This is a genomic window from Paenibacillus ilasis (assembly GCF_043195395.1).
GTDB lineage: Bacteria > Bacillota > Bacilli > Paenibacillales > Paenibacillaceae > Paenibacillus_AQ > Paenibacillus_AQ lautus.
On the sequence record NZ_JBHDJG010000004.1, the window covers coordinates 403,701 to 519,043 of the forward strand.

At 51.8% G+C, this 115,343-nt stretch carries 94 protein-coding genes and 2 riboswitches (2 of these 96 cut by a window edge); of the genes, 69 read left to right on the forward strand and 25 right to left on the reverse strand.

Going from position 1 to position 115,343, the window contains the following annotated elements; translation table 11 throughout:
- The 6 genes from cydB to ACETK5_RS29300 form a co-directional block, all read left to right on the forward strand.
- Positions 1-55, forward strand: the 3' portion of a protein-coding gene (gene cydB / locus ACETK5_RS29275) for a cytochrome d ubiquinol oxidase subunit II (protein ID WP_100541049.1). It extends 962 nt beyond the left edge of the window; 55 of the gene's 1,017 nt are visible here — the last part of the coding sequence; its start codon lies beyond the left edge, outside the window; its stop codon occupies positions 53-55.
- Positions 55-1,821: a thiol reductant ABC exporter subunit CydD gene (gene cydD / locus ACETK5_RS29280; protein WP_394059417.1), complete on the forward strand. Its 1,767-nt coding sequence runs from the start codon at positions 55-57 to the stop codon at positions 1,819-1,821. Before cydB ends, cydD begins: the two co-directional genes overlap by 1 nt.
- Positions 1,818-3,614, forward strand: coding sequence for a thiol reductant ABC exporter subunit CydC (gene cydC / locus ACETK5_RS29285; protein ID WP_326111037.1), 1,797 nt, complete (start codon positions 1,818-1,820; stop codon positions 3,612-3,614). Before cydD ends, cydC begins: the two co-directional genes overlap by 4 nt.
- Positions 3,615-3,794: 180 nt before the next feature.
- Entirely contained in the window at positions 3,795-4,823 is a 1,029-nt protein-coding gene (locus ACETK5_RS29290; RefSeq protein WP_326111035.1) for a DUF2332 domain-containing protein, read from the forward strand.
- 234 nt (positions 4,824-5,057) lie between these two features.
- Complete coding sequence (gene fumC, locus ACETK5_RS29295; protein ID WP_326095011.1) at positions 5,058-6,446, forward strand: class II fumarate hydratase; 1,389 nt, start codon at positions 5,058-5,060, stop codon at positions 6,444-6,446.
- A gap of 284 nt (positions 6,447-6,730) precedes the next feature.
- The gene (locus ACETK5_RS29300) at positions 6,731-7,765 is read left to right on the forward strand and encodes a hypothetical protein (RefSeq protein ID WP_326111033.1); all 1,035 of its coding nucleotides are present in this window, start codon (positions 6,731-6,733) and stop codon (positions 7,763-7,765) included.
- Positions 7,766-7,914: 149 nt separating this feature from the next.
- Here the strand turns inward: ACETK5_RS29300 and ACETK5_RS29305 are convergent, their stop codons facing one another.
- The 6 genes from ACETK5_RS29305 to ACETK5_RS29330 all read right to left on the reverse strand — a co-directional run bounded on the left by ACETK5_RS29305 (position 7,915) and on the right by ACETK5_RS29330 (position 15,684).
- Positions 7,915-8,469 carry a hypothetical protein gene (locus ACETK5_RS29305; protein WP_394059420.1) on the reverse strand — a complete coding sequence of 185 codons (555 nt, stop codon included), beginning with the start codon at positions 8,467-8,469 and terminating at the stop codon, positions 7,915-7,917.
- Positions 8,470-8,592: 123 nt separating this feature from the next.
- Complete coding sequence (locus ACETK5_RS29310; protein ID WP_394059422.1) at positions 8,593-10,182, reverse strand: PTS sugar transporter; 1,590 nt, start codon at positions 10,180-10,182, stop codon at positions 8,593-8,595.
- Between the two features lie 151 nt (positions 10,183-10,333).
- Positions 10,334-11,686: a hemolysin family protein gene (locus ACETK5_RS29315; RefSeq protein WP_100541041.1), complete on the reverse strand. Its 1,353-nt coding sequence runs from the start codon at positions 11,684-11,686 to the stop codon at positions 10,334-10,336.
- 814 nt (positions 11,687-12,500) lie between these two features.
- Positions 12,501-14,360, reverse strand: a complete 1,860-nt coding sequence (locus tag ACETK5_RS29320) for an LTA synthase family protein (protein WP_394059543.1) — start codon at positions 14,358-14,360, stop codon at positions 12,501-12,503.
- 266 nt (positions 14,361-14,626) lie between these two features.
- Positions 14,627-15,316, reverse strand: coding sequence for a CidB/LrgB family autolysis modulator (locus tag ACETK5_RS29325; RefSeq protein WP_100541039.1), 690 nt, complete (start codon positions 15,314-15,316; stop codon positions 14,627-14,629).
- Positions 15,313-15,684 (reverse strand): CidA/LrgA family protein, encoded by a 372-nt coding sequence (locus ACETK5_RS29330; protein ID WP_100541038.1) that lies wholly within the window; start codon positions 15,682-15,684, stop codon positions 15,313-15,315. Before ACETK5_RS29330 ends, ACETK5_RS29325 begins: the two co-directional genes overlap by 4 nt.
- A 126-nt stretch (positions 15,685-15,810) precedes the next feature.
- On the opposite strand from ACETK5_RS29330, the gene cidR reads away from it, so the two are divergent.
- The 10 genes from cidR to ACETK5_RS29380 all read left to right on the forward strand — a co-directional run bounded on the left by cidR (position 15,811) and on the right by ACETK5_RS29380 (position 29,502).
- On the forward strand, positions 15,811-16,701 hold the full coding sequence (gene cidR / locus ACETK5_RS29335; protein ID WP_394059425.1) for a cidABC operon transcriptional activator CidR: 891 nt from the start codon (positions 15,811-15,813) through the stop codon (positions 16,699-16,701).
- Between the two features lie 99 nt (positions 16,702-16,800).
- On the forward strand, positions 16,801-18,432 hold the full coding sequence (locus ACETK5_RS29340; RefSeq protein WP_394059427.1) for a catalase: 1,632 nt from the start codon (positions 16,801-16,803) through the stop codon (positions 18,430-18,432).
- Between the two features lie 195 nt (positions 18,433-18,627).
- Complete coding sequence (locus ACETK5_RS29345) at positions 18,628-19,671, forward strand: oxidoreductase (RefSeq protein WP_326111024.1); 1,044 nt, start codon at positions 18,628-18,630, stop codon at positions 19,669-19,671.
- A 142-nt stretch (positions 19,672-19,813) separates the two neighbouring features.
- A complete protein-coding gene (pdaA, locus tag ACETK5_RS29350; RefSeq protein ID WP_100541033.1) occupies positions 19,814-20,608 on the forward strand; it encodes a delta-lactam-biosynthetic de-N-acetylase in 795 nt (264 codons plus the stop codon).
- 153 nt (positions 20,609-20,761) lie between these two features.
- Positions 20,762-23,050 (forward strand): ATP-dependent DNA helicase, encoded by a 2,289-nt coding sequence (locus ACETK5_RS29355; protein ID WP_394059430.1) that lies wholly within the window; start codon positions 20,762-20,764, stop codon positions 23,048-23,050.
- Positions 23,051-23,463: 413 nt separating this feature from the next.
- A complete protein-coding gene (gene rsgA / locus ACETK5_RS29360; RefSeq protein WP_394059432.1) occupies positions 23,464-24,561 on the forward strand; it encodes a ribosome small subunit-dependent GTPase A in 1,098 nt (365 codons plus the stop codon).
- Between the two features lie 120 nt (positions 24,562-24,681).
- The gene (locus tag ACETK5_RS29365; RefSeq protein WP_100541030.1) at positions 24,682-25,242 is read left to right on the forward strand and encodes a MarR family winged helix-turn-helix transcriptional regulator; all 561 of its coding nucleotides are present in this window, start codon (positions 24,682-24,684) and stop codon (positions 25,240-25,242) included.
- An 11-nt stretch (positions 25,243-25,253) separates the two neighbouring features.
- Positions 25,254-26,981: an ABC transporter ATP-binding protein gene (locus tag ACETK5_RS29370; RefSeq protein WP_100541029.1), complete on the forward strand. Its 1,728-nt coding sequence runs from the start codon at positions 25,254-25,256 to the stop codon at positions 26,979-26,981.
- Positions 26,978-28,852, forward strand: a complete 1,875-nt coding sequence (locus ACETK5_RS29375) for an ABC transporter ATP-binding protein (protein WP_394059435.1) — start codon at positions 26,978-26,980, stop codon at positions 28,850-28,852. Before ACETK5_RS29370 ends, ACETK5_RS29375 begins: the two co-directional genes overlap by 4 nt.
- A 197-nt stretch (positions 28,853-29,049) precedes the next feature.
- Positions 29,050-29,502 (forward strand): hypothetical protein, encoded by a 453-nt coding sequence (locus ACETK5_RS29380; RefSeq protein WP_100541027.1) that lies wholly within the window; start codon positions 29,050-29,052, stop codon positions 29,500-29,502.
- 125 nt (positions 29,503-29,627) lie between these two features.
- Here ACETK5_RS29380 and ACETK5_RS29385 read toward each other — a convergent pair whose 3' ends face one another.
- Both ACETK5_RS29385 and ACETK5_RS29390 read right to left on the reverse strand, forming a co-directional pair.
- On the reverse strand, positions 29,628-29,816 hold the full coding sequence (locus ACETK5_RS29385; protein ID WP_100541026.1) for a hypothetical protein: 189 nt from the start codon (positions 29,814-29,816) through the stop codon (positions 29,628-29,630).
- 164 nt (positions 29,817-29,980) lie between these two features.
- The gene (locus tag ACETK5_RS29390; RefSeq protein ID WP_100541025.1) at positions 29,981-31,534 is read right to left on the reverse strand and encodes an FAD-dependent oxidoreductase; all 1,554 of its coding nucleotides are present in this window, start codon (positions 31,532-31,534) and stop codon (positions 29,981-29,983) included.
- Positions 31,535-31,743: 209 nt separating this feature from the next.
- Here ACETK5_RS29390 and ACETK5_RS29395 point away from each other — a divergent pair, with 209 nt between their 5' ends.
- The 4 genes from ACETK5_RS29395 to ACETK5_RS29410 all read left to right on the forward strand — a co-directional run bounded on the left by ACETK5_RS29395 (position 31,744) and on the right by ACETK5_RS29410 (position 36,344).
- Positions 31,744-33,105, forward strand: a complete 1,362-nt coding sequence (locus ACETK5_RS29395) for a spore germination protein (RefSeq protein ID WP_394059438.1) — start codon at positions 31,744-31,746, stop codon at positions 33,103-33,105.
- Positions 33,098-34,207 (forward strand): GerAB/ArcD/ProY family transporter, encoded by a 1,110-nt coding sequence (locus ACETK5_RS29400; RefSeq protein WP_100541023.1) that lies wholly within the window; start codon positions 33,098-33,100, stop codon positions 34,205-34,207. The genes ACETK5_RS29395 and ACETK5_RS29400 overlap by 8 nt, the downstream gene beginning before the upstream one ends.
- On the forward strand, positions 34,204-35,313 hold the full coding sequence (locus tag ACETK5_RS29405; protein WP_100541022.1) for a Ger(x)C family spore germination protein: 1,110 nt from the start codon (positions 34,204-34,206) through the stop codon (positions 35,311-35,313). Before ACETK5_RS29400 ends, ACETK5_RS29405 begins: the two co-directional genes overlap by 4 nt.
- 80 nt (positions 35,314-35,393) lie before the next feature.
- The gene (locus ACETK5_RS29410) at positions 35,394-36,344 is read left to right on the forward strand and encodes an aldo/keto reductase family protein (RefSeq protein ID WP_100541021.1); all 951 of its coding nucleotides are present in this window, start codon (positions 35,394-35,396) and stop codon (positions 36,342-36,344) included.
- Here the strand turns inward: ACETK5_RS29410 and ACETK5_RS29415 are convergent.
- From ACETK5_RS29415 to ACETK5_RS29430, 4 genes are all read right to left on the reverse strand, one after another.
- On the reverse strand, positions 36,341-37,453 hold the full coding sequence (locus ACETK5_RS29415) for a diguanylate cyclase (RefSeq protein WP_100541020.1): 1,113 nt from the start codon (positions 37,451-37,453) through the stop codon (positions 36,341-36,343). The genes ACETK5_RS29410 and ACETK5_RS29415 overlap by 4 nt on opposite strands.
- A 114-nt stretch (positions 37,454-37,567) precedes the next feature.
- Positions 37,568-38,665 carry a sensor histidine kinase gene (locus tag ACETK5_RS29420; protein WP_100541019.1) on the reverse strand — a complete coding sequence of 366 codons (1,098 nt, stop codon included), beginning with the start codon at positions 38,663-38,665 and terminating at the stop codon, positions 37,568-37,570.
- A complete protein-coding gene (locus tag ACETK5_RS29425; RefSeq protein WP_100541018.1) occupies positions 38,658-39,353 on the reverse strand; it encodes a response regulator transcription factor in 696 nt (231 codons plus the stop codon). Before ACETK5_RS29425 ends, ACETK5_RS29420 begins: the two co-directional genes overlap by 8 nt.
- Positions 39,354-39,475: 122 nt before the next feature.
- A complete protein-coding gene (locus tag ACETK5_RS29430) occupies positions 39,476-40,480 on the reverse strand; it encodes a D-alanyl-D-alanine carboxypeptidase family protein (RefSeq protein ID WP_100541017.1) in 1,005 nt (334 codons plus the stop codon).
- A 201-nt stretch (positions 40,481-40,681) separates the two neighbouring features.
- Between ACETK5_RS29430 and ACETK5_RS29435 the strand changes: the two genes are divergently transcribed.
- The 12 genes from ACETK5_RS29435 (at position 40,682) to ACETK5_RS29490 (ending at position 53,377) form a co-directional block, all read left to right on the forward strand.
- Positions 40,682-41,077, forward strand: a complete 396-nt coding sequence (locus tag ACETK5_RS29435; RefSeq protein WP_009590342.1) for a Fur family transcriptional regulator — start codon at positions 40,682-40,684, stop codon at positions 41,075-41,077.
- A complete protein-coding gene (locus tag ACETK5_RS29440) occupies positions 41,053-41,871 on the forward strand; it encodes a winged helix family transcriptional regulator (protein ID WP_100541016.1) in 819 nt (272 codons plus the stop codon). Before ACETK5_RS29435 ends, ACETK5_RS29440 begins: the two co-directional genes overlap by 25 nt.
- Before the next feature lie 189 nt (positions 41,872-42,060).
- Entirely contained in the window at positions 42,061-43,521 is a 1,461-nt protein-coding gene (locus tag ACETK5_RS29445; protein ID WP_100541015.1) for a catalase, read from the forward strand.
- Positions 43,522-43,769: 248 nt separating this feature from the next.
- Positions 43,770-45,752, forward strand: coding sequence for a methyl-accepting chemotaxis protein (locus tag ACETK5_RS29450; protein ID WP_100541014.1), 1,983 nt, complete (start codon positions 43,770-43,772; stop codon positions 45,750-45,752).
- Between the two features lie 232 nt (positions 45,753-45,984).
- Entirely contained in the window at positions 45,985-46,800 is an 816-nt protein-coding gene (locus ACETK5_RS29455) for a uroporphyrinogen-III synthase (protein ID WP_100541013.1), read from the forward strand.
- A gap of 110 nt (positions 46,801-46,910) precedes the next feature.
- Entirely contained in the window at positions 46,911-47,549 is a 639-nt protein-coding gene (locus ACETK5_RS29460; protein WP_100541012.1) for a ThuA domain-containing protein, read from the forward strand.
- Positions 47,550-47,584: 35 nt separating this feature from the next.
- On the forward strand, positions 47,585-48,283 hold the full coding sequence (locus ACETK5_RS29465) for a response regulator transcription factor (protein WP_127594376.1): 699 nt from the start codon (positions 47,585-47,587) through the stop codon (positions 48,281-48,283).
- The gene (locus tag ACETK5_RS29470; protein ID WP_394059445.1) at positions 48,280-49,632 is read left to right on the forward strand and encodes a sensor histidine kinase; all 1,353 of its coding nucleotides are present in this window, start codon (positions 48,280-48,282) and stop codon (positions 49,630-49,632) included. The genes ACETK5_RS29465 and ACETK5_RS29470 overlap by 4 nt, the downstream gene beginning before the upstream one ends.
- Before the next feature lie 89 nt (positions 49,633-49,721).
- Positions 49,722-50,348 carry a PepSY domain-containing protein gene (locus tag ACETK5_RS29475; protein WP_100541009.1) on the forward strand — a complete coding sequence of 209 codons (627 nt, stop codon included), beginning with the start codon at positions 49,722-49,724 and terminating at the stop codon, positions 50,346-50,348.
- A gap of 124 nt (positions 50,349-50,472) precedes the next feature.
- Positions 50,473-51,114, forward strand: coding sequence for a PepSY domain-containing protein (locus ACETK5_RS29480; protein WP_100541355.1), 642 nt, complete (start codon positions 50,473-50,475; stop codon positions 51,112-51,114).
- A gap of 274 nt (positions 51,115-51,388) precedes the next feature.
- A complete protein-coding gene (locus tag ACETK5_RS29485; protein WP_076323924.1) occupies positions 51,389-51,706 on the forward strand; it encodes a phasin family protein in 318 nt (105 codons plus the stop codon).
- On the forward strand, positions 51,707-53,377 hold the full coding sequence (locus ACETK5_RS29490) for an ABC1 kinase family protein (protein ID WP_100541008.1): 1,671 nt from the start codon (positions 51,707-51,709) through the stop codon (positions 53,375-53,377).
- Here ACETK5_RS29490 and ACETK5_RS29495 read toward each other — a convergent pair.
- Positions 53,374-53,943 carry a hypothetical protein gene (locus ACETK5_RS29495; protein ID WP_100541007.1) on the reverse strand — a complete coding sequence of 190 codons (570 nt, stop codon included), beginning with the start codon at positions 53,941-53,943 and terminating at the stop codon, positions 53,374-53,376. The genes ACETK5_RS29490 and ACETK5_RS29495 overlap by 4 nt on opposite strands.
- Positions 53,944-54,137: 194 nt before the next feature.
- On the opposite strand from ACETK5_RS29495, the gene ACETK5_RS29500 reads away from it, so the two are divergent.
- The 3 genes from ACETK5_RS29500 (at position 54,138) to ACETK5_RS29510 (ending at position 58,168) form a co-directional block, all read left to right on the forward strand.
- Positions 54,138-55,769, forward strand: a complete 1,632-nt coding sequence (locus tag ACETK5_RS29500; protein ID WP_100541354.1) for a DEAD/DEAH box helicase — start codon at positions 54,138-54,140, stop codon at positions 55,767-55,769.
- A gap of 95 nt (positions 55,770-55,864) precedes the next feature.
- A complete protein-coding gene (locus ACETK5_RS29505) occupies positions 55,865-56,215 on the forward strand; it encodes a DUF3243 domain-containing protein (protein ID WP_076323927.1) in 351 nt (116 codons plus the stop codon).
- A gap of 699 nt (positions 56,216-56,914) precedes the next feature.
- Positions 56,915-58,168 carry a PH domain-containing protein gene (locus ACETK5_RS29510; RefSeq protein ID WP_100541006.1) on the forward strand — a complete coding sequence of 418 codons (1,254 nt, stop codon included), beginning with the start codon at positions 56,915-56,917 and terminating at the stop codon, positions 58,166-58,168.
- A 24-nt stretch (positions 58,169-58,192) separates the two neighbouring features.
- On the opposite strand, the gene ACETK5_RS29515 is transcribed toward ACETK5_RS29510, so the two are convergent.
- Entirely contained in the window at positions 58,193-58,729 is a 537-nt protein-coding gene (locus ACETK5_RS29515) for a hypothetical protein (protein ID WP_100541005.1), read from the reverse strand.
- 292 nt (positions 58,730-59,021) lie between these two features.
- On the opposite strand from ACETK5_RS29515, the gene ACETK5_RS29520 reads away from it, so the two are divergent.
- The 6 genes from ACETK5_RS29520 (at position 59,022) to ACETK5_RS29545 (ending at position 65,606) form a co-directional block, all read left to right on the forward strand.
- Complete coding sequence (locus ACETK5_RS29520) at positions 59,022-59,501, forward strand: glutathione peroxidase (RefSeq protein ID WP_100541004.1); 480 nt, start codon at positions 59,022-59,024, stop codon at positions 59,499-59,501.
- Positions 59,502-60,000: 499 nt separating this feature from the next.
- Entirely contained in the window at positions 60,001-61,362 is a 1,362-nt protein-coding gene (locus ACETK5_RS29525; protein ID WP_394059450.1) for an FAD-dependent oxidoreductase, read from the forward strand.
- A gap of 126 nt (positions 61,363-61,488) precedes the next feature.
- Complete coding sequence (locus ACETK5_RS29530; RefSeq protein WP_100541002.1) at positions 61,489-62,085, forward strand: DUF4352 domain-containing protein; 597 nt, start codon at positions 61,489-61,491, stop codon at positions 62,083-62,085.
- Between the two features lie 249 nt (positions 62,086-62,334).
- Entirely contained in the window at positions 62,335-62,928 is a 594-nt protein-coding gene (locus ACETK5_RS29535) for a TetR/AcrR family transcriptional regulator (RefSeq protein WP_100541001.1), read from the forward strand.
- Between the two features lie 115 nt (positions 62,929-63,043).
- Positions 63,044-64,291, forward strand: coding sequence for an MFS transporter (locus tag ACETK5_RS29540; RefSeq protein ID WP_326110985.1), 1,248 nt, complete (start codon positions 63,044-63,046; stop codon positions 64,289-64,291).
- Positions 64,292-64,733: 442 nt separating this feature from the next.
- Complete coding sequence (locus ACETK5_RS29545) at positions 64,734-65,606, forward strand: formate/nitrite transporter family protein (protein WP_394059453.1); 873 nt, start codon at positions 64,734-64,736, stop codon at positions 65,604-65,606.
- Positions 65,607-65,747: 141 nt separating this feature from the next.
- Here the strand turns inward: ACETK5_RS29545 and ACETK5_RS29550 are convergent, their stop codons facing one another.
- Positions 65,748-67,574 (reverse strand): APC family permease, encoded by a 1,827-nt coding sequence (locus ACETK5_RS29550; RefSeq protein WP_394059455.1) that lies wholly within the window; start codon positions 67,572-67,574, stop codon positions 65,748-65,750.
- A 163-nt stretch (positions 67,575-67,737) separates the two neighbouring features.
- Positions 67,738-67,933: riboswitch (cyclic di-AMP (ydaO/yuaA leader) on the reverse strand.
- 484 nt (positions 67,934-68,417) lie between these two features.
- Between ACETK5_RS29550 and ACETK5_RS29555 the strand changes: the two genes are divergently transcribed.
- The 11 genes from ACETK5_RS29555 (at position 68,418) to ACETK5_RS29605 (ending at position 84,871) form a co-directional block, all read left to right on the forward strand.
- Entirely contained in the window at positions 68,418-70,493 is a 2,076-nt protein-coding gene (locus tag ACETK5_RS29555) for a molybdopterin-containing oxidoreductase family protein (protein ID WP_394059457.1), read from the forward strand.
- 461 nt (positions 70,494-70,954) lie between these two features.
- Positions 70,955-72,208 carry an MFS transporter gene (locus tag ACETK5_RS29560; protein ID WP_394059459.1) on the forward strand — a complete coding sequence of 418 codons (1,254 nt, stop codon included), beginning with the start codon at positions 70,955-70,957 and terminating at the stop codon, positions 72,206-72,208.
- Between the two features lie 448 nt (positions 72,209-72,656).
- Positions 72,657-73,910, forward strand: a complete 1,254-nt coding sequence (locus ACETK5_RS29565) for a sugar ABC transporter substrate-binding protein (protein WP_394059461.1) — start codon at positions 72,657-72,659, stop codon at positions 73,908-73,910.
- Between the two features lie 111 nt (positions 73,911-74,021).
- Positions 74,022-74,927, forward strand: coding sequence for a carbohydrate ABC transporter permease (locus ACETK5_RS29570; protein ID WP_207797550.1), 906 nt, complete (start codon positions 74,022-74,024; stop codon positions 74,925-74,927).
- Between the two features lie 52 nt (positions 74,928-74,979).
- The gene (locus tag ACETK5_RS29575) at positions 74,980-75,798 is read left to right on the forward strand and encodes a carbohydrate ABC transporter permease (RefSeq protein WP_100540992.1); all 819 of its coding nucleotides are present in this window, start codon (positions 74,980-74,982) and stop codon (positions 75,796-75,798) included.
- 41 nt (positions 75,799-75,839) lie between these two features.
- Complete coding sequence (locus tag ACETK5_RS29580) at positions 75,840-76,841, forward strand: LacI family DNA-binding transcriptional regulator (RefSeq protein WP_394059464.1); 1,002 nt, start codon at positions 75,840-75,842, stop codon at positions 76,839-76,841.
- A gap of 24 nt (positions 76,842-76,865) precedes the next feature.
- Complete coding sequence (locus tag ACETK5_RS29585; RefSeq protein WP_326110976.1) at positions 76,866-77,627, forward strand: alpha/beta hydrolase; 762 nt, start codon at positions 76,866-76,868, stop codon at positions 77,625-77,627.
- A 199-nt stretch (positions 77,628-77,826) separates the two neighbouring features.
- The gene (gene bglX / locus ACETK5_RS29590) at positions 77,827-79,992 is read left to right on the forward strand and encodes a beta-glucosidase BglX (RefSeq protein ID WP_394059467.1); all 2,166 of its coding nucleotides are present in this window, start codon (positions 77,827-77,829) and stop codon (positions 79,990-79,992) included.
- A gap of 58 nt (positions 79,993-80,050) precedes the next feature.
- Positions 80,051-83,410 carry a GH36-type glycosyl hydrolase domain-containing protein gene (locus ACETK5_RS29595; protein WP_394059469.1) on the forward strand — a complete coding sequence of 1,120 codons (3,360 nt, stop codon included), beginning with the start codon at positions 80,051-80,053 and terminating at the stop codon, positions 83,408-83,410.
- Positions 83,411-83,492: 82 nt separating this feature from the next.
- Positions 83,493-83,990, forward strand: coding sequence for a GNAT family N-acetyltransferase (locus ACETK5_RS29600; RefSeq protein WP_100540987.1), 498 nt, complete (start codon positions 83,493-83,495; stop codon positions 83,988-83,990).
- Positions 83,991-84,211: 221 nt separating this feature from the next.
- Entirely contained in the window at positions 84,212-84,871 is a 660-nt protein-coding gene (locus tag ACETK5_RS29605) for an MOSC domain-containing protein (RefSeq protein WP_394059472.1), read from the forward strand.
- 232 nt (positions 84,872-85,103) lie between these two features.
- Here ACETK5_RS29605 and ACETK5_RS29610 read toward each other — a convergent pair whose 3' ends face one another.
- Positions 85,104-85,652: a GNAT family N-acetyltransferase gene (locus ACETK5_RS29610; RefSeq protein WP_076323950.1), complete on the reverse strand. Its 549-nt coding sequence runs from the start codon at positions 85,650-85,652 to the stop codon at positions 85,104-85,106.
- Positions 85,653-85,693: 41 nt separating this feature from the next.
- A complete protein-coding gene (locus tag ACETK5_RS29615; protein WP_100540985.1) occupies positions 85,694-85,948 on the reverse strand; it encodes a DUF2164 domain-containing protein in 255 nt (84 codons plus the stop codon).
- A gap of 276 nt (positions 85,949-86,224) precedes the next feature.
- Here ACETK5_RS29615 and ACETK5_RS29620 point away from each other — a divergent pair, with 276 nt between their 5' ends.
- The gene (locus ACETK5_RS29620) at positions 86,225-87,943 is read left to right on the forward strand and encodes a glutamine--tRNA ligase/YqeY domain fusion protein (RefSeq protein WP_326110970.1); all 1,719 of its coding nucleotides are present in this window, start codon (positions 86,225-86,227) and stop codon (positions 87,941-87,943) included.
- A 152-nt stretch (positions 87,944-88,095) separates the two neighbouring features.
- On the opposite strand, the gene ACETK5_RS29625 is transcribed toward ACETK5_RS29620, so the two are convergent.
- Positions 88,096-89,331, reverse strand: a complete 1,236-nt coding sequence (locus ACETK5_RS29625) for an MFS transporter (RefSeq protein WP_394059545.1) — start codon at positions 89,329-89,331, stop codon at positions 88,096-88,098.
- Positions 89,332-89,522: 191 nt separating this feature from the next.
- On the opposite strand from ACETK5_RS29625, the gene mobA reads away from it, so the two are divergent.
- Positions 89,523-90,179, forward strand: coding sequence for a molybdenum cofactor guanylyltransferase (gene mobA, locus ACETK5_RS29630; protein WP_100540983.1), 657 nt, complete (start codon positions 89,523-89,525; stop codon positions 90,177-90,179).
- A 145-nt stretch (positions 90,180-90,324) separates the two neighbouring features.
- On the opposite strand, the gene moaA is transcribed toward mobA, so the two are convergent.
- Complete coding sequence (gene moaA, locus ACETK5_RS29635) at positions 90,325-91,329, reverse strand: GTP 3',8-cyclase MoaA (protein WP_394059475.1); 1,005 nt, start codon at positions 91,327-91,329, stop codon at positions 90,325-90,327.
- Positions 91,330-91,670: 341 nt separating this feature from the next.
- Between moaA and ACETK5_RS29640 the strand changes: the two genes are divergently transcribed.
- Positions 91,671-92,348, forward strand: coding sequence for a TorD/DmsD family molecular chaperone (locus ACETK5_RS29640; RefSeq protein WP_394059477.1), 678 nt, complete (start codon positions 91,671-91,673; stop codon positions 92,346-92,348).
- A 79-nt stretch (positions 92,349-92,427) separates the two neighbouring features.
- On the opposite strand, the gene ACETK5_RS29645 is transcribed toward ACETK5_RS29640, so the two are convergent.
- From ACETK5_RS29645 to ACETK5_RS29665, 5 genes are all read right to left on the reverse strand, one after another.
- Positions 92,428-95,643, reverse strand: coding sequence for an efflux RND transporter permease subunit (locus tag ACETK5_RS29645; RefSeq protein WP_394059479.1), 3,216 nt, complete (start codon positions 95,641-95,643; stop codon positions 92,428-92,430).
- A 28-nt stretch (positions 95,644-95,671) separates the two neighbouring features.
- Positions 95,672-96,625 carry a TetR/AcrR family transcriptional regulator gene (locus ACETK5_RS29650; RefSeq protein WP_100540978.1) on the reverse strand — a complete coding sequence of 318 codons (954 nt, stop codon included), beginning with the start codon at positions 96,623-96,625 and terminating at the stop codon, positions 95,672-95,674.
- Positions 96,626-96,776: 151 nt separating this feature from the next.
- Positions 96,777-97,091, reverse strand: a complete 315-nt coding sequence (locus ACETK5_RS29655; RefSeq protein WP_100540977.1) for a DMT family transporter — start codon at positions 97,089-97,091, stop codon at positions 96,777-96,779.
- Positions 97,091-97,432 carry a DMT family transporter gene (locus tag ACETK5_RS29660; RefSeq protein ID WP_100540976.1) on the reverse strand — a complete coding sequence of 114 codons (342 nt, stop codon included), beginning with the start codon at positions 97,430-97,432 and terminating at the stop codon, positions 97,091-97,093. Before ACETK5_RS29660 ends, ACETK5_RS29655 begins: the two co-directional genes overlap by 1 nt.
- Before the next feature lie 97 nt (positions 97,433-97,529).
- Positions 97,530-98,126: a TetR/AcrR family transcriptional regulator gene (locus ACETK5_RS29665; protein WP_100540975.1), complete on the reverse strand. Its 597-nt coding sequence runs from the start codon at positions 98,124-98,126 to the stop codon at positions 97,530-97,532.
- A gap of 204 nt (positions 98,127-98,330) precedes the next feature.
- Here ACETK5_RS29665 and cls point away from each other — a divergent pair, with 204 nt between their 5' ends.
- Complete coding sequence (gene cls / locus ACETK5_RS29670) at positions 98,331-99,833, forward strand: cardiolipin synthase (protein WP_100540974.1); 1,503 nt, start codon at positions 98,331-98,333, stop codon at positions 99,831-99,833.
- A gap of 71 nt (positions 99,834-99,904) precedes the next feature.
- Here cls and ACETK5_RS29675 read toward each other — a convergent pair whose 3' ends face one another.
- Positions 99,905-101,458: a phospholipase D family protein gene (locus ACETK5_RS29675; protein WP_394059483.1), complete on the reverse strand. Its 1,554-nt coding sequence runs from the start codon at positions 101,456-101,458 to the stop codon at positions 99,905-99,907.
- Between the two features lie 310 nt (positions 101,459-101,768).
- Here ACETK5_RS29675 and fni point away from each other — a divergent pair, with 310 nt between their 5' ends.
- The 13 genes from fni to ACETK5_RS29740 all read left to right on the forward strand — a co-directional run.
- Complete coding sequence (gene fni, locus ACETK5_RS29680; protein WP_100540972.1) at positions 101,769-102,884, forward strand: type 2 isopentenyl-diphosphate Delta-isomerase; 1,116 nt, start codon at positions 101,769-101,771, stop codon at positions 102,882-102,884.
- A 185-nt stretch (positions 102,885-103,069) separates the two neighbouring features.
- Positions 103,070-104,170, forward strand: coding sequence for a redox-regulated ATPase YchF (ychF, locus tag ACETK5_RS29685; protein WP_015737759.1), 1,101 nt, complete (start codon positions 103,070-103,072; stop codon positions 104,168-104,170).
- A 215-nt stretch (positions 104,171-104,385) separates the two neighbouring features.
- A complete protein-coding gene (prfA, locus tag ACETK5_RS29690) occupies positions 104,386-105,453 on the forward strand; it encodes a peptide chain release factor 1 (RefSeq protein ID WP_326110966.1) in 1,068 nt (355 codons plus the stop codon).
- Positions 105,454-105,457: 4 nt separating this feature from the next.
- Positions 105,458-106,348, forward strand: a complete 891-nt coding sequence (prmC, locus tag ACETK5_RS29695) for a peptide chain release factor N(5)-glutamine methyltransferase (protein ID WP_326110964.1) — start codon at positions 105,458-105,460, stop codon at positions 106,346-106,348.
- A 133-nt stretch (positions 106,349-106,481) separates the two neighbouring features.
- Positions 106,482-107,669, forward strand: a complete 1,188-nt coding sequence (locus tag ACETK5_RS29700; RefSeq protein WP_394059487.1) for an FtsW/RodA/SpoVE family cell cycle protein — start codon at positions 106,482-106,484, stop codon at positions 107,667-107,669.
- 309 nt (positions 107,670-107,978) lie between these two features.
- Positions 107,979-109,157: an FtsW/RodA/SpoVE family cell cycle protein gene (locus tag ACETK5_RS29705; protein ID WP_100540968.1), complete on the forward strand. Its 1,179-nt coding sequence runs from the start codon at positions 107,979-107,981 to the stop codon at positions 109,155-109,157.
- A 253-nt stretch (positions 109,158-109,410) separates the two neighbouring features.
- Positions 109,411-110,106, forward strand: a complete 696-nt coding sequence (spoIIR, locus tag ACETK5_RS29710) for a stage II sporulation protein R (RefSeq protein WP_326110960.1) — start codon at positions 109,411-109,413, stop codon at positions 110,104-110,106.
- Positions 110,107-110,711: 605 nt separating this feature from the next.
- The gene (locus ACETK5_RS29715) at positions 110,712-111,872 is read left to right on the forward strand and encodes an L-threonylcarbamoyladenylate synthase (protein WP_394059490.1); all 1,161 of its coding nucleotides are present in this window, start codon (positions 110,712-110,714) and stop codon (positions 111,870-111,872) included.
- An 81-nt stretch (positions 111,873-111,953) separates the two neighbouring features.
- Entirely contained in the window at positions 111,954-112,517 is a 564-nt protein-coding gene (locus ACETK5_RS29720) for a manganese efflux pump MntP (RefSeq protein ID WP_100540965.1), read from the forward strand.
- Positions 112,518-112,571: 54 nt separating this feature from the next.
- Entirely contained in the window at positions 112,572-113,159 is a 588-nt protein-coding gene (locus ACETK5_RS29725; RefSeq protein WP_100540964.1) for a low molecular weight protein arginine phosphatase, read from the forward strand.
- A 101-nt stretch (positions 113,160-113,260) separates the two neighbouring features.
- A riboswitch (ZMP/ZTP riboswitch) is annotated at positions 113,261-113,342 on the forward strand.
- A 114-nt stretch (positions 113,343-113,456) separates the two neighbouring features.
- Positions 113,457-113,921: a ribose 5-phosphate isomerase B gene (gene rpiB / locus ACETK5_RS29730; RefSeq protein WP_071218862.1), complete on the forward strand. Its 465-nt coding sequence runs from the start codon at positions 113,457-113,459 to the stop codon at positions 113,919-113,921.
- A gap of 80 nt (positions 113,922-114,001) precedes the next feature.
- Positions 114,002-114,586 (forward strand): TIGR01440 family protein, encoded by a 585-nt coding sequence (locus ACETK5_RS29735; RefSeq protein ID WP_394059492.1) that lies wholly within the window; start codon positions 114,002-114,004, stop codon positions 114,584-114,586.
- Between the two features lie 90 nt (positions 114,587-114,676).
- On the forward strand, positions 114,677-115,343 hold the 5' portion of the coding sequence (locus tag ACETK5_RS29740) for a serine hydroxymethyltransferase (protein WP_071218864.1). 584 nt of this gene lie beyond the right edge of the window; the window shows 667 of its 1,251 coding nt (coding positions 1-667); it begins with the start codon at positions 114,677-114,679; its stop codon lies beyond the right edge, outside the window.

Sequence of the window (115,343 nt, forward strand, 5' to 3'; positions counted from 1 at the left end):
GAGTTACTTCGTTTTCCACAAACGGGTACATGAGAAGGAGCATCTGGAGTACTGATGGGAAAAGACCTGCTGGGATACAAAGGCGCCAAGACGGTATTCTTCCTTGTCGCCGTATGTACCCTGGCACAGAGCATGGCCATCCTCCTGCAAGCCAAGTGGCTGGCGGAAGCCGTATCCGCCCTGTTTGCGGGATCAACGCTGCAGGAGCAGGGGGAGACCATTGCCTTGTTCCTGCTTGCATTTCTGGCACGCCACGGCATCTCGGCCGTGCAGCAAGGAATCGCACAGCGCTTTGCCGAGGAGACGGGCACGAGCCTGAGGAAGCAGCTGCTGGATGAGCTGTTTCGGAATGGGCCGTCCTTTGTCCGGTCGGAAGGAACAGGCAATGTGGTTACGCTTGTGCTGGAGGGCATCGGCAAGTTCCGCAAATATGCGGAGCTGACCATACCGCGCATGATGGGGGCGGGCATTACCCCGGCTCTGATATGGCTGTACGTGTTCATGACGGATCGGATTTCGGGCATTATTCTGCTGGTGACCATGCCGATCCTGATCGTCTTTCTCATCCTCGTGGGACTTGCCGCGAAAAAGCAAACCGAGCGGCAGCTGGATTCCTACCGGATGCTGTCCAATCATTTTGTAGATTCGCTGAGAGGTCTGACTACCCTGAAGTTTCTGGGACAGAGCCGCAAGCACAGCGAGAGCATACAGCAGGTCAGCGAGGGGTATCGTGCAGCTACCATGCGGACGCTGCGCGTGGCGTTTCTGTCGTCCTTCGCGCTGGATTTCTTTACGATGCTGTCCGTGGCATCTGTTGCGGTAAATCTGGGCTTGCGCCTCATTAACGGCAGCCTGGAGCTTCTGCCCGCACTGCTTATCCTGATCCTGGCACCGGAGTATTTCCTGCCGGTGCGCATGGTCGGGGCGGACTTTCATGCCACGCTGGACGGTAAGCAGGCAGGGGAAGCGATGCAATCCATAATTCTGGAGGCCCGGAAAGGGCGTTCCGGCGATATAACATTTAAAATTGAAGATAATTCGCCAGAGCTCAATCCGCCGCAACCGCGATTCCAATGGGAGAACCACAGTGTACTGGAACTGTCCGGAATCGGCCTCAGGCATGAAGAGTTAGGGCCGGCTTCCTTGGAGAATGTCAGCTTCCGGATACCGGGTCAACGCAAAATCGGTATCGTGGGGGAGAGCGGGGCCGGCAAATCCACGCTCATCGAGCTATTAGGCGGATTCATGGCGCCAACATCGGGAATGATGGAGCTGAACGGCGTGAAGCTGGAGGACTGGAACCGGCGGGCGTGGCGAACCGAGGTCACCTATATGCCGCAGCAGCCGTATTTATTCGGTACTACCCTGGCAGATAATGTGCGCTTTTATGCGCCGGAGGCGTCAACAGCGCAAGTCGAAGCAGCGGTCGAAGCGGCGGGTCTGTCGGATCTGGTGAAGAGCTTGCCCGGCGGACTCGCGGAGATGATCGGCGGCGGCGGACGCGCTTTAAGCGGCGGTCAGGCACAGCGCGTGGCCTTAGCCAGAGCTTTGCTCGGCGGCCGGCGGGTTCTGCTGCTGGATGAGCCAACGGCCCATTTGGATATTGAGACGGAATACGAGCTGAAGGAGACGATGCTGTCCCTGTTTCAAGATAAGTGGGTATTCCTCGCGACGCACAGACTGCACTGGATGCAGGATATGGATTACATCCTCGTTCTGCATCAGGGGCGGGTGGCGGAAACGGGAACCCATGAGGAGCTTATGGCCTTGCAGGGCGTCTATTACGGGTTAATTACATCGCAGATGGAGGGATTACAATGAAGCAGGAATCGTGGTTTCGGCCTTACGTAACGGCAAACTTCTGGCGTTTTCTGCTAATTGTGATGCTTGGCGTGCTCACGACCCTGTTCGCCGGGATGCTGATGTTCACCTCCGGGTATCTGATCTCCAAGTCTGCCCTGCGACCGGAAAATATCCTAATGGTATACGTGCCGACCGTAGGGGTTCGTACCTTCGGCATCGGACGTGCGGTCATCCATTACGTGGAGCGTCTGGTGGGGCATGACACGATTCTTCGCATCCTGTCCCAGATGCGCCTGCGGCTGTACCGAATTCTGGAACCGCAAGCCCTCCGCTTGTCCTCCCGGTACCGCACCGGGGATCTGCTTGGCGTGCTCTCCGATGATATCGAGTATTTGCAGGACGTCTATATCCGTACGGTCTTTCCATCGATTGTTGCGCTTGTGTTATACGCCGGTGTTATTCTGGCCGTCGGCCTGTTTGACCCGGCATTTGCCCTTCTGCTTGCGCTGTATGTAGCGGTGCTGATTCTGGTACTGCCGCTGGTTTCCCTGCTGCTCACCAAACGGAAGAACCGGGAGATGAAGCAGGCCCGCAGCAACCTCTACCAGAAGCTGACCGACGCGGTACTTGGCATTCATGAATGGTACGTCAGCGGCCGGCAGACGGAATTCCTGACCGGTTATGAGGCGGATGAAGCCGAGGTCGACCGGACCGACCGCTCGCTCAAGCGCTGGTCGCGTCTTCGGGCTTTTATCGGTCAATGCGTGGTTGCCGTGACGGTGGTATCGATGGTGTATTGGTCAGGACGGCAGTATGCGGACGGCTCGATCGATGTTACGCTGATCGCGGCTTTTGTACTGGTTGTGTTCCCGTTAATGGACGCATTCCTGCCGGTATCCGAAGCCGTGGAGCGGATTCCGCAGTACGGCCAATCGGTCGCGAGACTTCAGGCGATCGAAAGCGCCGAAACGTCTGAAGGGAAGCAGAACCGGGGGCAACAGCTGAAAAAGGGAGAGATCGAATCTGTCATAAACAGCGGTGTTCATGTGAAGGCGGATGGCGTCTGCTTCCGTTATGAACAGGCCCCAGGCGGCGAATCCGGGCTGGACCGATCCCGTGTGAATAGGGATGGTTCTACATTAATGGATGTATCCCTGGATATTCCTCCTGGGGCTAAGGTAGCCATTATAGGGCGTTCCGGTGCCGGTAAATCCACCCTGCTGCAGCTGATTCAGGGTGTGCTGGCACCTTCAGGGGGAAGTCTTACCCTAGGCGGAGTGGATTCTGCGCGGTTTGGCGATGGGATTTCTTCCGTTATTTCGGTATTGAATCAGAGTCCGCACTTGTTTGATACGACGCTAGCCAACAACATCCGGCTCGGACAGCCGGATGCCACGGAGGCCGAAATACGGGATGCGGTTGCCCGGGCACGGCTGGAACCGTTGGTGGCAGCCCTTCCGGAAGGGCTACTCACCCGTATGCAGGAAGCCGGACAGCGTTTCTCCGGAGGAGAGCGCCAGCGCGTGGCTTTGGCCCGGATCCTGCTGCAGAAGACGCCGGTCGTCATTTTGGATGAACCGACGGTCGGACTGGATCCCAAAACCGAGCGGGAACTGTTATCCACCATGTTCGCCAGTTTGCAGGACCGGACTCTGATCTGGGTAACCCATCATCTGGTTGGCGTGGAGCGCATGGATGAGATCCTATTCATGGAGCACGGTCAGATCGTTATGCGGGGTACGCACGATGAGCTGATGGAGCACTATCCGCGGTATCGGAACTTGTACCTGCTGGATCGTCCGGCAATCTAGACAACAACAGCATCTTTTAGTAGAAGAACCGGCCTTTGGGGTCGGTTCTTCTTTTTTTGTCTTCATCTTATTTTTCTTAATCAGCCCGATAAAAGATCAAAATCCACGCGCATCCTGGAAAGATGTAACATTAGTCTTAAGCAGGATAAAGGGTTAATTACAACTTTAGGGGTGTGATGTATGGTGGTTCATAAGCGGATGGTCAACGTGTTTCGTCATTTTGCTGAACGGGAATGTCCGGGCTCCAGTGTGTTCTATGAGTATTTGGCGCGCCATATAGCCGATGATGAAGAGGTGCTGCAAGTCGCTGCTTTTGTTCCTGCAGGCCAGCCTGTACCCAATATGCTATTTGGCGCCGTTCAATATTTGCTGCTCCAGGGTGAGGGAGCGGAGCTGAGGGCATATTACCCCGGCCTTGTGGAGCATCCGAAGGAAATGAGCTCCTGTTATCCCCATTTTCGTTCATTTGTGCTGAGGCATGAGACGGCTATTATCGGAATACTGGAGAGCAAGCGGGTACAGACGAATGAAGTCCGCCGCTGTGCGTATTTGTATCCGGTGTTCTGCTCGATCTATGACAAGGTCCGTAAGCCGCTTGCCTTGGTGGAGCTTGGAACCAGCGCCGGCTTGCAGCTGCTGTGGGATCGATACAGCTATTCCTATGGAGACGCGGCGAGTTACGGCCTTGCGGGGTCGAAGGTTCATATCACATCGGAGATCAAGGGAGGGCGCACGCCGTTCCTGCTGGCTTCCAGTCCTCCGGTCGTCTATCGGATGGGGATCGATCTGCATGTGAATGATGTGCGAAACCCGGAGCATTTGTTGTGGCTGCGGTCTTTAATCTGGCCGGGTAATCACGACAGGGTATCCATGCTGGAGCATGCGGCAGAGGTGCTGAAGCAGCAGTCCGGGATCCAGTTCCGGGAAGGGGATGGGACCGCGCTGCTTCCCGATATCGTGAAGGGCATCCCGGAGGAGGCCGTCATTTGCGTATTTCATACGCATGTGGCCAATCAGATTCCGGAGGCGTCCAAGCAAACACTGCGGCATCACTTAAATGAAATCGGAAGCGTCCGCGATATCGTGCATGTCTATAACAATATGCAGGATGAAGATCTCCATGCGGACTATATCCTCGGGGGCGTGCGAAGCGAGTTTACGGTCGCCCGGACGGATGGGCATGCTCGCTGGTTTGAGTGGCTGTTGTGAAGCGGGAATATTGCCGGTAGCTTGAATAATCACGGCGAATCGTGTGATACCTCTGCCGTTTCAAGCGAGGCGGCGGTGAGTAAGCGAGCCAAGGAGGCAGCCGAACCAAGGCTTTAAGCATGGAAGTCGCAGCTGTTCATCCCGTCTGTTTTTTTCTTGGGCAAGTCTATGTCATAATAGGAGAGATGGAATATAAAGCGCTTAAATTCAAGGAAGCCAAAGGAGGAAGTTGGGATGGATTATCGTATTGAGAAGGATACCCTGGGTGAGGTTAAAGTGCCTGCGGATAAGCTATGGGCAGCGCAGACACAGCGCAGTTCCGAGAATTTCCGGATTGGAACCGAAACGATGCCGAAGGAAATCATTCGGGCGTTTGCGATATTGAAAAAGAGCGCAGCCATTGTGAATGGCAAGCTCGGCAAGCTGGATGCAGACAAAGTGGATGCGATTACGACCGCCGCCGACGAGATTGTGGCCGGCAAGTGGGATGAGCACTTTCCGTTGGTGGTTTGGCAGACCGGCAGCGGCACACAGTCCAATATGAACGTGAACGAAGTCATTGCGAACCGTGCGAATCAACTGCTTGAGCAAAAAGACAGCGCCCTGCGCGTTCATCCCAACGACGACGTCAACAAATCCCAAAGCTCTAACGATACGTTTCCGACGGCGATGCACATGGCCGCGGTCGTGGCCGTGGAAGATCATGTGCTGCCCGCGCTGCGCCGCTTGAAGAAAACGCTCGAGAAGAAAAGCGATGAATATAAGGACCTGATCAAAATCGGCCGTACGCATCTTCAAGATGCCACACCGCTGACCCTCGGACAGGAAATCAGCGGCTGGCACCGGATGCTCGAGAAGTGTGAATTGATGCTGGCTTCCGCCGTAGAACCGCTGCGTGAGCTGGCTATTGGCGGTACTGCCGTCGGTACCGGCATTAACGCTCATCCGAAATTCGGAGAAATGACGGCTGCCGAAATCAGCATGCAAATCGGAAAAAGCTACACGTCCGCCAGCAACAAGTTCCATTCGCTGACCAGCCATGACGAGATTGTATTTGCCCATGGGGCGCTGAAGGCGCTGGCTGCCGACTTGATGAAAATCGCCAACGACGTTCGCTGGCTGGCAAGCGGTCCGCGTTCCGGGATTGGTGAAATCTCGATCCCTGCCAATGAACCGGGCAGCTCCATCATGCCGGGGAAAGTGAACCCAACCCAGAGCGAGGCACTCACGATGGTGGTCTGCCAAGTGATGGGCAACGATGCCACGATCGGTTTTGCAGCAAGCCAGGGTAATTTTGAGCTAAACGTATTCAAACCGGTCATCATCTATAACTTCTTGCAGTCCGTACGCCTGCTGTCGGATGCCATGGACTCGTTCGACCAGAATTGTGCGGTCGGCATCGAAGCCAACCTAGACGTTCTCCGTGCAAACATGGAGCGGTCGCTGATGCTGGTAACGGCTCTGAATCCGCATATCGGATATGAGAATGCCGCGGCCATCGCGAAAAAGGCACATAAAGAAGGGACAACGCTTCGCGAAGCCGCGCTGGCAAGCGGTTTATTGAGCGGAGAGGATTTTGACCGGATCGTTCGTCCGGAAGAAATGATCCATCCGAAGGAGTAAGGCCCAATGTTTAGAGCTTGATCGGAAAACAGGCCTCGGTTGAACCCCAGCCCATTTCACCACGGTGAAGTGGGTTTTGGTTTTTAGATGATAGAATGATAAGGTTTCAGGGAAGCTGAACCATATTTGATAATCGCAGGGCAACCTTATTCTAAACGCGGTCTGCCTTCTGTGAGAGAACATCGATAGAAATTTTTCTTCTCCCAAGCTCCACAGCGGTTATAATAGGGTGTCAGGATTTGACCATGATTCACAAACCATATGCATGAAGGACGGATGATAACTTGAGGAAACATCAATGGATTGCCACGCTGCTCTCTCTGATCTGCACCGGGCTCGGGATGTTTTATATCGGGACGCCGGGCATGATGATAGGCGGAACGCTGCTTATGGCGCTTCAGGGAGCGGCTTTGTTTATTTTTTTCATGACATTGGGATTTTTGGGCATGCTGATTGGTCCAATAGCTATTGGGCTTCATATTATAGGTCTGATTATACCGGTTATTTACTTCAACTACCGATCGCCCAAGAAACCGATGTTCGACGAGAAGCGGCGGCGCCAACTATCCTCTCCTTGGAAAATCATCGTGCGGACGGTGATCGGACTGGCCTTGTTCGCCGGGGCCGTATACGCGGGGTACACCTCGGGATCTGCTCCGTTTATGAAGACGGCTGCTGAGAAACGGGTGGTTCAAGAAGCGGCAGAGTCCTATCTGGAGCAGAAGTACAACGAACCCTTTAAGGTAACGGACGTGGACTATACCTGGGCCACCAGCTCGTATCAACTTCGAGCCCATCCGGAACAGGAGCCTGAGCTGGTATTCACCCTTAACAGTAATGATAGCAGCCCCCCAACCATATCGAACGATATATATCTGAACCTGCTGTGGGGGCAACAGCTGAGAGACCAGCTGAAACCTCTGCTGGCTGAGCTTTATCCGGACCAGGCGTTTGCGGACGCCTATGTCAACGCCGATTTCGACACGGTTGAGCGTGATTATAACCAACTCGCAAATGCCGACGGAAATGTCAGTCAGAATATCCGTTTAATCGTATTCGCGGATTTGACGGCGAATAACTTGGCGCAGGAGAAGGAACGGGTGCTGGAGCTGATTCGGCGGCTGCCTTCGGTGACGGTGCCGGGGGAGACGGACCTTCACATTGAATATTATGGGGCGGATTTGAAGACGCCGGACCGTGTGAAGAAGCTAGAGCAGGATTTGGATATGAACGGGAAACAGAGCACTCATATTTTCAGAGAGTTTGATATTTCGAAAATCACGTCCACGGATGACATTGAAATCAGAGGACTGGAATGAAGAATGTGAAGGTTTTGAAAGATTGAAAGATTGAAAGATTGAAAGATTGAAAGGTTGGATTGCCTCCATTCAGATTAAAAGCCAGGCGGAGTTTGTGACTCTGCCTGGCTTTTTAAGTATTCGTAAGGGGAGTAGATATATGGGGGGCTTCAGCGCAGGGACAGGTGAATGGTGCGCCCTTTCTGGGTCTGCGTCATGGTCAGCTTCAGATTTAAGGCTGTAGCCATGTCTCGGACAGGTACGTAGAGGGTGTTCTTTATGAAGAGGGGCCCGTCGTACTTACTCTCATCGAGCATGCAATGGTCCGATTCTTCAGGGCATAGCTTGGCCGGCTTATAAATGTCGATATCGTTCACATTCATCTCTTGCGTTGCACGCCGGACGATCGTATATCCCCATCTGTCGTTGCCCCATACCGATACCGGGGGATTGTTCGCAGCCTTCAAGTCATACTGATGAAAGTTGTCTAACTCCTTCTTCAGCGTATAAGAGATTTCATACCCTACTGCATCGGCTAAGGACTTGAGCGGAACGTACGCCTTGCCTTTGTGAACTTGCACGTCCGTCATGAGGGTGTCTGCCGCCTTCACGGAATAGTCTTCCGCGTCGTTAGCGGCTGCTTGTTCGCTGTTCCAGATTAGCGAAGCGGCTAGCAGGACACCTGTCAGCGCGAACAGCGATATTCTTCTGAATTTCACGATCATAATAACCTCCTTCCGTTATTTCGAATAGGTATAGGCATCGAATTCAGGAGCCTATCTATAATATAAACTCTTTTTCAGGCCAATTGGTTAGCTAAAATCCTGCATATTGGAACTAACCATGTACTACATACTGACGGAGTTCTTCGCATCTCGATAACCGGACAGTTTGTTTACGAAGAACGTAATAAGGAACGAGCAGAGCATGCTGGCTGCCATGGAGATCAGGAAGCCAATGGTGTTATTCGATGTGATGGGACCGATGAAGGAAGGCACGTAGGCGGTTCCCCGAACGCCGAATAAACCGACGAGCATGCCGCCAAGACCTGCGGAAGCAATCGCTCCAGCGAACACAAGCTTGTTCGAAAACATGAAGGGGTAGGCGGCTTCAACGAAGGTGCCAAAACCCATATTGATGGCAAACCCGGGAGCCGCTACGGCCGCCTCTCCCTTATCCCGAGGGGCGATAATGTTGGCCAGCGTGATGCCTGCGGACACCATCACCAGACCAACCATATCGACTGCCCCGAGGAAGCTGTTGCTTGTCGTCTCCATCTCCAGCAGTACAATCGGCAGGATGGCCGCATGATAGACGCCGCCAATGATCGCGGGCCAGATCAGCAGGCCTGCAATCAATCCGGCAATGGCCGGGCTCCAAGAAACAAGCGTTTCGATCAGGAAGCGGATGCCTTGTCCTGCACTCAGCGCAATCGGCGCAATAAGGAAGTAAACCAGCAACCCGGCAATCAGTCCGGATATACCGCCTGCCACGATGTTGACCGTGGTTGCGGGGAAACGCCACTCCACGCATTGACGGAACACGTAATGGACGATGATCCCTGCGCCAATTCCGCCAATGATGCCTCCGATAATGCCCCCTTCGACGGAGAGGACACCTGCCACGATGCCTGCCACGATGGATACCTCGTCCAGTTCGGACACCTGCTTGGCTGCGATAACAGCGACGATGACCGGCAGCGCCTTGATCAATAGATCAAACACCTCGGTCAGCGAGGATAACCCCGGAATTTTGCTGACTGCCAGGATCAGGGCCATGCCGATGAAACCGGGGAGGGATGCCATCATAATGCCCCGAATATTGATTCTCCGCCATGGCGACGAGCTTCCTGGCGCCCCGTGAAGGTTCGCGGTTGCATTTCCGATGACCGGCCGGTACGTAAGCCGCCAATGCTTGCTGAGGGAAGTAACAAAGGTGACCGCGCGGGTTCGGTTGGTTGTTCCGGTTGTACCCGAGGCGGCGATGACATGCGCGCCTTTGGTCTGTATGATGGCCATGGAAGTTCCGCCGGTACCGGTCACTGGCAGTCGGAATTTAGCAGCAGCCTCAATGGCGTGCCGGTTGCTGCCCTCAGAGTCGGCACTCATGACGATAATGCCGTCAATTTCGCCGAGTTCAATCTGCTCGGCAATCTCTAGGTCCAGACGTTCAGCCGCTTGATTGACCTGCCGAAGCGTACCTTCCGCGATAATGACCGGCTCCCCTTGAGAAATGCTCCAGCTGTAAAGAGCAGCAGGCGTTGTATCCTTAGCTGCATCCATGGAGACCTGGGCAGCGATAAACTGCAGTGCCCCACAGGACAGGCCTGCGCTCTCCAACTGCATCAATATCTCATCCAGCAGCTTGCGCGGGTCTTTGCCGCCGAGATTGTACAGATTGCCGCCGCTGCTTCCAATGATAGCGATTTGACGATTCATGACTTGCAGCCCCCCATATGTATGAAATTAGATTATTTCTATATTACAGCAGAGTTATAACTTATTAAAGTGTTAAAATGTTTTGCCGTCATGCGAAAAGCCGCCATGCATAACCCGGTAAGGGCTGCATGGCGGCTTGGCTATTTGGTATTTATTCGTTGTTTTCGCTTGCGGCCGCAACGGCAGCTGCTTCTTCCGCTGCTGTTTCGGGTGTTTCTTTAACGATTTGCAGCTTCGTGTAGCGGTGAGTCTTCTTCTCGATCACGGTAAATGTCAGGTCACCGTAACTCCATGTATCGCCTTTGGCAAGCTCGGAGTTATGTCCGTACAACCAGCCGCCGATCGTATCCAGGTCATCGGTGCTCAGGTCGGTATGAAGCAGGTCGTTGATCCGGTTGATGGATACCTTGCCGTCGGCAATAATCCGGTTCGGCTCAGGTTGAGTCAACTCGCGTTCTTCATCCTCGTCGAATTCGTCGCGGATCTCCCCGACGATCTCCTCCAGAATATCCTCGATGGTGATCATCCCGGAAGTGCCGCCATATTCATCGATCAGGATGGCCATATGCGTGCCTTCCTGCTGCATTTTGCGAAGCAATTTCTTGATCGGAATCGCTTCGGATACCGTCATGGCCGGATGAATCAGCTTGGTCAAGTCGATGTTGGAATTGTCATCGAACTCCAGGAAGAACTGCTTGGTGTTCACCATACCGACGATCTGGTCCTTGTCACCGCGTACAACCGGAAAACGGGTGTACTGCTCGCGCTTGATGATCTGCAGATTGGCGGCAAGCGGCTTATCCACATACAGGCAGATCATATCGGTGCGGGGTACCATAATCTCCTTGGCAAGCATATCATCAAAAGCAAAAATTCGGCTTACATAACCGTATTCGGCTTGGTTGATCTTTCCGCTCTCATAGCTGTCGCTCAGAATCATGCGGAGTTCTTCTTCCGAGTGAGCTTCTTCGTGCTCACTGGCAGGATGCATGCCGAACAGACGAACGATCTTGTTGGCGGATCCGTTCAGCAACCAGATGAACGGGTACATGATCCGGTTAAACCAGATAATAGGTGTCGCACAGATGAACGACACGGCTTCCGCTTTATTAATAGCAATCGTCTTCGGTGCAAGTTCACCGATAACGACGTGAATATAAGTCATGATAATAAATGCAAGCAAAAATGAGATGAGCGATGCGATAGCGGCAGGAATGGAAAAGCTATCAAACACCGGGTGAAGAATTTTCTCGATGGTCGGTTCCCCGAGCCAACCAAGACCGAGTGCCGTGATGGTAATTCCCAGCTGACACGCAGACAGGTATCCATCCAGATTCGAAGTTACCTTTTTGACGGCGAGCGCGCCTTTGCGACCTTCCATTACCAATTGGTCTACCCGGCTGGGACGAAGTCTTATAATAGCAAATTCCGTCATAACGAAAAAAGCGGTAGCTGCGATAAGCACAGCGACTAAGAATAAATTTAAGCCTATACTGTCTTCCAAACAAAACACATCCTTTTTTATCTGATCCGAATTAGTTTTTTAATAACCATCACTTACTATGCATGGCTGCCAACATAATTCGACCGGAATTTTAAAGGGTCTAGCATCATGTGCTTGAGGAGCAGAAACATACCGGTATCCGTGCGGAATGTAACGATATGCAAGGAAAGCAGAGACACATGGCGTTTTGACTCCGGCATCAACCGAACAGGTTCCGGGCTCTTGGGTACCGGCGTTGGCGATGGAAGAGTCCCTTCAGACGCTTCCATTCCCTGCGTAGCGGCAGCGGAATCCGTGATGTCCACCAGAGGAACATGCGTAAATAAAGCAATCAGAAGAAGGCCAAGTGTTGAACATATAATTCTGTTTATCCTTCGTATGGGGTCCAAGTCGGATCGTCACTCCTACAATTCATAATCGATTTGTTCATAAAAAATATATGGCTTAATTGTCAGCGTATGAGTATGAAGTCTTTCGAGTTGTTGTACGTAATTTCACCACGAATGCGGGTTTCAAAACAAGGTATATTGTTAAGATGATAAAATTTACAAGTTTCAGCGAAGCGTAAGCAACTCTTTAATCGCATTTATAGTTTTGGGGTCCCCGCAAAGTATTTGGAATAAGCATCGAAGCAAAGGCTCCACTTTGTGGGGCTATTTTATTAATCATAAGAAAAAGTAAGCCACTATGTCAAATAACCGTTGCCTTCGGCTGTATAAACCCTTATACATCAAGGGATTCCGGCGATACTCTACCAAGTGAAAATAGGACAACCCTCCGATTATCCGAAAGAGTTGTCCTATTAAGCAACGGGCTATTTATGGTATGGCAGCTGTCTGATATAGCTGTCCGACAGATGAAGCAGCTGCAGCGCGCGTTCGAATTCTTCCTTGGTCGCCTGGGTCTTCTTCTCGTCCGCGTTCGGAAGCGGATGCTTGGTCCCATCCTCAAAGCCGATTCCCGGAATGTACAGGGTCGTATTGTTGATAAATGTACCGGATGGAAGGTAGTACCGTTCCGGCAGCAAGTTATTATCGGTGTGGTTTAACAGATCCTGACCGAAATGAAGCTGATGGTCCATCGATACGCCGAGGAGGTTGGCCACCGTCGGCAAGAGGTCGATCTGCCCGCCGACTTGCTCCTTCACTTCCGGCTGAAGACCTTCTCCATGGATCATAAGCGGGATATTGATCATATCTCCGGAGTTATAATCACGGCCATAAATTTCGTGCATCAGCTCTTTATCCTTGTTGTCCAAGGAATAAATCGGCAGTCCGAGGTGGTCGCCGTAGAGAACAACCAGGCTGTTATCCCACACGCCGTCTTTCTTCAGCTGCTCAATGAATTTACCAAGCGCATCATCGGCATAATTCTGCGAGCGGATGTAGTCGCCGACGAAGGTGCCTTCATATCGCTCCGGCAGCGTCATCCGATATTTATCTTCGGGAATCGTAAACGGATGGTGAGCCGACATGGAGATGACTTGGGTATAGAACGGTTTATCGGCTTCGTCCATCTTTTTCAGCTCGGCCGCCGTTTTGGAATACAGGGCATCGTCCGAGGCACCGAAGAACAGTTTATCTTCATCACCGAAAAACGCTTTATCGTAATAACGGTTGAAACCGAGGGCCTTGTACAGCTCTCCGCGATTCCAGAATTCCACTACATTGGTGTGGAAAGTGGCCGTATCATAACCTTCCCCTTGCAGCAGTCTCGGCAGGCTTGGCAGAACTCTGTCTGCATAATGCTGCGTTGCCGCACCACGTGGCGGAATGTAGAATGACGTATTCACCACAAACTCGGCATCCGAGGTATTCCCCTGACCGACATTCTGGTAGAAGTTCGGGAAGTATAAGCTCTCTTTGGCGAGTTTGTTCAAGTTAGGCGTAATTTCTTTACCATCAATGTTCAAACCGATTAAGAACTTCTGGAAGGACTCCATCTGGATGATTATCAGGTTTTTCCCTTTGGCTGCACCCGAGAGCAAGGCTTCCTGATCAGCCGCTCCGAGGCCCTTCAATTCATTGACTTTATTCTGCGTGATGGTCTTGGCATCCACGAGCTCTTTGTTCTCCTGCTGGAAAATCGTGTAGGCTTCGTAGTTAAGAATGCCCATTTCCTGAGCCTTCACGATTTCGTTCATGCTGGCGCGGTTCGGCATAATCTGGAACAGGCACAGCATTAAAGAAACGACAAAAACGATAGGAATAATCTTGCGCTTTTCTTTCTTGGCATGCCGAATCTTCCATTTTTTAACGCGGTCACTGCGCCATAATAGAAAAAACATACCGATGATATCCGTGAAGATCAGCAGATAGTAAGGGTCCATCAAGGAGAACACGCTATTGCTTACCGCGGTTACCTGATTGACCTGCTCCAGCGCATGATACGTAACAATGACACCGTAATATTTATAATACATAATGGCTGCAAAGAATATGGCGGTCAGCAATAAGTTAACACTCATATAGGCAGCGAGCTTTCGCTTGGAAGCGAACCATTCGATCAAGCTGAACACAAGCCAAATAAAAGGGATTTCCGTAATGAGCGGTTTCCATGGCATGACATCATCAAAAATGACCATCCAGGCTACGTAGCTTTTGAGCAGCATAATGACAGAGAAAAATATAAAAGGCTTCGTAATCGTTAACCGAAACCGCGAGGTGGAGAACACCTGTATCGCCTTCCTTTCAATGCCGCCGTACACCATTTTTGAGAACTGCAGCGGCGATCCGTTATTTAAGAATCGATAGACGTTATTCTTACTGTTGATATACATTCCGTATACCATTTATTTTACAAAATGAATGAACAGAACTATTATGACCTCTTCGGAGGAGGTTGTCAAAGAGTTAAAGTAAGTCATTGAGCTTCTTATAACAACATGAAAAAGACAGCGAAAAAACCGGCCATCGCCGGTTTTGTCAGGGCCTTAGCAGATTAATAAAGAAAAGACATGATCAGCGGTGCGGTTCCAAGGGTGAAGAGAGCGGCGACGATCATCGAAATGCTGGAGATTGTCCCCGAAAGGGAGCTGAATTCAAATGCCTTGGAGGTGCCGGTTCCATGGGCGCTGGTCCCAAACAGCACGCCTCTTGCGATATCGCCCCGAATCCGGAAAATTCGCATGACCGCCGGTCCGATCATGGACCCCAGAATCCCGGTCATAATGACAAAGACGGCCGTCATGTTCGGCACGCCCCCAATGACCTCGGAGACATTCATGGCAATGGGGGTTGTTATGGAGCGCGGCACGAGGCTGGTGGCCAGCGAGCTGTTCAGATGCATCCATTTGGCGAGGACTGCAGAGGATAACATCGCCAGTACCGATCCGGTCAGCACGCTGAGCATAATTTCGGCTGCATGCTTTTTAAGGGTTTGGAAGTTTTTGTACAAAGGCACAGCAAAAGCGATCGTAGCTGGTCCGAGCAGCTTGCTGATCCACTGCGCCCCTTCATTGTATGATTCATAGGATATCCCCGTTTGTGTCAATATCACAACAATCAGTACAGGGGTGATAAGGAGCGGCGATAAATAGACCTTTGGCAGACGGCGATACAGTTTTTTGGCTCCTCCGTAAATCCCGACCGTCAATAACAAGCCGAGAATGAACGTCAACAGGATATTCATGGTGTTTTTCGCTCCTTTCTGGATGAGATGAAGCCGGCAGTCAGTCCAGAGCTGACCATCACAATGACGGTGCTGAACAAAACCACGGCCAGAATCTGGAGCCCTTCGGCCTCCAGCATCGGGAAATATTTCATGATGCCAACCGCAGCAGGGATGAAGAACAGCAGCAATTCGGCGAGCAGCCAATTGGCGCCAAGCTCGATCCACTCCAGGCGGAGGACTTTGGTTTCGAGAAGTATAAACACAACAACGATTCCGAGAATGCTGCCCGGAATCCCTATATTCAGCCAAGCGGCCAGTTGATCCATCCCTAAGGAGAGAAGCATGAAACCGGCCACTTGGAGCGTTCCTTTCAGCATGTTGATCATGACCGGCCTCCTTTATTTTCATTGATATTGAAATTTTACAACGATAATTTTCATAGGTAAAATGCATATATCGAATGATATGCATTCCATTTATCTATACATACAAGAAACCGGAGGGAGTATCGGATGGATATACGGCACCTGGAGTATTTTCTTGAGGTAGCGAGGAACCAAAGCTTCACCAAAGCCGCCGAGAAGCTGTATATTACTCAGCCAACGATCAGCAAAATGATTCGCAACATGGAGGACGAGTGGGGCGTAACCTTGTTTTACCGGCAGGGCAAGCGGATTGAGCTGACGGATGCGGGTCATATCATGTATCAGCAGGCGCAGCAGATGGTGGATTCCTTTCAGCGGGTATCGGCCGAGCTGGAGGATCTCATGAACCTGAAGCGCGGCCATCTCCGTATCGGGCTTCCGCCCATGGTAGGTTCAAGCTTTTTTCCTGAGGTGATCGGGCAGTTCCACCGGGAATATCCGAAGATTACCATTCAGCTGATTGAGGATGGTGCCAAGAAGGTCGAAGCGGATGTGGAAAGCGGTCAGACGGATATCGGCGTCGCGGTGCTGCCGGTCAATGAAGACGTATTCCACTATTATTCCTTTGTGAAAGAGAAGCTGAATCTGCTTCTGCATCCGTCCCATCGGCTGGCAGGAAGAGAGCATGTACACCTAAATGAGCTTGCCGACGAGGCATTTGTGTTGTTTCGAGAGGACTTTACGCTGCATGACCGGATTATCCGCGAATGCGTCAGCGCCGGCTTTGAGCCAAGGGTGGTCTATGAAAGCTCACAGTGGGATCTCATCAGCGGCATGGTGGCCGCCAATCTGGGTATTGCACTGCTCCCGGAGACGATCTGTAAGGAAATCGATTCTTCTCGCGTGACGATACTGCCACTGGATAATCCCTCGATCCCCTGGCAGCTTGGAATGATCTGGAGGAAGGACCGGTACCTGTCCTTTGCCGTCAGGGAATGGATCAGCTTTACCCGCGCCCTGCTGGGTGAGCAGGATTAAGTTTGTTTTAAACGAATGGACATTTCATACATTTTCACGACTTGGACATAATATCCATAGTAAGAGAACCCATTTTACAAGCCTTATATCCAAGGAGGAATGACATTCGTGAGTAACCAAGAACATGATGGTAATAATGGAACGAGCCCAGGACGGGAAGATTTTGCCCAGAACCGCGGCGAAACGGAGCGGGAGGATACGCTGACGAACCGCCAGGGACATCCTATTTCGGATAATCAGAATGTGAGAACGGTAGGGAATCGGGGACCGATGACCTTGGAGAATTATCATTATCTGGAGAAAATCACGCATTTTGACCGGGAACGCATTCCGGAGCGCGTCGTGCATGCTAGGGGTGCTGGAGCTCACGGTTACTTTGAAGCTTACGGAAAAGTGGGCGATGAGCCTGTTTCGAAATATACCCGGGCCAAGCTGTTTCAGGTTGAAGGCAAACGCACGCCGGTGTTTGTCCGGTTCTCAACCGTCATCCACGGTTCCGGCTCACCGGAAACGCTTCGGGATCCGCGCGGGTTTGCCGTGAAGTTTTACACCGAAGAAGGCAACTGGGATCTGGTCGGCAATAACCTGAAAATATTTTTTATCCGCGATCCGCTCAAATTTCCGGACATGGTCCATGCGTTCAAACCGGATCCGGTATCCAACGTTCCGGGGCCTGTCGGCATGTTTGACTTTGTATCCCGTTCCCCGGAAGCGACGCATATGATCACGTTTGTGTTCTCCCCATGGGGCATTCCGGCTAACTACCGCCAAATGCAGGGCTCTGGTGTGAATACATACAAATGGGTCAATGCAGATGGCGATAGTGTGCTGATCAAATACCATTGGGAGCCGCTCAAGCAAGGCATTAAGAACCTTACGCAGGAAGAAGCAAGCAAGATCCAGGCTATGAATGACAGCCATGCAACACAGGATTTATATGAGGCCATTGAACGCGGGGATTATCCGGAATGGGAGCTATGCGTTCAGATTATGAGCGATGATGAGCATCCGGAGCTGGAATTCGATCCGCTTGATGCAACCAAGCTGTGGCCGGCAGATCAATTCCCGTTCCTGAAGGTAGGCAAAATGGTGCTGAACCGCAATCCGGAGAACTACTATAACGAAGTGGAGCAAGCGGCCTTCGGTACGGGCGTGCTGGTGGATGGACTCGATTTCTCGGACGACAAGATGCTCCAAGGTCGCACATTTTCTTATTCGGATACCCAGCGGCATCGGGTAGGCACCAACTATCTGCAGCTGCCGATCAATGCGCCGAAGAAGCGGGTCGCTACCAACCAGCGCGGCGGACAGATGTCGTATTACGTGGATAAGGCACCAGGCCAAAGCCCACATGTGGATTACGAGCCATCCATGACCGACGGTCTGGTGGAAGCCGCGCAGACAGCGAAGCCGCATCAGCCCCATTATGATGCCAACCTCGTCCGGCAGAAGCTGGACCGTACGCTGGACTTCAAGCAGGCAGGGGATACGTACAGAGCCTTTGAGGACTGGGAGCGAAACGACCTGATTAGCAATCTGGTGGGTGCGCTCATCCAATGCGATATCCGGATTCAAGACAAGATGGTGGAATATTTTACGAATGCGGATGAGGATTATGGACGCCGCGTGCGGGAAGGTCTCGAGCAGGCCAGAAAGGGCTCGAACGAGACGGTCCGGGAGCAGGCGGTAGAGGATGCAAACCGCATGGGCCATGAGGCGGATCCTTACTAAAATTCTCCAGGTCGAAAGAGGTCTCCAGGTTATTTTTTGCAATTGCAAGAAGAAAGCCGCCTGCACAGCGATGGACGTGCAGGCGGCTTTACCATTTGAGGTTGTAAAATATTTGCGGAATGTTAAGATGTTGCAAGGAAACCAAGCGATACATATCGAATCAACATAGAACCATGGGAAGAGGAGGCTTGCTTTATGGCAATACAAGCGGGAATCATCGGCTACGGCCTGTCCGGGTCGGTGTTTCATGCACCTATCCTGAGAAGCGTGCCGGATTACGAAGTCCACACGATTGTATCATCAGATCCGGACAAGGTTCACAAGGATTTGCCGGATACGGCGGTTGTCGATAGCGTGGATGAGCTTTTGTCTAATCCGGATATTGATGTTGTCATCATTACGAGTCCGAATGCAACACATTACGAATATACCCGGTTAGCCATCGAGGCACGTAAGCATGTGGTCGTCGAGAAGCCGTTTACCGTAACATCCGCAGAAGCAGACCAGCTGATTGATCTGGCCAAGCAGAAGGGCGTGCTGCTGACGGTATATCACAACCGCCGCTGGGACAATGATTTTCTGACGGTCCGCAATCTGCTGGAGACGGGAGCGCTCGGCAAGCTTTCGATTTATCAGTCGCAGTTCAGCCGCTACCGTCCGGAAGTGCAATCGGAGCGGTGGAGGGAGCAGGGAATACCCGGGTCCGGCATCCTGTATGATTTGGGTTCGCATCTGCTTGATCAGGCGCTGTTCCTGTTCGGTCTGCCGGAGACGCTGTGGGCGGATTTGAGAACGGAGCGCAAAGGGTCCAAAACCCATGATTATTTTCATCTGGTGCTGGGTTACAAAACGTTTCGCGTTATTCTGCATTCCGGTTCGCTGGTACGGCAAGCCGGCCCGAAATTCGAGCTGCACGGGGATAAAGGAAGCTTCCTGAAATATGGAACAGACCCTCAGGAAGGCCAGCTGAAGCAGGGAATGCACCCGGGGGATGCGGGCTGGGGCGAAGACCAGCCGGACCAGTACGGGGAGCTTGCTACCGAGCTGAGCGGGCTGGCGGTTCAGGGCGAGATTGAGACGCTGCCGGGACGCTATCAGGCCTTTTATCAGGGGTTGGCCGAAGCGATTCTTAAGGATGGCCCGTTACCCGTTCAGCCTGAAGAAGCCCGTAATGTCATCCGCATGATTGAGTATGCACTGCAGAGTTATCAGAAGGGCCGATTGATCAAGATTACGTAAAAGCCGCTGCATCTGGTCCCCGGGTCGTCGTTGATTAACACATAGTTTACTCCGAATTGTGGGATATTAGGTGATGCAACCCTTGTACGTTTTTCATGAGGGGGAATCAATCCATATCACAACAAAGAAGGAGAGAACGGATATGAAGAAACGTGATATCCTTCGGCCGGCCTTATCGCTTCTGGTGTGCTTGGCGGTGATGCTGTCCATATCGGGGGCGGCTTTGGCGGTAGGAAGCGGTCCGTTTCATTTTGGATTCAAAAAAAGCGTCAATGGCCAGCTGCCCTCCATCAACGAGGAGGGTTTTAAGGAGCTCCTGCAAAAATACGACGCGATCTTTATGGGCGATGCCGAGCAGAAGGAGCTGTATCTTACGTTTGATAACGGATACGAGAACGGATATACCTCCCGTATCCTGGATACGCTCAAAGAGAAGAAGGTGCCCGCCACCTTTTTCGTGACCGGACACTACGTAAAGACGCAGGAAGATCTGCTGAAGCGGATGACGGCGGAAGGCCATATTATCGGCAACCATTCCTGGAATCATCCGGATGTGACCACGATCTCGGCAGAGAAGCTGACCGAGGAACTGGAGCGGGTGAAGAAAGAGGTTATGCGCATAACCGGCCAGCCGGATATGAAATATTTACGTACGCCGCGCGGCATTTTCGATGAGCGGTCGCTGGCGACCAGCAAACAATTGGGCTATACCAATGTCTTCTGGTCGCTCGCTTATATGGATTGGGACGTGAAGTCCCAGCGTGGTGCGCAGTATGCTTATGATAAGGTAACCGCGCAGCTTCACCCGGGCGCTGTGATCCTGCTGCACTCGATCTCCAAGGACAACACCGAGGCGCTTGGGCGGATCATTGACGAAGCCAGGAACCGGGGCTATGAGTTCAAGAGTTTGGATCAGATGCAGAAGAAAGCCCCGTAAGCACATGCTGCTTACGCGTACAGCGTGCAGAACGCCATCCTGTCAGGATGCCTTCTGCACGCTTTTTGTTGCTGAATGAAGTTGGATGCTTCGCTTTCAGGAACGAATGTTTGGTATAATATCCTTCATAGAACATGAACGAAGGAGACCATCATGCCTCATACTATTCAAATATCCGTCAGGCCGCTGGTGGAATACGTCTTTCGCAGCGGCAGCATTACCTCCGGTTTTCGCACGGCGACATCCCTTACTGAGGGGACCCGAGCGCATCAACAGGTACAGCGTGATTATGGTGAGAACGATCAGAAGGAAGTTCAGCTTGAAGTAGAGATTCCTTACGAAGATCTGCTGTTTGTTGTGGAAGGCCGCTGCGACGGTCTGATTCAAGAGGAAGAGCGGATCATGATTGACGAGATCAAGTCGACCTCCGGCGATTTGGGCGAGATTACGGAGCACACGTACCCGGTTCATTGGGCGCAGGCCAAAATGTATGCCTATATGTACGCGAAGCTGCATGAGATACCGACGATGGCCGTGAGATTGACCTACTTCCAGGTCCCGAGCGGAGAGCGGAAGCAGTTCGTACAGGAATGGAGCTTCGCTCAGCTGGAATCCTTCGTATTGGAGGTCGTGGCGGCGTATGCGCCTTATGCCAACCTGCTGCGGGAGCATGGCGAGCGGAGGGATCGAAGCATCCGCGAACTGAAGTTTCCGTTTCCCGCCTACCGGGAGGGGCAGCGCAAGCTGGCCGGAGCCGTGTATAAAAGCATCGGTGAAGGCCGAAGATTGTTTGCCAAAGCGCCGACGGGCATAGGCAAGACCATATCCACGCTGTTTCCTTCGGTTAAAGCGATCGGCGAAGGCCTGTTATCGCGGATTTTTTATCTGACGGCCAAGACGATCACCCGAACGACCGCGGAAGAAGCCATGGCGCGTATGGAGCGTCAAGGACTCTGCATGCATACGGTCACGCTGACGGCGAAGGACAAGATTTGTTTCAGTGAAGCCGAGGGCTGCGGTCAGATGGGCTGCGTGTTCTCAGAGGGTTACTATGACCGGATTAATGGCGCCATACTGGATCTGCTCTCAAATGAAACGATGATTACGAGGCCCGTTATTGAAGAGTACGCCCGGAAGCATACGGTGTGCCCGTTTGAGTTCTCGCTGGATGCCGCGTACGCAGCCGATGCCGTCATCTGCGATTATAACTATGTGTTTGATCCGCGCGTATCCTTCAAGCGGATGCCGGAGGACGTGAAGAAACGCAGTGTGCTGCTCATTGATGAGGCCCACAATCTGGTAGACCGTGCGCGGGGAATGTTCTCGGCCGAGCTGAATAAATCGGCTTTTCTGGAACTGCAACGAGCATACAAGGAGAGTAATCCCGCGCTTTACAACGCGGCGAAGCGGGTGAATAACCGCTTTAAAGTGCTGCGCAAGGTCAGTGAGGAGGAAGAGCGGATTGTCGGGTCCCAGCAGCCGGAGATGATGGTTGAGCTGCTGGAGGATTTCTCGCTCCAGGCAGAGGCCGAGCTGATGACCGGCAAGAGCGGGGATGAGGCCGATGCGCTTCTGGAATGCTATTTTGCCGTGCAGGGGTATCTGCGCATCTCCAAGCTGTATGACGACCGCTTTGTCACGTATGCGGAGATGAGTCAGAGCGAGGTGTTTCTCAAGCTGTTTTGTCTGGACCCTTCTTATTTGCTCCAGCAAGCGGGAAAAAACTACCGCTCCAGCGTCTTCTTCTCGGCAACACTCATGCCGCTTGGATATTATCGCGACATGCTGGGAGCGGAGGAAGAGGACTACAGCCTCTCGATTCCCTCTCCCTTCTCTTCCGAGCAATTGGATGTTCGAATTTTGCCGTTATCGACGCGCTTTAAGGATCGGGAGCGCAATAGCGAGGCCATCGTCCGGATGCTGAGTGCACTGGTTCAGGAGAAGCCGGTGAATACCTTGATCTTCCTGCCGTCCTATCCCTACATGCAGGATATTCATGAGTCGTTTGCCCGAATGAATCCGGGAGCGCGTACCTTGCTTCAGGGGCATGGGATGAGCGAGGAGGAGCGGGAGGCATTCCTGAATGCTTTCCAGGCGGATGCGGAAGATCCGCTGATCGGCTTTGCCGTGATGGGCGGTATTTTCTCCGAAGGCATCGATCTGAAAGGAGAAAGGCTTTCGAGCGTTGTGGTCATCGGCGTTGGATTACCGCAGTTATCCTTCGAGAATGATATCATCAAGGATTATTTTGATCGCACCGGCAAGAGGGGATACGATTATGCCTATGTGTACCCGGGCATGAACAAAGTGCTGCAGGCCGGTGGTCGCTTGATCCGATCGGAGCAGGACAGCGGGACGCTGACGCTCGTGGATGACCGCTTTCTGAATCGCCAGTACGGGATGCTGCTGCCGGAGGAGTGGAGGCACTACAGGCGCATCTAATTTTTTCTTGAGATGTTGACACTTGGAAATACGAACTCTATAATACGGATATATTAATAAGCTGAAGGAGGCTGATGTCAGATGGTTATGATGCATAGTGGATGGGTCGCATTGACGTTGGTCTCTTTGGACGGGAAATTCTAATGGTAGCAGAGGTGTAAGGCATGTGACCTTACGTGTCTTTATCTCTATACCTAAGAACCCGCAGGAGACCGTGTTTGGTATCCTGCGGGTTTTTTGTGTCTATGCAAGGGGCGTGGTATGACCATGATCGGCTTGGCTGATGGGGATTAATGCCTTCTTCTTGCGTAGATTCAGATCAGCCGCAGATACAAATCTGCGGTTTTTTTTGTGTTTGATAACAACCAATCCAATAACGATAAGGGGATATAACGAATTTGACTAAACAAGACATGACCATGCTACAAGCCTATGGATGGAATGAAGAATGGAGTTTGATGGCAGAGCAGATGCCCCAGCACGATAAAGCGCTGGTACCCGCACGCATCACGGCCCAATTCTCGAAGCAGTACCGCATTATTACGCAAGAGGGAGAGCAGTCCGCGGTTGTCACGGGCAAATACGAATACGAAGCAGCCAGCAAAAGCGACTTTCCCGCTGTTGGCGATTGGGTCATGGTGGAGCCGCTGCAAGGGGAATCCCGTGCCGTCATTCATAAGCTGCTCCCCCGAAAGTCGGCGGTGACGCGTAAGGAAGCAGGAAGCGTGCCGGATGAGCAGATCATTGCCGCAAATATGGATACCGTGTTTATCATTAACGCGCTCAATAAGGATTTTAATGTTCGCCGAATAGAACGCTATCTGATTGCGGTCTGGGAGAGCGGAGCCGCACCGGTCGTGCTCCTTACCAAGGCGGACTTATGTGAATCGCCGGAAGCGTACGTCGCGGAGGTAGAGGCGGTTGCTCCAGGTGTGCCGGTCCATGCGGTAAGCTCCTTGATGGATCAAGGGAAGGAGCAGCTGCAGGCTTATTTGGTGCAAGGGAAGACGGTTGCCATTACGGGTACCTCCGGGGCGGGTAAATCCACCCTGCTGAACTGGTTGTCGGGCCAGGAGATGCAGCGAGTTCAAGGGATACGCGAAGAGGATGCAAGGGGACGGCATACCACGACGCACCGGGAGCTCTTCGTGCTGCCGGGCGGCGCGATTATGGTGGATACGCCGGGCATGCGGGAGCTGCAGCTGTGGGATTCGGAAGAAGGGTTCGAGGCGACCTTTGCGGACATTGCCACGCTCGCCCAGCAGTGCCGGTTCCATGATTGCCGCCATGAGACGGAGGCCGGCTGTGCAGTTCAGGAAGCGCTGCAGGACGGAACCCTGGATGCGAAACGATATGCGAATTACAAGAAGACGGAGCGGGAGCTGGCCCATATCGCCCGTAAAGAGAAGGTCAGCACCCGCCGCCAGAATAAGAGCTCAGGCAAGTCCTCGCGGAAGAGCGACAGAGACCGCAAAGGGACGTACCAGCAGCTTCTGTACGATGACGAATAATGGATGTTACGGAGGTCCGAAGTCGATTTGACTTCGGTCTTCTCCGGGTATATAGTTAGGTAACCAATTAAATTGGCAGGCTATCTATTTATTCGAGAGGTTGCAGAAAAGAGGTGGACCATGGAAGAGGATATACATCCAGATTTACATAAAGAGAACAACCGGTCAGAGGAAAGGGCTTCGCGAGAAGGACTGTGCATGAAGGGCGGCAGGCGAGAAGATAGCGTCGCCGGCAGGCTCTTGTACAGCATTCGCATGTTCCACAAGCAGGAATGGGATCAGCACTTGATTTCCGGCTACACGCCCGGCGAGATTCGCGTTCTGATGGGAATCAAACATCATATCGAGCCTGATGGTCCCGGCATGAAAGTGTCCGAAATCAGCAGCATGATGAATGTTACGTCACCGACGATCACTCAATTTATCAACGCTCTGGAGAGCAAAGGTTTGGTGGAACGGGTGATGGATGCACGGGATCGACGTGCGGTGCGCGTACAGCTTACCGAGGAAGGGAACCGCGTTGTCCAGGAAACCTACCAGAACGTCAGGAACAACTTTAACGAACTGGTGGATTTTCTGGGAGAAGAGGACAGCGTCAAACTGACCGAGCTGTTAACGAAGGTGTATCATTTTCACGAGCAAAAACGCAAACGAAGCGAAACGACATCAGACAACGAGTAGGGGTGGGGGATTTGTTAAAACTGTTTCACTACATGAAGCCGTACCGGACAGCGGTCATTTTTGTCCTGCTGTTCACATTTTTCCAGTGTCTGTCTGATCTTTACCTGCCGACCTTGATGGCAGACATCGTGGATTATGGCATCGTTGAGGGAGATGTGCCTTACATTTGGCGTGTGGGCGGCTTTATGCTCCTCGTAGCAGCAGGGGGCATGGTGTGCTCCATTGCCGCTAGTTATTTGGCATCCAAATCAGCTACGGGATTCGGGAAGATTGTTCGGGGCCGCGTCTTCTCCCATGTCGAGAATTTCACGCTGCAGGAATTTGACAAGATCGGTACGGCATCCCTGATTACCCGTACAACGAACGATATCACGCAGGTACAGCAGGTCACGATCATGATCCTTCGCATGATGGCGATTGCGCCGATGATGTGTATCGGGGGCATTGTGATGGCCGTGTCGAGAGACCCGGGACTGACCACGGTGCTGCTGATCGTCCTCCCTATTCTGGCGCTGGCCATTTTCCTCATCGCCAAAAAGGGGATTCCGCTCTTCAAAGCGATCCAGGTGAAGATCGATACGCTGAGCCGCGTGCTAAGGGAGAATCTGACAGGAATCCGGGTCATTCGTTCATTTAACCGGATGAATCATGAAACCGCCCGCTTTAATGATGCGAACGAGGATTTGACTGCCACCTCCATCAAAGTGAATAAAATCATGGGTGCGATGATGCCTGTCATGATGCTGGTCATGAATTTTGCGACACTGGCGATTGTTTGGTTCGGAGCCCATCGCATAGAGGGCGGGCATATGAAGGTCGGTGACCTTATGGCATTTCTCCAATATGCGATGATGATCATGTTCTCCCTCATCATGTTATCCGTCATGTTTGTCATGATTCCGCGTGCACAGGCATCGGCGGTTCGGATCAATGAGGTATTGAACATGATGCCGGAGATCCATGATCCGAAGCAGCCGGGCGAAACCGGCGTGGAGCACGGCTCGATTGAATTTCAGGATGTAACCTTCTATTATCCGGGTGCAGAGGAGCCGGCCATATCCGATATTTCCTTCCGTGCCGGGCCGGGTGAAATCACCGCGATTATCGGCGGAACCGGTTCAGGAAAATCAACGCTCATCAGCCTGATCCCTCGTTTCTATGACGTAACCTCGGGACGGATTCTTGTCAATGGTACAGATATTCGGGACATGCTTCAGGAGCAGCTGCGCAGCCGAATCGGATTCGTGCCGCAGAAGGCGCTGCTCTTCACCGGTACCATCGCGGAGAATATCCGCTATGGTAAAGAGGATGCAACAGACGAGGAGATCCGGCATGCAGCGAAGGTTGCCCAGGCGGCCGATTTCATCTCGTCCATGGAGGGCGGGTACGATGCCGAGATTTCGCAGGGCGGCAGCAACGTATCCGGAGGTCAGAAGCAGCGGCTCTCGATTGCAAGGGCGCTGGTTCGGAGACCCGAGATTTATGTGTTTGACGACAGCTTCTCGGCGCTTGATTTCAAGACGGACGCCAATCTTCGCGCAGCGCTCCGCGAGGAAACGACGGAAGCTACCGTTCTGATTGTCGCTCAGCGGGTAAGCACTGTCATGGACGCTGATCGGATTATCGTGCTGGATGAGGGACGCATTGCCGGCATCGGCACGCATGAGGAGCTTATGACTTCCAGCGATGTGTACCGTGAAATCGTCACTTCGCAGCTGTCAGAGGAGGAGATCGCATGAGTGAGAAGAAACGGGGAGGACATCCTCGGGGACCGGGCGGTCCCTTTGGCGGCGGCCCACACGGACCTGGAATGGCGGGGGAGAAAGCCAAGGATTTCAAAGGCACTTTTCGCCGGTTAACACGATATCTCAAACCGCATACCGGCAAGCTGCTGATCGTCTTGATCGCAGCTATTCTCAGTACGATATTCAGCATCGTGAGCCCGAAAATATTGGGGGATGCGACCACGATCCTGTTCAAAGGCTTCATGGCCAAGATGCAGGGCGTGCCGGGGGCCGGCATCGATTTTGACGCTATTCGGACGATCATGCTCTGGCTTGCAGGACTATATCTCTTAAGCTCGCTGTTTGCTTACATCCAGCAATATGTTATGGCCGGTGTGGCCCAGCGTACCGTGTATGATTTGCGAAAAGATGTTTACAACAAGCTCGGCCGATTGCCGCTTAAATATTTCGACGCCCGGACGCATGGGGAAACGCTGAGCCGGGTGACCAACGATATGGACAATATCAGCAGCACGCTTCAGCAGAGCTTGACGCAAATGATTACCTCCGTGGTCACGCTGGTCGGCGTCATCGTGATGATGCTCACGATCAGTCCGCTGCTGACGTTGGTGGTTATTCTGACCCTGCCGCTTAGCGTGGTGGTCACGATTGTGGTCGCCAAGCGCTCGCAGAAGCATTTTGTGGCGCAGCAGAAGCATTTGGGTGAGCTGAACGGACATGTGGAAGAAATGTACACGGGCCATAAAGTCGTGAAGGCCTTTGGCCGGGAACGACAGTCCATGGAGCAATTTGATGAGGTCAACGACAAGCTCTATGATGCGGGGTGGAGAGCCCAGTTTATATCGGGTACCATTATGCCGCTGATGGGTTTTGTCGGAAATATCGGTTATGTGATCGTCAGTGTTGTCGGCGGTGTGTTGGTTACCCGCAGAGCGATTGAGATCGGGGATATTCAGGCATTCATCCAATATTCACGCCAATTCACGCAGCCGATTACCCAGCTTGCGAATATCGCGAACGTCATTCAATCCACCATAGCATCGGCAGAGCGCGTATTTGAAGTGCTCGATGAGGAAGAAGAAGTGTCGGAGCATACAGCTCCGGCAGCGCTCAAGAAGCCGCTTGGCGATGTGTCATTCGAGAATGTGAGTTTCGGCTATAAAGCGGACCAGCTTCTGATCGAGGATATGAATGTGGACGTGAAGCACGGGCAAACGGTCGCCATCGTCGGACCGACCGGCGCAGGGAAAACAACGCTCATTAATCTGCTGATGCGGTTTTATGAGCTGAATAAGGGCAAGATTACGATTGACGGCACCGATATTACCGCTCTTCGGCGCGGTGAACTCCGCAGCCTGTTCGGGATGGTGCTGCAGGATACATGGCTCTTTAACGGGACAATCCGGGAGAATATCGGGTATGGGCGCGAAGGCGCCACGGAGCAAGAGATCATCCGGGCGGCGGAAGCGGCCCACGCGGATCACTTCATCCGGACATTACCGGAGGGCTACGATACCGTTCTGAACGAGGAGGCCTCCAACATATCGCAAGGACAGAAGCAGCTTCTTACGATTGCGCGCGCCATTCTGGCCGATCCATCGATTCTGATCCTCGATGAGGCAACCAGCAGCGTGGATACGCGGACGGAGCTCTATATTCAGAAAGCGATGAATGAGCTGATGAGGGACCGGACCAGCTTTGTCATTGCCCATCGGTTGTCCACGATCCGGGATGCGGACCTGATTCTGGTCATGAACAAGGGCAGCATTATCGAGAAGGGGACCCATGAAGAGCTGCTGTCTCAGGGCGGCTTCTATGCGGACCTGTATAACAGTCAATTCAGCGACCAGCATGAGGCTGGATAGCGAGGCGAGGATTGTCATCACAAGAAGACCCATTCGAGTGCGGAGTGGGTCTTCTTTTTTTAGATTTTTTTTTAGATTAATGAATGGTTTTTGGTAGGTTGAGAGTAAGCTGGCAGGCATATTTGATATTGCATTTTCATATGGTTCTTTTATAATGATGTTTATGTTTATATCTTTAAAGGGAGCCATGATCATTATTGAATAAGTCCGAACTGAACCGAATTACGCAAGAGCTTCTACGTCGGTCGGGCAGCAGTGTCACCGTGGAGATGGAGGCGTATTTTCCAGGGGGCCGGTTAATCGGCGGAAAATATGTCATGCATTCGCACAGCGTGACGATGTATACCGAAGTCATACGCCAGCAGTGTTTGCAGCTGTTTGGCACGCTTGAGCCGTTCCACGCCTATTTTGCGGTGGTATTTGCACATGAGCTGGGCCATTCGATGGACATGACCCTGACAGAGCTGTGCGACCGGATGGATCGAACGATGGATGAATGGGATCAGAGGCAGATCGCGCTTCAAATTGAGGAAAATGCTTGGAATAACGCCATACCTTGGATCCAGGATATCGATCCCGATTTCATACAGGTGATCGTGGATCAGTCGCTTGCGGCCTACCGCGAGGAGCCGGCACCGGAAATCGCCTAGGCTTACAAAGGCAATCCAGTCCCAGGTCATAACATGACACAGGCACCCGTCAGGGTGCCTTTTTGAAATTGTAAGAAAGGATAAACTCCAGAGACTTCCCATCGGGGGAGGCATGGAGATGGCTTCTAATATCGTATGTGATACAAGATAAAACCAAAGATGGCAGCCACCACAATGAAGGCACCTGCAGCAGCAAGGGTCATTAAACAATCGGTAAGCAGGCTCTGTTGCCGGATACCGCGCAGCTTCTCCTGTGCTTTTTTCTCCGAGACGTCCTCTTTAATTCGATCCAAATACTCAAGGCCTAGAACCATGGTTTTCCCTCCCGTAACGATTTGTAAGCTTATTATACCAGAAATATGTTATTTCTGGTTGAATTTAGGCCGCAACTGGTGTGTAGTCCCATGTTATAAAAAAGAAGTGAAGCTCGCATGGGCTTCACTTCTTTTTAGGTTAGGAGTCAGGCGATTGCGTCCGCTCAGCTCTCCGGATCCAACTGCTTCAATGGTTCAATGGCCGGCCCTTCGATCACTTCGCCATTATAGCGGTAGCGTGATCCGTGACACGGGCAATCCCATGAACGTTCGCCCTCATTCCATTCCACTTCGCAGCCGAGGTGGGTACAGGTCGTATCCACGAGATGGAGATTCCCTTGATCATCCTTGTAAGCTCCGGCACGCTGACCGTTATGGCGGACGACGGCGCCTTCGCCGGCCTTCAGCTCGGTTATATCGGCGTGGGACATCTCCACCTTGCCGGCAACGAAATCTTTGGCAACCAAAGCATTTTGCACGACAAACGTTTTGATGCTCGGGTCCGCGTGGAAGCGGGAGGGGTCGAAGACGTCGGCGTAACGGTTATCCTTCTCCAAGATTTGATCCGCGATGATGTTCGCGGCCAATGTTCCTGTTGTCATACCCCATTTCCGGAAGCCTGTCGCAACAAAGATCCGGTCCTGATTGGACGTGATCGGCCCGATGTAAGGCATATTGTCCAATGTAATCAGGTCCTGGGCCGACCAGCGGTAAGGAATCGCGGAAGCGCCCAATAGATTTCCTGCAAAAAGCTCCAGGTTTTCGTAATGCTGGTGGGTACAGATGCTGCGGCCCGTCGGATGATTCTCGCCCCCGACGATAACCAACTCCTGCCCGTTATAAGATGCTGACCGCAAGGAACGTGTAGGCTGATCCACGCTTAGGTACATTCCTCCCGGATAAGCGGTTTCGGGTTTGACTGCAATGGCATAGGAGCGTTCCACATGCAGCCGCGTGAAGAACAATCCTTTGGCGTCAATGAACGGAAAATGAGACGCGGATACTGCGTGATTGCAAGTAATCCGGTGACCGCCCCGTTTGGTCAGCAGCGTGATCGGTCCATCGGTTTCGGCCTTTTCGTCCATGGTCGTGTTCTCGTAAATCCGTCCTCCAAGCCTTAGGAACTCTTCTGTCAGATGCTTCAAATACTGCAGAGGATGGAACCGATACTGCCCGGGCATCTTAATGGCTCCCCGAATCGACATAGGGAGGGGAAGGCTTTCCTGCCATTCTCCCGGAATGCCGAGTTTCTCATAGGCCTTGATTTCGTCTTCCAGCTTCGAGAGATACTTGTCCTCCTGCTGAGCGTAAATATGGGCATCCTCCAGCTTCAGCCCAAATTTCTCTTCGTCTCCGCCAATAATATCTCTAATGAATTCAATCGCTTCCCGATTTCCTTCGTAGTAGAGCCTCGTTTTCTCCTCTCCAAAATGATTCATGAACTCATGATAGATCAGCCCATGCTGTGCCGTAACCTTAGCTGTTGTATGACCGGTGGTTCCGTTCAGGATTTGCCCTGCTTCGATCAGCACGACATCCTTACCAGCCTTGGCAAGTAGATAAGCGGTCGTAATGCCGGTTATGCCGGCTCCGACGATGGCTACATCCGTCTCAATATCCTCGGCTAAGCGGGGGAAAGCGGGCAGTTCGGTTGTCCCTCTCCACAGCGACTCCGGATATTGCGGTAGTTCTTGATGCGATGAATTGGTTGGGTTCATTCACGATTCCTCCTCAGTTTCTACGGGCGTTGCCCTTAAACACAGACTCTTGTCTTCATTATTACCACTTGGGAATGATTAGAAACGAGCAGAATTCCATTCGGTATTCATAAGTTTCCTGGAGGATTGTAAATATTTTGGGACATTTGTGCAGAATCTAAAGAAACCGCGGAGATTTGGGATTATGTGAAAAAGAGGGGTGGTATATCATGACCAGCGAACAGCATCTAAATGCGGATCAGGCCAAGAAATGTCTGCAAGAACATTTCCATGATATCGGGGATATAGAACATCGAGAGCTGAAAAATGAAGGTGGCCATGCGTTACTGATTTATTTTAAAAGCATGTGTGACCCTATCATGATTAACGATAATTTGATTAACCGTTTCTATGAGCTGAACTCCTTGGACTTATACGACCAATTCATCCGATCCTTTCCCTCAAGCCTGGAGCCGAAAGATGAGCAGGAATTGCTTCGTAATATGCTTAGGGGCTGCGTAGCCATATTCATTGGGGAAAACGTGCTCCTGTTTGACGCCGTACTGGTTAATGCAGGCCCCATTCAACCCGCCAGTACAGAGAACGTCATTCAGGGTCCCGATGATTCGTTTACGGAAAATATCGAGGTGAACCTGAACCTGATCCGCCATCGTTACCAAACTGCGAATTTGAAGACGGAATTCATGACCGTCGGGAAAATATCGCAGACCCGAATCATCATTATGTATGATGCCTGCAAAGTGGAAGAAACGGTATTGCAGGAGCTTAGAAAGCGATTGTCCGAGCTCAAAGCGGACATCGTGCAATCGGCTGCCGAAATCGAGAGACATACGATGCATCCTAAATTTCGTCTGTATCCAACACTCATGCTGACCGAGCGTCCTGACCGGGCCGTATTGAATATAAATCAAGGAAAAATTGCCGTGTTGATGGATTCAACGGGGTATGCCCTTCTATTGCCAGCCATTTTCAATGATTTCTTTACGGCGATGGATGACAAAATACAGCTTCCCCCGATCGGCTGGTTTCTCAAGGGGATCCGGTATATCGCCTTGTTTACGACCGTACTTATGCCGAGTCTGTACGTGGCATTCACGTCGTATAATCCGGAAATATTGAGGATGCAGGTTACGCTGCTTATTGCGGGAAGCCGGGCTACGGTGCCGTACCCATCCTTTTTCGAAGTGATCTTCATGCTGCTGGCGATGGAATTTCTGACGGAAGCAAGTGTCCGTCTGCCCAAAGCGATTGGTCAGACCGCAACGACGGTAGGGGGTCTCATTCTGGGGACCGCTGCAACAGAGGCGGGATTAGTCAGCAACATCATGATCATTCTGGTTTCCGCCGTCGCGATAACGAATTTCGTGATCCCGATTACGATGATGAGCTCAGGCATCCGCGTCACGAAGTATTTGTTCATTGTCCTGGCCACCTTCTTTGGCTTGGTCGGCATCGTTTTGGGCATGGTGGCGATGATTATGTACCTTACGAGCCTCCGATCCTTCGGCAAACCCTACTTAAAGATGTTTGCTATGGATTGGAAGAAGAAAGGAGATCAGCGAAGTGGTTAGAAATAAATATTTTTATTACCTCTTCCTGCTCAATGCAACCATCAATCTGATTAATTATGTCCCCCGGATTTTAATTACGGACCGCTTTGACGGTGCGCTGATGTCGATTCTCGTGTCCATTCCGATTGGGACGCTGCTGATGTTTACCTTCGTGAAACTGATTCAGAAATTTCCGGGGCAAGGGCTGCCGGAGATTTTTCGCTCGGTTATGTCCAAGTGGACATCGGGTATCCTGCTTTTTTTATACGGACTCGCGTGGTTTTTCTCCAGCGTCATTACCTTGGTAAGCTTCGTTGATATTACCTCTCGCTACATTAGTCCGGATGTGTCTCCCTATATCGTTCTGATAGGATTTCTGGTGGTGGTTGGACTTAGTGCCAGACTGGACTCCGAGTCCATTATATATGCCCTGGAGATGATTCTGTACATCTGTGTTCCTGTTATCGCCTACATGTCATGGCGTATCTTCAGCAACCCCTATTTCAGCTGGGATGCCGTAAGGCAGATCATTACCTATGCATGGAATATGCCCAATTACGAAACGGTGGCGGCCGCAACCTTTATTTTTACGGGCTACGTGAACATGGTGATATTCAATCGGATCTTTCACCGATTCAGAGTGCGCCATGTTTGGGCAATTGTGGGGGTCAGTATAATTACCCTTCTGGTTTCGATCTTTGCACCCATTGGCATATTAGGCGCTGCGGGCGCAGGAGGACACGTGTACCCTGCCTTCTCGACGGTGGACTCGCTGCGGATTCGTTATTTCATCATTGAACGGATGATATATGTCTTCTACGTGGTGTATATGTGTCTCTCCCTCGTGAATTCCATCATCCACTGGCATGTGGGTAAGGAACTCATTCTGGGAAGCTTCGGATTAAAGGTCGATAAGGGGGAAGCGATGTCTAAACGGAGGAAAATCGAATGGTGGGTGCTGCTCCTCTTTTCCCTGATTACCTTCGGCACGTCGTTTATCGTGAATCAATACATATTAAATGATATGGCGATTGTCTTTCTGGACGTCCGGTTCGCGGGTGAATTTCTGCTCATTGCCCTGTTATTCTATGCGGTATGGAGGAAAAGGAGGAAGAAGGCATGAAAGACCTAAAACGCTGGCTGGTCTGGCTCATGTGCTGCTCTTTTTTGTTGGTGTCGGGATGTGATTTTAGGGATATCGATCTGAGGCTTTTTGTTGTGTCCATCGGTATTGACGTCTCTGAGAAAAGCCCCGATATGAACCGATTTACCTTCAAAATGGCAATTCCTTCGGGAGACCCGAAAACCGGGGATAAAAAATCACTGCTTATTACGCAGGAATCGACAAGTATTGCGGAAGCGATCAGGGAGGTCAAATCCAAGGTGGATAAGGAGCTGGACTTTGGTCATTGCAAAGGGGTCATGTACGGCGAGGCCTATGCACGGAAAAATATCAGCAAAATCCAGGACTGGACCGTTCGGAGGCGGGACATGCAGCTCTTAATGTATCCAGCCGTCGCAGTACCTACGGCAGAAGCCGTATTAAAGACGGATCCTCCAACGGAGCGGATTGCCGGAAACGCAATATTTCTGGCGCTCAGCGAGGAGGGGACGGAATCTCCCTTCATTATTAAGGCATACTCCTTCGATTTGTCCCGCCGAATGTTAGAGGAAGGGGAAGATCCGGTCCTGCCCGTTGTGGAAACTACCGCTGACAAGATCCTGAATATCGACAAATTAGCCTTGATGGATAAGAACAAGGTGAAGGTGATTCTGACGCGGGATGAAACCAGGCTGTTTAACCTGTTGGATCGTCGTAATCTAAGCACGAATTTCGGGACGAAAATTGACGGCCAATTGCTTGAAGTCAACACGGATAGAACCCGAGCAAGATACAAGATCGTAACGGATAAACCAGGGGAGGAAACCATTGATTACAAGATTCGGATAACCGCGATTTTGGAAGAGAAAGAAAACCCTGCGCAATTAGATCCGAAGGATCTGCGTAAGATCGAAGAGCAGTTTAGCAAGGAACTATCGCAAGCTGTGAAAAACGTGTTGGAGAAAATTCAGAAAACGGGTCTGGACCCGTTAGGTTTCGGCCTTCGGTATGGAGGTACGCACTGGAACAACCAGACGGAGATGGAGGAGTGGCGCACCATTTATCCCCATGCCAAGTTTAATGTATCGGTCAAGTTTAAAATAAAGTCGACCGGTTATAAACGTTAAACAAGGCACAACTGTCTATCGTACTGGAAGATGTTACAATAAAGAATAAGCATCTATCTTGTATGAAGGAGGTTTCACATATGGAGTTTAGAAGAGTGGGCGGTAGCGGATTGAAGGTTAGCGATATCAGTCTCGGGAGCTGGCTGACGTACGGGGGATATGTGGAACGGGAGAATGCGGTGAAATCGATTCAAACCGCATATGGACTCGGCGTTAATTTTTTTGATACGGCAAATGTGTATGCCCAGGGGGCGGCTGAAGTGGTTGTCGGGGAAACCTTAAGAGCCTTCCCAAGGGAATCCTATGTCCTGGCCACGAAGGTATTCGGCAAGATGGGGGACGGACCCAATGATCAGGGACTTTCCCGCAAACATATTAGAGAGCAGTGCGATGCGAGTCTGAAGCGGCTGGGTACCGATTACGTCGACATCTATTACTGTCATCGATATCATGAAGAAACCCCGCTAGAGGAAACGCTGCGGGCGCTGGATGACCTTGTCCGCCAAGGCAAGGTGCTCTATATAGGAGTCAGTATGTGGACCGCTGCCCAGATGGAAGCGGCACTGGCCGTTGCGGATCGCTATTTGCTGGATCGCATCGTGGTGAATCAGCCGCTGTACAACATGTTCGAGCGCAAGATCGAAGAGGAAATTATCCCGTTAGGCGAGAAGAAGGGCATTGGTCAAGTGGTCTATTCTCCTCTTGCTCAAGGACTTCTGACTGGCAAGTACGCCTCCAAGCAAGCCGTGCCGGAGAACAGCCGCGCATCGAAGATTGGAGCCGACCGGCTCAAAATGAGTGAAGACCGCATTCAGAAGGTGCAGGCACTGGGCCTCGTTGCAAGCGAGTTGGGTATGACCGTCGGCCAACTGGCCTTGGCCTGGATTCTGCGTCAGAACAATGTAGCCAGTGCGCTGGTGGGTGCCAGCCGTCCGGAGCAGGTGGAAGAGAATGTGAAGGCCTCCGGTATGAAGCTGTCTCCGGATACGCTGACTGCCATTGAAGAAATACTGAAGGCGGATCCGAATTAAGAAAGAATCAGATCATGGATCTCGGGGGCGGAGCATACGCGGTTACGCCCGCTGTCCTTGGCTCGGTACAGCTCGCGGTCCGCTTGTTGCAGCAGCTCCTTGGCATTTTTCGACCGGATCGTATCGGGGTGCACAGCAGCTCCGATCGACACCGTGATCTGAATCTTGGTTCCGTCTTCCAGGACAAAGATATGATCCGCTACGGCCGCCCGGATTCGCTCTGCAATAGCGGCAGTCTCGTCGATGGTCGCTTCCGGGACCAGCACCGAGAATTCTTCCCCGCCGTTGCGGGACACTTCGTCAAAAGAACGGGAATGCTCCCTCAGCACTTTGCTGAGCTGCTGCAAAACGGCATCTCCGGCCGCATGGCCGTAGGTGTCGTTTATTTTTTTGAAATGATCGATGTCCACGACAAGAACACCCAGCCGTTCGCTGAAATGCTGGGCTTCGAGAAAACGTTCCGATAACAGCTGCTCGAACTGGCGCAGATTGTGAAGACTGGTCAAGTAATCCGTCTCCGCATTTTTCTTCATCTGCAGAAATAGTTGATTGGATGTGTTGATATACTCGGTCAGCATGTAGATGACCACCGTGGCGAGCATGGATATGATGAGGTGCTGCGTGAAGACGGTATACACCTTGTGGTGGTCCGGGATATTCATCCACATAATACATAGGAGCACCAGCATGCTCGACATACTCATGAGCAGCATTTTGCCTAAACGTTCCCAATGCATACGAGAAAGCATCCCGCAGATGATGCCGATCAGCAGCATGCCGGCTCCCGCAATGGCAGAGGAAGTTGACATGCCGAACAGGATCAGCCGCCCGAGTGCAATCAGCACGCCGGCAATCAGGGAGGGAAGCCAGCCTAAGTAGCTGGCGATCACGACAATGGCTAGATGCCGCAAGTCCGCAAAAAACCGCGGGTCAATCGGGAAAGAATAGTACATCAAGATGATCCCGTAAATGCCAAAGAGGAGGCCGGCGTTGATCTTAACGTGGATGGACGGTGTCACAACACCTGCTACATATTTTTTGGACAGCAGTCCGGATAAGTATAAGAAAGTCACAAATATACAAAAGTTGGTAAAAAGTATATTGGTCATGGGGGATCATTCCTTTCATGTACCTTGCGCAAGGGCGGCAAGGCGATGAAGACATTCACCCCCTATTTTATCGGAAAATGGAATTGTATGTCGAATATTAAATGTTTTATTTTGTTAATTCTCAGGAGCCTCTAAAGGTAGACGAACCTCGAACATCGTCAGCTCCGTAGTACTGGTCACTTGAATCGTGCCGTGATGGGCATCCACGATGGTTTTTACGATAGCCAAGCCAAGCCCGGAGCCCCCGGTTTGATCAGTGCGCGATTCATCCGCCCGGTAGAACCGCTCGAACAGATGGGGGATTGCGTGCTGAGGGATCGGAGGACCGTAATTGATGACCTGTACGACGGCAAAATTCGGGTCCTGAGATACTTTCAAATCCACCCGCCCGGCATCCCGTCCGTGCCGTACCGCATTGGACAGCAGATTCTCGAAGGTGCGCATCAGTTTATCCCCGTCCGAGGAGATCATGATTTTCTCCGTTTCAGGTGTGAAGACGACCTGAACTCCTTCTTGCTGCCCGGTTAATGAAAAGTCTACGGCCAACTGTGCGAGCAGCTCCACCAAATTAATGTCAACCCGGTTCATCGGGGAGTATCCCATCCGTGTGTATTCAAACAAATCGTTCACGAGTCCGCCTAGGCGCAGCGACTTATCGTACGCGATATCGGTATAATACCGGAGCTCGACCTCATCCTTGTAATGGTCTTCATTGACCAGTCGCAAGTACCCGATGATGGAGGTGAGGGGGGTCCGCAGATCATGCGATACGTTGCTGATAAGCTCGTTCTTGGACTGGACGGCCATGCGTTCCTCCGCCAGCGATAGCTTGAGCTGCTTGGCCATTTGATTGATTTGCGTTGCCATCAGGCCCAGTTCGTCATTGGAGCTAACGATAATCTCTTGATCCAATTCGCCCTTCGCCAAACGCTTTGTACCCTCCATTAACTGATTGATTTGACGAATGGTGCCTTGACTCAGGAGGAGCACCATACAGATAAACAGCACGATGCCGATGATCGTCGGGATGATGGGGAAACCGAAGAAATCCTCCAACGTACGATCAACTCTGAAAAGGGTGTTTACCCAGGGCTCCTTCCAGTATTCCCGGCCGATCAATCGGAAGATCTGCTGCGCGATGAACAGTATGGCCAAGGTCAGGGCTCCGCTGGCAAAGAACAGTGTAATGATCTTCCACTGCAGCTTACGCATGGATTTTGTACCCGACGCCCCATACCGTTTGAATGAGCTTATAACCCAGCTCCCTCTCGAGCTTGTCCCGCAGGTTGCTGATGTGAACCATGACTGTATTATTGGATACGTAATATTTCTCCTTCCAGACCTGCTGGAAGATATCCTCGGCGCTAAAGATTCTCCCCGGCTGGCGGGCAAGCAAATACAGAATCTCGAATTCTCTTGCCGTCAGAGAGATTGCTTTGCCATTGGCCGTTACTTCATGCGTTGTCCGGTTTATGTCGAGCCCATCAATCTCGATCCGCTCGCTGTCCTCCCGATGCAGTTCGGCATTGTACAGAGTGGAGCGTCGCAGCAGTGTTTTGACGCGCGTCGTCAGCTCCAGCGGATTGAACGGTTTAATCATATAATCATCCGCGCCGGTCATCAGCCCCAGTATTTTATCCATGTCCTCACTCTTGGCGCTCAGCATCAGGATGGGTATGGACGAGGTTTCCCGGATTCTGCGACAGGTGTCAATCCCGTTCAGCTTAGGCATCATGACGTCCAGGATTACGAGATCCACCGTCCCGTTATTGGTGGTCATGGCCAGCAGTGCTTCCTCCCCGTCATGGGCTTGGATCACACGGTAACCCTCATTCTCCAGATAGATGGAGATCAGCCCGGAAATTTCCTTATCATCATCTACGATTAATATACTTCTCATTAAATTATCCTCCAGTAAATCCGCCCATTGGAAATGATCATTCCTTACGAACAGTGTACCCTAAATGGAGCCCATAAAGTGCAGCTTGGCCTTCAAAATCGTGAGTTCTATGATGACGATGATTAAAAAAGGCCGGATAGGAGATTCGAAAGAATACCTTGACGTTCAAATCCGTAATCCATCAGTTTCCGAGTTTCCGTAAACCGCTGATCGGCATTCCCGGTCCCCATCACGACGGAAATCAGCCGGTTTCCGCCACGCGACGCAGTCCCGGTAAAGCAATAACCGGCAGAGCGGGTGTATCCGGTCTTAAATCCGTCATTACCTTCGTAAGAATGCGGTTCGCCGGGTAGCATGAGATTGGTGGTATGCAGGGAAAGCTTCTTCTGCGGAACAGGCAAATCGCGCTGGCTGGTTACCTCGAGCAGATCCGGATGTTTGTTGACCAGCCATCTGGCCAGCATGGCTGAATCCCTGGCCGTCATGACGGTATCGCCGTCGGAGGCCGCTTCGGCAAAGGGAAGAAGGTCAGCGGCAGGCAAACCGGATGCATTGGCGAATACGGTGCGGTCCGAAAGGCCGATTTCCTTCGCTCGTTCATTCATGGTCTCCGCGAACCGGGCCTCCGACCCGCTGAGATGCTCCGCAATAGCTACGGCCGCATCATTGGCCGAATGGATAATGAGTGCTTCGAACAGCTGCTTCAGCGTGTAACGTTCGCCTTCATGCATACCGATGCCTGAACCGGGCACCTCTGCCGCATAGCGGCTGACCGGTACGTTCTCTTCCCAAGCATGCTGCCCGGATTGGACGGCGTCCAGCACCAGCAGCTCTGTCATCATTTTGGACATGCTCGCGGGAGGTAAGGGGAGATCGGCATGCATCGCATAGAGCACGCGGCCGGTATCCGCATGAATCAGGATGGCCGAACTGGCTTTGATGGGAGGCGGAATAAATATCCTTGCGATGAACACAACCAACAGAATGGCGACAAACAGTAGTAGGAGCAGACTTAAACGTGCGTGCCCCTTGCGGCGTATTCGTTTGGTTCGAAGCGTGCCGGTTTGCTTCCGGGATAAATCAGGGGATGACGGAAATTGACGGGGATGCTTGGCTATGGAATCCATGGCGCTCGATCGCCTCCTTTGGCGGATTATACAATTCATCGTGTATGTATGTTCTAATTCTAGCCAAACAAGCTAAAGGAATTTTTAATTGAATCTAAAGAAATCTTAAAGATTACCAGCAGCGATTTCGGCACGGGTTGTTGACCTTGGAGAGAATAGGATTTATACTTGATCTAAAAATAAATTAAAAGGGTGAATACCTTGAAATCTTTAAATCTGACGACACAACGCCAAGCGGTGTACGATGTCCTTCGGGAATCGCATGATCATCCGACTGCTGCGGATATCATGAACCGACTGGTGGAGAAAGGTTATAATTTGGCGTACGGGACGGTTTATAATTCCCTGCGTTATTTGACGGATAAGCAGCTGATCCGAGAATTGAAGCTGGGCGAGAGCGCGAGTCGGTACGATGCCCGTACTGACGAGCATCAACATATTATTTGTGAAGTTTGCGGGAAAGTGGACGAGGTCATGACGGAGGTGCCAGAGGATTGGGCTGCTACGGTAGCCGGTGAAACCAACTACGTTATCCATCATGCTCACGTCGTATTCGGGGGGGTGTGTCCAGAATGTCAAATCAAACGGAAGAAATGACGGAACTGGGAAAGGTCTATGCGTTTCCGGATTTCCAATCCGGCAATCTGTATGTTCGTCCGGAGTCGCCGATGGCAATCGGGGATGCTTGTCCCACAACGCTGCGGGCTGCATTGATCAGCCGTTCCCCGGGACGGGTGAACGAAATGTTCATGACCTTGACGGAGAACTGCTTCGAGGTGATGATGTTCCGTAAATGGGAACCGCGTCTGCAGTCAGCCCTGAACACGGGACTGATTATCGCCGATATGACGGGCTGCCGGAACATGGCGGCGTTCAATAAGGAGAAGGAGCTGCTGCTGCCGGAACATTCCTCGATTCCGATCTTGTACCTGGTTGGCGAGGAGCTCATGAGCAAAGCGGGCTCCAGCCTGTTGAATGAAGAGCTTATGGTATGGCCGGCCCGTTCCAAAGATACGATGATGTATCAGGTGCAGCGAACCATTCGATTGTTCTCTCCGGCTGCCGGATTGTCGGGTGGGGAAGAGGTCATGCGTGGCCTCGTCTATAAAGATTTATCCATTGATCGGGATAAAATGACCATCCACCGGGGCAGCACGCCTATTCATTTGACCAAGACAGAGTATCATTTGCTGATGCTCCTGCTGGACAGCGAAGGAGCCGTATGCACGCGTGAGGACCTGATGTGCAAAATTTGGGATACAGATTTTATGGGCGGCAGCAATGTGGTTGACGTCCATATCAAAAGCTTGCGTAAAAAGCTGAGCGACAACGCGGGAGCCCCGCGATACATTGCAACGGTTAGAGGAGTGGGATACCGCCTGGCGGACTAATCCCCCTCCTTTTTTTTGTCCATTCACGAACTCAAAAATGGATTCATCCGAACTTCATATAACGATCATAGAAGGGTCATATAACACTCATGCGACAATCATGATCCAATGGATTCTCCAATGATACAATCAATTCATAAATTTAGATTCAGTCTAAAATCAATTATAGAAATGATGGAGGGTTCATATATGGATAGAATGACAACCAATCAAGGGGCTCCAGTTGGAGATAACCAAAATTCCAAAACGGCAGGGCGCCGCGGACCGACGCTGCTTGAGGATTATCATCTGATCGAGAAAATCGCCCATTTCGACCGTGAACGGATTCCGGAGCGGGTCGTTCATGCCCGCGGGGCAGGTGCACACGGCACATTTGTTGTGGAGAATGACATGAAGCCTTATACGAAAGCGGCCTTTCTGCAGGAAATCGGTCAGGAAACGCCTGTGTTCGTTCGCTTCTCCACGGTGATTCATGGAACAGGGTCACCCGAAACGGCACGCGACCCGCGCGGATTTGCCGTGAAGTTCTATACGGAGGAGGGCAACTATGACATTGTAGGGAACCATATTCCGGTCTTCTTTATTCGGGACGCAATCAAATTCCCCGATATGGTGCATTCCTTGAAACCTTCGCCGGAGACCAACATCCAGGAGCCCGGCCGGTACTGGGACTTCATGACGCTGTCTCCGGAATCCACGCATATGATGACCTGGGTGTTCTCCGATCATGGCACACCAGCAAACTATCGGGAGTTGGATGGCTTCAGTGTCCATTCCTTCAAGTGGGTGAATAGCGAAGGCAAAGTGAGCTACATTAAATACAAGTGGGAATCCGCACAGGGCGTGAATACGCTGAATGCAGACGAAGTGGTCGAAGTCCAGGGTAAGGACTTTAATCACGCCACCCGTGATCTTCGTGAGCACATCGCAAACGGGAATTTCCCGAAATGGCGCCTGCAGGTGCAGCTGATGTCCCCGGAGGAAATGGATGAATTATCCTTTGATCCGCTGGATCCTACAAAGACCTGGCCGGAGGATCGCTTCCCGTTCGTGACGGTCGGCACCATGACTTTGAATCGCAACCCGCAGAACTTCTTTGCAGAGGTTGAGCAGGTCGCTTTCTCCCCAAGTGCATTGGTACCAGGCATCGAGCCGTCTGAGGATAAATTGCTGCAAGGCCGGCTATTCTCTTACCCGGATACGCAGCGTCATCGACTGGGAGCCAATTATTTGCAGATCCCGATCAACTGTCCATATGCTCCTGTGCGTAATCATCAACGTGATGGCTTGATGAATGTGAATCAAGATCCGTCGCCGGTGAACTATGAGCCGAACAGCTATACAACGGGCCCTGTGGAAGACCCTTCCGTTAATGAGAGCGAAGCTCCGCTGACCGGTCATGTCGTTCGCCAGCGCATCGAGAAAACGGATGATTTCACCCAAGCCGGGGAATTGTACCGTTCGTTTACGGAGCAAGAGAAGGATCATCTGCTCCGCAATCTGGTTGACGACCTGAGCCAGGTCAAATCTGATATTCAGCTCCGTGCCGTATGCAATTTCTACCGTGCCGACGCCGAATATGGCGCAAGACTCGCTGCCGGGCTTGGTGTAGACCTGAGTGGATTCATACCTTCCAATCAGTCGAAGTAACGTAATCAGAACTATAAGAGCCAGCCATCTTTGTTTCCGCTGTGCAGGATGGATGGCCTTTATATAGACGGTGATCTCTGATCGCCGCCAAGAGGGGTGCCTTTTTAACAAGGGCGCCCCTCTTTTTATGGAATTAATTACCTATACACACTACATAATGAATGGTTCAAGAGATGCCGATAAGTTGAAGGGAGTATTTTTGTAGAAGACAGGCGAGAGTCACTGCAGTTTAGAAAGGAAAGAAACCCATGAAGAAAAAAAGAGCTAATCGTATTAAAAGAAACCTGATCCTCACATTCCTCCTCGTGCTTCTTGTGCCCAGCTGCGCCATCGGTATTATCACCTATCGTGACGCCAAGGGAACTGTCGAGGATGAAATTCTGCGCAGTGCATCGCAGAGCGTCGATACGGCGAATGAGATCATTAATCACACGCTGCAATCGAAGTTTGATGATCTGAATTATTTAAGTACAACGATGAAGTCCGCGGAAATCGACAAGGAACTTGAAGCCCAAGCGGGGTCAACCATCAATGCACTGAAGCAGTACTTGGGACTACATCCGGATACAGTGGACGTATTTATCGGTACAGACCAGGGCGGAATTATCAAGGCATCGGGGGATAAGCTGCCGGCGGACTATGATCCTAGACAAACCGGATGGTTCCAAGACGCAATGAATGCATCAGGCCAACCGATTATTACTGCCCCCTATGCATCGAACGCAGGCTCACTGATTGTAGTAACGATATCCCAGACGCTGCCTGATGGCAAAGGCGTCGTGGGGATTGATCTCAACCTCCATAGCATCCGGAGCCTGGTCGAAGTGCAGGTAGGTAAAGAAGGCTATACGATGGTGCTGGATCAAAATCACAAATATCTGTTTCACCCCGATTATGATGCGGGGACGGATGCGTTGGCTGAAGAAACCTGGATCTCCAAGCTGTATGAGGAGCCGACCGGTCATTTTGACTATGTCCATAACGGTATCGAGAAACAATTGAATTACATTACGAATGAACGAACCGGCTGGAAAATTGCCGGGACCATGTATGTTAAGGAAGTCGACGACTCTGTTAGTGGCATCCGCCATACGCTGATGGTGGTCATGAGCGTTTCGCTGCTAGCCGCCTTAATCCTGGTGACTTGGAATGTAAGCTCTGTGATTAAACCGATCCGCCGTATGCGCCAAGCGACCGAAGTCATTAGCGGGGGGGATCTAACGCTTCGTTTGAATGGCTTCAAGCGTGATGAGATTGGAGAGCTGGCCGATCACTTCCAGCAGATGGTGGATAGTCTCAGGGACATGGTTCACGGGGTCAAGTCCATGACGGAGAATGTTTCCGCATCTTCCGAGCAATTGTCCGCAAGCGCCTTGCAAAATACAAGCGCTGTCGAGCATGTCACGTCTTCCATTCAGGAGGTTGCGGCCGGCAGCGAACGCCAGTTGAACGCTGCGGAGGAGATTCTGAAGCGCATCCTTCAGGTATCCCGGCATGCGGACGATATTGCGGATGTATTGGAGAAGGTTACAGCGGCCATGAACCAGACGGAGGAATTGGCCCAGGAAGGGAACAAGACGGTGATTACCGCAGCAGCGACGATGCAGGATATCGATCATGCGATGAACGATCTGAATGGTGTTATCCATCAGCTGTCTGAGCGGACTGAGGAGATCGGCGGTATCGCCTCGGCCATTACCGACATTGCTAAGGAGACGAGTCTATTGTCGCTGAATGCCTCTATCGAAGCTGCGAGAGCCGGGGAGCAGGGGAAAGGATTTGCGGTTGTTGCCGCGGAAATCCGCAAGCTTGCCCAAAGGTCGGAAAGCTCGGCAGATTACATATCGGGGCTGATTACAGGGATACTGGCAGAAGTGGAACGAACCATTGAGGTGACGGAAGCCGCCAAGCAGAAGGTGTCGGACGGCGTTGATGCAGCGGACCTAACCGGACGCTCCTTCTCCCGGATCAAAAAGGCCGTGAATACGGTGTCCGACCAGGTAAGATCCACTTCGAAGGCGGCTAAGGCATTGGCTCAAGATACGTCTTCCACGAAAAAGTCCGTTGAGGATATCCGCGGGGTGTCGGAGCAAACGTCAAGTCAGACTCAGACGATATCGGCAGCCTCTCAGGAACAGCTTGCTTCCATGGAAGAAGTGAGTGCGTCTGCTTCAGATTTAAGCCGGTTAGCCGAAGAACTGCAGGAGATGGTGACACGCTTTAAGATTTAGATTTAATAGATTCAATGGCGTGCAGTATGCCCTGATATTTCATGTTGAAGCAGCAAAGGAACTTATATTCCTTTGCTGCTTTTTTGTTTGTGGCAGGAAAGGGGGGCTTTTTGAAGAATAAGACCAAAGTGGCTTTATCTATAGGAGCCGGGCCTTTATACTGGAGTCAACTGCTAGAAGCTGTAAGATTAACGATGAACAAGCTAGAAATGATGAGAGTGGGGCATATAACATGGCACAGCATATGAAAGATCGGATCGTCGCTTTGGCTGGTCCGCGCAAGGCGGCAGACATGGCCAAGCTGGTGGAGAAGATGGGAGGCACTGCGCTCCTTCGCCCGGCCCAGGGAACCGTATTTTTGGATGATGAAGTACTGCGTCGTTCGATCGAAGCTTGGCTCAAAGCGCCTGCGCCGTGGGCGATTTTTACAACGGGAATCGGCCTGGAGGCCATTTATGATACGGCCGAACAGATGGGCCTTTTGGATACATTGAATGAAACGCTGCAGAGCACCTCGATTGCGGCAAGAGGGTACAAAACGGCAAATGCGCTGAAAAAACGCGGGCTGGCACCGATCGTCAGAGATGATGACGGCAGTACGTCGGGGCTGATCCGGTCTTTGGAACCGCATGACTTGTCAGGCAAACGTGTCATTCTTCAGCTGCATGGCGAGTCTGCCCCTAAGCTGGTGGAGTGGCTGGAGAGTCGCGGGGCGATAGTAGAGCAGATCCTGCCGTATAAGCACATTCAGCCGCTGGAGGAGGATGTTTCGCAACTCGTTGACGAAATTGTTGGCGGCAAGGTTGACGCGGTTGCTTTTACAAGCGCGCCCCAGTTTCGTTTCCTTGCGGATTATGCACGTGCCCATGGCAAGCTGGAGGCTGTGCTTGAGGCGTTCCGCGGGCCTGTCCTGGCAGCGGCTGTCGGCAAGGTTACGGCTCAGGGGCTTCGCGAGGAAGGCATTGAACGCATGGTGGTTCCCGAGGAAGAGCGAATGGGCAGCATGATGGTGGCGCTTGGCCGCTACTTTGCTCAAAATCAAGAATAATGTCATGATATAACGTAATGAAGTTGGGGAGATTTCATTCCAGACCAGCTTCTTCATGCATGTTCCTAAGGATCATGTGAAATATTGAGTAGTAAATAGGAGGATGACCGATGGATAAAAGAAAGGCATTGCTGCTTGGCAGCTACACCCACCCGAAGTTTCATCCGCTGCAAGGCATTGATAAACAAGTGACACACCTGCTGAACGACATGTTCACCGTGCAGTGCACGGAAAATCATAAAATGCTGCATGAAAGCAATCTCTACCCTTACGAACTCTGCATCGCCTACAGCGACCTATGGGACGAGCGAGTCTCGCCACGGCAGACCGCAGGTCTGCTGTCCTATGTAAGCGGAGGCGGCGGCTTGCTCGTGATCCATAACGGCGTTACGCTGGCCAATCGTTATGAGCTGGCGCAGCTGATCGGTGCCCGTTTTGACGGACACCCGCCCATGGAGAAGCTGTATTTCGTTCCGGGAGAGACCGAACACGATATTACGGAAGGCGTGGAGCCTTTTGTGCTGGATGAGGAGCCTTACCGGTTCATATTCAGTCCGTTTACGGAAAAAACGGTGCTGCTGCATTATGAATACGAAGGTAAGCAGTGGCCTGCCGCCTGGTGCCATACGTATGGCATCGGACGCGTGGTTTTCTTGATGCCGGGTCACCACGAGCCGTCCTTTCTCCAGCCCCAGCTGCGTTTGATGATTACGCAAGCGGCCAAGTGGGCTGCGCGAGTTCCGGGTTAACAGCCATTTCGAAATGATCGGTAGGAGGGACGCGCGTGAGCGGGAAGATACTAATTGTTGAGGATGAAGCGAAAATATCCCGTTTGCTTGAAATCGAGCTGGAGAGTGAAGGCTATCAGGTCACCAAGGCGGATAACGGGCTGGATGCGCTCGAGGCATACCGCAGTCAGGACGTGGATTTAATTCTGCTGGATGTCATGCTCCCCGGTTTGAGCGGAATTGAGCTGCTGCGGCGGATCCGTGCCCATGATTCCCATACAGCCGTGCTGCTGCTGACAGCCAAGAGTTCCGTTGAGGATAAAGTATCGGGGCTTGATCTTGGAGCCAATGATTACATCACGAAGCCGTTTCAGATCGAAGAGCTGCTGGCACGGATTCGTGCTGCGCTGCGGCTCCAGGGGAAGCAGGATCCGGAAGAGCCGGCGGCAGGAGAATGGCTTACGGCAGCGGATTTGAAATTGAACGAAGGTACGCGGGAAGTCATTCGCGATGGCAGAAGGATCGATCTGACGCCTCGTGAATTTGATTTGCTTGTCTATTTGCTGAAGAACAAACGGCAGGTGTTGAACCGCGAGCAGATTCTCGCTGCCGTATGGGGATACGATTATTACGGCGATACCAACGTCGTCGATGTATATATACGTTACGTCCGCAAGAAAATCGATCATGACAGCACATCGGAGCTCATTCACACCGTCCGCGGTGTCGGCTACGTGCTGAAAGAGACCCCATGAAGCTGAGCAGTAAAATCCACCTCTATTCGTCGGTGCTGATGGCGGCCATTCTGATTGTCATGAACTTATCCGTATACTATGTGTTTAGCAAAATGACGGTGGACAGCCAGCTGGAGCAAGCGGAAGCCGAGGCGGGAAGCATTGTCAAAAGTATCGCGCATTCTGCTGCGACCATTCCCATTGACGATCTGCTGCGAAGTTATGTCCCGGCTGACGGAAAGATTCAATTCGTCCCGGCTGACAGCAAGGCGAAGTCTCCTTACGTAACCTCCTCCGGTGAGGATATGGATGAGCTTAAGCTTCCTTATAACACGAATAAGCAGGTAGAGCAGATCCTACATGAAGGAATGCGTTATGTGCTTGTTTCACTGCCGGTCATTTGGAGCGACGGGGCTGTATACAACATCCAAATTTCCCGCAGTCTTGCCGCCACGATGGAGACGCTGCAGGTGCTGCGAATCGTGCTGGTCGCCGTAACCGCAATCGCTTTAGTTCCGGTCATCATTTCGACGCGGATATTGGGGCGTTTAATTGTGCAGCCGATTACGGCTTTAATCCGTACAATGCGGGAGATTCGGCAGAGCGGACGATTCCGGCGAATCGAGCTGAAGGAAAAATCCAAGGATGAGCTGGTAGAGATGGGGGCTGCGTTCAACGACATGATCACGCTGCTGGAGAGCAATCATGCGAGGCAGGAGCAATTCGTGTCCAATGCTTCCCATGAGTTAAAGACACCGCTCACCATCATCGAGAGCTACGCAAGTCTGTTAAAGCGGCGGGGTCTGGACCGGCCGGAGCTATTCATGGAGTCCGTCGAAGCGATCCATTCGGAAGCGATCCGGATGAAGGAGATGACGGAGCAGCTGCTGCTGCAAGCACGCAATCAGGATCAATGGCAGGTCGAACTGGAGCAGGTGGATCTCGTGGCATTATCGGAGTCTTCCGCACGCGCATTTCGCGATGCTTATAACCGCACGGTGGAGGTCGAAGCCGATGGCGGGGTTCTCGGCTGGACGGACAGCCGCAGGCTCAAGCAGCTTTTGTTCATTCTGCTGGATAATGCGCGCAAATACAGTGACGAACATATCGTCATCCAGGTAGGCAGGAAGCCATCGGAGGTTTATATTCGGGTCATCGACCGCGGAATCGGCATTGCCAAAGATGAGCTGGAGCACGTCTTCGACCGTTTCTACCGGGTGGATGAGGCTCGTACCCGCCGGGGCGGGGGCGCTGGCCTTGGTTTGTCCTTGGCGAAGGATATCGCAGAGGCCATCTCTGCTGATCTGGAGCTGGACAGCCTGCCCGGCGTGGGCACATCGGCCACCATTCGGCTTAAAGAATCGAAATAAACTGCAGCAGCCCACTGTTTTCTCATCGAATTCTAACCATGCTGCGCTATACTGACGGTAAAGACAGAATGTGTTTGCGAGGTGATTCAATGCGTAAGAAAGTGAGTGTGCTGCTGGGTGTCATCATCGTGGTCGCCGTTATGATCATCGTGAATGCGGTATGGAGTCCGTTTAACCGTTCGACGGAGGCGATGTCGCAGGAGGAAGCCGTTAGTGGAGTATTGAAACAATATCCGGATGGTGAGATTACAAAGGCAACGCTGGAAGGTGAGATGTACCGGATGGAGCTGCAATCCGATTCCGGGAGGTATGAAATGACGGTAGATGCCCGTCAAGGGGATATCGTGTCCATCAAACCGCTGGACAAAGCGCCAGTGAAGCCAGAGCCGGAGCCGGGCGAAACCAAGGAGCCGACTGACGATCCGAGCACGCCTCCCACGAAGCCCAATGAGAATGGCGAGAAGGGAACAACCGATGGCGAAAGCGGAACTTCGGAACCGCCTGCAACGATGATTACCAAAGAGTATGCGATCAAGCTTTCTTTAGAGAAGGTACCGGGAACGGTAGAAGACGTGGAATATCGCGAGAGTAAGAGCAGCCGTTACTACCTGGTGGAGATTGAGCGGGAAGACGGCCGTGAAGCGACCATTCAAGTCCATGCGATTACCGGTAAGATCATGACGGTGACTTGGGATGATGAGGACGACGATGAATAGATGAGAGGTCTTGTTCGTGTTTTCTCATCGTTTTCTAATCTTTCTCTCCGAAAGCTCTCATGTTGAGAGGGTATATTGGGTTTGTAGAGATCAACAGGAGAGAATATTGAGGAGGCCTAAGATGATGAAGAAGAAAATATGGTGGGCAGGCGCACTGTCCGTAGCTATCGCGGCAAGTGGAGTATACGGCTATAACGCCGTACAGGCGGCAGGAGCAGGACAGACAGCTGCAGCAGGAACCCAGGGAGCGGCCAAGCAACAGCAGCAGCTGATCGGTATGGAAAAAGCCGAACAATTGGCACTGGCTGCTGCCAACGGCAAAGTGGAGAGCATGGATATCGACCGCAAAAAGGGCAAGCTGGTCTACGATGTGGAGATTCAGCAGAATAACCGGGATGTCGATGTATGGATTGATGCCTACACAGGCAAATCCCTTGGCGTAAGAGTAGACCGGGATGATGACGATGATGATCGTGACAACCTTCCAGGCAATCTGATCGGTGCCGGCAAGGCCTCCGCTATTGCCGTTAAACACGTTAAGAGCGGGACGGCTGTGGAAGTGGATCTGGACCAAGATGACGGCAGATGGGTGTACGACGTCGAAGTGAAGACAGCAAACGGATCATCCGATGTTGAGGTCCATGCGGTCAGCGGGAAAGTGATCAAGGCAGAGTTTGAGAAATACGACGACCATGATGATGACGATGATGACCATCATGATTGGGATCATGATGATCAAGACGATCATGATGGGGATGACGACTAAGCCATTCTTCATCTGCATGGCATAGCATCATAAGCGAACAGGCGGGATCACTTTCTCCCCGCCTGTTCGCTTTTTGCATTGTATTTTACATAACAAGCATGGATGGAATGCAATTTCTTGTTATCCGATTCCGGATTGCCCTCATATTTCATGTGAAATCAGGGGAAATTGATAGGGGAGCTTCTCTATACTTATGAAAGCAAGTCCAAGGATAGATGTTTTTACCAGCGTTAAAGGTTATAATGGAACCAGACAACGACCGGGAGGGATATATATGAGTGATCTTTTTAAGAAAGCCATCTCGTTAGGATTGGGCCTTACCGTGGTCAGCAAGGAAAAAGTAGAGAAAATCGTGGATGATCTGGTCAAACGCGGGGAGCTTGCTCCTGCGGAATCCAAAGCGCTGGTGAACCGTCTTGTCGAACGCGGCGAAGAGGAGCAATCCCAGATCAAGACATATATTTATGAGCAGGTGCAGCGCGTGTTGTCCGATCTGGATGTTCCCAAAGAGAGTGATGTCGCCAGCCTGGAACAGCGCATTGCTACTCTGGAGAAGAAGGTTGTAGAACTGGAAGGATCGCGGCAGGAATAGATGGCGGTCCGAATCCGACATGCCGGACGTTACCGGGAAATCGCCATGGCGCTCATGCGTCATGGCTTTGGCTATATGGTGGAGGAGATGGGACTGTTCCATGTTCTGTCGCTGCCTGTCCGCTGGAGTTCCAGGGAACAGCCGGAGACGATTACATTAGGGGAACGCATTCGGCGAGTGCTTGAGGATCTTGGCCCCGCCTTTGTGAAGCTTGGACAGTTGGCGAGTACAAGATCGGATCTGCTGCCAGACCACATTATCCAGGAATTGGTGAAGCTGCAGGAGCGGGTGCCTCCTTTTTCTTCCGCGAGTGCAAGGGAGCTGATTGAGCAAGAGTGGGGTATGCCGATCGACGAAGTGTTGAGTGAGTTTGAAGATAAACCGTTGGCCGCCGCTTCGATCGGGCAGGTCCATGCTGGGAAGCTCAAGTCCGGAGAGCATGTAGCGATCAAGGTTCAGCGGCCTGGGGTAGCCCGAATGATCGGTCGTGACTTGGAGATATTGCGGGATTTAATCTCGATTGCTGAGCGTCACTGGGACTGGGTGAAGCAGTACCGTGTGGACCGGATCGTTGACGAATTTGCCAGAGCGATGATGGCGGAGCTGGATTACAGCCATGAAGCCCGAAACGCAGAGAAGATTGCCTCCCAGATGCCGGAGCATGAATTTATCCGCGTTCCGCTGATTTATTGGGAGTACACGTCATCCAAAGTGCTGATGATGGAGTATGTCGATGGCCTCACCTTAAGCCGGAGGCAGGAGATCGTGGACAAGGGACATGATCTGAAGGCGATCGCCGAGCATTTGATCGATGGGATGCTGCAGCAGATCTTTATTGAGGGATTCTTTCATGCCGACCCTCATCCGGGAAATTTGCTTGTCAGGGAGGACGGCACGCTGGTCTTTCTGGATTTCGGGCTGGTGGGTCACCTCAGCGAAGATATGAAGGATCATCTGTCCGGACTCATTATTGCATTGATGCGGCGGAATTCGGAAGGGATGATCCGGGCGATTTCCAGAATGGGATTGATCCCGGACGATTGCGATATGGATTCGCTGCGGTCGGATATGGACCGTCTGCGGGGAGAGTATTATGACGTGCCATTCGCTCAAGTGCGCATCGGCAAAGCATTGACCGATCTGTTTGCCGTTGCCCAGCGCCACCGGATTATGCTGCCGCCGGACATGACGCTGCTAGGCAAATCATTGCTGACCCTGGAAGGGGTCATCGAGATGCTGGACCCGAGTCTGAGCATTATCGATATGGCGGAGCCTTTTGGACGGAAGCTTCTGAAGAAGCGGTATAATACACGCCGGATCAGCCGGAAGGTGCTGGATGGGGTAACAGGGCTTGCCGAGAGTTTGCTTGATCTGCCTGGACAAGCCAGGCAGCTGTCGGCTCTGATCAGCAAAGGGAAACTGCGGGTGGAGATCAGCGTTCCAGAACTGCAAACGCTGATGCGCAAGATGGATCAGATCAGTAACCGGCTGTCTTTCAGCATCGTGCTTCTGGCTTTCAGCATCATCATGGTGGGACTGATTATCGGTTCGTCGCTCAGCCGGGAGCCGATGATGATATGGAGCTTCCCGGTGATTGAAGTCGGATTCATCGTAGCCCTGCTCATGGTTGCATGGCTGCTGTATGCCATTTTCAAATCCGGCAGGTTCTAGCCGGTAGACTCACCTCTTGCCCGCTTGCGCTGCTGTACCCAGGTCTGGACTCCGATGAGGATCCATTCTATGAGGTGAAAGAATACGGCAATGAGAAGCGCTTGCTTCCAGCCGCCGACAGGAATGCCGGGCACAATCAGAGACGCTATGTACAGCAGAACCGTGTCGGTTACAACTGTAACCGCCTGTTTGATATAGATGGAGGTATCCTTGCGAAGCAGCAGCCTTAGCAGGGCGATAACCAAGGGATGAATGATACCTTCGAAGATCAGGAGCCCAATCAGGAGCGTGAGCGAGAAACCGAGCCATGCGCCTTGAACGTCGTAAGCCAGGATTTCACCTGATCCTGATGGATCAGACATGGGAAACCACCTTGCATATAACATCGCAAAGAGCTCTAACGGTATAATGATAAAGGCCGACAACAGCGGGATAAGCCACAGCTTCTTCCGGAAGGGGACGATAGGCTCCCCGTCGCGTCTTGAAATATAATTCATCATCAGATTGATAAGGCCGAACAGGATCATCAGGATAAGTGCTGACAGGATGATCTGTAGGGTATGCATATCGGGGACACCTCCTTCGCTGGTGCAAACTGGATATCTATATCATTGACATTACCAAAGTCAGGGACTTTTGTCAGTTGAAAAGAAATACAACGAAAACGTTCGTTCTTCTTAGAACGAAATCGAATGACATTTTGTCGGACTTATTATGTAAGTTTGTTGGTTTGCTATATCCAATCGATTTGACGCAACAGATGCTAAATAATTTAAATGAGGTGGAACGTTTGCCGAACTTTCAACAACTGGGCATTGACGAACAAAGAGTACGGAAACTGAAGGAGCAGGGGATTGCCGTGCCGACTCCGGTACAACAAGAGAGTATCCCGCTGCTGCTGCAAGGAAAGGACGTTATCGCCCGGGCAAAGACCGGCACAGGTAAAACGCTGGCGTTCATGCTGCCGATTCTGCAGCATATCGATCCCAAGCGGGCGTATCCGCAGGCGCTCATTATTGCGCCGACGCGGGAATTGGCATTGCAGATTACGGAAGAAGCCAAGAAGCTGACAGCCGGAGAGCCGGACGGGATCAAAATCCTGGCGGTCTATGGTGGTCAGGACGTGGAGAAACAGCTGCGAAAGCTCGAAGGCGGACGGCATTTGATCATCGGTACACCGGGCCGATTGCTGGATCATTTACGCCGGGGCACGCTTGAGCTGGGCGGCGTGAAGCAGCTGGTGCTGGATGAAGCCGACCAGATGCTGCACATGGGCTTTCTGGATGAGGTCGAAGCACTGATCCACGCGCTTCCGTATCGGCGCCAGACGATGCTCTTCTCGGCCACGATGCCTGCCGGTGTGAAGCAGCTTGCCGGCAATTATATGAATGAACCTGTCGATATCGTCATCAAAGGGGCTTCCCCAATCCCGCTGGAGCAGATCCAGCAGGTTGTGGTCGAGTGTACGGACCGCTCCAAGCAGGATGCCCTGCGAGCGATGATCGAGGAACATAACCCTTTTCTCGGGATTATCTTCTGCCGGACGAAACGCAGAGCAACTACTCTGAATGAGGCGCTGCTGGCCCATGGGTATCAATCGGACGAGCTGCACGGGGACCTGTCCCAGGCAAAACGGGAAGCGGTAATGAAGCGATTCCGGGAAGCTAAGCTGCAGCTGCTGGTGGCAACGGACGTTGCCGCGAGAGGGCTTGACGTCGAAGGCGTGACCCATGTCTTTAACTACGATATGCCTCATGATGTTGATAGTTACATTCATCGTATCGGACGGACCGGACGGGCCGGTGGGAACGGAATGGCGATCACGTTCGCTGCCGGTAAGGATCTTAACGATCTACAGCGTATCGAGGAAGGAATCTCCCTTCGCTTGAAGCGCGTGCGCTATGATTCCAGTGCTGGAGGCCTTCGGGAAAGCACCGGCGGCTCAGGCAGGGATACGGGCAGACCGGGAAAAGCAAGAAACGTCTCTTCGCTTGAATCTGATCAAGAACGTGGTCAAGGCAGAAGCCGGGCAGATCGCGGTACGGGTTCCGGGCGGAGCCGCGGTAGCGAGCAGGGTAGAGGAAGAGCCGGATCGTCACGCAGAGATGAGCGTGGATCCGGACGGACGGGAAGCCGTGACGGCCGTCCAGGCGAGGGACGCGGACCATCGTCGGCTGGAGGTCGCAGCAGCGGCAGTCGTGACGGCGGGCGTGCAGGCGAAGGCCGTGGACAGTCACAGGCCGGAACACGCGGCAGCAGCAGCCGTGGACAGTCCAGAACCGAGGGTCGGGGGAATCACGGCAGTCGCGGTGGACAAGGCGGTACACGATCTTCCGAAGGCCGCGGTGCAAGAGGCCAGAGTGGTGGCCGGCGCGGTGGCCGCAGCCGCTAGCAGGTATAGGAGATTTTTGGAAAGCATCTGTTTCAAGCCGGAAGATCCCGTTTAAGTAGAGAGCGTTACCCAGTCAATGACAAGGAGGCGTTACCATGTCTGAACATAATCATGTAGTGAACAAGAACGGTGAGCTGGATGTGAGTAAGGTCAGTGACGCAATGGACCGGATTGATGATGGGGAGAAGGAGAGAATCCTGGCCGATTTTGATGCCTTCCAATCCTATTTGAACAAGCGAATTCAGCTTGCCGAGAGCATTGGGTTGAATGAAGAGCAGCTGGCGCAGGCAGCAGAGAAGGTAGCTGGCTATTTGGCTGCAAACGAGGAACCCCGCAATTCCGAAGAGAAACTTCTGCAGGAGTTATGGAAGGTTGGAACCCAAGCGGAGCAGCATCAGTTGGCTCATCTGCTTGTGAAGCTGGCTCAGAAACGTACGGCTCCATAAGGCAAAGCGTGAGATGGAAATCCTTCCCGGCCGACCTGCCGCGGAAGGATTTTTGGGTTTAAGAGTAGTAATTAACATACTTATAAGGATGTAAGGATGTAGGGATGGATATAAATTTCTATACATAATATACATGCAATCTAGATCGGCTTGTGCGCGCCCGTCCTCGGAATCCAGATGCAACGAAATGGAATCTAGGAGCAATGAAATGGTATCTATGTGCAACGAAATGGTATTCTAGGTGCAACGAAGTGGTATCTATGTGCAACGAAATGGCTATGACGATGACCAGAACCCCGCCGAACGCCGAAGCTAACGGACATCAGATACGTTATTTCCCTGTTAGGGGGTCCATTTATCGTTCAACGGACACCACAGCCGTTATTTAGCCTGGAAGCAGCCCAAATATCGCCTTTTCAGATGAATAACGGATCTCCTGTCCGTTCGTTTCGCTCCAAAACCCATTTTCTGCGAAATAAGGTCTCCTGAGTCCGTTAGACTTCGAGTGAACGCAGGACGCTGCTCCATCACTCGGCAAGACTTACGATTACCGCTCTTCTGTCGCACTGCCGGACGCGTTCTATCGTTGGCCTAACATACTATTTGGTGATCGTGCGAACTGCTCCTTATATGATCTCCAATGTCTTTTTCATGAGAGCTTTAGAAACAACGAAAGAATATGAGGAGGGAGTTGCCTGAATGTCTCTGGTGATTCATGAGCAGAGAAAGCCCAAAATGCAGCCTTTTTATTGGGTGATTACGTTTGAAATGCACGTGCTGGGAATACTGCTTGGCCTGGCGCTGACACTGGGTCCCTTGATTTTGCTGTACCTCTGGACCAATGTCTGGACCTGGATGAGTTTGGCTGCTATACCCGCCGGTATCTTCATGATGATTCGTCTGTCCAGAAGCCTGAAAGGGCATATCTGGAACAATACGCATCTGGACGAGTATTTGTTATACGAAGATCATATTGAATACGAGAGATGGGACCCGGAAACGAAAGACTCCCTGAAGGGGAGCCTTAGGATCGGTGACATCAAGGAAATATACTATGGGCGATATATCTTTCAATTCAGTTATGCCTATAAGAAGAGTAAAATGACCGAATCCGTGCCTATGGCGGAGTTAATGCCCATTATGTACCTCGTCGCTGGAGAAGGGCAGATGGAACGGGCGGTTGCCATTCCATTCACGGATCCGATGGAGGCGAATCGTTGGCTGGAGGTTATCGGCAGAAGGGATATTCCCCTATACCTGACGTCCATCATCATTCAAGATCTGAGCGATGAATCGGTTGCGTCTTTGCTTCGCGAGGACGAGGATTTGGAGCGTGCCGAATTTGACGGCAATATGGAGCGGCAGTTCCGGCCGTACCTGGACCGTTTGGTACAGGAGAATGAGGAGGAAGACCGGGAATTGACCGAGGAGGAGCTTAATCAACTGGAATATGAGATGAAGCTCCTCGAATACAAAGAGGTGCTGCAAAAGAGAAGATCGGCCTTTCGTGGAACCGGTTTGCTTGCTTGGCTGATTTTCCCGATTCAGTTCGCCATCGGTTTTTGGCTGACGCGTCAGGCAGAGCTGGGTAACGCGGATCCCGAGCAGCCGTTATTCCCAATTCTGCTTGTTGCATTCTCGGCGATCCTGTTCTTCTTCCTGGTGAAATGGATGCGCTGGCTCCAGATCATCATGTTCTCGTTGGTTACCTTTATATCGTTTATGTTTTTGGACTTTTCCGAGATCGAAACGGATCCCTCGTACCAAATGTCCAGCATGCTCCTTGCTATAGCCATGCTGTCATTGCCTGTGGTCGGTCTTTTCTATTTGGGCATCCGGTATGTGCGCAAAGGTCGGGATGCGAAGAACCTGCCCCCGATGCCGGGGCCGTGTCAGCCTCTTTCCGATAACGATAAGGTGGGGATCCAGCCCGGAGACCATCTGTCAACTTAAAACGGGACGAGAAAAACGCACCCTTCACATTTGGGGGTGCGTTTCGTATCGGTACCTGTAGGTTTCCATAGGATGGCTGGTAAAGGTGCTGTCGAGCTTCTTCTTCTCACCAGGAGCAAGGGTTACGTTCTTATACATCTCGGTGAAGACTTCCTCATCGTTCTTATCGTACACGAAAAGGGTAATGTGACCATGAAATGTTTGGCTCTCATGGTAGTTGCCGGCATAGATGACAATGTCTACATCATCCTCGTTTTTATAGGCTCCGGTATGGACCACGATGTAGTCTTTAAAGCTTTGCAGCTCGGAACCCGCCTTCTTGTCCTCATAATTCTGATCCAAATCGGCCAGCATCGTTTCTTCTTTATACAGGGATTCCTGGCTGATAAGGCCAATGGGGATCGTCAGTATGAAATAGAAGGCCAGCGTTGATAGCCCAGTGCTGCGAAGCACGGTTTTTCGGTCATATCCCCCTTTTATTAAACCGATGAAGGCAATCAGTGCCAGCACAATGACAATGAGATGCCATGGGGATACAAACATTTCGGGATACAGTTTCATTTCTTTTCCTCACTTACTGTTGTTGAAATAAGAACCATTCGATATTTTTCCAAACCTTAATCATTACCCTGCTTACTTGCTGATTAAACAGCTGTTATTAGCCTATGTATTATCTCTTGTTTGAAGAGGTTATGCATTCATCATAAAGGATTTGCGGGCGACAGGGTAGAGGCGTTGGAACCGAAATTTGGTTTAGGGCCATTTATTCGGTATGATGGAGGGAGATTGGCTAGGCTGTAGAGCTTGGAAAGCCATGCATCCAATACATATAGACCGGGGAGGAGATTCGAAGATGTCAGTTTACGAATACCATGCAACAAACCCGAAAGGGCAGGAAGTCTCACTCGATCAGTATTCCGGTAAGGTTCTGATTATTGCCAATACGGCAAGCCAGTGCGGACTTACGCCGCAGTATGGAGAGCTACAGCAGCTGTATGACCAATACAGCCAGCAAGGGCTGCAGGTTCTTGGCTTCCCGTGCAATCAGTTTGGCGGACAAGAGCCGGGTACAAGTGAAGAGGCCGAATCGTTCTGTCAGTTGAATTATGGCGTGAATTTCCCAATCTTTGCGAAGATTGACGTGAACGGGGAAGAAACGCATCCGTTATTTCAATATTTGAAATCCGAGCAGCCAGGACCGAATGAAGGCGGAGAGATCGCTTGGAATTTCACAAAGTTTCTGGTAGACCGCGAGGGCAAGGTGGTTCAGCGGTTCGAACCGCGAGATACACCGGAATCGATGAAGGGTGCCATTGAATCCCTGCTTGGTTAGTGGCAGGCAGCAACGATAACATAACAGGGCTGTTTTCTTTGGGGATATTCCTCTGAAGAGAACAGTCCTGTTTTTCTTGGATATATCATTGCATCATTCCGTTAGAATCAGCCTAAGCAAGATCCTTCAAGGCAGCACGTAATAAGATAGGGAAGATCGCTTGAATTAACTCCGTGAGGCCGGACACATATAGCTTACCCTGATACCGAACCTATATTCTTGGTTTAACCTAGGGCATTGGCGCTGGGGTCGTCATACTGTTTAGGTCAACAACTTTTATCATCTTAACTATGTGAAATTATGAACAATCTGTGAATAACACAATTACCTATTGAACTGTGAAATTTATCACATTATAATAAGGACATGAAGTGAAAACATTCACAAGAGATGTTACCCGTCACCACATTCATGCTCAACAAGCGTTACCAAGCATGAATCCAGGCAAAAGAGCTCATCTTAATCAAATATAAGCTTCATACTTGGAGGAGGAAAAACCATGAAAGTTGCAGTTATCGGTTGTACCCATGCAGGAACGTCCGCCATCGTGAATACCGCTAAACTTTACCCGGATGCACAGATCACCGTTTATGAACGTAATGATAACATCTCATTCCTGTCTTGCGGCATCGCGCTTTACGTCGGAGGCGTTGTGAAAGACCCTGACGGTTTGTTCTATTCTTCGCCTCAGAAGCTCGACGAGCTGGGTGTCGAAACCAAGATGAAGCATGAGATCATCTCGGTGGATACGGACAAGAAAACCTTGAAAGTTCGGAACCTGGTCACACAGGAAACTTTTGATGATACCTATGACAAACTGATTATCACAACCGGATCATGGCCAATCGTACCGAAGCTTGAAGGCATCGATCTGAATAATATTTTGCTCTGCAAAAACTACAATCATTCCAATGCGATCATTGAAAAAGCACAGGAAGCGAAACACATTACGGTTGTCGGCGCCGGTTATATCGGTGTGGAGCTTGTCGAAGCCTTCCAGCAGAACGGCAAGCAGGTTACGCTGATTGATAGTGCCGACCGCATTCTGAACAAATATCTGGATCCTGAATTCAGTGGCAAGATCGAGAAATCCTTCCGTGAAAAAGGGATCGAGATGGCCATGGGTCAGACCGTGACTTCTTTCCAAGGCGAGGATGGGAAGGTGAATAAGGTCATCACAGACAAAGGTGAGATCGACACGGATCTGGTAATCCTCTGCATCGGCTTCCGTCCGAATACGGAGCTGCTGAAGGGGCAGGTGGAGATGCTGAAGAACGGCGCCATCGTCGTGGATCAATATATGCAAAGCAGCAAGCAGGATGTATATGCAGCAGGCGATTGCTGCTCCGTTCACTATAACCCGACCGGTAAAATGATGTACATTCCGCTGGCAACTAACGCAGTCCGGATGGGTACGCTCGTTGCACGCAACCTTGTGCAGCCGACGACCCCATATATAGGAACGCAAGGTACGTCGGGATTGAAAATATACGAGCACAACATTGCCTCGACGGGATTAACCGAAGGAGCCGCCAAGGACGAAGGCTTGAAGGTGGAGAAGGTCACCATTACGGATCATTACCGTCCGGAATTCATGCCTACCTTCGAAGAGGTTACGCTGAAGGTGGTATACGAGCAGGAAAGCCGCCGGATGCTGGGGGCACAGGTCATTTCCAAAGCGGATATGACGCAATCCATTAATACGCTGTCGGTATGCATACAGAATCGGATGACGATTGATCAATTGGCCTTCATCGACTTCTTCTTCCAGCCGCATTACAACAAACCGTGGAATTTCCTTAACACGGCTGGACTGCAGGCATTGCCGGCGGTCGAGACAAAAGCACCGGTGCATTCTTAATCCATTCATCAAGAAGACCCCTGAATCGGGGGTCTTTTTCTTGTTTTTGAAGGATTATGGATTTTGACAGCGAATTGGAAAATATCCGGACATGTAGATATCGACTTTCAGGAGGTAGGATAAAGTATGAATAAAAAAGTAATGCTGGCCTCGGCTGCATTGTTCTCCATGCTGCTGACGGCTGCTTGTTCCAATGATCAGGCGGATCCGCCAGCAGAGAGTCCGCCGGCTGTTGTGGATAGCGGGGAGACAGGTCAGACGGGGGCATCGGAAGAGCAGCCGCCTGCAGAACCAACCCAAGGGGAGGATCAACCTGCCGACAATGCAGAGGTGAAGCCGATCGGCGAACCTGCCGCGGTAGGCGATACGGTGGATTATCATGGCACGGTCATTACGCTGAACAGCGTACGTGAGTCCGAAGGGGACGAGTACTTAAAGCCCCAGCCGGGCCATACGTTTAAGGTGGTTGAGATTACCGTGAAGAACAATGGCCAGGAGCCGCTGGTCATCTCTTCCGCGCTATCTTTTTCCCTGACGGATTCGAGCGATCTTAACTATACGGTTCCCATTACGGATGATGTAAAGATGCTGGACGGCACCGTTGCCCCAGGCGGCGAGCTGACAGGTGAAATTCCGTACGAAGTGAAGCAGGGTGTAAAGGGGCTGCAGCTGAGTTATGGCGATCCGATGAAAGAAGGAAGAGCCATTTGGTCAGTGGAATAAAAAATAATTAGCATGGTTGTTTCGGGATTAACGAATGAGGAAAGGATTTTGCGCAGGCAAAGTCCTTTTTTCTATGTGATGGCCAAGACGTCGCTTTACATGCGGGAATGTTTTCAGTATGATTAAACCGTACAGTCGGTTTTTTATCGTGAGTAGCGTTCATCAACTTTGGATTCATTTTTAGTAAGGGAATCCGGTTTCCGTTTGTGATGGCGGACTATTATTTCCAAACAAGGAGTGCTTACACCGATGTCTTCAGAAAAAGCGCAGCGAAAGCGGGATTTGATTCTGGATAAAGCGAAGGAACTGTTCATCCAGCGCGGGTATGCGGCAACATCCATGGATGAACTGGTCAAGTATACGGGTGCCAGCAAGGGAAGCATCTACTATCACTTTGAGAGCAAGGAAGATTTGTTCGTCAAGCTGCTGGCTAAGCAGAATCAGGAATGGATGGAAGCCTGGAACGATAAAAAAGCCCGTTACGCCAGCTTCGAGGAGAAGCTGTACGGCATTGCCGATCATATGGTCGATGACTTCCAGAATCCGCTGACCAAGATTGCGGAGGAATTCTATATCAATCAGCCGGAGAATAAGACGATTGTGGGCGAGATGCTGGCCATCCTGCAAGGTCCGCGCACGCTTTACCGCGAAATTTTTGCGGAAGGAGTAAGCGAAGGGCGAATACCGGCAGAGGATGTAGAGGAAATATCCATCATATTCGCATCGCTGCTCGATGGGATGTCGATGTTGCACTTTGAACGTTCTCAGGAGGAATCGAGGCTGCTATACCGTAAAGGAGTGACGTACTTTTTAAACGGTGTGTTATCAGGTCAAGGCTCTTAGCGTAGTGAACGATAGGAAGATTTATCGGAAACGCTTCTCTTGGTTTACAAGCGGGAGCTGGCGTTTTCATATATATAATTAAACCGAATGGTCGGTTTTACTAGGGGGATGAACTATGAGGCATTTGTTTGGCAACCGCGCGTTCGTGCTGCTGATGGTTTCGGATTTTATGCAAAATATCGGGATCTGGATCCGCAACATGGCGCTTTTGTTCTTCATTATGGAGAAGAGCAACCATGACCCGGTCGCCGTATCGCTGCTTACCGTAATTGAATACGCGCCCATTTTTGTGATCTCCATGATTGGCGGCGTGCTGGCAGACCGCTGGCGTCCCAAGCGAACGATGATTTGGGGAGACATTCTAAGCTTTTTATCCATACTGCTTATCCTGTTTGTTGTGTATGCAGGATATTGGCAGGCCGTGTTTGCGGTGACCCTGGTCTCGGCCGTTGTATCCCAATTCTCGCAGCCTTCGTCCATGAAGATCATCAAGCGCTGCTTGCCGGATGAGCATGTGCCCGCGGCCACGGCTTTGTCCCAGACCTCGATGTCGCTGTTCATCATTTTGGGACCGATGGTCGGCACGACGATCTATCAAGCTTTTGGATTGCAGGCCTCGTTAATCAGCTTGTTGGTTCTATTCGGCGCTTCGGCGATCGTGCTGGCGTTTCTCCCTTCCAGTGTGGATGAACCCGCTAAGAATTCGGAATCGACCGGTTCTTTTATGAAGGACATGAAGGCAGGCTTCACTTACATCGGCTCCAGTCGGCTGCTGAAGGTGCTGCTGGTGGTTTACGTTTTAATGGCGCTCGGCAGCGGACTTGTTCAGCCGCTCGATATCTTTGTCATCACGGAGCGTCTACAGCTGGCAATGTCCAGCGTTCAGTGGTTCACCGCGTTAGAGGGTCTGGGCATGTTGATTGGCGGCGTGCTGGCCGCCGTGATTGCAGGGAGAGTGAAAGGCTCCTACTTGCTGTTCGCCGGCCTTGCTTTCCTTGGACTCTCAACCTTTGTCGAGGTGCTGTCCCAGTGGCCGATCCTGACCGGCACGATGCGTTTCGTAACCGGGGTGCTGATGGCGATGGCGCAGACGGTATTGATGGCCGTGATGATGCAGCAAGTGGAAGAGAAATTTATCGGCCGGCTGAACGGCGTGATGACGCCGGTTTTTACCGGCATGCTGCTCATCGGCTCCGGGTTTACAGGATGGTATATGTCGACAACCTCCATTGTGGTCGTGTATTTCACGGCAGGTGCGCTCTTCCTGCTGTCGTCCTTCATTAGCATGAAACTTCCGATCTCGAACGTTCCGGTTCAGGAAAAGGAAACGCCTGTAACCGTAGAGACTGCCGCCAAGGCATAGGCTTGCAGGTTAGAATGTAAAGGTGGTAAACAGACGAAGCCTTGCAGGTTTTGAGCATGGTGGTTGGTAAAAGCAATAAACCAAGCGGTGTCGGGATCATCTCCGATACCGCTATTTTACATGCACCGCTCGCTCGGATCGGACGAATGATCGGTATCCTCTAGAGGACCCGAAGATTCACCCTTGGACAAGGTACTGTGATTGTATTATCCATATGAAGTTAAATGACCACAGTACACTCAAAGATGATCAAGAGCAGCCAGGACACAAGGATGTCCACTCCTGACGCATACATTCGTGATATAATTCACGTTCTTGTTTTGGAGGCTGCGGTACAATATGGGTAACTGTAACTGTAACTGTAACTGTAACTGTAACGGAACATCAGACGCTGCATTCGAGAGATTTCAGGACGGAATGCGGGAGAAATGGGGGAGCGGCCATGGCCTATTACAAACCTGATCGCATTGCGGAGATCACCGTGGAGAACGGGGTGAAAAAAGCGCATAACTCCGTCATGAACGTTATGATATTAGGATTTTTGGCGGGGGCTTTTATCGCGCTCGGCTTTTTGCTGGATATTCGCGTGATTGCCGGAGCGTCTGAGGCTTGGGGAGGCATTGCCGGCTTTATAGGCGCGGCGATATTCCCTGTCGGACTGATTCTTGTATTGCTAGCGGGCGGAGAGCTGCTGACGGGCAACATGATGGCCGTGTCCCTGGCCAGATTTAAGAAGCGGATTTCCACGAAGGACATGATGCGGAATTTAGCTCTTGTCACGATAAGCAATATGGCAGGGGCACTGTTCGTCGCTTATTTCTTCGGCCATGTGACCGGTCTGACGGGCAGCGGCGTTTATTTGGAGAAGCTGGTGGATATGGCGGGTCATAAGCTCGACGACAGCTTCCTGCAAGCATTCTTGTCGGGCATCGGTTGTAACTGGCTCGTAGCGCTCGCCGTGTGGCTGTCCTACGGATCCGACCAGATGAGCGGCAAAATTCTCGGAATCTGGTTTCCAACGATGGCGTTTGTAGCCATCGGCTTTCAGCACGTGGTGGCCAACATGTTCCTCATTCCGGCTGCGATATTTGAGGGGTATTACAGCTGGGGCGATTATCTGGTAAACTTCATTCCGGTTTGGCTGGGCAATTTTGTCGGAGGTGCGCTGTTTGTGGGAGCTGCCTACGGGTCCGTATATTTGAAGAAGGATGATAAAGTTGAGATCATCCCTCGCGGCGAACAAGATAAGGCGCTGCCGTCTGCGCCGGCTACCGGTACTGCTCAACAGGTTCACTCCGCGCAGAATGTTTCGTAATACCGAAGCCTGGTAAGCCAAGGCGGAGGAAAAAAGCTGCGATCGTCACGCACCCTTAAGGATAGGGATCGGATGATCGCAGCTTTTTTAACGTTGTTGGTGAGCGGATTCCTTGTATAATTCGCAGAAGGAATAAACCCGCTATTTTTTTAAATGGTAAGGTACCGTGGTGATAATCACATCTCTCCGATAGAGTAAATGTGCGCGAATGAGCAAGCTGGACTGATTGTGCAGGAAGTTATGCCAGCCCTTCTTGGGGATGAACTGCGGGATGACAACGGTAACCTGGTAGTCGGATTCGCTAGCCTTCCGCTGCACGGTATCGATGAATTTGGTCAGCGGCTGAATGATGCTCCGATAAGGCGAATGCAGGGTCACCAGCCGGATGTCCGGCTGCCATTTCTTCCATTTTTCCTGAAAGGCCGCCTCGTCATCCCGTTCGAACGGCACGTACACCGCGATAATTTGGCCTGCTCCCAGCGATTTGGCATAATTCAGCGAGTTCTCCACCACATGGGTGATTCCCGCCACAGGCAGAATAATAACATTTCCCTCAATCGGCTTAACAGGCTCACAGGTCGTAATTCGCAGCTGGTCTGCTACGGCCTCGTAATGTTTATGGATTCGGGTGAAGATCCAAATGATCAGCGGCAGGAAAATCAAGACGGTCCACACTTGGGCGAATTTCGTGAAAAAGAAAATCATCGTCACGATAAAGCTGATGCATGCGCCGGTGGTATTTATGATCAGTTTGACAATCCATCCTTCGGGCTTTTCGCGAATCCACTTCACCATCATCCCCGTTTGGGAGAGGGTAAAAGGGATAAACACGCCGACGGCGTACAGCGGAATCAGATGCTCGGTTTTGCCTTCGAAAGCGAGCAGCAACAGAATCGAGAGAAAACCCAGTATGATGATTCCGTTTGAATATCCCAGACGGTCTCCCCGGACGGTGAACATTCGGGGAATGAATTTATCCTTCGCCAGATTAACGGCAAGCAGCGGGAAAGCGGAATATCCCGTGTTGGCGGCCAGAATCAGAATGAGGGCCGTTGTTCCTTGGATGAAGTAATACAGAAAGTTTCGTCCGAAGGTATGCTCGGCAATCTGGGAAACGACAGTGACTTGCTCGCTGGGGCTAACCCCATAGTAATAGGCCAGGAATACGATGCCCGAAAATAACAGGGCCAGCAAGGATCCCATCGCCACCAAGGTTTTGGCCGCATTATTCGGAGCAGGATCTTTGAAATTCGGGATGGCGTTGGAAATGGCCTCAACGCCGGTCAGGGCAGAGCTGCCCGAGGCGAATGCCCGCAGGAGCAGGAATAAGCTTAGCCCGGCGACAGGCGTGCCGATCGGCGTATGCAGATCCGGAGATGCATGGCCTGTAGCGATATTGAATACTCCGACGCCAATCAGGATAAACAACGCGAGTACAAACAAGTAAACCGGATAGGCCAATATGGAGGCCGACTCCGTGACCCCTCTTAAATTGAGTACGGTCAAACACAGAACGAACACGATGGAGATGGGCAGATTGTAGGCGTGCAGTTCCGGAAAAGCCGACGTGATCGCGTCCGTCCCCGCCGATACGCTGACCGCAACCGTCAGGATATAGTCGACCAGCAGGGAGCCGCCGGCAACCAGTCCCGGATACATGCCTAAATTTCTTTTGGAAACCACGTAGGCTCCGCCGCCATGCGGATATGAGAAAATAATCTGTCTGTACGATAGGATAAGTGCCAGCAATAAGACCAGGACCCCGACGGCAATCGGTATGGAATACCAATAGGCAGCTGCGCCAACGGTCATCAAGACGATCAGAATTTGTTCAGGTCCATAAGCCACGGACGACAAGGCGTCGGATGAAAGGATGGCCAGCGCTTTGGTTTTGTTCAGCTTTTGCTCGCCCAATTCCGTTGATTTAAGCGGTCTTCCAATGAGGAATCGCTTGATTGAAGATAACATGGTTTTTCACCGCCGATTAAGATTACGTTCATGATGGAAGCTGACTGAATGGACTTCAATCGGTGTGTTTCATAGGCTGGACATACGAACGGTCACCATTCCTATGCTGGATTTTGGCAAACAAAAAACACAGGTTAGAACCCTGTGTTTGATCACAAGTTCACAACCCTCCCAATCAACGCTGACGAGGTTAGCTGTCGGATTCGGGCGGTGAGAGTCGCCCTACCTGATAATAGTCGCGGCGTACGTTCGCGCTGCATCAGGATTCACCCCATAGTATGGTTGACAGATCCTATAGGTATCCATCCATACGTGTGGTTCCCCCGCTTTCCAAATTGGAAATTAAGCGAATATCATGTGAATATGAAGAATGATATCGAAGCTGAATAGTATATTACGCCTGCTCAAATCTTTTGTAAAACACCCTCCAACGAAAAATAAAGCAGAATTATTTATAAAAAATGACAGATAAGCGCTTACATAATTATGTGGCTTTGACAGGCTTTGTTTTTTGCAGGTTTGCTACAGAAATCATGACTTTCTATGATATGTAAGTTGCAGGTAGCTCGAATGTGATGCGATAGAACGCCAATACAAACAAATTCGCCATGCCGGTCTCGGGGGAGGAGACATTGGCATGGCGAATTTTTTGGGAGTGGTCCATGATTCGGCAAGGAAGAGAAAGGGTCTGGGTTCCTCTTCGTTGCTCTTGATAGGAATATACCCGGAGTGAAGTAGAGTGAATCACCCGCTGCAGAAAAAAATGTAAGACTTTACTGGAGCCCTGATTTTCTTTTAAGATAAGGGGATATGATTCAGCGTGTACAAGGGGGAATGAACGAAATGACTCAAGCGATGATACATCAGGAAAATGGCGTGTTTCCGGCGGTATGTCCGTTGGATTGTCCCGATACTTGCGGCCTGCTGCTGCATAAAGAGAACGGAAAAATCGTGAAGGTTACCGGCAATCCGGATCATCCGATTACGCAGGGAGCCATCTGTAATAAAGTCCGCAATATGGCACATCGGGTGTATCATCCGGAGCGCGTGCTTTATCCGCTGCGGAGGGTAGGGCCCAAGGGCGAGGGGGCTTTCGAGCGAATCAGCTGGGATGAAGCGATTCAAGAGATTACCGGGCGCTACAAGAAGCTGATCGAGGAGCATGGCTCTGAGAGCATCCTGCCTTACAGCTTCTACGGCAACATGGGGATATTGAGCGTGGACGGCATGGATCGGAGATTCTTCAACAGGCTGGGCGCCAGCCGCCTGAAGCAGTCGATCTGCAATTCCGCAGGCAATGAGGGTTGGAAATCCGTCATGGGGTTTAATGGAGGAACCGTCCCGGAGGATACCGTTCATGCCGATGTCATCATCGTCTGGGGCGGCAACATCGTCAGCACCAATATGCACCAGGTCGTGCTGGCGGAGAAAGCGCGCAAGGCCGGTGCCAAGGTCGTTGTGATCGATGTTCATAAGAACCAAACGGGGCAATGGTCGGATTGGTTCATTCCGTTGTTTCCGGGCACGGATGCGGCACTGGCCGTCGGCCTCATGCACATCATGTTCCGTGACGGCATGGTGAACGAGGAGTTCCTCCGGCAGTATACGCACGGGCATGAAGCCTTGCGTGAGCATGTCAAAGACTATACGCCGGAGCATGTATCCTCCATTACCGGCATCCCAGCAGGGGATATCGAGAAGCTGGCCGAACTGTACGGCCGGGCGGATACTTCCTATATTCATATCGGTAACGGTCTTCAGCATCACGACAATGGCGGCTTGACGGTGCGCAGCATCGCTGCGCTTCCCGCGTTGACCGGACAATGGCTGAAGCGGGGCGGAGGGGCTGCCAAGTCGAATGGCGGCTACAACAGCATGGATAGCGATGCATTGGAGCGTCCGGATCTCCGGCCGAATCCGAATGCCCGGACCATTAACATGAACCGGATCGGCGAGGCGCTTGCCATGACCGAACAGCCGATTAAGTCGGTCTTTGTCTATTGCAGCAATCCGCTGGTGGTCGCTCCTGACACCGGGCGGGTACGCGAAGGGTTTGCAAGGGAGGATCTGTTTACCGTCGTACATGATCTGTTCATGACGGATACAGCCAAGTATGCGGATATCGTGCTTCCGGCAACCTCCTCATTTGAGAATACGGATCTGTTCGCTTCTTACTGGCATCAGTACATCCAGCTGCAGGAGCCGGTCATTCCGGCGCTCGGGGAGAGCAAGAGCAACGTGGAGCTGTTCTCCTTGCTGGGCCGGGCCATGGGTTTCACCGACACTGCCTTCCGCGAGACGGAAGAGGAGATGATGGCAAGAGCGCTCGACTTCCCGGACAACCCTTATCTGAACGGCGTCACGCTGGACAAGCTAAAGGAACACCGCCATGTGAAGCTTGACATGACACCGCTTGAAGCATATCTGGATCGTTTGCCGACGCCATCGGGCCGGATCGAGCTTTACTCCGCGCAGTTGGAGCAAGCAGGTCTTCCGCCTCTTCCAACCTACGTGCCTTTGAAGGAAGGATATGACGGCGTAAGGCGCGGTCGCGGGCACAAATACCCGCTCATGTTCATTTCGCCGCCGAACCACAACTTCCTGAATTCGACCTTTGCGAATGTGGATAAGCACCAGAAGCTGGAGAAGGAGCCTGCCTTGCAGATCCATCCGGAGGATGCAGAGGAACGCGGTGTAGAGGACGGCGACATGGTTACGGTGTATAACGACCGCGGTACTTACGAAGTCCGGGCCAAGGTGACGGATAAAATGCTGCCTGGCACCGTGGTCAGCCAAGGCTTGTGGTGGGAAGGGGAAGGCAGGAAGCAGCGCGCCAATGCCCTTACGCCCGACAGGTTGTCGGATATGGGCGAAGGCGCTACCTTCTTCTCAACGGTGGTAGAGGTGAAGCGACATTAATGCTTGATATACCTCGACGAGCTGCCCTTCTTCCGAACGTGTTTAAAAGAAGGGGCTCGTTGCTTGCAGCCGGCAAATGGAGTGAGCGCCCGAGATTCGTTAGGGAAGGGCCGATATGGCAGCAGCGGCCCGGCATTCGCTGTTATGGTAAAGCGTCAATGAGTGTGCTTGCTAACAATGGATCTATCAAGCGATACTAGGATTTGGGCGATAAGAAATGACAAGCAATGTTCATTCTTAATTATTGGAGCATCAAAAAGATGGCGTTCGCCTCTTTATTCAAGAAGAATTAGAAAAAGCCCGCATGGGCTTTTTTTTTAACATATTAGAATTTATAAAGTTTTTTGGGGTCCCCGCAAAGTATTTGGAATAAGCATCGGAGCGTTGGCTCCACTTTGTGGGGCTATTTTAGGTTATATGCGTAAATATACTGCTAACGAGGCTGCTGGGAGATAATAAACATGAAATGGTTGGAGCAGTACCCTAAGGAAGTAAAAGGTTTTCTTGTTGCAAGTCTCGTTGCCTCGGCAGGCGGGTCCTTGATGTGGCCGCTGACAACGATGTATGTATTCGATGAACTGGGACGCAGCATGAAGGATGCAGGCTTTGTCATTCTGATTCAGTCGATGGGGGGGATCGCCGGTCAACTCCTTGGCGGCGCGCTGTATCACCGGGTCGGGGTGAAAAAGCTCATTGTGGGCTCGCTGCTGCTGAATGCCCTCGGGTTGTTCACCCTTCCGTTCATCAATGGACTTTGGGGTTTGTTCATCGCGGTGATGGGTTTCATCGGATTCTGTAACGCGGTATCGATGCCGGCCATTCAGGCATTTATCGGCTTCCGGTTTGCCGATCGGCGGGGAGAACTGTTTAATGTCATCTATGTCGCGAATAATATCGGCGTAGCCTTGGGAACGGCCATGAGCGGTTTCCTGGCGGAGATATCCTATCATTTAAGTTTTATCTTAAACGGTGTCACGTCCTTCGGATTTGCGATTTTCTTCCTGTCCTACTTGACGAAGCTGGGGGGAACGGGCGTATCGCAAGGAGCCCATCATCCGCAGCCTAAGAGTCCGCTGCCGGCGGGCCCCGGGGCTTGGGCATTGCTCGGGAACACCCGAATCTATCTCTTTATGGGATTGGGTTCCCTCTTCCTGTGGTTCGGTAATTCCATCTGGAACACAGGGGTGTCTCCATTTATCATCTCGGAGGGAATGTCCAAGACGGCATACGGTTATTTATGGACGCTGAACGGGATCTTGATTTTTGCCGCGCAGCCGGTCACGAATGCCATTAAGCGCTGGGCGGCCCGTACAGAGAGCAGTCAGATGACGGCAAGCGCTTTGTTCTATCTGGCAGCTTATGTCGTCATCGTGACGGTGCACAGTTATCCAGGCATGATTCTCGCAATGGTGCTGGCCACATTGGGCGAGATGTTGATTTCGCCTGCGATCCCGGCTTTTATCTCGGATCGCGCAGGACAAGCCGCTCCGTTCTATATCGGCGTGACAGGCGGCTTGGGTGCCGCGGGCCGGGTGATTGGGCCATATGCGATGGGAACGATGTATGACGGCGGCGGGTTGACGCCGGTGGCATGGTTGGCTGCAGGTGTTGCCGTGTTGTCATTTCTGTCATTTGCGGTACATGCCCGGCTTAGTAAGCACATCCCGCTGCATCATGACGGTCATGACAAGAATGCAGGTCACCTTAACGCCTAGCCCAAGTTTTTAAAAGCTGAAATAATTCCAGGTATAGGATGAAGCAGCAGGCCTACTTCGGAGCTTGCTGCTTTTTTGTCCGCGGTTCAAGCCTTACACCCCTTGTCAAAGAAACGCCTTACAAAAAAATAAAAAGGATATTGAAATCGCTCTCAGAGGGAGCTATAATGAACTTGTCGAAACGTTTCAAAACAGAATGCGTTTTTTGAAGATATCAAGCAAGCAATCTTTTTATTATGAATACACAAGAGCATGTTTATCCCTAGGATGACCATGGAAAGGTGCTTTATAGGGGGAATGAAGAGACAGTAGGATTATAGAAACAACCTTTATCCGGCGTCTTTATTTTTTTCGAATAAAATCGAAACGTTTCGAAGTAAGTGCTTTCAATTCGGTTTTGCATTACGTTTCGCATGGTGGTAAACATTAAAAACGGGGTGAATGTAGAATGAGAAAAAAATCAATATTGTGGACGTTGGCAGCATTGCTGATGTTCTCCGTCGTATTAGCCGGATGTTCGGGCGGGTCTGAGAAAGCAGACGGAGGCAGCGCAGGCGGCGAGGGCAAGAAAGAGCTGAAAGTTTGGTTGATGGGTGACACATCAGACGAAACCTTGATCAAGGAATATGAAGCGAAGAATCCAGGCGTTAAGGTAAGCGTTCAATTGATTCCTTGGGGCAGTGCCCATGACAAGCTGCTTACAGCGGTTGCATCCAAAAGCGGCCCGGACGTCGTACAAATGGGAACAACCTGGATTCCGGAATTTGCTCAGGCTGGAGCTTTGCTCGATCTGACGCCTTATCTTGAGCAGTATCCAAACTTGAAGCAAGAAAACTATTTTGACGGCGCTGTGCAAACCATGAGTTATGATGACAAGGTTGTCAGCATCCCATGGTATGTGGAAACGCGCGTACTGTTCTACCGTACGGACATTCTGGCTGAAGTAGGCTATCCGGAAGGTCCTAAGACTTGGGATGAAATGAAGGATGCCGGCAAGAAACTGGCAGCTAGAGGAGACGGCAATTACGCAATCACCATTGATGCTAAAGACATGAACTATCTGTCCATGTTTGCTTGGCAGAATGGAAGCGATATGATCGATGAGAACCGGATCCCGCATTTTAACGAGCCGGAATTCATGGGAGCTATGGAATACCTGAAGAGCTTCTACGATACGGGTATGACGCCGCTTGCCAGCGATTTGGATCTGTTTGCCGCATTTAAAGACGGGCAATTCCCGATGTTTATCAGCGGTCCTTGGATGATTCAGGGCGTTAAAGACAAAGCGCCTGAGATTGAAGGCAAATGGGCTACGACGACACTTCCAGCTAAAGAAAACAATGCATCGTTCCTCGGCGGAGCGAACATGTCGGTATTCAACACAACCGAAAATGCAGATGAAGCCGTTAAATTCATATCCTTCATGAGTGAAAAAGAATCGCAGCTGACCAACTATGATGTGGCCAAAAACCTGCCTGCTGTTAAGAGTGCATGGGAAGACCAACGCTTTGAAGATCCGATTTTTGCTACCTTCGGAAAACAGCTCGAAAGCGCTAAGCCTGTTCCGTTCATTAAGGAGTGGGATGCTATCTCCCAAGAAGCCATTGCGGCATTTGAGAAAATTACCCTTGGCGGAGCTGACATCAAAGCAGAAATGGATCTGTTGAATCAGAAAGCTACTGAAATTCTAAACAAAAAATAAAGAGTGCGTCTTAACGCAGCCCGGCTTGTTTCTCCGAAGGATGAAACAAGCCTGACTGCTTCCAAAGAGCGTTATTCTCTAATTGAGGAAACCCACACTTGCAGGAGGTGAATGACATTGCAGAACTTTATCAAGCGCTTTAACCAATATAAGTATCCTTATATGTTTATTGCGCCCGCACTGGTCCTGCTTCTGACGTTCTCAATCATTCCGATCATCATTGCGCTTGTCATCAGCTTCACGGATATTGACCTTGCTGGTCTCGCTAATTATTCAAACATTGAAGGCGTTGGCTTCGATAATTTTATGAATGTATTTAAAGATCCGGTCTTTCTGAAATCCATGTTTAACACCATGTTCTATGTTATTATCGGAGTTCCGCTTGTCGTAATGCTTGCCATGGGCGCTGCATTGCTGCTTAACTATGGCACGGGATGGTTGTTTAAGACATTCCGCGTCGTGTATTATATGCCTTCCATTACGAATATTGTAGCGGTCGCGGTTGTTTGGGGTTACTTGTATAACAGCCACTATGGCCTCTTTAACCATATATTGTCCTGGTTCGGGGTTCCGGCTCAGCAGTGGCTGACAGATCCGGCACTAGCCAAGCTATCGCTGATTCTGCTGGCCGTATGGAAATCCATCGGACTCAATATGATCATTTTCCTTGCTGCGCTGCAGGGCATTCCACGCTCCTATTATGAAGCAGCGGAGATCGATGGTGCGAGCAAGTGGAAGAAACTGTTGTATATCACGGTTCCGCTGCTTAGCTTTGCGACATTCTTTGTCACCATTACGACGCTGATCGGCTGGATTCAATTCTTCGAAGAGCCGCTGGTTATGACCAAGGGCGGCCCGCTTAATTCCACGATGTCGATGGCTCTCTTTATTTATAACAATGGCTTCCAGCTGAGCAATTTTGGTTATGCGGCTGCAGGATCGTTTGTGCTCTTCATCATCATTATCGCTGTAACGGTCGTACAATTCGCAGTCAAGAAGAAAGATGTCGAATATTAAGGTTCAGGTTCAAGCTAATGTTTTCGTATCGTAACTGAAGGAGGCTCAGGGTATGGCAGCTAAAAGAATTGAGAAAACAGTCATGACGGTGCTGCTCATTGCAGGGGGACTGCTGATGATGATTCCGTTTATATGGATGATCACGTCCTCATTCAAGCCGGAAAATGAATTTACGGCGGTTCCGCCGACGTTATTACCGAAAGAATTTACGATTGAAAATTATGTGGATTTATTTACGAAGCTGGATTTTATCGTATACCTGAAAAATACGCTTATCATTGTGTTCTGGTCTTTTGTCGGTCTGTTCCTCAATGCGCTTGCAGGATATGCATTCGCTAAATACGAGTTCCCCGGCAATAAGAAGCTTTTCTATCTGGTGCTGGCAACGATGATGATTCCGGGGCAAGTTACCATGATCCCTGTATATCTGCTGATCAATGCAATGGGCTTGACCAACACGATGGCAGGCATTGTGCTGCCTGGCTTGGTCGGGGCTTTCGGTATTTTTCTATTCCGACAGTTTATGTCCACCATCCCAACGGATCTGATTGAAGCATCGAGGCTTGATGGAGCAGGGGAACTGCGGATCTTCTTCCAACTGATCGTTCCGATCACGAAACCCGTGTTTGCTGTACAGGGAATCTTGGCGTTCATTGGCGCCTGGAACAGCTTCCTGTGGCCTCTCATTATGGCAAACGATCAAAAGCTTTATACGCTTTCGGTGGGTCTGCAGCTTCTGAAAGGGCAGCACGGATCTGATTTCGGCCTCCAGATGGCAGGCGCTGCATTTATGGTTGTTCCGATTATCATCGTATTTTCTTTCTTCCAAAAACATATTATTGAAGGATATACGATCTCTGGCATGAAATAAAATAGATAGAGTTTTTTAAGTAGTAGAAGGGGCGAAAGGAAATGGCAACGATAAAGGATGTGGCAAAGCTCGCTGGAGTCGCCTTGTCAACGGCTTCATACGCGTTAAGCGGCGACAGCAGAGTGAGTTCCAAGACAAGATCAAAGGTGCTCGATGCAGCAAGGCAGTTGAATTATCGGAAGAACGGATTTGCCATGGATTTGAAGCGGAGCCGCACCAAGACAATCGCTCTTATTCTGACGGATCTATCCGGGCCTTATTATTCTGAGCTGATCCGAAGCGTACAGGAAGTCGCTTTAACCAACGGATATGATCTGATCGCCTGCAGTTCGATGGGTGGCAGAGATTCAACGGCGGTTAAATTTCTGAGAGAGAAAAGGGCGGACGGTGCCATCATACTTGCACCTAACATCCGGGATGAAGTTCTGATCGAGACCTCGGGTCCCCAATTTCCGATTGTCGTGATGGATCGTCCATTGTGCAGCGAATACCTGGTCAATGTGCTGGTCGATGGGGAACAAGGAGGATACACGGCCACCCGTTATCTGCTTGAGAACGGCCATCGGCATGTGGCATACATCAGCGGCTCGCCGGATTCGTACGATAACCATTTGCGTTATCAGGGGTATTTACGGGCACTTGCCGAGGCAGGGCTGGAGGAACAGTCGAAATGGCGTCTCAGCGGAAACTTCGTGCGCGAGGGCGGTTACAATGCGACCAAGATGATGATTATGCAGGGGGCGCTCCCGTCGGCGGTGTTCTACGGCAACGACGAGATGGCCATCGGAGGATTGAAGGCTTTTGAGGAGAGCGGCATATCGGTGCCTGATGATGTATCCGTCATCGGATATGACGATATTCAATTAGCCGAATACGTGAATCCGCCGCTAACCACCATCAAGCAGCCTAAGAGCGAGGCGGGATCGCTTGCAGCCCATTTGCTGTTTCAAATATTGGGCGGTGAATCCGTGAAGCAGTCTTATATGCTGACGACCGAGATGATGGAACGGGCATCTGCAGGAAAGAGCAAAGTAGAGAATTAACGGACCGGATTGGAGATGAGGAACTTGGCATGGATCACGTGTAATTTTTATTCCGAAACACTGAAACTGTCTACAGGCATCGAGGTTTTTCTACCGCAAGCCGCTTTGATGCCGTACGGTTCTTCTTCGAAACTGCCGGTGCTTTATTTGCTTCACGGCCGAGGAGCGGATCAGACCGAATGGATGCGCAGGTCGTCCATCGAACGATACGCCGAGAATAAAGGCATCGCGCTCGTGATGCCGGGAGTCGGACGAAGCTATTATATGGACATGGCAAACGGCTTGCCTTACTTTACCTTCCTGAGCGAGGAGCTTCCACAGCTCGTTCTATCCTTTTTTCCGGTGTCCGGACGAAGGGAAGATACCTTTGTCGCCGGAATTTCGATGGGGGGTTACGGAGCGTTCAAGCTGGCCATGAGTTATCCGGATCGTTATGCGGCAGGCGCAAGCCTGTCGGGTGGGCTGGATCTCGCCAGTCGTGCTGCAGGACCGGGCTTTCAGGAGCAAGAAATTCGAACCCTCTTCGGCCATATCGACGGTTTACGGGGGAGCCGGGACGATTTGTTGTTTTTGGCCACGGAATTCGCGGCATATACAGGGGATAAACCGATGTTGTACCAGTGCTGCGGGACAGAAGATTTTTTGTATAACGATAACCAAACCTTTAGACGATATGCGGACAGCCTGGGGCTTCACATCACCTATGAGGAAGAACCCGGTGGTCATGAATGGGGATATTGGGATCGCAAAATTCAGCGTGTGCTGGATTGGCTGCCCCTGCCCTGAATTTTTTGTCCGCATCTATTGAAACGTTTCGATTAGATGCACGAATTAGCGCTGATTTCATCGTTTTTTAAATGGTTGATTAGTAAGCAAAAACCTTTATGGAATATATGATCATATAACAAATAATGATTGATTTCAGAAAATCAAAACGTTTCGAATTAACGATAAAGTGAATGGCAATGACAAAGGAGGATGGGAAATGGCAGATCAACAACTACTTTCTCTGGTAGAGCAGATGACGCTGGAGGAAAAAATTGCGCAGCTTATACAACTGGCCGTCCCTTTTTTCGAAGGTGGTCAAGAATCGGGGCAGATTACAGGACCGATGGAATCGCTTGGCATCACCGATGACATCGTAAGTAATGCCGGCTCCGTGCTGGGTTTGGCGGGTGCGGAGGAAGTGATAGCCGTCCAAGAGGCACATTTGCGTAAAAATCGATTGAAAATTCCACTGCTGATGATGGCCGATATCGTTCACGGCTTTAAAACGATCTTCCCGGTGCCGCTCGCCATGGGGAGCTCGTGGGACCCTAGCCTCGCGGAGCGGAGTGCGGAAATCGCTGCGCGCGAAGCCGCGGTATCCGGCCTGCATGTGACTTTTGCACCGATGGTGGACCTGGTGCGCGATCCCCGCTGGGGACGGGTGATGGAGTCGACCGGTGAAGATCCTTATTTAAACAGTGAATTTGCCAGAGCCTTTGTCAGAGGTTTCCAAGGGGATGACCTGAGCGGGGATCTCAACCGGCTGGCCGCTTGCGTTAAGCACTTTGCCGCGTATGGAGCAGGCGAAGGCGGCCGCGATTACAATACGGTGGACATGTCCGAGCGTCAGCTGCGGGAATATTACTTGCCTGCATATAAGGCTGCGCTGGATGAGGGGGTCGAGATGGTCATGACCGCCTTTAATACCGTGGATGGCATACCGGCTACGGGCAATAAACGGCTGATGCGCGATTTGCTGCGCCGCGAATGGGGCTTTGACGGCGTGCTGATCTCCGATTGGGGGGCGGTCAAAGAACTGATCCCTCACGGGGTAGCGGAGGACGAGGCGGAGGCAGCGTTAAGAGCCATCGAAGCGGGCGTGGACATCGAGATGATGACGTCCAGCTACGTTCATCATTTACCGGACATGGTACGAGAAGGCCGGGTAGACGAGAGCCAGATTGATGAAGCGGTGCTGCGTATTCTGTCATTGAAAAAGCGCCTTGGACTGTTCGACCGCCCTGTGCGGGGAGCCGATCCACAGGCGGAGCAGGAGATTGTGTTCTGCGAAGAACACCGCCAGGCAGCCCGGGAGGCCGCGGCGAAATCCTGCGTTCTTCTGAAAAACAACTCGCTACTGCCGCTTCGCGGTGAGCAGCATGTGGCATTGATCGGTCCGTTCGCCACCAGCGGTGATATTCTTGGGCCATGGTCATGGACAGGCTCCAAGGAAGATGCGGTAACCCTGGAACAGGGACTGCACGCCAAGCTGCCTTCCGGCGCGCTGACGGTAGCCGAGGGCTGCAGCGTGAGCGCTATGACCGGACAGCAGCTGGATGAGGCGGTGAAGGCTGCGAAGGCATCCGACGTGATCGTGCTGGCGCTGGGCGAGGATTCCGAGATGAGCGGAGAAGCGGGCAGCCGTGCGTTTATAACCCTGCCGCAGCCGCAGCTCGAGCTGATTCGGCATTTGAAAACGCTGGAGAAGCCGATGGTTGCCGTATTGTTCAACGGGCGCCCGCTGGATCTGCACGGCGTGCTGGATGAGGTCGATGCCGTACTGGAAGCCTGGTTCCCGGGAAGTGAAGGCGGAGCGGCCGTAGCTGCACTGCTTATGGGGGAGCTGAACCCTTCCGGACGTCTGAGCATGTCGTTCCCTTACTCCGTCGGACAGGTGCCTGTATACTACAACCATTATAATACCGGGCGGCCAAAGGATGCGCCGGATGCGCAGGAACGCTATGTATCGCAATATCTGGACATTCCGAATGAGCCGCTGCTTCCGTTTGGATTCGGCCTCAGTTATACGGATTTTCTCTATGGGAGCATGAGCCTGTCGGCGGAAGAAATGTCCCCGGATCACCCGCTAGAAATCACAGTTTCGGTAACGAATACCGGCGACAGGGCTGGTGAAGAAGTCGTTCAGCTGTACGTCCGAGACCGATCCGGTGAGGTCGTTAGACCTGTTAGGGAGCTGAAGGCTTTCCGCAAGGTGCTGCTGCAGCCGGGCGAACGCCAGGAAATCACGTTTACGCTGACCGAAGAACAGCTTCGCTATCATCACTCGGATTTGTCTTTCACCAGCGATGCGGGCGAGTTCGACATCATGGTCGGAAAGAACAGCCGGGACACGGAGACCAGACGTTTTCGGCTTCGGAAATAACACGACTCACATCATTTACGCAGAATAGGAAGTGAAACTTGTGACAGCCAATCATGTAATGAACGATGCAAAAGTTGTACTCCAGGCGGGAGAATTGACGTTTTCCTTTTTGCCTAGCGGTGATCTTTATCAAGCCACTTACGGTACGACGATGATCAATCAGCTGCTCTCCAATTCGATTGATGGCGCCCTCAACAATTTGTTTCTGAGAATCCATACCGAAAGCGGCATCGAGGCCGTTCCTATGCTCGGGGTACACTCTAACAGCGCGGTCACTCATGCGGATAACCGGGTGATATGGGAAGGCAGCGTCAAGGGAGTGGATTATAAGGTTCTGTTTACCCCAACGGATACCGGCGCATGGTTCTGGGACGTCGAGCTCCAGGGGAAAGGAATTCAAGCCGACGTCGTGTATGGGCAGGATATCGGCATCGCCCATCCGGGCGCCGTTCGAAACAATGAAGCCTATCTGTCCCAATACATCGACCATGCTGTGTTCGAGAAGGAAGATCTGGGGTATGTCGTATGCTCCCGTCAAAATCAGCCGCAGGGAGGCGTATTCCCTTATCTTCAACAAGGAGCGCTGACTTCTGCCGTCGGGTATGCAACGGATGGCTTTCAGTTCTTTGGTCTTTCTTATAAAGAGACGAACCGGGCTGAGGCTTTATCCAAGGAGCGCCTGCCGAATGAGGTCTATCAATATGAGTTTGCCTATACCGCCCTGCAGTCCCCTCGCGTAACGCTGAATGGCACGGCACGGTTCGTATTTTACGGCTTGTTTAAGGAGAATCATCCGGATGCGGTCACAACGCTTGAATTCCAGGATGAGCTGCAGGCTGCGTGGCAGCAGGTTGAAGCGCGCCGCTTGACGGAGACGGGCAATTCGCTGCCCCGGATCGAACGATCCGAGCGCTTCGGGGAACCTTTGCGCACATTGCCGCTGACGGAAGACGAGCTGAACGCTTTGTACCCTGTACGCCGCCAAGAGGAGCGTGACGGGGAAGAACTGCTCTCGTTCTTCACGGATACTTATGAGCATATCGTCATGAAGGAGAAGGAGCTCCGCGTAGAGCGTCCGCACGGCCATATTTTGATGAGCGGCAACAATGTAAGGCTGGGCAGTCCTGTCATCACGACAACCTCTTACATGTACGGCGTGTTTAATTCCCAGCTGGTGACGGGGAACACGAACTTTAACAAAATGATGAGTCATGCGCGAAACGCACTGAACGTGCCTAAGACATCCGGACAGCGGATTTATGTCGAGATGGATGGAGAGTACCGCCTGTTGACGATGCCGTCCGTGTTCGAGATCGGCTTTAACTATGTACGGTGGTATTATAAGACCGAAAGCGACATGCTGATCATCACCAATTTCACGTCTGCCGCGGCTCCGGAGGTTACGCTTCAAGTCCGTTCCGAGAGCGGAAGGGCTTATCGTTATCTGGTCACCATGCAGATCACGATGGATGTCAATGAATATGAAGTGCCATATCATATGGTTCAGGAAGACGGCATTCTGACTTTCCGTGCCGATTCGGCATCGCTCAGCGCTTCCGTGTACAAGGAACTGCATTATCGTCTTGGCGTGACGGGAGCCGATATGCAGGTTAAGGACGAAACTTGTCTGGCAAGCCATATCGCGCCCGGCAGTGCCTCCCTAACGGTACTTGAGCTTGGCGAGAGTACGGAATGGACCATGACGGTACAAGGCAGCCTTGATGCAGCGAGCGCTCCGCTAGCGGCGCGGGAAGCCGATGAAGAGATTGCAAGCTACCGCTCATTCTATGCGTCCGTCATGAACGGGTTTCATCTGAGCCGGCAGAATGGGCAGGAAGACGGCTTGTTCAAGGTAAATGCGCTGGCCTGGTGGTATACGCATAACATGCTCGTTCACTATTCGGTACCGCACGGCCTGGAACAATACGGCGGCGCAGCGTGGGGAACGCGCGATGTATGCCAAGGGCCTGTCGAATATTTCATGGCTACGCATAAATACGAGCAGGTACGCGAGATCCTGCTTGAAGTGTATTCCCACCAGTATGAGGATGACGGAAATTGGCCGCAATGGTTCATGTTTGATCAATATGCTCATATTCAGCAGGAAGAGAGCCACGGCGATATTATCGTATGGCCGCTTAAGGTGCTGGGCGATTACTTGGCCGTCACGCATGATTACAGCATATTGGAGTCGGTTGTTCCTTACACAAGAAAACACAGCTTTGATTTTACGGAGCAGACGTATACCGTGCTTGAGCATGTGAAGAAGCAAATGGCCTATATCCAAAATCATTTCCTGCATGACACCTATCTGTCTTCATATGGAGACGGGGACTGGGACGATACGCTTCAGCCGGCTAACGCGCAGCTGAAGCAGTTCATGGTCAGCAGCTGGACGGTGGCATTGACCTATCAGACCTTGAACCAGTTCTCCCGCGTTATGGAGGGTGTGGACCAAGTGATGTCCGATGCCATGGGGGAACTCGCGGAAGGAATTCAGCGGGATTTCAATACGTATATCTTGAACTCCGAAGTCATTCCGGGCTTTGTCTATATGGAGAGCAAGGAGCAAAGCAGATTTCTGCTGCATCCGTCCGATGAGGAAACGGGAATCCAGTACCGGCTGCTTCCGATGACGCGCAGCATGATCAGCGAGCTGCTGACGCCGGAGCAGGCAGCAAGCCATTATGAAATTATCCGTGAGCAGCTGTTCTGTCCGGACGGCGTGAGATTGATGAACCGCCCGGCCGTATATGCCGGCGGCGTCAGTACGCACTTTAAGCGGGCGGAGCAGGCGGCGAATTTTGGCCGGGAGGTTGGCCTTCAATATGTGCATGCGCACATCCGTTATGTGGAGGCGATGGCAAAGCTCGGCAAGAACAGCGAGGTTTGGAGCGGGCTGGAGCGCATCAACCCGATCGGCATTACCGAGGTTGTGCCGAATGCGGAACTGCGTCAGAGCAATGCGTATTTCAGCAGCTCGGACGGGAAGTTCAACACGCGTTATGAAGCGCAGGAATCGTTTGATGCGCTGCGCAGCGGACGCGTGCCTGTCAAAGGCGGCTGGCGGATTTATTCCAGCGGTCCGGGGATCTACATGAACCAGCTGATCTCCAATGCGCTTGGCATTCGCGAAGCGGGAGGAGACCTGGTGATTGATCCGGTCCTGCCGAAGACGCTGGATGGCCTGGAGTTCCAATTCAACTATGCGGGGATAGCGGTAACGTTCATTTATCACGTGGTTCGCGCCGAGCAGACCCGTATCACGATTAACGGGCAGGATGTGGCAGTGGATGCTATCCGGAACCGATACCGCGCAGGCGGCGTTCGTATTGCGGGTGCGGATTTCAAACGATTGGCCGGAGAGGGCGACACCGGCTGTGTCGTGGATATTTACACCTCTATTCATGAACAATAATTCCTAACCCGTGAACCTCGTCTGCAAGAAGCAAACCGGTCTGATATAATAGAGAGAATGGTTATCAAAGTGAGGGATAGCGATGAAGACCCGTCAAGAGACATTGACCATCCGGTTCTCCGAGATGAAGGATGCTGCTGCACTCATGGAACTCGACGAACTGGTATGGGATCGCAATACGGCCCCTGCCCCATTGGAGTGGACCTCAAGAGATCAGTATCTTCTGCATTGTCCGCCAGGCACACAGCTCGTGGCGCTGCATGAGGGAGAATTGTGCGGTTACATCGGATTCCGGTCGCCCACAAGCCTTCGCAGTAATCGTCACGTGCTGGAGCTGAACATCGCGGTTCACCCTGCCTATCAACGGCAGGGCATCGGGCAGCGGCTGATTGAAGCCGTGAAGGATATGGCGCGCGTGGAAGGCATTTCGAAGCTGAGGCTGCGGGTGCTGTCCAGCAATCCGGGCGCATTCTCTTTTTACAGGAACTGCGGGTTTCAGGAAGAGGGCAGGCTGATTCAGGAGTTTTACGTGGATGGACGTTACGTCGATGATATCTTAATGTGCTGCTTCTTATCATGATCGCATCATGATATCCCTCTAGGCCGGTTAACGTGCGGCAGAGAGGAGTCATAGGGTTGAACAGTCCGGCAGCTTGCCGGGCTGTTTCGTATGTTAAGGTCAATCAGGGATTTCTGGTTGGCCTTATGTTATTTGGCCCGCCACTTAAAACGGCTTCTGGACAAGGGTACACGCTATTGCATATAGTAGATGAAAAGAAAAGAAGGCGGAGGTTATTTTCCATGACCATGGGCATTGTATCGCTGAATGTGGGAAAGCCTGTAACGGTTGATTACCAGGGAAAGGACCTGTCTACCGGAATTTATAAGCAGCCTGTGGAAGGCCCCTTATTCCTAAGTGCGTTGAATTTCCAAGGGGATGGTCAGGCCGATCTCGTCCATCACGGCGGCGTGGATAAGGCGGTGTGCGCGTATCCTTCTGAGCATTATCCCTATTGGGAACAGTCCTTGGGCAAACAGATGGAGTATGCTGCATTTGGCGAAAACCTGACGCTGCGGGGGATGCTGGAGGATCAGGTTTGCATCGGGGATGTATACCGGATAGGCGACGCGGTGGTGCAGGTCAGCCAGCCTCGATATCCCTGCTTTAAGCTGTCGCAAAAGCATGGCGTTAAAGACATGCCGGCAAGAGTATTGAATACGGGATACAGCGGGTTTTACTTTCGAGTCCTGGAGGAAGGGGACGTCCATGCCGATTCCGTGGTCGCTCAGCTTGAGTCCCATGCTTCCTGCATCACGGTGCTGGACGTGCTTCGAATGATGAAGGATGGGCGGAAGGATGAACGCGGGTTGTCCCGCATGCTGGAGATCGATGCGCTGTCAGCCAGCCTGAAGGCGCAATTCGGCAAATGGCTGGAGATCCTGCGGGACCATCAGGAGTGAGACGCGGGCTCCCAGCCAAGCACTTAGCCAAGGTTATCCTACGTCCTGGAACATATACAGACAACAAAAACCGGCTTGCGTCCTGATCGTAGGATACAAGCCGGTTTTGTTGGGATTCTAGTGCTAAGTGAAGCTGAACAATTTCAATAATTGCAGGAAAAACATCCTTTTAAGTGCGGCCTGTGTTCTGCGAAAAAGCGCCGATGGGACGTTCTTAGAACGTTATCGCGCATTACCTCATCCGCTTCCATTCGCTCTGAATCATGCCGTAGACCGCATGGTTGACATAGCCTTGGGGGAGCTTCTCGGCTTCCCTTATGACTCCCTCCAGGACAAACCCCAGCCGTTCCGGAATGGCCCGGCTGCGATGGTTGGCCGTTGCACAGCGAATCTCCACCCGGTTCAGGCCCATTCGCATCAGCGCGTGATCGGTGAACGCCCGGCATGCGCTTGTCATCAACCCTTGCCCCGTAAAATGCTGATCCAGCCAATATCCGATGCTGACCGAGCGGTTGCTCCAATCAATCTCATGAAACGAGATGGTGCCTGCCAGCTCCTCGCGGACCCAGATGCCAGCCGAAAAGCCGCCGTTCTCGGCCGCTTGCTTCATGGCGCCTTTGATATAATTGACGGTATCGTTGACCTCGGTAACAGCATCCACCCACGGAAGCCACTTGCGAAGACGGTCCCGGGACCGATCGGTAATTTCGAACATCGCCCGTGCATGCTCGATGGCAAGCGGGCGCAATTCAACATGGTCATCTAAAGTGTATCCAAACATACGGTATCTCCTTTGTTCTCCATCGTGAAGTATATGTAGCTTTAACGTGTCCGCTTCACTTTTTGCTCCAATGCGTAAATATCTTCTTCAATGGAAATCATACGCTGATTAACAACCGTTCTGCAGTCGCTGAGCGCTTGATTGTATAGATGCGGCCCTAAGGTTTCCATGAAAAAATCAAGAACCCCTTCTGCTGCCAGATGGCCGAGGGTTTCCCCGCGCTCCGTTTCAAAGTATTCCTGAACCAGTTCAATCAGCTGTTCACGTTGTTCTTTGGGGAATTTACGAGGTTTCATAAGATGATTGCAGGCCTCCTTCCATCGCTGTTTTTCTCTCCATGCTACCTTATTGAAAAGCCCCCGTCAAAACGATTCTCACCGGCATTTTCGGTTGTGGGAGGATCTCTGTGCGCAGGTTTAAAGCTGGGAGCGGGCTGCTTGTATGAATCCTCATCCCAAGTCGGCAGCTTGCGGTCCGGAAGTGCCGAATTCCTTGAACAATCGCGGCATTACAGGTATATTTAAGGGAAACACGTTTATACAGGAGATAGACAGAAATTACAGGACGAAAGGTTGATCAACGTGGAGAACCATCGGGGCACCCCCTCCAATTTCATAAAAAATGTTATTACCGAAGACCTGAAGTCCGGTAAAGTCAAGGAAGTCGTTACCCGCTTTCCGCCGGAACCGAACGGCTATTTGCATATTGGACATGCCAAGGCCATATGGATCAATTTCACGCTGGCCGATGAATTCGGCGGACGGACGCACCTGCGGTTCGATGATACGAACCCGGTGAAGGAAGACATTGAGTATGTGAACTCCATCAAGGAGGACGTGAAGTGGCTCGGATTCGATTGGGAAGAGCTGCGGTACGCGTCCGATTATTTTGAAGAGATGTACAACCGTGCGGTGCTGTTGATTAAGAAAGGGAAAGCTTACGTGGATGACCAATCCGCCGACCAAATCCGCGAAACGCGCGGAACCCTGACCGAGCCTGGGCAAAATAGTCCATACCGGGATCGCAGCGTGGAAGAAAATCTGGATCTGTTCGAGCGGATGCGCAAAGGAGAATTCGCCAACGGCGAACGCGTGCTCCGCGCCAAGATCGATATGGCTTCGCCGAATATCAATTTGCGGGATCCGGTCATCTACCGTATCTCTCACGCGCATCATCACAATACAGGCGACAAGTGGTGCATTTATCCGATGTACGCTTTTGCCCATCCGCTGGAGGATGCCATTGAAGGGGTTACGCATTCCCTATGCTCTCTGGAGTTTGAAGATCAGCGCCCATTCTATGATTGGGTCGTGGCGGAATGCGAGATGGACAGCACGCCGCATCAGTATGAATTCGGGCGTCTGAATGTGGCGCAGACGGTTACGAGCAAACGCAAACTGAAGCAGCTCGTAGACGAGAACGTTGTGGACGGCTGGGATGATCCGCGCATGCCAACGATCTCCGGACTTCGCCGACTGGGGTATACGCCTGAAGCCATTCGCAACTTCGTGTTTGAGACGGGAATTTCGAAGGCGTACGGCACGGTGGACCGCCAAGTGATGGAACACTTTATCCGTGAGGACCTGAAGCTGAAGGCGCCGCGTACGATGGCTGTGCTGGACCCGCTGAAGGTGGTCATTACGAATTACCCTGAAGGTCAGATCGAATGGCTGGACGCCGAGAACAACACGGAGAATCCAGAGATGGGGATTCGCCAGATTCCGTTCTCGCGCGAGATTTATATTGAGCAAGAGGATTTCATGGAAGATCCTCCGAGCAAATATTTCCGCTTGTTCCCGGGAAATGAGGTGCGTTTGAAGCATGCGTATTTCATCAAGTGCAATGACGTGATCAAAGACGAGAACGGCAAGGTCATCGAGATCCACTGTACGTATGATCCGGAGACGAAGAGCGGGAGTGGCTTTACCGGACGCAAGGTGAAAGGAACGATTCACTGGGTGGAGGCCACGCAGGCCGTGCCTGCCGAATTCCGCCTGTTCGAACCGCTGTTCAAGGACGAAGAGGAAGAAGCCGAATTGGTGCAGGAGGTTGCAGGCGAAGCGGAAGAAGCAACTGCCGAGAAGTCTTTCCTGGACGACATCAATCCGAACTCGCTGCAAATCGTGCAAGGATTCGTGGAACCGAATATGAAGGATGCTGCACCGCAGGACAAGTTCCAGTTCTTCCGCCATGGATATTTCAACGTCGACTCGAAGTATTCGCAGCCAGGACGTCCGGTATTTAACCGCGTGGTCTCCCTGAAGAGCTCGTTCCAGCTTCCGAAGAGCTAATCAACATAAACCGCATGGACGGCGTAGAAGATGTCTCTCGCGCCCTTATAACGTAAACAAGACTCGAAGATCCGTTACAGGATTCATTCGAGTCTTGTTATATTACGGTGATACCAGCTTGCAATTGGAATGGCTTGCGTACAAACCACGTTCTAACTCGCCGCGTACTCCTCGATCTCGTCGCCTTCGGGATCGTCCGGATGCAGCGGCTGATACCCGTGCTTGCGAAGGTTGTACCACATCCAGCCAAAGCCGATGGCCCCCACAATGGCAAGCATCGTGCCGGTCCAGTACATGATCTGCGCCCCGAAGTTTTGGAACATCCAGCCGCCGGCGAGACCGCCGATGACGCCGGATATGCCGCTCCAGCTTAAGGTATAGATCGCTTGTCCGGAAGCGCGATACGGCGTCGGAACAAACAGCATCGTCAGCTGTACGCCGACATAGAAATAGCCGCCGAAGGTTACGCAGTGCAGCAGCTGGATGAAGGCCACCTCCAGCGCGCTGTTGGCTTCCGCCATCAGCAGCCAGCGGAGGGCGAAGAGCAGGCTGACAATCGTCAAGCAGCCGACCAGGACATTGATTTTACGCTTCAGGAAGCGGTCAAACAGAATGAAGATCACCACTTCGAATATCGACGAGAAGAAGATCGCCAGGCCCACCATCTGCTTGGTACCGCCAAGCTCCAGAATGTATAGGGACATAAAGGTGTTATTGGCTGTGTTCGGGATGGATACCATGATGCCTAATAGAATGAACCAGACAAAATAGGAATTCAGGAACAGCCTGCTGAGTCCTTTAAGGTTAACCGATGCCGACGCCGTTGTTTTCTGGATGGAGGGCAGTGTGAACATGAACAACGCCGCCACCAGCAGCATGATCGAGAACACGATGGAGATGCGTCCCGATCCGAGCCGGTCGATGACAGGTCCTGCAGCAATTGCCGTCAGCGCCCACCCCAGGGACCCCCATAGCCGGAACGAACCGAATTTTTGCTGCGTCCCCTCAATATAGGTTAGAATCAGCGAATTCGTCTGTGAGAACATCGGAGTCTGGAAGAAATAAAAGAAAATCATCGTCATGTATATCATTGCGTAGGTATTCGCCTGAAATACGAACTGAACCAGCAGCAGTGTACCGGTCATCATGATCAGCAGCACGCGTTTAATGTTGGCTGCCCGATCACCCCAGAATCCCCAGAACGGATTTGCGAAGATGGACACAAATGGCGCGATGGCCATCAGGCTGCCGATTTCGATTTTGCTCATGCCGATGTCTTGCAAATATAACTGGAAGAAACCGGTGAAGATGACCATGGTTCCGTAAATGAAGAAGTTGAACAGCTTGAGCGATGTCAGCGAAGGTTGAGCATTGTCCATATTCCGCAAGTAGGTCATTCCTTTCAAACCGAATGCAATCCAAAATCGCGGCAACGAAAAAAAAGCCGCTTTCCTTTCAATGTATCACGCATTGAAAAGGGATACAAACCATCTTTTAAATGATTTTCCATTATTCTGGTTATTAACCTATAAACTGAATCAAGTTTTTTTACAACGTGTAAGAAAGGCTGGTAGAGCATATGAGCGGTCAACCCATAGATGTCGGCCTTCCGCCGGACCAGGTGACGGGTATCGTGCTTGCAGGTGGAGCCTCCCGGAGAATGGGGAGAAACAAGGCGCTGCTGCCCATAGAGGGAATGAGTCTAATCGAACGAACCGTTCAGGCGCTTGGCAAGGTTAGCGGACGGGTAATCCTATCCACCAATGCCCCGGACTCTTATCCATTTCTCGGACTGGAATGCGTTCCCGACCTTTATGTCGGGCAAGGCCCGATGGCGGGACTCCATGCAGCGCTCAAGTCATCCCAAAGCACATGGAACATGGTTGCTGCGTGCGACATGCCCCATATCCATGAGCGTTTCCTTCGGGGACTACTGGATCTGGCGAACAAGCAGCACACAGCCGCCGCGGTCATCCCCGTTGTAGATGGTAGGGTGCATCCGCTGCTGGCGGCTTATCGCAAAGAAACCGCAGAAGGCCTTGAACGCAGGCTGATCAAGGGACAATTGCGCATGGTAGAGTGGGTGCAGGAGCTGGATGCCGTCTTCGTGCACGAGGAGCAATTAGAGGCAATGACGGGCCTTGATCCGCGCAGGATTTTATTTAATATGAACACGCCTGGGGAATACGAGGCAGCAGGCGGCCTGCTGAACTCGGACTTTCCTGAGGAACAATAGTAGAGTTTCTCATAGCAGCATCAAGGTGCAAAGGTTGATGAAACCGGTACTCATCCTAAAAAAATCCCCGCCATCTAAATGCTTGGCGGGGATTTTAATATAGATAAAACGACTGCCTTCGGCTATTATACGCACAGCAGATGGTTTATCCACCGATCTGTGACATACGCCGGACGGTGGGGGTATGGCTTTGCGTTTTTTTCTCGAGCGCGAGCGCCATTTCATGATTCAGCGGTTTGGCGCCCAGCGCTTTGCGGAACAGGTTCGCCACCGCGGAAGGATCATCGACGACGCGGCGCACGTTAAATTCGTCGGACCAGTACAGGCAAGCTTTGATGTGGCCGTCAGCCGTCAGCCTGAGGCGGTTGCAGGAATCGCAGAAATGATCGCTGACCGGATGGATCAGACCGAAGGTTCCTGTAGCTCCAACCACCTTCATATTTTGTGAGGGCCCATTGCTGGATGGCCCCTGCTCTTCTTGAATGGTCCAACCCGCCTCCTGGCACACTTCGGATACCCGGCTCAGCGGCATATATGAATCTCGCCAGGCATCGGATGCTTGGCCGATCGGCATGTATTCAATAAAGCGGACATGAAGGGGACGATCGAGCGTCAGCGCGATAAAGTCGCGAATCTCGTCTTCGTTGAAGCCCTTCATTAACACCATGTTCAGTTTGATGGGATCCAGGCCGGCTTCATAAGCGGCTTCAATGCCTTCCAGCACTTTGCGCACTTGACCGCCGCGCGTGATGCGGGCGTATCGCTCCTCATGAAGCGAATCCAGGCTGATGTTGATTCGGGTAAGTCCCGCTTCCTTAAGCAGACGAGCTTTGGATGGGAGCATGATCCCGTTGGTGGTGAGGGAAATATCTTGAATTCCATCAATGGAAGCAATCATATGGACCAAGGACTCCAGATCCTTGCGCACCAGCGGCTCGCCGCCGGTAAGGCGTACTTTGGAGACGCCCATAGGGGCAAGGACGCGCATGATCGCTGCGATCTCTTCATAGCTCATAATCTGATCGTGAGGTTGGAATTCCACCCCTTCTTCCGGCATACAATAGACACAACGAAGATTGCATCGATCCGTCACTGAGATACGAATATAATCATGGACCCGACCGAAAGAATCTTTAAGCGGTTCGATCATGGAAATCCCCCTTTATAGCATGCATGGTCACATTGTAGCTATTCCCCGTACGGGAGTCAATGCACCTTTTGGGTCATGCCGGCAGGACAAGCTGCGGCAAAACGGCCATTGTTTTGTGAGAAGAATCACAGAAAACGCTTTCGGGATCCAGTATATTGAAGCTGTGGACAAAAGCTTTCTCCCCTTGAAAGCGAGTAGTGACATTCTAGATTTCCGAAAGTTTCCTGATTTTTCCGAAATTTTCGGAAATCATTTCAAACTGCTTTCATTAGACGTTCATCTAAGATATACTGTCAAGGATATCACATCCAACAAGAAAGGTTACCAATAGGAGGTTCGATATGGCGATATCACCTGTTCAAACTTTGGAGGTGCCTGACGTCTGTCACAGATGGCTTGAAAACCGGGGGACGGTCTACGAGCTGCTGATTGATTTTTTGGGCAATTGGCCCAGCTTGTCTATGATTGCGGAATGGAGCCGCGGAAGTGGAATTAGCAAGGCTGCGGAATGTTTGAAGGCCGGTACGGACCTGATGACATATTTATGTGGACGCTCACCTGAGGAATTGGTTCGGATTTGCGAATATGAAGGGGCGGAATACCGTCGATTGCTTCAGCAGTCCAAACAGCGTCAGGCGGCAGAGTCTCATTATACGAAGGATGGATGCGCTCAGGATTTAGCCGATTGTTATGCATCCGTCGGTGTTGCCTTTAATAAACTGCACGGCGAAGCGGACGATCATATAGCCATTGAACTGGAATTTATGACACTGCTTCATGACCGTATGCTGAACAATACGTATTGTGAACATAGCATGCTGCAATTGATGGAGGTTCAAGAGAAGTTTCTGGAGGAGCATCTGTTGTCATGGGTGCCATCTCTCTGCAAAGATTTGAAGGAATCCACGAAAAGTCCGCTTTATCAGTCGGTATTCAGTCTGCTGGAGGAGTTCCTCGCACAGGATCTGAACATGCTGAAGACGTGGAAGCATTCCAGGGAAGCTGTGCTGGTACATTAGCGAGCAAGACAACAACATCATCGTCATCAAAAAAAGCCCCGGTCTCCTAATGTAGGAAGCCGGGGCTTTGGTGTTCTACTTAATCTTCGATTCTTTTCTTGCTGAACTTCATCAGGAACTCGTACACGATAGGTACCACTACGAGCGTGAGCAGCGTCGAACTGATCAGACCGCCGATAACCGTAATGCCAAGACCTTTCGAGATGATGCCTGCGCTGTTCTCCCAGCCGAATACGAGAGGCAGGAGAGCGCCGATGGTTGCGAGTGCCGTCATCAAGATTGGACGAAGACGGGTAGCCCCGGCTTCAAGCAGGGCTTCGCGGGTGCTCATTCCTTCGCGTTCCATATGGATCACGCGGTCGATCAATACAATCGCATTGGTCACGACGATACCGATCAGCATGAGTACGCCCATGAGTGCAGACACGTTCAGTGTCTCGCCTGTGACGAGCAAGCCGATAATGGCTCCGATGACAATGAACGGCAGTGAGAACAGGATGGCGAACGGTGCGAGACCGCCACCGAATGTAACCACAAGCACAAAGTATACAATCGCAATGGCTGCCAGCATAGCGAGTCCAAGCTGTCCGAAGGTTTCGTTGATTTGCTCGGTGACGCCTCCGAACTGGACGGATACGCCGTCTGGAAGCTCAAGCTTGTTCACTTCAGTCTCCAGGTTGGTGGAGGCCGAACCAACATCGCTGGACAAGATATCGGCTGTGACGGTCACAACCATTTTCCCGTCGATGCGCATAATGGAATCTGGAGTCGTTCCTTTTTCCACCTTGGCCACATCTTTGATCGGTACTTCGATCCCGAGCGGAGAGGTGACGGTTTCGTTCTCGATTTCCTTAATGCTCTTGTAGGTTTTGCTGTCCGTCTCAATGTAAACATTGTAGGTCTTGTCCTCAATTTTGACTTCGGTCAAGACCGGACGTTCCCGTACAGGAGCCAGCTTCATCGCGAGTTGTCCTGCTGTCAGGCCAAGGGAGCTTAGCTTCTCTTGGTCGGCAACCAGCGTATACTGCTCGAACGCTTCGGACAAGCTGGTTTCTGCATTGTCAAAGGTTGCGGTATCCTTGTTTGCGAGCTCTGCGATTTGATCAGCCACCGGCTTGATCTGCTCCAGAGAATCGCCAAAGACGTTAACCGTTAACTGGCTGCCGCCAAAGCCGCCGGCCGCCATGTCCATATTGGACCAAGTACCATCAGGTACTTCCTTAGCAAGATCCTCGACAAGCGCTTTTTTGACATCTTCGAAGTTTTTCGTGTCCGGGTCATACATAATATAGAACAATCCGGAATTGGCCGATCCCATGCCAAGCGGATTGCTGCCCCCGATGGAGTACTGCATCGTTTGCACGCCAGGCTGATCCAGGATCAATTTCTCTGCTTGTAATGCGCGTTCCTCTACATCCTCCAGCATGACGCCAGGTTCAGGGGAATATGTCACCATGGCATATTTGTCTTCCTGTTCAGGAATGAAGCTAACTCCAAGGTACTTCGTCAGGAACAAGCTTCCTGCCAATAATACGATGGCTGCCAGGAATGTAATGGCTTTGTGATTGAGCGTCCATTTCAGAATGGAACGATATCCGCGGGCCATTGCGCCCGGTTTCTCTGCATGATCATGTTTGTTCTTCAAGCCTTTGCGGAACAGGCTGTGCGCCATGGCGGGCACAAGCGTGATCGCCACGACCAGGGAAGCGAGCAGTGCGAAGACCATCGTCAATGCAAATGGCATGAACAGCTCTCCGACCATACCGCTGACCAGGGTAAGCGGCAGGAATACCGCGATGGTTACGATGGTGGAGGACATGATCGGTACAAACATTTCACGTGTAGCAGCGCTAATGAGCGCTCGGCCCGTCAACTTCTCGGTCGAGAGGGACATACGCCGGTAGATATTCTCGATTACGACGATCGAGTCATCGACAACCCGGCCGATGGCAACGGTCATGGCACCGAGCGACATCATATTTAGGGTGATATCCATTTGTCTCAGGCACAGAACCGCAATCAGCAAGGACAATGGAATCGAAATGATCGATATAATCGTCGAACGGATGTTGCGCAGGAAGACCATAATGATCAGAACGGCGAACAGCGCGCCGAATAATGCCTTGGAAAGCATCGTATGAACAGAGTCTTCAATCGGCTTGCCTTGGTCCAGCATGATCGTCAGATCCATGCCCGGATAAAGGCCTCTCAATTCTTCGGCCTTGTCTTTGACCTGATTGACAACGTCAACCGTATTGGCGTCGTTGGCTTTCACGATTTGGATACCGATCGATTCCTTCCCGTTGGTGCGGGAGATGGATTCCGAGGTTCCGATAACTTCAATTTTGGCAATCTCGCTGAGTTTTACGGTTGGAATGCCGGTTGGAACGGCCGGAGCACCGCTTGGTCCTCCGGCAGCCGTACCGGCTCCAGGAGCGCCTTGTTGACCTGCCCCGGCTGCGTCACCGGTAGGCTGCTGCGATGGTTGTTGACCTGCCCCGGCATTCGGAGCACCCGCTCCGGCAGATGCATCTGCGCCGCCGCCACCCGGAATAACCGGAATAGCGATATTCTTCAGATCGTCAATGCCGATGATGCCGCCATCAATGGCAACAGCCTTCTGGGATTTTTCCATTTCGAACATGCCGAGCGGAACGTACAGCGCGGAACCCTGCACGATACCTTTGACGGTATCCTCCGTCAAGCCGAGCTCGTTCAGTTTGTTCTGATTAAACTTAAGCTGTACTTCGTTCACGAATTGTCCGGCTACCTGGATGGAAGCAACTCCGTCCAAATCCTCCAGCTCCGGAACGATGTCATTCTCTGTAATGCGTGTCAATTCATCCAATGCCATGTTGTCTTTGTTCGCAATACTTAGGGAGACAACCGGCATGGAGCTCATGCTGAATTTGGATATGGTAGGTTTCTGGGCGTCATCGGGCAGCTTTACCTCGTTAATGGCTTCACGAACAGCAGCCGTAGCGTTGTCCAGATCACTACCATAATCAAACTCAACCATGACATTGGCTGCATTCTCCATGGAAGTGGAGGTTACGGTTTTGACGCCGTCGATATTGCGGAGTCTCGTCTCAAGCGGTTTGGTGACATCCTCCACAACACCTTCAGGGGCTGCACCGGGATAGATCGCGGTGACACTTAAGAACGGGACGTTAATATCCGGAATGGTTTCTTGCTTCATCGTCAGTCCGCTGTATAACCCACCGAAGCTGACGATGATGGTCAGCAGCCAGATCGCAAACTTGTTGCGCAGCGAGAAATTGATAATTCCTTTCATTAGGCGATTCTCTCTCCTCTCCATAACTCTATGTCTCTAATTTGAACGAATTTCCCTGCATCATGCCGCCGGGCGTAAGATAGCTTTCAAGCACAGTCAAAATAGTGCCTTTGAGCTCGGTATACAATGTTTCGATTTCTTCGATCCCCTCCAAGTTAGCAAGCATTCCTTTCAGAACGGCCCTGCTGGGCTGGAGGGCAAGCAGCTCTTTCTCCATAATATTGAGGGATTCCATCGCATCTTCCCGGTCCTCCGCCTCGCCCTGGATCTGCTTCAGCTCGTTTTTCATCGCCTTTATGACGATCAGCGGATGGCGCTGTTTGCGAACGTCGGTTTGGCATAATTGTCCCAATTGGCCAATCGCCTCCATCGGGATCAGCGGCTCCGGCCGTCTGCGAAGAATGCTGGCTACGATGTCATCGAGCAGCTGGATCTGGTGATCTGCCGTGATTCCAACATTCAAATGAAATCCCGGCATGAACAGAAAGCGGATATACGAACCCAGCATGCTGGCCATAAACATGCCGATCTCCATCGTATACGGCTCTACGTCCGGTCCATAAATGGTTTTAAGCTTATTGTTAAACCACTGCAATGCAGCGAGCATTTCCTGCCGCATGTTTTCCTTGTCAAAAGGGGGTTTCCCCGGCATCTGATCATGGAACTGCTTCAGGAGATATTCCCGGATCTCCAAAAAATGGATCAATAGCACTTCCGTCTGCTTGCGCAGCTGTTCCTTAGGCGCAAGGAGCGGATCGTGGTCGACCCGGAGAATCTCGTCTTTTATCCGGCTTGCGATATGCTCGTAAATGCTCTTTTCCAGTTCCTCTTTGGACTTGAAATGAAGATAGAGGCTGCCTTTCGACATCCCGCATACTTCGGCGATTTCCTGCATGGAGGTAACCGAAGAGCCCTTCGCGGAAAACAGCTGCATCGCAGTGATGAGAATTTGCTGTCGTTTTTCTGCCGTTTTATCAGCCAATCAAAAGCTCACCTCGCTTGAGAACTTTACGGTTCTTGGATTGACCATTAGGTCAAGAATTATTATATATGAAAAAGAACGACCGTTTCAACTTTACTACGGTCGTCCCTTTTCATGGGTTCTGAAAACTTATGAAATTTGTAGAAATTATTTAGCTGATCAATTTCAGACCAACAGCTGAGCACAGAATCATGGCAATAAACAGCACCCGCCGCCACTCCTTTGGTTCCCCGAACAGGAACATCCCGGTGATCGCGCCGCCCGCGGTCCCGATTCCCGTCCAGATAGCGTAAGCAGTCCCCATAGGCAGTACGGTCATGGCGTAGGAGAGAAGGGAGAAGCTGGCGGCAAAAGACACGGCCAAAATCAGTACATAGCGCCATCCCTTTCGCTCCGACACGCCTTTGATGCCGATGACGCCGCCGATTTCGAATAATCCGGCAAATACAAGAGCAACCCAGGCCATTACTTACTCACCTCCGGTTCTGCATGATCCGCCGTAACCAGCTTAAGGCCGATCACCCCTGCCAGCAGCACGCAGATCAAAAGCACCTTAAGCAGTTTAAACGGTTCTCCGAAGAACAGCATTTCGGAAGCGACCGTTCCGGCTGTGCCGATTCCCGTGAAGACGGCATACACCGTTCCGACCGGCAGCCGTTTGGCTGCCTCGATAATAAGATAGAAGCTGACTGCAATGGCGGCTACGGTTCCAAGCCATTCCCAGATGTTAGAGGAATGCTTCAAACCCATAACCCATATCACTTCAACCAATCCAGCAAGCAGCACAAAAACCCAGTTGCGATTCATTATGATTGTCACTCCTTTTATGAAAACACAGTAACCCCTTACGGCTACCAATTCCTATTCTCCTTAAGCCTCTTTATCATGCGTAGAACAGGAGACATTAACTCTTGTGGGTATACCTTTGTTTCGTTACTCCTAACCAATACACGGGCCAAGCGGCCACGAGCCGTCTCATGGCCCGTTCTTCTCCGCCGTACACGGTCTCCAGATGGATTCCATCCAGCAAGGTCATATAGGCAATTGCGGCATTCCGCGGATAACGGATGATGCGTCCGTGCACCGGGCAACCTGCGGCAAGCAGTTTGGACAGGTTCTCTTCCTGCTGGTCAAGCAATGGATACACCATCCCCATCACTTCGTCATACAACGCGCTTGGCGGGAAGAAGGCCATCCGCAAGAAGAACCGGACTTCATCATCCAGGCGATAAGCTTGCAGACGGCTTTCTAGAAATCCGTGCAACTGCTGCTCCAGCGGCCAATCCGCATGGTCGAGGAAATACGCCACCATCAAGTCCTCTTGACGCTGGAATACGTCCTGAAGCACCTGCAGGAATAAATCCTGTTTGCTTGAAAAATGAGCATAAATCGAGGGCTTCTTAATCCCGCAATCATCAGCGATATGTTTCAGCGATGCCCCTTCGTAACCGTTCTTGGCGAAGTGGGCAAGGGCGGATTGTTTAATGTTGGCGGCACTCATAATCATCCTCCTAACTAACGATCGTTAGTTTAATTTTTAGCAAATAGTTTTAGCGTTGTCAATATATTATTTTTGAGCATCGAGCCTTGTCGTCTCATAGAGAACAGTCTTTAGTTCCTGGGGGAGATCATGTAGAATATGGGTGATCGGCATCGTACATACAAAAGAGACGAAAAACGATGAATAAACAAGGGGTAAACGGACATGAGAAAGGGAATTGAGGCTGTACTGATCACCGCGCTTTTGTTCGCGTTTTATTATTTTGGCATGGATTATTTCGGGAAGACGACCGGGACCATTATCGGGATATTCTCCACCTTAACCGTAGTATCCATCGGATTCATGATTTTTATGGAGAATCGTCATCCCAGCAGCACCATGGCCTGGATTCTGCTGCTGGCACTCGTCCCGATCGTCGGGCTTGTCTTTTATTTTTTGTTTGGACAGAATTATTTTAAACGGAGAAAGTACGACAAAAAAGCACGGAAGGACGGCCTGGTATACACCAGCGAGGTCCTTCGCAAAAGCACTCCGGACGTCTCCTGCTTCAAGCCGGAAGTGCAGCAGCTCCTTCAGCTGTCTGCCCGGCTGGCGCGTACGCCGATTTCCTTCTCAAGCGAAACGCGGGTGCTGACCGATGGGGAAGAGACCTTCGAGGCCTTGATCGCGGAGCTGGAACAGGCAACGCATCATATCCATATGGAATATTACATTTACCGGCCGGATGCCATCGGAACGCAGATCCAGGAAATTTTGATACGGAAGGCGAGAAAAGGGGTTGCCGTGCGGTTCATGGTGGACGCCGTTGGCAGCTTGCAGCTGCCGCCTACCTTTCTGCAGGAGATGAGGGATGCGGGCATACAGGTTGCCGTATTTGGCAGTCCCAAGACGATATTCTTCACGAGCCGCGTGAATTACCGTAATCACCGCAAAATCGTTGTTATTGACGGCAGTGTCGGATTCGTGGGCGGATTGAATGTGGGGGATGAGTATTTAAGCCGCAGTAAGGCATTCGGTTTCTGGCGCGATACCCATATGCTTGTTCGCGGAGAGGCTGTCCGAACGCTCCAGGTCGTCTTTTTGCAGGATTGGCAGTACATGACGGGGGAGCAGCCAAGTGAGCCGATCTATTATTCACCGGATTTGCTGGAGAACCGTGCCGGTGCCGTCCAGATTATCGCAAGCGGACCGGACAATGAGCGAAGAGCCCTGAAAAACATCTTCTTCTCCATGATTGTGTCGGCTCGCAAGTCGGTATGGCTGGCTACGCCGTATTTTATACCGGATGAAGACATATTCACCGCGCTCAGGGTTGCCGCCTTGTCCGGTCTTGATGTGCGGATTCTGTTTCCGTCGAAACCGGACAAATGGCTGCCCTTCCTGGCTTCCCACTCCTATTTTCCGGCTCTGCTGGATGCCGGGGTAAGGGTATATGAATATGAAAAAGGGTTTATGCACTCGAAGCTGCTGATCGTTGACGGGGAGGTCGCAACCATTGGCACAGCTAACATGGACATGCGGAGCTTCCACCTTAATTTTGAGGTTAATGCTTTACTCGTTCATACGGAAAGCGTAGGCAGACTGGTATCCGATTTCGAGCAGGACCTCGAATCCGCCATCCTGTACGACCGCAATCATACCCGTAAAAAAAGAATCATGACCCGGCTGCTGGAGTCGGCTGCCCGGCTGATGTCACCTCTGCTGTAAGCGGTGGAGGTGGGTAACTGGCGGTACATAGCGGCACTTTATGCGCGCACATACATAATATTGAAAGAATTTTAAAAGGTAGTGAAACCCAGCCATTTTTGCAGTTTAAACAGGATGTCCTTCATCCATGTCGTTTTTCCCTGATAAGCCTCGGCTTCGAGACTAAAGGCTGCGCCTTCGTTGAACCATATCCGATGAAAGTAACGGTCCAGGTCCTGGGTGAGCGGATGATCGTTAGGTGCGGCTATCCACAGGTTGTTTTCCAAATTGAGATCGGCCAGATTCCGCTTTGTGAAATTGGTTGACCCGCCGGTAATCACGGACTTGCCTGTCGGTTTGGCAATGTACATGAGCTTGGTATGATACTGCTCTGTACCGGTGTTGTACCAGCGAATGGAGATGTTCCCCTTGGATTTCTTGATGAGCTCAGCGGCAGCCGGACGGTTGGGGATGCCGATCTTATCCCGGCCGAAGGCGTTTTGGTTCGGATCCAGAATGAGGCGTATATCAACGCCGCGGTCCGAGGCTTTTAGAAGCTGGTCCATGACGTTGCTGTCAGCCAGATAGAACATCCCCATCCAGAGCGTGTCCCCGGGCTGTGATTGCCCAATGGCCTCCAGAACATATTTATAGATTTTCCCTTCCGTCAAATAACGAACATCGACATCGTTTGCTTGATCAGAAGGTTGCACGGGTGGCTTAGAGCTCGGCTCATACTCCGGCAGTTTGATGGGGCTTGTAAGGTTAACGGCGGCTTGCTCGGCTGCAAGCATATCCCCGATGATGTCCCCGCTCGTTTCGAAGGCGATGTTGGAGTGGAACGCACTGGCGTCATGGATGTTGGCCGAAGTGACCAGAGCGGTGTTCTCGCTGATGACGACTTTACGGTGATTGGCCTTCACGTTCAGCAGCTTCAGATAGGAGCGGACCGTAATATCAGGTGCTTCGCTTGCCATCAGATTGGGGAGTGTCCCCTGGCCCGATTGGCCGAACCACTGGACGAACGTACGCCATACGGCGGAATAGGCGGGCGTGGAGTCCCGCAGCCGGTCGACATCGGTGATGATCACATGAATGCCGGCAGCCTTCATGGCCTCGAATTCCGGCAGCGAATAGGAGCCATACCCAGTATTCACTTCATCGGAAATAAAGAAGATATCCATGTCGGGATTTTTCTTCTTATGGGCAACAAGGCGATGGGCAAGCTCTTCGCTGACTTCGGGGAATTCCTGACCTTTATGGGTGTAGCCGTTGAACAGAAACATATCGATAACCAGGAACTTTCGGGATTCATCGATAATTTGACCGATGCGTGGTCCGATTTCACGATCATGTACCGGTTGACCGTCCGGTCCGGGATAGGTCAGGTCGGTCCACATTTTAACGTCGCTCTGGTAAAGCGGGCTTTCATAGGAGATTCCCTTCGGTAGCGGCTTATGAGTCTGATAGACCATTACGCCGATGAGCCAGAGTATAAGAAGGACAAGGCAGATGAAAATCGTTGTTCGCGTTCGGGAGCTTTTGATATTCGGTTTCCCTGGTACGAGCTGCGTGCCTGGATCGCCTGCATCGGTTGTATGTAGATCCTCTGAATTGCGGTGATGAATGAAATGGTGGAAACCCAATATAGCCCATCCTCCTATCGCTGTCATATACCGTTAATTAACATGAAAGTCCTGCTCTGACGCACTCTTCGTTTCTGCAATTCAGAAAGTGTGAGATTTGGAGCCTGAGTTGATCCTAGGAAGCCGGGGTAGAATGATATTCGGGTTTGTTTTTTCAAAACATGCGGTAGAATGGGTGAAGATCGAGTCGTTTATATTTTTGCTTAAGGATGATGTGCATATCCATGCAGCCGGGACAACCTGTGATGCCAATGATATGCTTATATATGGTTAATTTAAAAGATGAGCGAAGTGGATAAGGAGGCACGGGATGAATTCAGAACATAAAGAGACTGCGGGTAAACCTGCTGAAACCATTTCAGGCAGAGGATTGGAAAGACCCGAGGGCAGGCTGATGCCGGAAGTGTCCACGGGCGAACGGAAAATAGAGCATGTACGTTTATGTTTGAATGAGGAAGTAGGCTCCGTGGGAGTAACCACAGGTTTTGAACGTTACCGCTTCCGTCACTCCGCACTGCCGGAAATCGATTTTGACGATATTAAGCTGGACACTACATTTCTTGATTTTTCCGTACGAACACCCTTTCTGATTAGCTCCATGACTGGCGGAAGCAAGGCCACCGGAGAGATCAATAGACGTCTGGCCGAAGCCGCGCAGCGGCGCGGCTGGGCCCTTGGGGTAGGCTCCGTGCGCGCCGCGGTGGAGAAGGAAGAGCTTGCTCCTACTTTCCGTGTCCGGGAGAGTGCGCCGAGCGTGCCGGTTATCGCCAACCTTGGAGCGGTGCAGCTGAACTATGGCTTTGGCCTTAACGATTGTCAGCGGGCGGTGGATATCGCGGGCGCGGACATGCTGGTTCTTCATCTAAACGGACTTCAAGAGGTGTTTCAGCCGGAAGGGAATACCCGTTTTGGCCGTTTGCTTGGGCGAATTGAGGATCTGTGCCGTACGCTTTCGGTACCGGTTGGCATTAAAGAAGTCGGCTGGGGAATCGATGGTGAAACGGCGCGGAACCTGCTGAATGTCGGGGCGGCCTTCATCGACGTGGCTGGTGCGGGCGGTACCTCATGGAGCCAGGTTGAAAAATTCCGCAGCCCGGATCCGGTTCGCCGCGCTGCGGCTGAAGCTTTCGCCGGGTGGGGCAATCCTACCGCGGAATGCATCGTGGAGGTGCGCGAAGCTGCGCCAACCTGTGCGCTTATCGGCAGCGGCGGGCTGCAGAGCGGCGTCGATGCGGCCAAAGCGCTCTCGCTTGGCGCCGATTTGGCCGGCTTCGGGCGTGGACTCCTGGGATCGGCGGTCGATTCGGTGGAAGCGCTGGATCAGCGGCTCGCCCAGGTGGAGTTGGAGCTGCGGACGGCGATGTTCGGAATCGGGGCGGCGAATATCGATGCGCTGAAGTCAACCAAACGGCTGATTCGTGTTTAAATGGCCGGGGTGATTGGCGGGATCCACATTAAAGTGATGGCAGTATATTCGTGTTGAAGTCTATCGGGTATCTGCTATAATTAATAAGATTGTTTAACAGGCGATTAGTAGCTTCGACGATAAGAACCGAAGCTGTGTAATACTTACCCATAAAGAAGTAAACCTGATAAGGAGTTGTCACATAAATGGCTTTAAAAGCAGGAATCGTCGGTTTGCCAAACGTCGGCAAATCAACATTGTTTAATGCGATCACGCAAGCGGGCGCCGAATCGGCCAACTATCCGTTCTGTACGATTGATCCTAACGTCGGCGTCGTGGAAGTGCCGGATGAGCGCCTCGACAAACTGACCGAGCTGGTTCAGCCGAACAAAACGGTACCGACCGCTTTTGAATTCGTGGACATCGCGGGCTTGGTTCGCGGGGCAAGCAAAGGGGAAGGTCTCGGGAACAAGTTTCTTGCCCATATTCGTGAAGTGGATGCCATCGTTCATGTTGTTCGCTGCTTTGAAGACGAGAACATTACCCACGTTGACGGTAAAGTGAACCCGGTCAGCGACATCCAGACGATTAATCTGGAGCTGATCCTTGCGGATCTCGACAGCGTGGAGAAGCGGATCGACCGCGCGAAGAAGAACATGAAGGGCGGCAACAAGCAGTATGCTCAGGAGGTAGAACTGCTGGAGCGCCTGAAGGAAGCTCTTTACAACGATCAACCGGCGCGCAGCGTGGAGCTGAGCGATGATGAGAAGCTGATTGTTCGTGATTTGCACCTGCTGACATTGAAGCCGGTGTTATACGCGGCTAACCTGAGCGAGGATGGCGTTGCGGAAGCCGACAGCAATCCTTACGTGCAGCAGGTTCGTGATTTCGCGGCTGCGGAGAACGCGATCGTGGTTCCGATCAGCGCGAAGGTTGAAGCTGAGATTGCCGAGCTTGAGGGCGAGGACAAGGCGATGTTCCTTGAGGAGCTGGGGCTGGAAGAATCCGGTTTGAACCGTCTCATTAAGGCGGCTTACAGTCTTCTGGGATTGTACACCTACTTTACGGCAGGCGTGCAGGAAGTACGTGCCTGGACGATCCGCAAAGGAACGAAGGCTCCGCAAGCGGCAGGCGTGATCCACACCGACTTCGAACGGGGCTTCATCCGTGCGGAGGTCGTAGCTTACGATGACCTGGTTGCGGCCGGATCGATGAACGGCGCGAAGGAACGCGGACAGCTTCGTCTGGAAGGCAAAGAGTACGTTGTGAATGACGGCGATGTTATGCACTTCCGTTTCAATGTGTAGCAATTGAACGATTCAAAGGCCATGGCTCCATGTCACTTTGTGCATGGGACCGTGGTTTTTTTGAAGGGGAGAACCTTTATCGTCCGGTCAACTGCCTGCTAGTCAAATACGTCGTTTCATGGTAAAATAAAAAGTCGTTTACACTTCATTGTTGATGCGAAATGGAGTGCAAAAAGACATATCTTCAGGAATATATCTTAGAGAGGTGAATTCCTTTGTTGGACCGATTACAATCCCTTGCGGATCGTTACGAGAAGTTAAGTGAGCTGCTGTGCGATCCTGATGTCGCTAATGATTCCAAGAAGCTCAGGGATTATTCCAAAGAACAATCCGATTTACAGCCTGCTTATGAGGCTTATGTTGAATATAAAAATGTTATTGAAGAACTCGAAGCTGCCAAAACCATGCAGGGCGAAAAGTTGGACGACGACATGCGCGAAATGGTGAAAATGGAGATCGAGGAGCTTACCCAGCGCGAGCGCGAGTTGGCGGAGAAGATTCGGATCTTGCTGCTGCCGAAGGACCCGAATGATGATAAGAACGTCATCATCGAGATTCGCGGCGCAGCCGGCGGCGACGAGGCGGCACTGTTTGCTTCCGACCTGTACCGGATGTATACCCGTTATGCGGATACCCAGGGCTGGAAGGTTGAACTGATGGATGTCAACACGAACGATCTGGGCGGCTTCAAGGAAGTGATCTTCATGATCAATGGCCGCGGCGCTTACAGTAAAATGAAATTTGAGAGCGGCGCGCACCGTGTGCAGCGTATTCCGGCTACGGAATCCGGCGGTCGTATCCATACCTCCACCTCCACCGTGGCGGTCATGCCGGAGGCGGAAGAAGTGGATATCGAAATCCATGACAAGGACATCCGCGTGGATACCTTCTGCTCCAGTGGTGCAGGCGGTCAGTCCGTTAACACCACCAAATCGGCGGTACGCGTAACGCATATCCCGACGGGGATCGTGGCTACGTGTCAAGACGGCAAATCGCAGAACTCCAATAAAGATAAGGCGCTGCAGGTGCTTCGTGCTCGTATCTTTGATATGATGCGCCAAGAGGAAGAAGCGAAGTATGCCGGGGAGCGGAAGAGCAAGGTAGGTACAGGTGACCGCAGTGAGCGGATCCGTACGTACAACTTCCCGCAAAGCCGTGTAACCGATCACCGGATCGGACTTACCGTTCACAAGCTGGATCAAGTGATGAACGGGGAGATTGAAGAGATCGTTTCGGCGCTGACCCTTGCGGAGCAGGCTGAAATGATGGAAAAAGGAGTATAACGCTTTGAAGCGGACGATATTCGAATTAACGCCGCAGCGCAGCATAAGAGAAGCCTTTGTAGAGGCTTCTTCTTTTTTAGACGGCATGCGGGTAATGGAACCGCAGCGGAATGCGCAGCTGCTGCTGGAGCATGTGCTGGGATTGTCGGGAACCTCATACTATATGGCGCTCGCGGAGCCGTTTCCGGCGGACCGCCGCCACGCCCTGGAAGAAGCGATCAATCGCAAAGCCCGAGGCGTTCCTGCGCAGTATATTATCGGCGAACAGGAATTTTACGGCCGGCCGTTTGAAGTTACGCCGGCGGTTCTCATTCCGCGTCCGGAAACGGAGCTGCTGGTGGAAGCGGTGCTGAAGCATGGGCAGGAACTCACTCCGCGATCAAACGATAGGCTACAGGCCATTGATATTGGCACCGGCAGCGGGGCCATTGCCATCACGTTGGCATTGCAGTCAAAAGGATGGGATTTGCATGCGAGCGATATTTCGCCTGATGCGCTGGAAGTTGCCGCGCGGAATGCGAAGCAGCTGAACGCCGATGTCGAGTTCCGGCAGGGGAACCTGCTGGAGCCATTCGCGGGCATGGCCCCGGACATCCTCGTCTCCAACCCGCCGTACATTCCGGCGGAGGATATTGAGGGGCTGCAGCCGGAAGTCCGCGATTATGAGCCGCGAACGGCACTGGACGGCGGGCCGGACGGATTGAATCCGTACCGGATCATGATGGCGCAGCTGCCCTTGCTGACAGCCCCGCCACGGCTGATCGCTTTTGAGCTGGGTATGGGTCAGGCCGAGGATGTGGCGGAGCTTCTGCGGAGCGCAGGGCACTGGGAGGAAATCGTCACGGTGCCGGATTTGGCGGGGATTGACAGGCATGTCTTGGGAATATCCCGTTAATTGTGTTCTGGGTGGATTTCTTTTAAAATAGATGATGGGCTGAGCCGATTACATTATTGCTGTTGTTCAGATCGCTACATTACCTCAATTGGCAAATCAGTGTGTACAGCTCCGGGCACAGGGGGACCAAAGCATGCTTCAGAAATTCAAGAAGATTGATTTTGTTATCGTTTTTGTACTGTTGATGCTGATGGTTGTCAGTATTACATCGATATATAGTGCCACGCTCGACACCACTGGATTCGAAAAACACCATATCAAGATGGCGATCTTTTATATCCTCGGATTTGCAGCCTTTTTCGGGCTCAGTTTGATTGATTATCGGTTATGGAATAAATACGCACTGCACATATACATCGGCGGGTTATTAACCCTTTTGCTTCCGTCCTTCATCGGCCAGACCAAAAATAATGCCACGGGCTGGATTAATCTCGGTATCGTGGATTTTCAACCGGCGGAATTGTTTAAGCTAGTGCTGATTATATTTATTACCTATATTCTTATTCGTAAGAATAAAGCGAAGTTGTCTTTTTGGCGGGACATCGTACCGATTGGGCTCTTGACGTTTATCCCGTTTGCCGTTGTCATGGTTCAGAATGACTTGGGTAATGGACTAAGTTATATTGTCATATTACTTGGGTTGTTATGGATCGGTAATGTGAAGTTTTCGCACGCTCTTATCGGGCTGCTGCTTGTAGCAGGTATTGCTTTTGGTGGAGCACAGGCCTATATTCACTACCATGATGAGATTAAAGAATCAAAAATCATGGAGAGCCGCGGCCACTGGATGGAACGGATTGACCCATGGCTAATACCGGAGAAAGCAACGGCGAAAGCGAGTTACCATACAAACAACGCGAAGCTGGCCATCGCTTCAGGCGGTATGAGCGGAGAAGGGTACTTACAGGGAAGCTCCGTACAATCCTCACGTGTACCTTATACGTATTCGGATTCGATTTTTGTGCAAATTGCAGAGGAATACGGCTTTATCGGTTCTTCCGTTCTGTTGTTGTTATATTTCATCCTCATTCACAGGATGATCTTGATTTCATTGGAAAGCCGGGACAAAGCGGGGCCGTTTCTAATCATCGGTATTGTTGCCATGCTGCTGTATCAAATCTTTGAGAATATCGGCATGTTTATTGGATTGATGCCTTTGACAGGGATTACGCTCCCCTTCGTCAGTTATGGCGGGACCTCGCTCATCATTAACATGGCGTGTCTCGGGGTCGTCATGAGTGTAAGGCTGCATGGACAAGAAGTGGAGGAAGATATGCCTAATCCTCAAACGTACCGTTCCGCACCACCTAAACAGGCTTAATTCGATTTATCGGATTTAGAATCAAAAGAGATGCTATCGAAAGCAGCATCTCTTTTGTATTTTTTGTTGGTATCTACAGGAGGGCCCATGAATTGTATTAGAGAAGGAAATCTTTTAGAATAATTCATTAGGGGCCAGTAGGCATACTCCTTGAAACGCTCCATTGTAATGCTGCCGTTAGACGTTTTTAACGGATATCATCTGTATCAACGATAAGCGTTTGTCAAACTTTCTTTCCGAATAATCGTTATATGCCTGTATAGGCAAACCGGGGGGCTAATAGCTCCGGGCACAGGGGGACCATAAAGCATGCTTCAGAAATTTAAGAAGATGGATTACGTTATTGTTTTCGTACTGGTTTTGATGATGGGTATCAGCATTACGTCGATATACAGCACAACCGTTGACACCAAATTCGAGGGCTCTCATCTCCGCATGATTGCTTTTTACATTGTCGGCTTCATTGCTTTTTTTGGAATAAGCCTGCTGGATTACCGGTTGTTGATTAAATATGCTAAATATATTTACTTGGGCGGTTTGGCCGTGTTGGTCCTCGTTATGTTTATCGGTAAGGATATCAACGGCGCCCAAGGCTGGATTTACATTGGCAGTTTAAGTATACAGCCTGCCGAATTGTTCAAGCTGATCCTGATTATTTTTCTTTCCTTTGTATTGGTGCGCAAAAACAAACCGCTGCTGTCCTTTTGGAAGGACGTTGTTCCGATTGGACTTTTGGCATTTGTGCCTTTTGTGCTCGTCATGGCCCAGAATGATTTGGGTAACGCGCTCAGTTATGTCGTGATTTTGCTGGGGCTGCTCTGGATCGGGAACGTCAAGTTCTCCCATGCGCTCATTGGGCTTGCGCTTGTGGCAGGCGTGGCCTTCGGCGGCGCACAGGCCTATATTCATTATCATGATGAGCTGCTGGAATCGAAAATTTTGAAGCCGCACTGGGTGGAACGGATTGATCCGTGGCTCTATCCGGAGAAGGCGACCGCCAAGGCAAGCTACCATACAACGAATGCGAAGCTTGCCATCGCCTCGGGCGGTATGAGCGGCGAGGGTTACATGCAAGGATCGTCGATCCAGTCGGGCAGAGTTCCTTATGCGTACTCCGATTCCATATTTGTGCAGATTGCCGAGGAATTCGGTTTTATCGGATCTTCCGTTCTGCTTCTGTTATATTTCATCCTGATCCATCGGCTGATCCTGATTTCCTTGGAATCTCGGGAGCGTGCGGGACCGTTTCTCATTATAGGGATCGTGGCCATGTTCTTATATCAGATCTTCGAGAATATCGGCATGTTTATCGGCTTAATGCCGCTGACCGGGATCACGCTGCCCTTCATCAGTTACGGGGGAACCTCCCTTGTGATCAGTATGGCCAGTCTGGGGGTAGCCATGAGCGTGAAGCTGCATGGACAGGAAGTGGAGGAAGATATGCCGGATCCGCATGCATATCGCCCGGCGGCTTCTAAGCAGGCCTAAACTTTTCCTTGCGGGAAGCTCAATAACCGCTCCATCTCTAGTTTAAAAATGTGGGCATGAAAAACAGACAATCTAAATAATCGAGCTTGGCGAAGATGCGATTCCGAATGGGGATCGCATCTTTTTTGGTTCGTGCCGCACCCACCCATCTATGATTTTTATATCAAATTGCTAGATTCTACGTTTATATCTTTTTCCGGCGGACATACTGATAGCATCATAGAGTTTCGTCATAGAGAGGCGGTTGTCCGAGATGAAAAATTATAGTGAAACCCTCCGTATTATCGTGAAAAAAATGGTTGTGCTCTTATCGTGTATGTTTATGGTCATCATGGCTTGGGAAGGACAGCAGATTGACGCTTCCGTTGTTGGCGGTCCGATCCCCCAGGAATCGATACGTCTTCGCATTCTGGCGAATTCCGATAGCCCGTCCGATCAGCTGGTCAAACGAGAGATTCGTGATTCGGTTGTTGAGCAAATGCAGCTCTGGGTCCTGCAGCTGGAGAACCCGCAAAGCCTGGAAGACGCCAAAGAATTAACCCGGCAGCATCTTCCGGAAATCCGCCAATTGGTGGGTGAAGAGTTGAAGAAAAGAGGAATTACGTACAGTTACACCGTAGAGCTTGGCGTCGTGCCGTTCCCGACGAAGTTATACGGGGGCACGGTGTATCCGGCCGGCGATTACGATGCGCTGCGGATCACATTAGGGGAAGGTCAAGGGCAGAACTGGTGGTGCGTCTTGTTCCCGCCGCTTTGTTTCATCGATGGTGGCAGCGGGGATGCGGCGGCGCAGCCTGTTGACACAGGTATCCAAACGGTTTCTGCAGAGGCTGGTGAAACTTCCCAAGAGGAAGCACCGAAGAATGCAGGCGATAGCGAACCGGAGGTCCGCTTCTTCTTGTGGGATATGTTCCTTGGCATTTGGAACTGGGTGGTAAGCTTGTTCTAGGATTATGAGCGAGCTGATTTTCAATCCTGACCCGGTATGATAAACTTTAAAGTAGAAGTGCGAGTTCAAAAAGTCGGATTTTCAGCACCGAAGCTTATGCTTCCGATGTGCGTTTTTTCAAAACGCTTCAGTTGGATGAAGCTAGGGAGTGAGGAGCGGAGCGTACGTTTTTCGCAGAAAAAGCCTTCGAAAGCATCTGCTGTTTTGGGTACGTGAGCACCTGAAATGTTTCCGCAGGAAACATAACTTCGAAAGCGTCTGCTTAGGCCCGGCTGAATTCAAGATTCGATGCCGAGCTGCTTCCCTGATTCGCTTCGTGTTAGATATAGAATTTATAAGTTATCTTGCTATGCTGATGAAATTCTGTATCGCAAGAAAACCTACCTTTAAATCGCGGTCGCTCGTCCTTGAATTGACCTCGATTGGTTTTCTTATCAAAAGCGGACTTTTTGAACAACCTCTAGAAGAGTGCTTTCTCTTTGGCGCGACTGGTTTGAGTGGGACCGGCACGGGACTGAAGAACGAAAAGCGCTTTTTATTTTGGGACATAGGCAAAACTCGCATTGAAGTTTATATATTTCATATACAGAAAGATTGGGATAGGTATGGAACAGAACGGCATGGAACCTAACCAGCAGCGGGAGAACGGCTTCCGCCATGCTGCTGCAAAATCAACTCAAGTGTGGCACGTCTCGAACTCGCTTTCCAGGGAGGGCTTGGGCTCGGAGAAGGAAGCGAAGCAGGCATTGCGGGAAGCGGGGCAGGTGCTCGAGCTCGGCGGAACGGTGGCCTTTCCGACGGAAACGGTCTACGGGCTTGGCGCAGACGCCGGCAATACGGTAGCCGTTGAGCGCGTCTTTGCCGCGAAAGGCCGGCCGTCTGACAATCCATTGATTGTGCATATTTCGGAGCTGACTCAGCTCGACGGCTTGGTCCGTCATGTGAATGAGACGGAACGGGCGCTGATGGCAAGGTTCTGGCCTGGGCCGCTGTCGCTGGTACTGCCCGTTAAACCGGGAGCAGTATCCCCACGTGTGACGGCAGGGCTCGACACCGTTGCCGTGCGGATGCCGGATCACAACGTGGCGCTGGCCTTGATCAGCGCCGCCGGGCGTCCGCTGGCTGCGCCGAGCGCGAACCGTTCCGGTCGGCCAAGCCCGACGCTGGCCAGCCATGTCTTGGAGGATTTGGCCGGGGCGATCGACGGCGTGCTCGACGGCGGCCCTGCCGGGGTGGGCGTCGAGTCGACGGTGGTACAAGTCGGCGAAGACGGCGCCGTCACGGTGCTCCGCCCGGGCGGCGTCACGGCCGAGCAGCTTGCCGCCGTTGCGGCAAGCGTGCGCATGGACCCGGCGCTGCATCGCGCCGCCGGGGATGCGGAGAGCCCGGCGCCGCGCTCGCCGGGCATGAAGTACACGCACTACGCACCGAAGGGTGCGATGTGCGTGGTGCAGGGCCCGCGTGCCGACGCCGTGTCGGCACGCATCGCGGCCGAGCTTGAGGCGGCCGCCCGGCGCGGGGAGGTGACCGGCGTGCTGTCATTCGACGAGCATATCGGTCACTACCGCGCGGACGTTGCCGTCTCGCTCGGCAGCCTGGCCGCGCCGGAGGAAGCGGCCCGCCGTCTGTACGCCGGCCTGCGCCGGTTCGATGACGAAGGCGCGACCTTCATTCTGGCCGAAGCGTGCCCGGAGCAAGGCCTCGGAGCAGCCGTCATGAACCGGCTGTTGAAGGCCGCGGGACACCACATCATCGATGTGAATTGAGCTGCCGCATGAACGCTTTTGGCATCATTTACCCCTTGTCCGCATATGGTGTACAAGACCATGGGACTTGGGGGAATGGGCATGCTGGAGGCGTCTGTCCAATCGGGACAGCTTGCGGCGATTCTGCTGATGGCGGTTGCACTCGGGCTAGACGCATTTTCGCTTGGAATCGGAGTTGGAATGAGAGGCGGTATGCGCTTAGGCCATATGCTGGGCATCAGTTTCATGATCGCGTTGTTTCACATGCTGATGCCGCTGCTGGGTTTATTTGCCGGCCGCTATGTCGGCATGTTACTGGGTCACGTCACAGGGCTTGCGGCCGGAGGGCTGCTGCTTCTGCTCGGCGGGCATATGATGTATAACGCCCTGCGGGGCGGAGAAGGACAGCGAATCCATCCTACCGCATTTTTAGGTATGCTGCTGTTTTCGCTTAGCGTCAGCATCGACTCCTTCTCGGTAGGCGTTTCGCTCGGGATGTTTGTGGATGATGTATTGTTGATCGTGATTTCCTTCGGGATCGTGGGCGGTTTGCTGTCCATTCTCGGCTTGCTGCTTGGCCGTCAGGTAAGCAACAAGCTGGGGGAGTACGGTGAAATGCTGGGCGGGCTGATTTTGGTCATCTTTGGCATGATGTTTATCTTTTGACGTTATATTTGTTACAATAACCCCAAAGAACCTACGAACGGGAGGAATGGGACCGTGAAAAATATACTGTTTGTCTGCACGGGAAATACCTGCCGCAGTCCGATGGCTGAAGGCATGCTGCGCAAGCTTGCCAAACAACGGGGCGTCCCGCTGGAAACGAAGTCCGCCGGTGTCTCGGCCGTGGATGGAATGCCGGTGTCCCATCATGCGGAATCCATACTGCGAGACCAGGATATCCAAGAACGCTTGGTGTCCAAACCATTGACCGCGAACCTGGTGGAGTGGGCAGACCTGATTCTGACGCTGACCCAGTCGCATAAGCAGTATGCGATAAGGCAGTTCCCGCATGCTGCAGACAAGATGCACACTCTGAAAGAGTTTGTTGAGGATGACCGCCGGGTGCTGGATGATCTGCGGGAACAGGATAGTCTGTATGCAGCGCTTGAGCTGGCCAGATCTCTGGGCCGCGATGTCAGCGACCGTGACCGGGAGCGTCTGATTGAGCTGCGCCAGCGTATCCCGAGCTTCGATATCTCCGATCCTTTTGGAGGCTCGCGGGAGGAATATGAAGCGACGGCTGCAGAGATTCGGACGGCGTTGTTTCGTCTCTTGGACAAGCTGGAAGCGGATCAGCATAAATAGGGTCGGCTTAGACGGAATCGAAGAGTACATCCGTGCTCAAATGGCTAAAAAAGCCGCTTGCCTTTCACAAGGTATTGCTTTAAGATGAAGGTGAAAAACAAAAGATCCGGTGTAACTGGCGACGAAGTGGATGAAACCACGATGGAGCATCGGAATATACGGCCGGTCGCCTGGGCAAAGAGCATTTGGAGCACAATACGTGCGCCGACTGCTCTTTTTTCGTCTTTTGCGTGGAGTTTGGGTTATAATGAAACAAGCTAAAACGCAAAAGCGAACATACGAGGGGGTTTTTCATAGATGAAAATTGCATTGGGTACGGATCATGCCGGCATTCGTCTGAAAGAGGAAATCGTGGAAGTCATTCGAGGTCTTGGACACGAGGTGGAGGATCTGGGCTGCGGCTGTTCCGATTCCGTGGATTATCCCGATTATGCCCTACCGGTGTGCGAGAAGGTCGTCTCGGGTGAAGCGGATCGCGGCATTCTAATCTGCGGCACGGGCATCGGCATGAGCATTGCGGCCAACAAGGTGCCGGGTATTCGCTGCGCGCTGACCCATGATGTGTTCTCAGCCAAAGCGACGCGCGAGCATAACGACAGTAACGTGATTGCGCTGGGTGAGCGTGTCGTCGGTCCCGGACTTGCCGCCGAAATCGTCAGCGCATGGCTGACAACGGATTTCAGTCATGGCGAGCGCCATGTCGGCCGCGTGAACAAGATCAAGGCCATCGAGGAGCGTTACCTGAAGAATGAATCGCGATAGGTGAACGCGTAAGCAGCTGCGGCTATCGTGATAGGGGAATGAAGCATCTTCTGTGAAAAAATCATCGGGAGGACTGTGACATGACGGATATCTCCAAGGTTTCCTTGAACGAACAGACAGCGCGTATTGTCCGCGAACTGGCCGAAGCGGCCGTCTTAGGCCCTGGTAAAGTGCTGGTCATCGGAGCCAGTACCAGTGAAGTGGTCGGACGACGGATCGGTACAGGCGGCGCTTTAGAAACGGCCCAGCAGCTCCTTCAGGGCATTGCCGAGGTTCAAACGGAATTCGGTTTTGCTGTGGCCTATCAATGCTGCGAGCATCTGAACCGTGCGCTTGTCATGGAACGCGAGCTGCTTGAGCGGCTGGGCTTGACGGAAGTAGCGGCTGTTCCCATTCCGGGAGCGGGCGGGTCGATGGCTTCCGCAGCTTACCGCAGCATGAAGGAGCCTTGCCTTGCGGAATCGATTGAAGCCCATGCGGGTGTCGATATCGGCGAGACGCTGATCGGCATGCATTTGCGGAGAGTGGCGGTTCCGTTCAGGCCGAGCGAGCGTTATATCGGAGAGGCGCGCGTAACCGCGGCTTATACCCGCCCGAAGCTGATTGGCGGAGAACGCGCGGTGTATCGGCTCGAGCAGGGGGATGATTCCACGCTGTGCGATTGATTCGAATGAGAACTCGCTTTTTTAATGATGACAACTTGTAGTTTTGAATTTGCAAGAAAAAATAATGATTGATTATGGGAGGATATGAACATGATGGAACATTTGCGGAAGAGTGACCCGGCTGTATTGGAAGCGATGGATTTGGAGCTGAAGCGTCAACGCAGCAACATTGAACTGATTGCCTCTGAGAATATTGTCAGCGAAGCGGTTATGGAAGCTATGGGGACCGTTCTGACGAATAAATATGCGGAAGGCTACCCTGGCAAACGCTATTACGGTGGCTGTGAGCGTGTGGATATCGTGGAAGATATCGCCCGTGACCGTGCCAAAGAACTGTTCGGAGCCGAGCATGCCAACGTTCAGCCGCACTCCGGTGCCCAAGCGAACATGGCGGTATATTTGGCAGCCCTGAAGCCTGGAGATACCGTGCTCGGCATGAACCTGGCCCATGGCGGCCATTTGACTCACGGAAGCCCGGTTAACGCTTCCGGCCTTCTGTACAATTTCGTTGCCTACGGCGTGCAAGAGGACACGTTCCTTATCGATTACGACGAAGTCCGCAAAGCGGCATTCAAGCATCGCCCTCGCCTGATCGTGGCGGGTGCAAGTGCATACCCTCGCATCATTGATTTTGAAAAGCTTGCTGCCATCGCGAACGACGTTGGTGCGTTGTTTATGGTCGATATGGCCCATATTGCAGGTCTCGTTGCGGCAGGACTTCATCCGAATCCGGTTCCGCATGCCCATTTTGTAACGA

Excerpts from the sequence above, each read along its gene's own strand:
- cydD (WP_394059417.1), top strand. The coding sequence starts at position 55 with ATGGGAAAAGACCTGCTGGGATACAAAGGCGCCAAGACGGTATTCTTC.
- cydC (WP_326111037.1), top strand. The coding sequence starts at position 1,818 with ATGAAGCAGGAATCGTGGTTTCGGCCTTACGTAACGGCAAACTTCTGG.
- ACETK5_RS29290 (WP_326111035.1), top strand. The coding sequence starts at position 3,795 with ATGGTGGTTCATAAGCGGATGGTCAACGTGTTTCGTCATTTTGCTGAA.
- fumC (WP_326095011.1), top strand. The coding sequence starts at position 5,058 with ATGGATTATCGTATTGAGAAGGATACCCTGGGTGAGGTTAAAGTGCCT.
- ACETK5_RS29305 (WP_394059420.1), bottom strand. The coding sequence starts at position 8,469 with ATGATCGTGAAATTCAGAAGAATATCGCTGTTCGCGCTGACAGGTGTC.
- ACETK5_RS29310 (WP_394059422.1), bottom strand. The coding sequence starts at position 10,182 with ATGAATCGTCAAATCGCTATCATTGGAAGCAGCGGCGGCAATCTGTAC.
- ACETK5_RS29325 (WP_100541039.1), bottom strand. The coding sequence starts at position 15,316 with ATGAATATCCTGTTGACGTTCATTCTCGGCTTGTTATTGACGGTCGGG.
- ACETK5_RS29330 (WP_100541038.1), bottom strand. The coding sequence starts at position 15,684 with ATGATCAACATGCTGAAAGGAACGCTCCAAGTGGCCGGTTTCATGCTT.
- cidR (WP_394059425.1), top strand. The coding sequence starts at position 15,811 with ATGGATATACGGCACCTGGAGTATTTTCTTGAGGTAGCGAGGAACCAA.
- ACETK5_RS29340 (WP_394059427.1), top strand. The coding sequence starts at position 16,801 with ATGACATTCGTGAGTAACCAAGAACATGATGGTAATAATGGAACGAGC.
- ACETK5_RS29345 (WP_326111024.1), top strand. The coding sequence starts at position 18,628 with ATGGCAATACAAGCGGGAATCATCGGCTACGGCCTGTCCGGGTCGGTG.
- pdaA (WP_100541033.1), top strand. The coding sequence starts at position 19,814 with ATGAAGAAACGTGATATCCTTCGGCCGGCCTTATCGCTTCTGGTGTGC.
- ACETK5_RS29355 (WP_394059430.1), top strand. The coding sequence starts at position 20,762 with ATGCCTCATACTATTCAAATATCCGTCAGGCCGCTGGTGGAATACGTC.
- rsgA (WP_394059432.1), top strand. The coding sequence starts at position 23,464 with ATGACCATGCTACAAGCCTATGGATGGAATGAAGAATGGAGTTTGATG.
- ACETK5_RS29365 (WP_100541030.1), top strand. The coding sequence starts at position 24,682 with ATGGAAGAGGATATACATCCAGATTTACATAAAGAGAACAACCGGTCA.
- ACETK5_RS29375 (WP_394059435.1), top strand. The coding sequence starts at position 26,978 with ATGAGTGAGAAGAAACGGGGAGGACATCCTCGGGGACCGGGCGGTCCC.
- ACETK5_RS29385 (WP_100541026.1), bottom strand. The coding sequence starts at position 29,816 with ATGGTTCTAGGCCTTGAGTATTTGGATCGAATTAAAGAGGACGTCTCG.
- ACETK5_RS29390 (WP_100541025.1), bottom strand. The coding sequence starts at position 31,534 with ATGAACCCAACCAATTCATCGCATCAAGAACTACCGCAATATCCGGAG.
- ACETK5_RS29395 (WP_394059438.1), top strand. The coding sequence starts at position 31,744 with ATGACCAGCGAACAGCATCTAAATGCGGATCAGGCCAAGAAATGTCTG.
- ACETK5_RS29405 (WP_100541022.1), top strand. The coding sequence starts at position 34,204 with ATGAAAGACCTAAAACGCTGGCTGGTCTGGCTCATGTGCTGCTCTTTT.
- ACETK5_RS29410 (WP_100541021.1), top strand. The coding sequence starts at position 35,394 with ATGGAGTTTAGAAGAGTGGGCGGTAGCGGATTGAAGGTTAGCGATATC.
- ACETK5_RS29415 (WP_100541020.1), bottom strand. The coding sequence starts at position 37,453 with ATGACCAATATACTTTTTACCAACTTTTGTATATTTGTGACTTTCTTA.
- ACETK5_RS29420 (WP_100541019.1), bottom strand. The coding sequence starts at position 38,665 with ATGCGTAAGCTGCAGTGGAAGATCATTACACTGTTCTTTGCCAGCGGA.
- ACETK5_RS29425 (WP_100541018.1), bottom strand. The coding sequence starts at position 39,353 with ATGAGAAGTATATTAATCGTAGATGATGATAAGGAAATTTCCGGGCTG.
- ACETK5_RS29430 (WP_100541017.1), bottom strand. The coding sequence starts at position 40,480 with ATGGATTCCATAGCCAAGCATCCCCGTCAATTTCCGTCATCCCCTGAT.
- ACETK5_RS29440 (WP_100541016.1), top strand. The coding sequence starts at position 41,053 with ATGTCAAATCAAACGGAAGAAATGACGGAACTGGGAAAGGTCTATGCG.
- ACETK5_RS29445 (WP_100541015.1), top strand. The coding sequence starts at position 42,061 with ATGGATAGAATGACAACCAATCAAGGGGCTCCAGTTGGAGATAACCAA.
- ACETK5_RS29450 (WP_100541014.1), top strand. The coding sequence starts at position 43,770 with ATGAAGAAAAAAAGAGCTAATCGTATTAAAAGAAACCTGATCCTCACA.
- ACETK5_RS29455 (WP_100541013.1), top strand. The coding sequence starts at position 45,985 with ATGGCACAGCATATGAAAGATCGGATCGTCGCTTTGGCTGGTCCGCGC.
- ACETK5_RS29460 (WP_100541012.1), top strand. The coding sequence starts at position 46,911 with ATGGATAAAAGAAAGGCATTGCTGCTTGGCAGCTACACCCACCCGAAG.
- ACETK5_RS29470 (WP_394059445.1), top strand. The coding sequence starts at position 48,280 with ATGAAGCTGAGCAGTAAAATCCACCTCTATTCGTCGGTGCTGATGGCG.
- ACETK5_RS29475 (WP_100541009.1), top strand. The coding sequence starts at position 49,722 with ATGCGTAAGAAAGTGAGTGTGCTGCTGGGTGTCATCATCGTGGTCGCC.
- ACETK5_RS29480 (WP_100541355.1), top strand. The coding sequence starts at position 50,473 with ATGAAGAAGAAAATATGGTGGGCAGGCGCACTGTCCGTAGCTATCGCG.
- ACETK5_RS29485 (WP_076323924.1), top strand. The coding sequence starts at position 51,389 with ATGAGTGATCTTTTTAAGAAAGCCATCTCGTTAGGATTGGGCCTTACC.
- ACETK5_RS29490 (WP_100541008.1), top strand. The coding sequence starts at position 51,707 with ATGGCGGTCCGAATCCGACATGCCGGACGTTACCGGGAAATCGCCATG.
- ACETK5_RS29495 (WP_100541007.1), bottom strand. The coding sequence starts at position 53,943 with ATGCATACCCTACAGATCATCCTGTCAGCACTTATCCTGATGATCCTG.
- ACETK5_RS29500 (WP_100541354.1), top strand. The coding sequence starts at position 54,138 with ATGCTAAATAATTTAAATGAGGTGGAACGTTTGCCGAACTTTCAACAA.
- ACETK5_RS29505 (WP_076323927.1), top strand. The coding sequence starts at position 55,865 with ATGTCTGAACATAATCATGTAGTGAACAAGAACGGTGAGCTGGATGTG.
- ACETK5_RS29510 (WP_100541006.1), top strand. The coding sequence starts at position 56,915 with ATGTCTCTGGTGATTCATGAGCAGAGAAAGCCCAAAATGCAGCCTTTT.
- ACETK5_RS29515 (WP_100541005.1), bottom strand. The coding sequence starts at position 58,729 with ATGAAACTGTATCCCGAAATGTTTGTATCCCCATGGCATCTCATTGTC.
- ACETK5_RS29520 (WP_100541004.1), top strand. The coding sequence starts at position 59,022 with ATGTCAGTTTACGAATACCATGCAACAAACCCGAAAGGGCAGGAAGTC.
- ACETK5_RS29525 (WP_394059450.1), top strand. The coding sequence starts at position 60,001 with ATGAAAGTTGCAGTTATCGGTTGTACCCATGCAGGAACGTCCGCCATC.
- ACETK5_RS29530 (WP_100541002.1), top strand. The coding sequence starts at position 61,489 with ATGAATAAAAAAGTAATGCTGGCCTCGGCTGCATTGTTCTCCATGCTG.
- ACETK5_RS29535 (WP_100541001.1), top strand. The coding sequence starts at position 62,335 with ATGTCTTCAGAAAAAGCGCAGCGAAAGCGGGATTTGATTCTGGATAAA.
- ACETK5_RS29540 (WP_326110985.1), top strand. The coding sequence starts at position 63,044 with ATGAGGCATTTGTTTGGCAACCGCGCGTTCGTGCTGCTGATGGTTTCG.
- ACETK5_RS29545 (WP_394059453.1), top strand. The coding sequence starts at position 64,734 with ATGGCCTATTACAAACCTGATCGCATTGCGGAGATCACCGTGGAGAAC.
- ACETK5_RS29550 (WP_394059455.1), bottom strand. The coding sequence starts at position 67,574 with ATGTTATCTTCAATCAAGCGATTCCTCATTGGAAGACCGCTTAAATCA.
- ACETK5_RS29555 (WP_394059457.1), top strand. The coding sequence starts at position 68,418 with ATGACTCAAGCGATGATACATCAGGAAAATGGCGTGTTTCCGGCGGTA.
- ACETK5_RS29560 (WP_394059459.1), top strand. The coding sequence starts at position 70,955 with ATGAAATGGTTGGAGCAGTACCCTAAGGAAGTAAAAGGTTTTCTTGTT.
- ACETK5_RS29565 (WP_394059461.1), top strand. The coding sequence starts at position 72,657 with ATGAGAAAAAAATCAATATTGTGGACGTTGGCAGCATTGCTGATGTTC.
- ACETK5_RS29570 (WP_207797550.1), top strand. The coding sequence starts at position 74,022 with ATGACATTGCAGAACTTTATCAAGCGCTTTAACCAATATAAGTATCCT.
- ACETK5_RS29575 (WP_100540992.1), top strand. The coding sequence starts at position 74,980 with ATGGCAGCTAAAAGAATTGAGAAAACAGTCATGACGGTGCTGCTCATT.
- ACETK5_RS29580 (WP_394059464.1), top strand. The coding sequence starts at position 75,840 with ATGGCAACGATAAAGGATGTGGCAAAGCTCGCTGGAGTCGCCTTGTCA.
- bglX (WP_394059467.1), top strand. The coding sequence starts at position 77,827 with ATGGCAGATCAACAACTACTTTCTCTGGTAGAGCAGATGACGCTGGAG.
- ACETK5_RS29595 (WP_394059469.1), top strand. The coding sequence starts at position 80,051 with ATGAACGATGCAAAAGTTGTACTCCAGGCGGGAGAATTGACGTTTTCC.
- ACETK5_RS29600 (WP_100540987.1), top strand. The coding sequence starts at position 83,493 with ATGAAGACCCGTCAAGAGACATTGACCATCCGGTTCTCCGAGATGAAG.
- ACETK5_RS29605 (WP_394059472.1), top strand. The coding sequence starts at position 84,212 with ATGACCATGGGCATTGTATCGCTGAATGTGGGAAAGCCTGTAACGGTT.
- ACETK5_RS29610 (WP_076323950.1), bottom strand. The coding sequence starts at position 85,652 with ATGTTTGGATACACTTTAGATGACCATGTTGAATTGCGCCCGCTTGCC.
- ACETK5_RS29615 (WP_100540985.1), bottom strand. The coding sequence starts at position 85,948 with ATGAAACCTCGTAAATTCCCCAAAGAACAACGTGAACAGCTGATTGAA.
- mobA (WP_100540983.1), top strand. The coding sequence starts at position 89,523 with ATGAGCGGTCAACCCATAGATGTCGGCCTTCCGCCGGACCAGGTGACG.
- moaA (WP_394059475.1), bottom strand. The coding sequence starts at position 91,329 with ATGATCGAACCGCTTAAAGATTCTTTCGGTCGGGTCCATGATTATATT.
- ACETK5_RS29640 (WP_394059477.1), top strand. The coding sequence starts at position 91,671 with ATGGCGATATCACCTGTTCAAACTTTGGAGGTGCCTGACGTCTGTCAC.
- ACETK5_RS29645 (WP_394059479.1), bottom strand. The coding sequence starts at position 95,643 with ATGAAAGGAATTATCAATTTCTCGCTGCGCAACAAGTTTGCGATCTGG.
- ACETK5_RS29655 (WP_100540977.1), bottom strand. The coding sequence starts at position 97,091 with ATGGCCTGGGTTGCTCTTGTATTTGCCGGATTATTCGAAATCGGCGGC.
- ACETK5_RS29660 (WP_100540976.1), bottom strand. The coding sequence starts at position 97,432 with ATGAATCGCAACTGGGTTTTTGTGCTGCTTGCTGGATTGGTTGAAGTG.
- ACETK5_RS29665 (WP_100540975.1), bottom strand. The coding sequence starts at position 98,126 with ATGAGTGCCGCCAACATTAAACAATCCGCCCTTGCCCACTTCGCCAAG.
- cls (WP_100540974.1), top strand. The coding sequence starts at position 98,331 with ATGAGAAAGGGAATTGAGGCTGTACTGATCACCGCGCTTTTGTTCGCG.
- fni (WP_100540972.1), top strand. The coding sequence starts at position 101,769 with ATGAATTCAGAACATAAAGAGACTGCGGGTAAACCTGCTGAAACCATT.
- ychF (WP_015737759.1), top strand. The coding sequence starts at position 103,070 with ATGGCTTTAAAAGCAGGAATCGTCGGTTTGCCAAACGTCGGCAAATCA.
- ACETK5_RS29700 (WP_394059487.1), top strand. The coding sequence starts at position 106,482 with ATGCTTCAGAAATTCAAGAAGATTGATTTTGTTATCGTTTTTGTACTG.
- ACETK5_RS29705 (WP_100540968.1), top strand. The coding sequence starts at position 107,979 with ATGCTTCAGAAATTTAAGAAGATGGATTACGTTATTGTTTTCGTACTG.
- spoIIR (WP_326110960.1), top strand. The coding sequence starts at position 109,411 with ATGAAAAATTATAGTGAAACCCTCCGTATTATCGTGAAAAAAATGGTT.
- ACETK5_RS29715 (WP_394059490.1), top strand. The coding sequence starts at position 110,712 with ATGGAACAGAACGGCATGGAACCTAACCAGCAGCGGGAGAACGGCTTC.
- ACETK5_RS29720 (WP_100540965.1), top strand. The coding sequence starts at position 111,954 with ATGCTGGAGGCGTCTGTCCAATCGGGACAGCTTGCGGCGATTCTGCTG.
- rpiB (WP_071218862.1), top strand. The coding sequence starts at position 113,457 with ATGAAAATTGCATTGGGTACGGATCATGCCGGCATTCGTCTGAAAGAG.
- ACETK5_RS29735 (WP_394059492.1), top strand. The coding sequence starts at position 114,002 with ATGACGGATATCTCCAAGGTTTCCTTGAACGAACAGACAGCGCGTATT.